Here is a 115,343-nt window from a genome sequence, read left to right as displayed (position 1 = left end):
GCGTGGGATCGTCGCGGAACAGGTGCAGCAGGCATTCGCGGAGCACCTCCACCTGCCGGGTGGGGCCGTGGCAGGCGTGGATCATCACGGTTCCGTCGGGTTCGGCCGATCCGGGTTCGGGGGCGCGATCGTCGCGGAGGTCGGCCTGCAACCGACCGAGGAGCGTCGCCGGTGGCCGGGGTGAGGTGTGCGGAACATCGGTGCAGTCGAGGCCGGAGAGCCGGCTCTGGAGTTCGCGCACATCGCGGCCGAGCGCGGCGAGCAACGGGTGCTGCACTCCGAGAGCGCTGTCGTCGTCGGCGCGACGCATCGACGCCGGGCGCCGGGTCAGTCCGTCCCACATCACCGGGCTCGGGTGCGGAAGCCAGATGTGCACGTCGCGGTGGTGCCCGAGCGCGGACAGCACCTCGACGAGAACGGTGTCGAGGCGGGTGGGACCGAAGATGGAGAGTCGTTCGGGCAGGTCGACGACGTCGGGGTCGTCCTGCAGCCGGCCGCACAGTTCGTCGAGTCGCTGCGACGGGCTGTCGACGCCGATGCGGGCGCGCAGGCGTCGCCACAGCTCGGCCTGCCATCGCAGATGGTCGTCGAGGGGCGCACCCGTGCCGTCGGTATCGTGCCCTGCCGCCCACTGGGCGATCATTCCGGGGCGCTGGAGTCCGTAACTGCGGAGCAGGCCGGCGAGATGCGCTGCGGTGGCGTACCGGCGCCCGGCCCGGTGGTCGTCGGCGCCGTGACCGAGGTGCCGCGCGAGGGTGGCGCACCACGGTTCGCCGACGCACTCGTCGATCACCCCGAGCAGTGACCACAGCATGCGGGAGGGATGCCACGGATCGTCGTCGGCGGTGATGCCGGAGGCTGCGGCGAGTGCTTCGTCGACGAGGCGCGACGGGGACGGGAAGTCGATGTTGGCGGCCACCCCGTCGCCGGCGGACGAACCGAGCCGGCCCGACAACCGCTGGGTGATCCATCTTTCGACACCCCGCGCGGGCACCGCGACGACCTCCCGCGCGAACGGATCGTCGAGGGGTTTCGCGAGCACCTCGGCCAGCGCATCCGCCAGGATGCCGGTGCGCTCCGCACGGTGCAGTATCAGCACGCGTCGCTCTCCCTCGTCGTCGCTCGTTCCCGTCCGGTACGGCTTATCACACCGCCCGGACAGGCGACTGCGCCGCAGGTCGCGGGTGCGCGCGACGGAGGTCGGCGGGCGGGACCCGCCGGGAGGGTCAGGTCTCCGTCGAGATGTCGAACAGCGACAACTGGTTCCTCGTCATCTCGGCGGTGATATCCGCGTGGTAACGCTCCCCCAGATTCTGTGCGACATGGGCAGGGCAACCGAGTTCGCTGCCGATCTGCTCCCAGGTGTATCCGGCCTCGCGGCGTTCCCACGCGTAGCCGCCGTCCTCGTCCCACGGCATCGACATGATCCGATGGTGGCCCGGGTCACACCCCTCTTCAACGACCCGCCCCGGTGTGTCGCCGACCGATCCGTCCGGAACGACGATGCCGCCGCACCTCGGAAGAGGAACGGCGGCATCGGAACAGATGACCCGTCGACCGGGAGCCGATCGATCGGGCGACCCCGCGAGTCAGTTCTCGGTGAGCCACTTGTCGATGTCGGTCCGATCGTTCTGGACGATATTCTCGACGAGCTGGACGATCAGACCCTCGATCTGCCCGCCGACGACGGGGACCTTGACGGTGGCCTCGCCACGCACCTCGATCTCGGTACCGCCGGCCGCGTTGCCCCGCAGTTCCGAACGGGCCGCGATGGTGATCGGCAGTCCCGACGTGCTGCCGGCGAGGGTTCCCTGCGCCGTACCGCCTTCGAGTCCGCCCCACTCGTCGGTGCGCTCGATGATCAGAGGTCCTCGCACCACGCCCCGGACGACCGCGGGCAGAGCAGAGGTGTCGATCTGGTCGGAGACCTTCGCGCGGAAGGTTCCGGGACCGGAGCCGACCTCGAGCTGCCCCACGCCGGTCTGGCTCGCAGCCAGTCGGCTGTTCCAGAAGTCCTCGCTGGTCAAAGCGCCGTGGACGCGTTCGACGCTGTGGTCGAGCGTGGACGTGAAAACGAATTCCTTGGACATGACCGGAGACGATATCCTCCCGTTCCGATCTGGACGAAACGGGCCTACCGGTGTCGTTCTGCCACGTCAGAGAACAGCGACGAGAGTCGCCGCCGCTCCTCCGACGACACCCGCCAGAGCGAGCCCGGCCGCCACGGATCCTGCGACCACCGCGGCGGCTGCGAATCCACAGACGGCGAGGACGACGAACATCAGCATGCCCGCGATCGGGTGCTCGAGCAGAGCCGGCGTCTCCTCCGCCACCGGAGGGTCCACCTCCCTCGACGCCACGTCGGCCGACGGCGGAGCCTCGACGGACCGCGCGTCGATCGTCCGCACCGGAGTCTCGGCCGACTGCGACGGAGCAACCGTCGCCGGAGCGGTGATCACGTCCGTGGGCATGACGGGTGCTGCCGTGGTCATCGTGTCGTCCCCGCTTTCCTTTGTGCTGCTTGCGGCCGTCTCACGGTCGCCGATCACCTGAAGAGTCAGGCGGACCGCGTCTCGTCCCGGCCTCGATCTCTCACGTCAAGGTGTGCTCCGAAGTTTCCCCGCGAGTAATGGGCTCAAACCGAGACCCGTGTGACTCGCGTGCGCCGAGTGGTCACTGCAGCAACGAACCCGACCAGGAGGTGTGCTATGGATCACATAGACGTTAGCAGTTCCGGGGGTCGGGTAGCCGACAGTTGTCACGTCATTTTCTCGATGGATGTGAATTCGTCGGTAGATCACCGACTCTTCCAGTGCGAAGGAGGCGAACGCACGATGACCGAGAATCGAACTCCCGCGTTGCTCACCCAGTTGCGCACTCTCCACGAACTGACCCATGCAGAGACCCAGGTCGCCGAAACGCGTGTCGCGCAGGCCCGAACCGAAGCGGTACGCAAGGAGCTGACCGAGAACGCCGAGAACTGCCGCATCCGTGCGGTGGCGATCGAAGAGGCGATCCGCGATCTGGGCGGACTTCCCGATGTGGTCGGGCCGTTCATCGGCCGCGCCGCCATCATGGTGAAGACCCTCACCGAGCAGGCGCAGCCGTTCGACGAAGCACTGCTGTCCGACCTCGCCCTCGAACATCAGCTCCTCGACCGTGCCCGCTATGTGAAGGCACTGGCCACCGCGGGCGGACACAAGTCGATCGTGTCGCTGGCGGACCGTCTGATCACAGCTCACACGGCGACGGTCGAGTGGCTCACCACCGTCATCGCGGAGGAGGCGCTCGGCGGTCCTGCCGCTCTGCGTCGCACTCCCCTGCAGGCCGCGGCCGGCGCAGCGGTGCGCCTGGTCAACACGCCGGTCACCTGGTCGGCGCGCAGCATCGATCGAGCGATCGACGTCGCCCGCTCGACGCGTCCCCGCATCGAGTCGCTGCTCTCGCGCGGCGCGCACGCCGGTGACGTCGCAGCCAAGACGATCGGCGCCTCGCGCGATGCGGCTCTCGAGACGGCCGAGCGCGTGAGCCGTCGTGAAGGTGCCGACGGCACCGCCGACGCTCTGCACAAGGCACGCAGCGCCTCGGGTGTCCTCACCGAGGAGGAACTGCCGATCCGGAACTACGACGATCTCACCGTCCCGAAGGCCGTGGCGGCGGTCAAGGAACTGACCGAGCCGGCGGACATCCGGGCGATCGTCGCCTACGAGGAAGCGCACAAGGCACGACACGGCGTGATCTCCGCGGCCCAGACCCGTCTGGCCGCCATCGCGCAGGAGGTGGTCGGCGTCTGATCCGCCGCACCCACAGCCACATCACACGATCGCCGGGTCCCTCGTGGGCCCGGCGATCGTCGTCACCCCCCGTGTCGGTCCCGCTCGCAGCGGGTACGCGACCTCTACGTTCATTCGAAAGGACACACCATGACCCGCATCCTGTTCGTCGTCAGCTCCGCCGATCATTGGACGTTGCAGGACGGCACCCGCCATCCCACGGGCTTCTGGGCGGAGGAACTCGTCGAGCCGTACACCGTCTTCGACGAGGCCGGTTACGACATCATCGTTGCCACTCCGGGCGGCCGCACGCCCGTCGTGGACCAGGCCAGCCTCGAACCCGACGCCGCAGGCGGTGAGGACCGCGCGGCCGAGTTGAAGTCGTCGCTCGAGAAGCTGCAGCCGGTACTCGCCGGTGCGGCGGTACTCGAGGACCAGCGGGCCGAGGACTTCGACCTGCTGTTCGTGCCCGGTGGCCACGGTCCGATGGAGGATCTCGCCGTCGACGAGCGGTTCGGTGAACTCGTCCGGCACTTCGTCGAGGCCGACAAGGTGGTCGCGATGGTGTGCCACGCCCCGGCGGCCCTGCTCCCCGCCCACGAGTCCGGCGGCCGCTGGCTGTTCGAGGGTTACAGCCTGACGGCGTTCACGAACGTCGAGGAGGTCCAGGCGGGACTGGCCGACAAGGCACCCTGGTTGCTGCAGGACCGTCTCCAGGAGGCGGGCGCGGTCTTCTCGTCCGCGGACGCCTGGGAGCCGCACGTGGTGGTCGACCGCGTCCTGTACACGGGCCAGAACCCGGCCTCCTCGCGGCCGCTCGCCGAACGCGTCGTCGCCGAGATCCCCGCGCGTGCTACGTCGTGACCTTGCGGACGAAATCGATCGTCCGCTCGAGCGCGGCACGCGCATCCGGCGTGGACAGATCGAACTGGTACTCGTGTGCCAGTTCCGGTGTGTGATCGTCCGGATAGAACAACGCATCCACCTGCACACCCAGTCCGGTGAGTCGCTGCGCGAGCCTCTCGGACTGGGTGGCGGTGAGCGGATCGGCGTTGCCACCGGAAATGTAGGTGGCCGGGAAGTTCTCGGTGACCGAGTTCAACACCGACATCTGGCCCGCCGCATCCGAAGTGGCGAATTCCCGGGCGCCGGTGTAGGCCCACATCGCCTGCTCGACGCCCCATCCGATCAGCCCGCCGCTCCCACCGATCGCGGACACGTCGTAGATGCCGCAGTTGAGCACGACACCCCGAACGTTCTCCGGTGTGAACGCCGGGTCGACACCGAGGGTCGCGGCGTAGTCGGGGTCGGTGACCGCCGCGGCGATCTGCGCGGACAGTTGCGCCCCGGCCGAGTCCCCGGCGAGCACGATCCGCTCGGTGTCGATGTGCAGTTCGTCGGCGTGCTCGAGCAGGTAGCGCTGTGCATCGACGAGTTGCCGCACCGGGGTCGGATAGCGATGGCCCGGTGCGAGCGAGTAGCCGACCGACACCACGGTGAATCCGGCGGCCGCGAGACGCCTGTAGTAGCCCGCGTAGTTGGTGCGATTACCCGACAACCATGCGCCGCCGTGCGTCCACACGATCGTCGGTAGCGCCTCGGTCGTCCCCGGCGGTGTGTACACGTCGAGGTAGGCGTCCGGGTCGTCCTCCCGATAGTGGAGGTCGGCGACGAAGTCCGTCTCCGGAGCGCCCACCGCGAGCTTTGCGGTCTGCTCCCGCGCGTCGCGTTCGAACACCTTCCGCACCACCAGTGATCCCGGCACGGGGGTGAGGACGAACGCCGCCGCCACGACGACGAGCACCACGACGAAGACGATCAGGATCCATCGACCGACACGCCGACGCGGCGCTCTGTCCGTACTGCCCTCCGACACCTGTCACTCCTGCCCGGTCACGATGCGCCCGGGTGGATCCGGACCGAACGATCATGTCAAACAGTGCGGCGGGATGCGGGTTCTCGGGCGCGGGGTCGACCGTCAGGGCTGTTCGCTCAGCGCCTGCAATCGGGTCTCCTCGAGGTCGAGGCGGCGCTGGGCCGCACCGAGCGTCTGCGAACTGTAGGTACCACGCGCCCGGGCCTCGAGCAGAGCCCCACGTTCGGCCGCGATGGTGAGCAACCGCAGCCGGATGTACTGCTCGCGCCGTTCGTCGTGGTCCGGATCCGGCGACGACGCGCCGCGTTCGTCCCGCACGCCGATCAGGCTGTCCGCCCGGACCCGCTCCACGGTCTGCGGATCGACTCCGGACGACGACCCGGTGAGCTCCTTCTCCCCCGCGTCGGCCAGCTCGGCGAGCAGCGTGCCGTATTCGGTCCGGAGGCGTTCCTGGTCGTCGGCCGGGATCTTCACGAGCCGGATCACCGCCGGCAGTGTCAGACCCTGCAGCAGCAGTGTGGTCATGGCGACGACGAAGGCGATGAGGATCAGTTCGGCGCGGAAGGGTGTGTCGCTGGGGAGCGACTGGGCCGCTGCCAGTGTGATGGCCCCACGCATCCCGGACCATGCGAGCACCACCCCGCCGCGCCATCCCAGTTTCTCCGTGACGAGGAAGTCCGCGTCGGCAGTGGCACGGTCGAACCGTCGTCCGATATATGCCCTCCGGCGGGAGGGAACGTCGGCGTCGGCGAAGCGCTGCGCGATCCTCTCGCGGCGCTGTTCGAGCACCGGGAGCGCTTCCGCCGCTTTCCGCTCGTCCCGTTTGAGGACGGCGACGAGCGGGACGACGAAGAACATACGCACCGCGATGACGAACGCGCTGGCGACGAGTCCGATGAGCAACCCCTCCGTGGTCGACAGTCTCGCCTCGTCGACCTCGTCGAGGAGATGTTCGAGGCTCAGACCCATGAGCAGGAAGATCGCCGATTCGAGCAGGAAGGCGACGGTCCGCCAGTTGACCTCCTCCGCGACGCGGTCCGCGGCGCGCAGGTATTTCGGGCCGAGATGTCCCGTGACGACCCCGGCGACGACCACTGCCAGCACGCCGGAGGCACCGAGTTCCTCCGCGGGTACGAAGGCGACGAACGGCAGGATGAACGACGCGGCGGTGTTGAACACCGCGTCCTGGAACAGACCTCGGATGCGGACGTTGACGAGCCCGACGACGATGCCGATGACCGTGGCGACCACGACCGAGTAGAAGAAGTCCCCGGCGACCTGCCACAGCGAGACCGCTCCTGCCATCGCGGCGATCGCCGAGCGCAGCAGGACCAGCGCCGACGCGTCGTTGACGAGACCTTCGCCCTCGAGCACGGTGAGCAGGCGTGACGGCAGACCGAGCCGGCGGCCCACGGAGGTGGCCGCGACGGCATCGGTGGGGCTGACGACGGCGCCCAGCGCGAAGCACGCGGCCCATCCGAGATCCGGGATGAGCAGGTGGAACAGCACTCCCGCACCCGCCGTGGTCACGACGACGAGGAGTACCGCGAGTCCGCTGATGGCCTTGAAGTTCCGGCGGAAGTCCTGGGCCGGCATGCTCAGCGCGGCCGAGTACAACAGGGGCGGAAGGATGACGGTGAGAACCAGTTCCGGCTCGATCTCCACATCGGGGACACCCGGGACGAAGCTGAGCACCGCCCCGACCACCACCAGACCGAGCGGCGCCGCTACTCCGAGGCGTTGCGAGAACGCCGCGACGCTCACGATGCCGGCGATGCCGACCACTGCCATGAGAACCAGATTCATTCGGATCATTGTGCTCGCTCACGACCCGTCGACCGTGGACCGGCTCGAGTGGGGTTCGTCGCGGTCGGGCGTATATCTCGGGCTTTCTCGTTCAATGAGAAGGTCGATCCTCCGGGTCGTCATCGCTCCCAGACTCGTGGGACACATCGGTGTCCCACGCGCGCGCGGGACGGCGACGACCATGCTGAGGAGAACCCTATGGCCTTGCTCGACGAAGCCCTGTGGACGGGAAAGATCCATCTCGACGGCTGGCGCCCCGGCAACGGCGGCACCACGAAGGTCACCAACCCCTCGACCGGGGAACAGATCGCCGAGATCGGTCTGGCCGACCCGGACGACGTCTACGCCGCCGCCCGCGCTGCTGCCGCCGCGCAGAAGTCCTGGGCCGCCACCGCACCGTCCGAGCGTGCGGAGATCCTCCGCCGCGCCGGCGAGAAGTTCCGCGAGCACGCCGACGAACTCATCGGCTGGGGACTCCGGGAGGCCGGGTCCATCCCGGACAAGGCCGCGATGGAGGTGTTCGGTTCCGCCACCGAGTGCTTCGAGGCGTCGGCGCTGCCCACCCACCCGCACGGTGAGTACCTGCCGTCGGACAACGGTCACTGGTCCATCGCGCGCCGCCTGCCCGCCGGCGTCGTCTCGGTGATCGCCCCGTTCAACTTCCCGTTGCTGCTCGCGATGCGCTCGGTCGCCCCGGCGCTCGCTCTCGGCAATGCGGTGCTGCTCAAGCCGGATCCGCGGACCAGCGTCATCGGCGGTGTCGCCGTGGCCCGGATCTTCGAGGAGGCCGGGCTTCCCGCCGGTGTGCTGCAGGTGCTGCCCGGTGGCGGTGACGTCGGCGCCGCGACCGTCGACGCTCCCGAGGTGCGGGTGGTCTCGTTCACCGGATCCACCGCCGCCGGACGCCACGTCGGCAAGGCCGGCGCGGAGCATCTCAAGCGCACCCACCTCGAACTCGGCGGCAACAACGCGATGATCGTGCTCCCCGGCGCCGACGTCGACCTCGCTGCCGGTGTCGGAGCGATGGGATCGTTCTTCCACCAGGGCCAGATCTGCATGACCACCGGCCGGCATCTGGTGCACGAATCCGTCCACGACGACTACGTGCGAGCCCTCGCCGCGAAGGCGGATGCGCTCGTCGTGGGCGATCCCGCGGGCGGCCCGGTGCACCTGGGCCCGATCATCGACGAGCGTCAACTGGCGAACATCGACACGATCGTGCAGGACACCGTGGCCGCGGGTGGCACTCTCGCTGCCGGCGGCACGCACGAGGGGTTGTTCTACCGGCCCACCGTCCTGACCGATCTGACCACCGAGATGCCCGCCTGGGGCCAGGAGATCTTCGGTCCCGTCGCACCGGTGCTGAAGTTCTCCGACGCGGACGAGGCCGTCGAACTGGCCAATGCGTCCGAGTACGGCCTGTCGGTGAGCATCGTCGGCGATGTGGGGCAGGCGATGAAGATCGCCGACCGGATCCACTCGGGCAAGATCCACATCAACGAGATGACCGTTGCCGACGAGGCCAACGCTCCCTTCGGTGGGGTCGGGGCATCCGGTACCGGTTCCCGCTTCGGCGGTCCGGCCGCGAACATCGAGGCGTTCACCGAGACCCAGTGGGTCACGGTACGTCCCGACATCGCGCCCTACCCGTTCTGACGCAGATCGCGAATCGGCCGGGCGAGCATGCGCTCGCCCGGCCGTTCTCGTATGCCTGACAAGGCTATTCGGCGAAGGTGAGTCCGCGGGCGGCTCGTTCCTCCACCGCCGCAGCCGTTTCCTCCGCGATGAGGTCGGCGTTCACGGCCGCCCCTGTCATCACGCCGGCCCCGGCAGCGACCACGACCACCGCGGAGAGGTCGGCGGAGTTGCCCGCCGCCCACACGCCGGGCAGAGCGGTCTTCCCCGTCGGGTCGGTCTCGATGAAGGTGCCCACGGGATGGTCGGTGACCGTTCCGCCGAGCTGCTCGTACAGGTCGGCGCGGGCGACGAAACGCGGTGCGACCACCACGGCGTCGACATCGACCTCGGTGCCGTCCTCGAGCACCACGGCACGGACCTCGTCGCCGTCCGCTCGCAGTTCCGCGACGGCGCCGTCGACGATCCGCACGTCGCGTGCCTCGAGCTGGTCGCGGGCCTCGCTCTCCGGGGCGGGCGCCGAGTGGGTGAAGAAGGTGACGTCGTCGCTGAGCTGACGGAACAACAGGGTCTGGTGCACGCTCATCGGCCCCGAGGAGATCACGCCGATGCGCCGGTCCCGGACCTCCCAGCCGTGGCAGTAGGGGCAGTGCAGGACAGACTTGCCCCACAGTTCGCGGACTCCGGGCAGGTCGGGCAGCTCGTCGACCAGGCCCGTCGCGAGGATCAGTCGACGTGCCTGCACGGTGGTGCCGCCGGAGAGACCGATCTCGAATCCCGTGTCGCTGCGACGAGCGGATTCTGCTCGTGCGGACAGGATCTCGGCGCCGTATCCGGCGGCCTCCTTCCGACCGAGAGCCAGCAGTTCGGTCGGCGCGATGCCTTCGTGCCCGAGCACATTGTGCGCGGCCGAGGCAGGGGCGTTGCGCGGTTCACCGGCGTCGACGACGAGCACCGAGCGGCGCGAGCGTGCCAGCGCGGTGGCGGCACTCAGTCCGGCCGAGCCGCCGCCGATCACGACGACGTCGTAACCGTCCTGCGTGGGATTCTCCTGGGTGTTCATCGGTTCTCCTCCTTGATTGCCTGTGCGATCCACACGGTTCGGGATCCACGCACCACCAGATCTGCCCGGTGCAGCACCGACTCGGGGCCGTCGCCGACGAGCCGATCGAGCGTGTCGAGATCCTCGTCGGACACGGCGTTGTCGAGGCCGGTCCGCATCCGGCTCAGCACCGCGTGGGCGTATCGGCGCGCGGTGTCGTCGACGTCGGCACCGAGTTCGTCGCGGCGCATCTCGACCATCCCGAATCCGGCGCGACGCAGGTTGTCGCTCCAGTCGGGCCACCTGTTCCACCCTCGGGACGCTGCGGCCTCGTGGCATCTCGCTTCGAGTCCCGGCGTACCGATACCGATGTCGTCGGGCAGGAATCGTGGTTGCGACTCCATCTCGGTGACGACCACCGTCCCCCCGGGTGCCATCGCCTCGGCGAGTTGCCGGAGCGTCGCGTCCGGATCCTCGATGTGGTGCAGGGACAGTGCCGCCCAGGCGAGGTCGATCGCACCGACGGCCGGAAGTCCTGCATCGAGATCCACTTCGACGGTCCGGATCCGATCGCCGAACCCGGTGTGCTCGGCGGTGTTCCGGAGTCGTTCGAGCATCCCGGCGGATCGGTCGAGGGCGACGAGTTGCGCGTCGGGGAACCGGCGGGCCAGGGCGAGGGTTCCCGTGCCCGTCCCCGCGCCGATGTCGACGATGGTGCGAGGCTCCCGGTCGAGTTGTCCGGCGACCCGGTCGAGCAACGACTCGAAATAAGGCCGGTGCATCGCGGCGTCGAGGTCGAGGACCTCGGCCATCGACTCGTCGTGCGCGTGGTCGTGTACGGCGTGGTGTCCGTGATGGGCGTGGTGGTGCATGACTCCACGCTAGAACGCGTCATCCAGTTTCGGCATACACTCTTGCCTATGGAGCAAGAATCGTCCGATCTGGACCAACTCATCCGCCAGCGCATCCGCAGCCTGCGACTCGCGCAGGGGTGGACCCTCGACGCTCTCGCAGCCCGGTGCCACATCAGCCCGTCGAACCTGAGCCGCATCGAGACGGGTCGTCGCAGGATCGCACTCGACCAGCTCGTCCCCATCGCGCGGGCACTCGACACCACGATCGACCAGCTCGTCGAATCCGGCGAGGACCAGGACGTGGTGATCAGACCCCAGCCGTGCGACACCCCCGGGTACACGACCTGGCTGTTGTCGCGGGAACGATCACTGGGCGGCGTCACCATCGCCAAGATGCGGATCACGACGCAGGAGCCGGTGCCGGCCGACACGCTCCCGGTGCACCCGGGGCACGAATGGTTCACCGTCCTGACCGGCACGGCCCGGCTCCAGCTCGGCGAGCGGACGATCCTCATCCAGGAGGGCAACGCCGCCGAGTTCTCGACGATGACACCGCACGCGATCAGCGCGCACGACGGGCCGGTGGAGATCCTCACGATCCTCGATCACAACGGGGAGCGTGCGCACCTGCGCAACCCCGGATCGCGCTGAAGCCGCCGGGTTCATCGATCAGGCGTACAGGCGGTCGACGAACGCCCGGAGATTCTCGCGGACGCGTTCGGCCTTCTCCTCCGGCTCGAGGTCCTCGCGGTAGCGGCTTCCCAGTGCGGGCTTCTTCTTGCCGCGTGCGTACAGCGAACACTGCAGGTCGATGCACATGTACGTTCCGACCGCGTTGCCCGCTCGACCCGCATCGCCGACCTTGTTCGCCGTCATCAGCGCGATGCCACCCCGGGTGTGGGTGGTGAGGCAGATGGTGCACATCTGCGTCTTGCCCGAGCCCTGCTGTTCGAACCGCATGGCGACACCGACGAGTTCGCCGTCGCGAGGGACGACGATGTAGCCGCGTCCGGGGAACGACGGGTCGGTCCAGCCGAGGAAGTCGAGTTCGTCCCACGGCCGGTCGTCGAGATCGCGCGGCACCGGAAGCCGCTTCGCATCACCCTTGGAGCAGTTGACGAAGGATGTTCGAATGTCCCGTTCGGTGAGCGGGTCCATGGCCGGAACCACCTTTCGTTCGCGTATGTACCGACCCGAGGACGGTACGCGCCCCACTCACACCGGACAAACGATTTTCGCGGTGCTCACGCCGGCGAACGCGGCGCGCCGATACCCGGATCGATCGTCACCGGACCGGATGCGGTGGGCGCGACCGGGAAGTCGAAGATCGCCGTCGGAAGGTACACCGTGGCACACGAATTCGGGATGTCCACGACACCCGACAAGCGTCCCTCGATGGGTGCAGCCCCGAGCAGGAGATACGCCTGCTCGGGGCTGTAGCCGAATTTCGTCAGGTAGTCGATGGCGTGCAGACACGCCCGCTGGTACGCCAATTGCGAATCCAGATACCGCTGCTCGCCGTCGAGTGTCACGGACGTGCCGGAGAACGCGAGCCACTCGGAGTACTGCGGGTCGGTGTTGCCCGGCATGAAGATGGCGTTCTCGCTCACCCCGTAGGTCTCCATACCTCCGGGGATCAGGTCGACGCGCAGGTCGATGAACCCGCCCATCTCGATGGCGCCGCAGAAGGTGATCTCGCCGTCACCCTGGGAGAAGTGCAGGTCGCCGACCGAGAGATTCGCACCGTCGACGAAGACCGGATAGAAGATCCGGCTTCCCTTCGTGAGGTTCTTGATGTCCTGGTTGCCGCCGTTCTCCCGCGGCGGAGCGGTGCGTGCCGCTTCGGCCGCGACCCGGTCGAAATCGGCGCCCGACAGGCTGCCGAGAATCGCGCCGTTCGGCTCGGGCGGCAGCGCCAGCGCCGGTTCACGGTCGGGATCCGTCGCGATCAGCGCGGCTTCCCGGGTGTTCCACGTCGACAGCAGTTCGTGCGACGGCGCCGTCCCCATCAGGCCGGGATGCACGATGCCGGTGAACGACACGTGGGGCACGTGGCGGCTCGTCGCCTTCTGCCCGGAGAAGTCCCAGATCGCCTTGTAGGCGTCGGGGAACTGGTCGGTGAGGAATCCCCCGCCGTTCGTCTTCGCGAAGATGCCGGTGTAACCCCAGCCCTGTCCGGCGAGCGGACCCGAGTCCTCCTGCGGGATCGGGCCGATGTCGAGGATGTCGACGATCAGCAGGTCGCCGGGCTTCGCCCCTTCCACCGCGAACGGTCCCGACAACGCGTGCACGATGTGCAGCGGGGCATTGCGGATGTCGTCGGCGGAATCGTCGTTGTGGATCTCGCCGTCGAACCATTCGCGGCAGTGCACGCGGAAGGAATCCCCCGGTTTCAGCGTCGCGACGGGCGGGATGTCGGGGTGCCACCGGTTGTGGCCGATCTTCTCCTGATCGGTGAACCGGCGGGTCGAATCGAGGGGGAACACGACGTCGGGCACGGGACCTCCTGCAGCGGTGACGGATCAGGGACTGTGACGATCGGGGACGGTGTCGGTCAGGGGCGGGGTAACGAGCGGTGCCGGGGATCGGTGGAAACCGGCCGGGACGGACGCCTCGACGCTCCCGGCAGGGCGCCCGAGACGACGTCGGGTTCGGACGCGGTCCGCGCCGTCGCGTCGTGCAGACGCATCGCCGCCGAACCGCCCCGGCCGAGACGAGGCGCGGTGAGCGAACGACGAGCCTGCTGCGCACACTGCGGGCACGGCGTCGACGAGGAGACCTCGCTCATCGGAAGGGAGACGTCGAACGGCCCGCAGTCGGCACATCGGAACTCGTACAGCGGCATCGGCATCGCCTTTCGCCCGTCGGTGCACCGACCATAACGGACCGAACGGCAATTCGCGGGCCGACACCGAACGTCGCGGGGAACGAATGCGGGCGGAAACCGGCGACAGAAGTCGGCTCATGTCAGAATTGCCGGGTTCGAGGTTCGGGGCAACACGCGTCGATCCATCATTCGGCGGAGGTACGCGTGAGAACCATTCGATCCGACGACGGCTGTTCGAGATCCCGCCGCACCCGCGCCGCGATCGGCGCGATTCCGGCAGCCGCCCTCCTTCTCGCGGCCGGATGCTCCACCGCCGGGTCGTCGAACGAACCCGACACGGTCCGTGTCGAGTCCGTCGCCGCCGGAGACATCTTCGATGCCCCGCATTCGCTCACGGTGCGCCCGGGAACGTCCGAGCTGTGGGTGACCAATTCCGGAAACGATTCCCTGACCGTGGTCGACCTCGCCGAACCCGGGTCGGCCCGGCAGCTGCGAGACGGCTACGGAGAGCATTTCACCGCTCGCCCGTCGGGTATCGCATTCGACGAGGACGGAGATTTCTTCGCGGTCTCGAACAATTCCAACAACGAGGTCCGCGATATCGAGTTCGTCCTCAACCCCGAGCGGAATTCGCATTTCAAGGGGAACAATTTCATGGGTCCGACCTTGTTCTCCGCAGAGACGTTCGCGCTTGCCGGGCAGAACAAGCAGTATCTCGACGACTGGCCCCAACCGGGCATCAGTCACGATCCGCCGGACGATGTTCCCAGGCATCAATGCCCGGCCGAGTACTGGTCGGATTCGACCGCTCGCTGCGTCTGGCCCCGCCAGGGCAGCCATCTCGACATGCTCCACGGCAACCCGCTGAGCACCGGCATCACCCACGACCACGCCAATGCCTACTTCGTCCTGGACGGGTGTGGGGCGCGCGACGACACGAACACATGTCGCGGACCCGGACACGTGGCGCGTGTCGATTTCAACCGCGATCACCAGGAGGGCAACGGCTTTCACGGGGATGCCGTGACAACGCGATACGTGGATCTACCGTACGAGCGGGTGGACGGCGTGCCCAGCGGCATGTTCCTCCACGACGGCTGGGTGTACTACTCCGATACCGGGGCAGGGGTCGTCCGGCGCTTCCGACCCGACAGTGGCCGATACGAGCTGATGGTCGACAACTGGAACGACTCGCCCGCCGGCCACGGTGAACAGGGACCCGGCGTCATCGACTGGAGCCACATCGAGAACGGCCCCGGCGACGGCGACGATCCCGAGACGGTGGCAGCGTGGGTCGAACGTCGCGGCAACCACGAGGCCATCGCGGGAGCGGGCGACCGCTGGATCCGGCCGATGGAGACCCTGTCCGAGTATTCCTATGTGTGGGAAGCGACCCGCGAGGACGTCACCGCTCCGGATGTGATCGGCCGCCCGGCCGGTCTTGCTGCCGGCGACGATTCGTGGTTCGTCTCCGACCACTCATCCGGTCGCATTCTCGAGTTCGCGTGGGACGGCACCCCGCGCCGCGTCTTCGAGACGGGCAGGTCCGGAGTGACGGGTCTCGCGACGACATCCGACGGGCAGTCGTTGTACTTCGCGGACAGCGAATCCGACGGGATCTACCGGATCGATCTCACCTGATCACCCGATCCGCGACGGGGTCGGATCATTCCGTGACACGCTCCCGCTTCGTCAGCACCAGCGGTTCACCCTCGGTGATCGCGATCGTGTGTTCGCTGTGCGCGGTACGCGAGCCGTCGGCGGAGCGGATGGTCCAGCCGTCCGGGTCGTAGACGATCTTGTCCGTCCCCGCCGCGAACCACGGCTCGAGGGCGAGGGTCAGGCCGGGACGCAGCACGAGTCCGCGGCCCTTGCGTCCGGCGTTCGCCACGTGCGGATCCTCGTGCATGGTGCGACCGAGTCCGTGACCGCCGAATTCGGTGTTGACGGGGTAGCCGTACTCGGCGGCGACGGCGCCGATCGCTGCAGAGATGTCGCCCAGGCGATTGCCGGGGAGCGCGGCGGCGATACCCGCGGCCAGCGCCACCTCGGTCGCCTCGACGAGATGCCGGTCCTCGGGACGCTCCGCGCCGACGATGATGCTGCGCGCCGAATCGGCGACCCAGCCGTCGATCGAGACGGCGATGTCCATGCTGAGCAGGTCGCCGTCCCGGAGCACGTAGTCGTGCGGGAGTCCGTGCAGCACTGCGTCGTTGACGGACAGGCAGATGACGTTGCGGAACGGTCCGCTCCCGAACGACGGCGCGTAGTCCCAGTAGCACGAGACTGCGCCGCGTTCCTCGATCATGTCCCGTGCGCGCTGTTCGAGATCGAGCAGGTTCACGCCGGGCCGGGCGCGGCCCGTCAGGTCGTCGAGCAGTTCGGCGATGAACGTGCCGGTGACGTCCATTGCCGCGATCTCACCGGGGGTCTTCAGTTCCAGCACGGGGGTACTCCTCAGGATCACATAACGGTATTTAAATACCACCCTAACGCGGTGATCGGTATTTTCATACCGACACGGCTAGACTGCGGGTCATGGTGCGACTCCCCCTGACCCCGGAACAGCTGGCCGCCGGCAAACGCCTGGGCGGACGGCTGCGCGAAGCCCGAGGCAGCAGGACGCTCACCGAGGTGGCCCGGGCCGCCGACATCTCGCCGGAGACCCTTCGGAAGATCGAGACCGGACGACTGGCGACGCCGGCCTTCGCAACGATCGCCGCCCTCGCACGGGTGCTGCGCGTCTCCCTCGACGATCTCGCCGAACTGGCCCTTCCCTGCACCGACCTGCAGCGCACCGGATAGCCCCGCCCCGCGTGACGTAACAGCGGGAGACATCGGCAGCGATATCAGGAGGCACACCACCGCGACAGCGAAGGGACCCCGATGTCGATGCAGCCTCCGCCGGACGGATACGGCTACGGCTACGGCGCTCCCCCGCCACCCTGGCCCACCCCGACCCCGCCGCGACGACCGAAGTGGCCGTGGCTCGTGGGCGGTGCCCTGCTCGTCGCCGTCGTCGCCGCGGTCGCCGCTCTGGTCGTCGTCCTGACCCGCTCATCCGATCCGGGATCGGAGAGCGCCGTCGCCGCGAGTCCGTCCCCGTCGACCGTGACGGTCACCGCGTCGCCGTCTGCTGCCCCACGAGCGGAAGCGGATCCGCCCGCCCCGCGAGCACAGGCGAGTCGGTCCGCCGCTCCGAGCGGCTTCCCGGCCAACGGCACCCTGAAGGTCGGGGTGGACATCGCACCCGGCGAATACGCGCTACGCCCGACGGATTCGCTCGGTGGTTACTGGGAGCGGCTGTCGTGCCTGACCGGCGACTTCGAGTGCATCACGGCCAACAGCATCGTGCAGGGCAACAGCTACGTCACTGTGCTTCCGGGCGACGTGGCCCTGCGGATCGAGGACCTCGAACTCACGGCGACCGGCAATCCCGCGCCCGCGACCGGACCCGCACGTCCACTTCCGCCCGTGTCGGCCTCCGAGGACACCGACCCCCAGGGTTTCGTCGGCATCCCCGAGGCGCGGTGCAACCACACGAATCCCGCTGTCACCATCGGACAGACGGCCGACTCACTCGTCGTGGTGTGCGAGACCGGGGCCGGGCGGTACTACTACAAGGGCGTCCGTACGAACGACGGGGCGGCGATCGAGATCGACGATCCCGTGCCCTCGGGCGACGGTTTCACCGCCACGAACGCCGGTGTGCAGTACAGCATCTCGTCGAGTGCCCTCGTCATCTCCGAGGGGTCGACGGTGCTCGCCGAGGAGCCGATGCTGCAGTACTGGTCGCGGTGATCGGCAGTACCCGTGATCACCGGGGACGCGAGACCGCCTGACCCGCGCCGCTCCGCCACACACCGTGCACCCCGCTCGGTCCGATGCCCCGATCGAGCGCGAGCAACAGGACGGCACATCCGATTCCCGACAACACCAGGCTCGTGCCGAACAGCGCGGGATAACCGAAGACGTCTCCGACCACACCGGCGGTGAATCCCGCGATGCCCTGCACGACGACGATCGCGCACGCGAGCAGGGTGTAGTCGCTGCCGGCGTGGTCCCTGTCCGCGGCGTCCATCATGAGCGTGAACACCGCGACCGTCGCGGCACCGCCGAGGATGTGTTCGGCCAGGCTCGCGGAGACGATGAGCCCGAACCCGCCGTAGCCGAGCGACGCGACGACGTACAAGGCGAGGCTCGCCGTCTGGGTGACGCCACCGATCAGCAGGGCCTGCCGGCGACCGCGACGGAAGCACAGCCACCCGCCGAGCGCGGCGCCGCCGAGAGCGCCTGCCGAGGACAGCACGCCCTTGACCACCGCGATCTGCCCGAGGGTGAGTCCGGAGTCGGACATGAACGGGCCCACCATCGCCGACCCCATCGAGTCACCGAACTTGAAGCCCCCGATGAGCAGGATGAACGCGAGCATGCCGGGGCGGCGCAGACGCGCCCACCACGCGACCGTCATGCGGGTCGCGCTTCTCGGCTCCCGATCCGGCGTGGCCGCTCGCTCCGTGCGCGGCAGTCGCCACACCGGGATCGTCGTCAGCACCAGCAGGAACGCCATCGCGAGGAACAGGCTGCGCCAGCCCGCGAGAGAGAACACCCACAGCAGCGCTCCCCCACCGACGATCATCCCGATGCGGTACGCGCCGACCTGGATACCGTTCCCCAGCCCGCGCTGTGTCGGTCCGAGCAGTTCCACGGCCAGACCGTCCGTCGCGACGTCCTGTGTGGCCGAGAGGGCGTTGACCACCGCGATGCCGACGAGCAACCACCGCAGCGTCGACGACAGATCGAGGCACGCCAGGATCAACGACACCGCCGACGCCGCGAGCTGGAGCGAGAGCAGCCACTGCCGCCGCGTTCCGTAGTGGTCGACGTACGGCGCCCACAGGAACTTCAGCGCCCACGGCGCGAACAGCACACCCGTCGCGCTGATCGCGATCAGCGAGAAGCCCGACTCGCGGAGCACCACCGGAAGCGCCTGGGTGAAGAACCCGTACGGCAGGCCCTGCGCGAAGTACAGAGCGGCAAGCAGCGCGAGCGTGCCGGTCGGGATGCCGAGCCGGGCCGGTGCAGTCATGCGGACATGGTGGCAGAACGGTGCCGACCGTCCCCGACGAGCATCGGCGAAACGGGGTGTCGGTCCGCGGCGATACAGTCGGCGAAACAGACGAAAGCGGCACCCGCTTCTCCGGAGAGGACGTGATGAGGGAGTTCCTGGGGTTCTTCGCCCTCCTGCTCGTGATCGGTTTCGTCGTCTCCTATTGGAAGGTCCTGCTCGGCATCCTGGTGATCGCGGTCGTCGGAGCCGTCGCCTGGTTCGTTCTGAAGTACCTGCTCGAACAGCAGCGCGAGGCACGCGCCCGGGACGCCGCACGCTCCCAGGAGCTGACGCACAACGCCGCAGCCCAGCATCACAGCTACCTGCAGGGATTCGACCACGGCATCTACGGCAACTATCCGCCCGTGGATCTCGACAAGCTCTGATCGCGCCGTCGCTCTCCGATCGCACAGTCGCCCATCACCGAGGCGCAGCTCACGTCGCGGCCGATGGGAGGATGGTGCCCGTGCCGATGCCCTCACCGTTGCCCGTCAGGAACGGGGTCGGGGCCACGCGACTGCGTGTTCCGACCTCCGGTCCGTGGTCGACGGTCGCCGAGTACGTCGTCGCACGCTTCGACCATCTCGACCCCGACGATCTCTATCGCCGCTTCGACGCCGGCGAGATCGTGGGGATCGACGGAGAACCGATCGGCCGTAGCACGGTGCTCGGAGCGCACCGGTTCGTCTGGTACTACCGCGATCTGCCCGTCGAGGAACCGGTGCCGTTCCACGAGGAGATCCTGCATATCGACGACGACCTCGTCGTGGTCGATAAACCGCATTTTCTTCCGACGACTCCGGGCGGGCGCTACCTGCGCGAATCGGCACTGGTCCGGCTGCGGACCCGTCTCGACAACCCGGATCTGACACCGATCCACCGGCTCGACCGGGCGACCGCCGGGTTGGTGATGTTCTCGGCCCGGCCCGAAACGCGCGGTGCCTACCAGTCGCTGTTCGAGAAGCGGAAGGTCACCAAGGTGTACGAGGCGGTGTCCGCACTGCCGGCGGAATGGGATCCGGCAGCGCCGGAGATCGCCGGACGTCCGGTCCCCGTGCTGTACCGCAATCACATCGAGGCGCGGCGCGGTGAGTTGCGCGTGGTCGTCGACGACACCCGCGAACCCAACTCCGAGACGCTGATCGAGGTGCTCGGATCCGGGGTGAGCGGGTCGGGACGGGCCGTCCTGCACACTCTGTTGCGCCCGCACACGGGTCGGATGCATCAGCTGCGCGTGCATCTGGCGGCGCTCGGTATCGGGATCCTCGGCGACCACTGGTATCCCGTCCTGCTGCCCGAGACGCCGGACGACCATTCGCTTCCCCTCCAATTGCTCGCGCGGGAACTCGAATTCGTCGACCCCTTGTCGGGGGACGAGCGTCGCTTTTCCACCCGGCGCAGCCTGGCCGAAGCACCGACCACGCAGGACTGAGTGCGCCCGAGCGGATCCTGGTCGATCCTCCGAAAACTCCGACATGCCCGGCTTCACGAAATACGCTGGTAGGCATGACCAAGGTCGTCGACGGTTACCTCCGGTCGCCACTGTCGGGCATCGCACCGTGGATCCTCATGTCCGTCCTGTCGGCCCCCGGACGGTTCGAGGAAGCGGTGTGTTTCGCTCTCGGCCTCGTCCTGCTGACGATGTGGGTGGGCGCGCGACGCGGCATCAAGATACACGCCCTCGACGTGTTCGGCGCGGCGTTCTTCGTCGTGCTGGCCGCGGTGGGCCTCATCGCGTCGGACGGTGTCATCGACTGGATGGAGATCTGGGCGGGTGAACTCACGAACATCGCGCTCGCGGTGTTCGTCGTCGCCACCCTGATCGCGCGCAGGCCGTTCACACTCCCCTACGCGAAAGAGGACACGCCCCAGGAGTACTGGACGTCTCCCCTGTTCATGAAGATCAACTACGTGATCTCCGCGGTCTGGGCCGGTGCGTTCACCTTCTCCGCCATCATCGGGTTCATCGGTGACGCCGTGATGCGCGACCCGGGCAACTTCTGGACCGGCTGGGTGCTCCAGCTCGCGGCGATCTTCTTCGCGGTCTCCTTCACCGAGTTCTATCCGGACTACGCCGGAGCGAAGTTCGCGGCGTCGCAGGGCGAGTCCGAACCCGCCCCGTCGCTCCTGGAGCTGATCGACTGGATACCGACGTTCGTGCTGGTCGCGGGCATCTTCGGGTGGGTCACCGACTCGATACCGGATGCGGTCGGCATCGGCATGATCGTCGTCGGCATCATCGGCAGCGCGGTGATCGGCAGACTCTCACGGAAGACCGAGAAGGCCTCCACGTGACGCGGCTGCGCCGAGTGGAGGCTCGTCTCGTCGGAATCGTCGGCGCGTTCCTTCTGGCGGTCGCCACCTCGGTTCTCGCAGTGCCGGGGGTCGCGTCGGCCGAGGTCGTCACCGTCCCGTTCCGGATCGACCCCGCCTCCTACGGCAATCCGAACGGAAGCTTCGATGTGCCGCCCGTCCGGTGCGCCGTCCGGATCGGTGAGACGGAAGGAGGCGTGACGATTACAGGGAACAAGCCGGAGGGCTGGGGCTGCCTGATCTACGCCCGGATCGACTGGTTGAACCTGACGACCGGGGCATCCGGTACTGCGCGAATGTCGGACGGATTGAACGGTTTCCCACCGGAAGCCGTCCTGGCAACGGGGATCGGACAGGTCGCACTCGTACTCCATCCCCTTCCGGGGCCACCCATGACTCCGGGCTTCACGACATTCTTCGTGCCCTGACACCCCGATCTCGATGTCGGCGGCGGTGTGTACCGTCGGCCCGGTGGCAGCCAAGAGGACCCGAGTGGCTCGCGTCGTGATGATGTGCGGCCCGGCCGGTGCCGGCAAGACCACCTACGCCAAGCGCCTGGAGCGCGAGGGGTGGTTGCGTCTGTCGTACGAGGTGGAGTTCTGGAATCGCGGGATCACGACCATGCCCTCCGCCGACGTGGTGGCCGAAGTATCGGCAGATCTGAAAGCGCGCTTGCTTCGCCATGTCACGGCCGGGAACGATGTCGTGCTCGACTTCGGATTCTGGTTCCGGCGACAACGTGACGAGTTCCGCGCACTGCTCGCACCGCAGGGCATCGTGCCGGAGACCGTGTACATCGCGACACATCTCGCGACCATCCTGAGCCGGGTCGGCGACCGGCACGGGCGGTGGGCGGACGATTGGCCGCTGACCGAGCGGACGGCGACGGAGTACTTCGAGCGGTTCGAGCCGCCGACGCCCGAGGAGGGACCGCTCGACGTGGTCCGCTAGGCCGAGACCTGCGCGGAAGGACGCTCTGCCGCTTCCTCACCCACCGCACGGCGCATGCCGACCGCGTAGAGCAGCACTCCCACGACGATCCACGTGACGAGAGTCGAGAGCGCGACGAGTCCGCCTGCGCCATCGAAGTATGCGGCCGAGCGCACGAGGGTGCCGGCAGCACCCGGGGGCAGGATCTGGCCGAAGGTGCCGAGTCCCGACGGCAGCCATGCCGATGTCGTCGCGATACCGGCCAGCGGATTGCCGAGGAACATCATGGCCATCGCACCGATGGTGAACCCCTTGGCGCCGAAGGCCTTCTGGAGTCCGGCCAGCGGAAGTGCCAGGGCGGCAATGCCGAGGGCCATGGATCCCGCGACCGGCCAGAAGGTCGATTCGATGCTTCCGAAGGCGAAGGTGAGGATGGACGCGACGACGATGCCACCGACGGCGGCGAAGACGAGCAGGCCGGTCAGGTACCAGCCGTCGCTGCGCGGCAGGATCTTCCGGAATGCGACGACCGGGACGATGCCACCGAAGACGAGCGGGAAGGCGAGGCCACCGATGCCGACACCGGTAGGGTCGGATTCCGGCAGCGGGACGACGTCCTCGACGGTCACGTCGGCCCCGATCGCTCCACCGACCGCCTGCGCGGTGCCGGCGAGCGAACCGGAGATGGCGGTCGAGCCGGCGCCGGCGACCAGCGTGCGGATGCCCGACTCGTCGACGACGAACCCGCCGATGACGTCGCGGTCGTGGATGGCGTCGCGCAGTTCCTGCTCGGAGGCGAAGCGCTGCGAGGTGTAGGCGTCGGGGGCCGCCGTCGCGAGCGAGGTCTCGAACCGATCTGCTGCCGTGGATGTTCCGACGATGCCGACCTGCAGATCGTGCGGTCCGCTCTTCAGCGACGGCATGATGAAGACCAACAGCATGAGCACCAGGATCACCCCGAGCCCGCACGTCATTCCCAACAGCGCCAACGCGGCGTGAGGCTTGCGCGCGGTGGAGTCACTCGCGTCGGGAACTGTCGTCGTAGCGGCGTCTGCCATCGCGTCTTCCTTGTCCGAACCATCGTTAAGTGGATGATTTTCCTCCACTTGCATCGGAGAATAATCCTCCGGTTAGGATGGACATGTCAAGCGAAGTTCCTCACAGCCCGGTCCGGAAGGAAGGGAACCGATGCGTGCCGATGCCGCGAAGCGTCGTCAGCTGATCGTCCAGGAGGCGCGTCGCCTGTTCGCAGCCCACGGCAGCGACGTGGCACTCGAGACGGTCGCGGAAGCAGCCGGAGTCGGCATCGCCACCCTCTACCGGAACTTCGAGTCCCGGGCCGCGCTGGCCGACGAGGTCGCGCTGGCGATCCTCGGCGACATGCGCGCAGCGGGCACCGAGGCCCTGGAGCGGGTCGGCTCGTCACCCGAGGACGCGTGGGTGGGCTATGTACAACGGCTGGTCGAACTCGGCCTCGGTGCGCTCTCGGCGACCCTCGCCGAGTTCGTGACCGACGAGATCTCCGGATCGGTGCGCGACGCCCAGGCGCAGACGCTCGCCGGGGTCGAGGAACTGCTCGACGCGGTGCGGGCCGCGGGCATCGTGCGTCCCGACCTCCACGCACTGGACCTGGTCCTGGCGATCGGCCTGATCACCCGCCCCCTACCCGAGGCGATCCGCGCGGCGACCCCGGATCTCGTTCCGCGATTGGTGTCGATCGTTCTGGCGGGTATGCGACCGTCGTGAGCCGCGTGCACATCGGCGTTCCTGCGTATCCGCGGGCGTAGGATCACAATCAGCCGGTGTCGGCGACGCTCGATCGCGGGAGCGGACATGGGCAGGTCGACGGTCCTGGACCACGCGCGGGCAGCGTTCCGCGCGCGCGAGTGGCCGCGCGCCCTGGACGGATTCCGCAGCGCCGACACACTCACCGCCCTGTCCGCGGGCGACCTCGATCTGTTCGCCCGAGCCGCATACCTCACGGGACACGACGACGACAGCGTCGCGCTGTACGAGCGCGCCTTCGCCGCACATCTCGAAGCCGGCGAAACCGAGAGCGCGGGTATCAGCGCTTTCTGGCTGTGTTTCCTGCTGATGGGACGCGGTGAAGTGGCACGGGCCGGCGGTTGGCTGGAGCGAGCCCGACAGTCGGGTGTCGCCGACCGATCGGACTGCGCGACCAGCGGCTTCCTGATGATCCCCGGAGCAGTACAGGAGATGTACGCGAACCGGCCGACCGAGGCATTGCCGATCTTCACCGAGGCTCAGCGCATCGGACGGGCCTGCCACGACGCCGACCTCCTCGCTCTCGGCTCGCTGGGTATCGGACAGTGCCGCGTCATGCTCGGCGACGTCGAGGGCGGGCTGCGGACACTCGACGAGGTACTCGTCTCCGTCGGCCTGGGCGAGGTCTCGCCCGTCGTCTCCGGACTGGTGTACTGCGCGGTCATCGAGACCTGTTACGGCACATATCATCTGCAGCGGGCGAAGGAGTGGACGCAGGCCCTCGGCCGTTGGTGTGATGATCAGTCCGGCCTCGTTCCCTTCCGGGGACAGTGCCTCGTCCATCGCGCCCAGATGCTGCAACTCGAGGGTGACTGGTCCCAGGCCATGGACCTCGCCCGTCTCGCGCTGCAGCGACTGTCGGATCCACCCGGCCAGCCCGCGATGGGAATGGCCCTGTACGAGCAGGGCGAACTGCACCGTCTGCGCGGCGAGTTCGCCGAGGCGGAAGCCGCCTACCGCTCAGCGGGCATGTACGGGCAGGAAGTGCAGCCGGGTATGGCGTTGCTGCGTCTGAGGCAGGGTGACACCACCGCAGCGGTCGCCGGGATCCTCCGGGGTCTCGGCGAAGCCTCGAATCTCGACCGGCCACGGATGCTCGCGGCCCACACGGAGATCGCGCTCGCCACCGGGGACGTCGCCGCCGCGCGACGCAGCGCCGACGAGATCGAGGCGCTGACCCGGACGCAGGACGCCCCGGCACTGGCAGCGATGGCCGACCACGCGCAGGGCGCGGTCCTGCTCGCCGAAGGTGACCCCTGCGGCGCCCTCGAACGGCTGCGGCGATCCGGCAGGCGCTGGCGTGACCTCGGTGCACCCTACGAGCGCGCCCGGGTGCGGGTGCTGCAGGGTCGATGCTGTGCCGCACTCGGTGACGACGATGACGCCCGGTTCGAATTCGACTCGGCAGCAGCGGTATTCCACGGTCTGCACGCGTTGCCGGATCTGCGTGAGCTCCGCGTTCCCGAGCTCGCGAACGCACCGAGCGGACTGACCCCCCGGGAGGTCCAGGTGTTACGCGCCGTTGCTACCGGCAAGACGAATCGTGCCATCGCGCACGAGTTCGTCATCAGTGAGAAGACGGTGGCCCGGCACCTGAGCAACATATTCACCAAGCTCGACGTGTCCTCACGAGCAGCGGCGACGGCCTATGCGTACGAGCATCGTCTGCTCTGACTGGGTAGAACTGCCCATACGCTCCCACCTTCGATTGCACACTCCTCCCGACGCGACAGAGGGGCGGCAGTGCCTAACGTCGTCGGTGTAGTTCCCTCACCTCGGGGAGTCGTCATGACCGTCCACAGCACACCCCGCCAGATCGACACCGTCATCGTCGGCGCAGGTCAGGCAGGCCTGTCCGCCGGCTACCATCTGGCCCGACGCGGCCGTCCGTTCCTCGTCGTCGACACGAACCGACGCGTCGGCGACAACTGGCGCTGCCACTGGGACTCGCTACGCCTGTACAGTCCCGCCGGCTACGACGGCCTGCCCGGCATGCCGTTCCCGGGCGACCCGCACCGCTCCCCCACCAAGGACGAGCTCGCCGACTATCTCGAGTCCTACGCCTCCCGGTTCGATCTGCCCGTGCTCGGCAGCACCCGGGTGCGTCGCCTCTCCCGCGACGGCGACCGGTTCGTCCTCGACTGCGGCGACACGCGGATCGAGGCGAACAACGTCGTCGTGGCCACGGGCACGTTCGGTCGAACCCCACACGTCCCCAGCTTCGCCTCCGAACTGGATCCCGGCATCGTCCAGCTGCATTCGAGCGAGTATCACGATCCGTCGCAGTTGCGTGACGGTCCGGTACTCGTGGTGGGGGCCTCCCATTCCGGCAGTGAGATCGCCTACGAGCTGGCGGCGTCCCATCCGACGATCCTGTGCGGACGCGACACCGGGCAGTTGCCGGTGCGCGTGGACAGTCCCGCCATGCGCGTGTTGTTCCCGGTCCTGTGGTTCGTGTGGGGCCATGTGCTGTCCGTGCGCACTCCGTTGGGACGACGTGCTCGCGAGGACGAACGGCGCCATGGCGCGCCGCTGCTGCGGATCCGCCGGCAGGAGCTGGCCGCGCGCGGCGTCACCCGGATCACCGAGCGGGTGACCGGGGTGACCGAACTCCGTCCCGTACTGTCCGACGGCCGGATTCTCGACGTGGCGAATATTGTGTGGTGCACCGGATTCCGCCAGAACTACGACTGGATCGACCTACCGGTGTTCGACACGGATGGCTGGCCGCGCGAGGAACGCGGCGTGGTCCCCTCGGTGCCCGGCTTGTACTTCACCGGTCTGTGCTTCCAGTCGTCGTTCCGGTCGATGCTCGTCGGCGGGGCCGGCGCGGACGCGGAGTACGTCGTCCGTCACCTCGTCGCGCGCGGCGCACCCACGTCCGCCGGAACGGATCCGGATCGGCACACGACGCGCTACATGTCGAAGCGGAACTCCACCACGTCGCCGTCGGCCATGACGTAGTCCTCGGCCCTCGAGCCGGCCGATGTCAGAGCGACCGCTCGAATCCGGCGTGGGTGCAGCCGTAACCGAGCCGCGCGCCGAACGCCCGGGCCTGCTCGTCGGCAGGGTCTACGGCGATCTGTGCGAGCGTGGCACCCCGGTTCCGGCCGTGATCGTGGGCCCACTCGAGCATGGCCGTGCCGATGCCGCGGGAACGTTCGGACGAGGCGACCCGAATTCCTTCGACGAGCAGGCGGGTGGCACCACCACGGAACAGACCCGGCACGATCGTCAACTGCATCGTGCCGACAATCCGGCCGACCTCGTCGCGCACCACCGCGAGATAGTGCGAGGGGTCGCGGGCGACGGCGTCGTACGCCTCTTCGTACCGGGCGAGTTCCGCACCGTCGCAGGCGGCCTGCTCGTCGTCGGAGAGCAAACCGACGATCGCCGGTACGTCGAATCGGCCGGCACGTTGCACCCGATAGCTCCTGTCGCCCAACCGGATCTGCCCGCCGACCGATTCGCGGGCGCGGGCCTGCAAGCGGGCGATGAGCAGGTCCAGCCAGCCACCGACGTGCCGTCGCGCCTCGACGGTGTCGGGATAGCGGCACCGCAGGTGCAGACCCGACTCGTCGAGGATGAACCACAGCATCACCCCGTCGGTGCGGATGGTCGCGCCGACGTACTGCGCCTCGACGCCGGTGGCGTCGACCCGGACGGGAAGCCGGCGCAGGTCCAGCCAGGAGATCGCGAACATGCCCGGGGCCTCCGGCATCCCACCCCACGGGCACAGGATGTCCTCGAGCGGCCAGGATCCGAGCCGGACCGCCTCCTTGACCGCGTCCGCGGCCGCACGAGGTTCGGGGACGGACGATTCGAGCACCGAATTGGTGATGAACCAGCCGACGGAGTCGTGCCAGGTGGCGTCGTACCGGCTGTGCACCGGGAACACCGCCCGCAACGGGGATCCGGCCAGTTCGAGGGTCACCTCGGTCATGGCCGCGACCACCAGCGCGAGGGTGGACACCCCGTCGTCCTTGGCCTGAGCGGAGAAGGCGGCGCTGTCGTCGACGTCGAGCACGTCGCGCACCTCCACACGTTCGCGTTGGAGGCTCGCCACTCCGAGGGAGAGCGGGAAGCGCGGCATCACGTCGCCGCTGGCGGCGAGCACCTCGGCCCAGCGCTCGTGGACCTCGGCAGGTGCGGCCGCGCGGTCCTGCAGTGCCCGGGTGTGTTCCGCGAAGGCCGGTGTCGACGGCAGGGACGGTTCCCGTCCCGCACGCACGGCGGCGAGGGCGGCGAGCAGGTCGCGGGCGATCACCAGCATGGACCACATGTCGACGTGCGAGTGATCGGCGGCGACCACGACGGTCGGTTCCGTGGCGGTCTCGAGCACGCACAGCCGGTGCGACGGCCGGTTGTAGGGCGAACATGCGCTGTCGAGGACGTCCCGCAGAGCGTCGTTGACGGCCTGACCGGGACCGATCGGATGTTCGACCCAGCCGCCCGGGCGAATCTCGGCCTCGTGCAGGCGCGGCTCCCCGTCGTCGCCGTGGGTGAACACCGAGCGCAGGGTGCCGTGCCGCGCGATCACCGCCAGCCACGCGGTCGCGAGATCGTCGGACGACACCGGCTCGAACAGACGGAAGGACAGAGCCATCCACGAGCCGGGACGATCACCCGCGCCGACGTGCCGCCGCTGGTCGAACGACACAGGAAGCGCCCGGCCGAGCCCCGCGACGGTCACGTCGTAACCGAGCAGTCGGCCGAACGGCAGGCGCAGGTGCGCCACATTTGTCAGCCGCATGCCGGGTATCCTAGGCGCCTTCCCCAGCAACCGCTTTCCGACATCGGGAGACCACGTGCCGACCTTCAGTGTGCCGGGGGCCGAACTCGACGTGGAGCTGAGCGACGAGGGTGGCCACCCCGTCGTCCAGCTCCACGGACTGACCTCGAGCCGCCACCGCGACCGCCTTATGGACCTCGACCTGGGCCGCGGGCTCAGCGGCACCCGGCTGCTGCGCTACGACGCGCGGGGGCACGGCCACTCGACCGGGCGTGCGGTGCCGGAGGACTACCGCTGGCCGGTGCTCGCCGACGACCTGCTGCGGCTGCTCGACCACTACTTCCCCGGCGAGCGGGTCCACGGGGTCGGGCCGTCGATGGGCACCGGGACCCTGTTGCACGCGGCTGTGAAGGATCCGGAGCGGTTCAGCAGCCTCACGCTGCTGGTGCCGGCGACCGCCTGGGCCACCCGCGCCGCCAAGGCCGCCGAGTACCGGGCCGCCGCCGATCTCATCGAGCAGCAGGGACTGGCGGCGTTCCTCACGCGCGATCTGAATGCACCCCGCCCACCGGCCACCGTCGACGCGCCCGACACAGTCCCCGACGTCACCGAGGACCTGCTGCCGTCGCTGTTCCGGGGCGCCGCACTGAGCGACCTGCCCGATCCGGAGGCCGTGACCGGCATCGACATTCCGGTGACGGTGCTGGCATGGATCGACGACCCCGCCCACCCGGTGTCCACAGCGGAGGCGCTGGTGGGTCTGCTCCCCCACGCGAAGCTGGAGATCGCCTACACCCCGGCCGATCTCGCACAGTGGCCGAGCATCCTCTGCGAGGACGTCGCCCGGCACGGTTGATTCCGTCGGCATGCCGGGCAGTTCCGACCGCGGCTACGGAATGGGGAGTGCCGAAACGATTTCGGTGTTCCCGACCTCGATATACGGGGTCGAGAACACCAAAATGCGATCGAGTCGGGGCAGCGGTCGCCTTGCGAACCGCGTCGTCTCGTCAGACGTTGAAGCGGAACTCCACCACGTCGCCGTCGGCCATGACGTAGTCCTTGCCCTCCATACGGACCTTGCCCTTGGCCTTCGCCTCGGCCATCGAACCGGCCGCGTCGAGGTCGGCGAACGAGACGATCTCGGCCTTGATGAAGCCGCGCTCGAAGTCGGTGTGGATCACGCCGGCCGCCTTGGGGGCGGTGTCGCCCTTGCGGATGGTCCAGGCACGCGATTCCTTCGGACCCGCCGTCAGGTAGGTCTGCAGACCGAGGGTGTGGAAACCGGCGCGCGCGAGCTGCTTCAGACCGGCCTCGGTCTGACCGATGGATTCGAGCAGCTCCATCGCCTCGTCCTCGTCGAGCTCGAGGAGCTCGGACTCGACCTTGGCGTCGAGGAAGACGGCGTCGGCCGGTGCGACGGCCTTGCGCAGCTCCTCCTTGCGCTCCTCGTTGGTGAGGACGGCCTCGTCGGCGTTGAAGACGTACAGGAACGGCTTGGCGGTGAGCAGATGCAGGTCGCGCAGCAGCTCGCCATTCACCTCGGCCTGGGCGGAGAAGATGGTGCGGCCGTCCTCGAGGATCGCCTGCGCCTTCTTCGTCTCCTCCAGCTGAGCGACGAGTTCCTTGTTCTTCCGGGACTCCTTCTCGAGCCGCGGCAGTGCCCGCTCGATCGTCTCCAGGTCGGCGAGGATCAGCTCGGTCGCGATGACCTCGATGTCGGCCATCGGGTCGACCTTGCCCTCGACGTGGACCACGTCGGGATCGTCGAACACGCGAACGACCTGGCAGATGGCGTCGGCCTCGCGGATGTTGGCGAGGAACTTGTTGCCCATGCCCTCGCCGGCGGAGGCGCCCTTGACGATGCCGGCGATGTCGACGAACGACACCGTGGCCGGGAGAATGCGCTCGGAACCGAAGATCTCGGCGAGCCGGTTCAGCCGCGGATCGGGCAGTTCGACGACGCCGACATTCGGCTCGATGGTGGCGAACGGATAGTTCGCTGCCAGCACATCGTTCTTGGTCAGCGCATTGAACAGCGTCGACTTGCCGACGTTGGGAAGACCGACGATTCCGAGGGTAAGGCTCACGGGATCGATATTCTACGCGGCCGCCTGCCGCTCATTTCACCCGCACGGCTCACTTCACCCGCACGCCACCCGCACCAGTTGCGCGATGCGCGCGGCCTGGTCCTCGTCGGGCACGGTCGACCCGTTGGTCGCGACCTCCTGGACCTTCGCGTTCACTTCCTGGTCGGACGCACCCTCGTCGATGAGCGGACAGGTCTCGGTGACGATGGACTCGATGTCCTGCGTCTCCCGGTCGGCCGACAGCTGCGGATAGCCGGTGCGGAACGCCGCGACGAAGACGTCGAGCTTCGCCTCGTCGAAGATGTCGCCGGCCCGCTCGGCCGCGCTGGACGCGATGCTCTGCACCGACGAGATGGCTCCCTCGGCCTGCTCCTGGACGCTCGTGACGGCGACATCCGCCGACGACCGGACGTCCTCATTGCTGGAACTGTCGTCGGAGCTGCACGCGGTGAGCGCGAAGGCGGCAGCGATCGCCACAGCCGCCGCGGGTACACGCAGGCGTCGGGTCGTGCTCGTTCGGTTCGTCACGTTTCGAGAATGCCACGGCCGGGGACCCTTCAGCGCCGTTTCCGGCGTGTCGTCCGGACCACGCGCGGCGCTCGGTGACCGTAGATTGGCGACTGTCGATCGGTATCGAGCTCGATACATGTCGGAAGGACCGTCGTTGACCGAATCGAAGACCGCGCCCAGCGGAAACAGCAGTGAGAAGCCGTCGGCGAAACCCGACCGCGGGAGCCTGCTGGGCACGGGCGGAATCTGGCTCGCCAAGTGGTCGGCCTGCCTGGTCGTCATCGCCGCCGGTGCGGTGGTGATCGGCTGGATCATCGAGAAGATGTGGGTGATCGTGCTGCCGGTCGCCCTGGCGATCGTCGTCTCCACGATCCTGTGGCCGCCCACCCGCTTCATGACCAAACGCGGCGTTCCTCCGGCTGCTGCGGCCGGCTTGACCCTCGTGATGTTCTTCGCGATCGTCGGCGGCATCATCGCCGGCATCGTCCCGTCGGTGGTCTCCCAGATGCCCGACCTGGCCAACAAGGCCACCGAAGGCATCAACACCGTGCAGGAATGGGTGAAGGGACCCCCGATCAACCTGCGCGACGAACAACTCGACAACGCCGTCCACGCGGTGGTCGAGCGGGTGCAGGGCAGTGCCGCCACCATCGCGGGCGGTGTCTTCTCCGGCGTGAGCACAGCCGGCTCCTTGCTCGTCACGCTCGCTCTCGTCCTCGTGCTGACGTTCTTCTTCATCAAGGACGGCCCGCGCTTCGTGCCGTGGCTGCACCGCGTGAGCGGCGGCCGCGCCGGACGTCACCTCGAAGCGGTACTCGGCCGCATGTGGGACACGCTGGGCGGATTCATCCGCACGCAGGCCCTGGTGAGCTTCATCGACGCCCTGTTCATCGGTATCGGCCTGGTGATCCTCGGCGTCCCGCTCGCACCCGTGCTGGCGATTCTCACCTTCATCGGCGGATTCATTCCCATCGTCGGTGCGTTCGTCGCCGGTGCGCTGGCGGTGCTGGTCGCACTCGTCGCCAACGGTTTCACGACCGCGATCATCGTGCTGGTCCTCATCATCGCGGTGCAGCAGATCGAAGGGAACGTGCTGCAGCCGGTGCTGCAGTCGCGGTCGATGAACCTGCACGCGGCCGTGGTGCTGCTCGCGGTGACCGCGGGATCGTCACTGTTCGGGATCGTCGGTGCGTTCCTGGCGGTGCCGGTCGCGGCGGTAGCCGCGGTGGTCATCCGCTACATCGGCGAACAGATCGACGAACGCGCCAGTGACGGCGACGACGACGAGACGAAGGCCCTCCCGGCTCCGGGCGACACCTCGGTGCCCGATCCGAAGCCGGCCTCTCCGGCACCGGCCGCCTCCGAGGACTGAGGGGCGGTCAGCTCGCGACGCGAACGGTGGATCCCGAGCGGCCACGGATGACGTGCAGCCTGCTCGGGATCCGCTGCCGCATCTCGTCGACGTGACTGACCACGCCCACCACGCGGCCTCCCGCGCGCAGTTCGTCGAGCACTCCCATGACGGCTTCGAGGGAGTCGGCGTCGAGCGAGCCGAACCCTTCGTCGATGAACATCGTGTCGAGCACGAGCCCGCCGGCCTCGGCGGCGACGACGTCGGCGAGGCCGAGGGCGAGCGCGAGGGACGCCTGGAAGGACTCGCCGCCCGACAGCGTCTTCGTCGAACGCACGGCGCCTGTGTACTCGTCGTGGATGTCGAGGCCGAGACCGCCGCGACGACCCCGGCTCTCGGCCGCGTCTGAGTGCACGAACTCGTAGCGGCCGCCGGACATTCTGCGCAGGCGTTCGGAGGCGGCGTCGGCGACCTCCTCGAGTCGCGCCGCGAGCACGTACGAGCGCAGCGACATCTTCTTGGCGTTCGATCCCATCCCGGCGACGACGTCGGCGAGCGCGGAGAGTTCGGCGTGTTCGTCGAGCAGCGGGGCCAGTTCGGCGCAGGCACGCTCGAGCCGGCGGGTGTAGTTCTCGATGTCGAGATGCCGGCGCTCGGCCTCGGTGGCCACGCTCAGGGCCGCCTCGACCGCGGCGGCACCGTCGTCCACCACCGCACGCGCGGCCGCCACGTCGGCGACCTCGTCGCCGGTGAGGGCCACGATCGCCGGGTCGTTCAGCGTGGAGGTGGCCACCGCGCGTTCGTCGTCGGCGGCGCGCAGGACGCGGTCGATCTCGGCGAGTCGCTCGGGCGTCCGGACGGCCGCGCGGGCGCTGTCGAGGTCGGTGAAGCCTGCCTCGGCGGCTGCGGTGCGGGCGTCGGCGGCGCGTTCGTCGGCGGCCGTGCGGGCCTGGAGTGCGGCGGTGCGGGCGTCGAGCAGCGCGGTGGCCGCGGCGGACAGTGCCGCGACCGTCTTCCGTCGCGGGGCGAGCAGGTCGAGGTCGCCGACGGCCTCGACGATGCGCTCGCGGATCTCCGTGATCTCGGCCGCGCGGACCGCGTCCTCGCGGGCGAGTTCGGACAGTTCGGCGTCGAGCCGCTTCTCCTGTTCGGCCAGCACCGTGTCGAGCTTGCGCAGGTCCTCGACCGCCGCGCGCAGATGGTCGAGCCGACCGGCGACGGTGGCGGCCTCGTCGTGGGCGCGGACCGCCTCGGCGTGGGCGGTGGTGAGCTCGGCGAGTTCGGCATCGCCGCAACGCTGCCGGAGGACGGCGACGATTCCGGAGAGTTCGGTGACGGCCTCGCGTGCTTCGCTCAGCGCGGTGGCGGCGCGTTGCTCGGCGGCGTGGGCGCGTTCCTCGTCGGCCTTCGTCGCGGTGTCGGGAGCCGGGCGCGCCGGCTCGGGATGCTCGGTGGAACCGCAGACCGTGCACGGTTCGCCGTCGGTGAGACGCGCCGCGAGTTCGGCGGCCATTCCGTCGATCCGACGCTGCCGGACGTCGAGGTGCGCGTCGCGCGCGTCGTTGAATTCGGAGTGCAGTTGCAGCACCCGGGTTTCGAGCCGTTCGAGTTCGGTTCGGCGCGAAGCGAGTTCGGTGGCGGCGTCGAGCGCATCGGCGGCGCGGTCGCGCGCGGTGGACAGGCCCGGGAGCGTCGCCACTGCGCGTTCGGCCTCGGCGACCGCATCGGCCGCGGCGGTCGACCGCTCGGGCAACGCGGCGCGTTCGTCGATCACCTGCCGACACTCGTCGGTGAGAGCACGGCGGCGCCCGGCGAGCTTCTCGCGTTCGCCCTCGAGTTCGGTGAGACGACGACGACGATCGAGCAGCACGTCGAGACGCGCTGCCTCCGAGGACCATTCCTCGCATCGAGGACGGATGATGCCGCGATCGGCGGCGGACGGCGTCGGCCCGATGGCGTCGAGGAGTTCGCGTCCTTCGTCATCGTTGCGGAGCGGCGCGGCGGCCGTCTCGGCGCGGGCTGCGGCGACCTCGGCCTCGCGTGCGAGGCGGGCGGCTTCCCGATCGACGACGGCGACGCTCACCGCGCGATGCGCCGCGTCGCGTTCGGCCGTCACGGCGACGCGCTGCGCCTGCGTCTGCTCGAGGTCGGCGAGGACGTTCAGGGCGTCGCGGCGGCGGCGGAGTCGGTCGGCGAGAGCGACGATCTCGTCGAGCCTGCGACGGTTGGCTTCGTCGACGGCGCGGACGCGCGACAGGGCCGCGGCGGCGTCGTCGCGGTTCTCGGCGGCCTCTGCGAGCAGGCGGCCTGCCCACTCCACCGGATCGGCATCGGCGCCCGCCTCGATCCCGGCGGATGCAGCCACTTTCGCCGCGAGTACTTCGACCTTCTTCTGTTGCTCGGCAAGCAGTTTCGTTCCGGCACCGCGGCGGTCGCGGAACCACTGCTCGACGTCGCCGAAACGGGTGGTGTCGAACAGACGCTCGAGCAGCCTGCCGCGCTCTTCGCTGTTCGCGCGCAGGAACCGGGCGAAGTCGCCCTGGGGAAGGAGCACCACCTGGAAGAACTGTTCGGCGCTCATCCCGAGCAGCGACTTGACGACGTCGCCGATCTCCTGGGCGCGCGACAGGTTCTCCCCCGACCCGTCGAGCCAGGTGAGATTCGCCTTGGCATTCTGTTTGATCGTGCCGGTGCCGCGCTTCTTCGGGCGTTCGAACTCGGGGCTGCGTTCGATGGACAGGCGGCGACCGGCGATGGTCGCCTCGAGCCGGACCGTCGGCACCGCACCCACCCGCGCGTGGTCGGACAGCAACCGGCGCCCCTCGGAGCGCGCACCGGGGACGGTGCCGTAGAGCGCGAACGCGACCGCGTCGAGGATCGACGTCTTGCCCGCGCCCGTCTGGCCGTGCAGCAGGAACAGCCCGTCGGCGCCGAGTTCGTCGAAGTCGATCTCGACGGTCTCGGCGAACGGACCGAAGGCCGTGATCTCGAGGTGGTGCAGTCTCATGCCGGCACGTCCGTCCGCCACTGCGTGTCGGTCTCGTCGCCGATACCTCGACGGCGGTCGACCTCCCTCAGCGCTTCGTCGATCCAGCCGCGCTCGCGCTCGGACGGCTCGGAACGCACGTCGGTGAGGAACGACGCGGCGACGTCGCGATCGCTGCGCCCGCGCACCTTGTCGCGATAACTGCCCTCCGTGGACCCGGCCGGTCGCTGCCATTCGACGTGCACGGCGTACGGGAACCGCTCCTGCAGGCGACGCATGGCGTCGAGCGGGCGGATCGCGTCGGTCAGCACCGCGGAGACGTAGTGCTCCTCGACGGCGGCATGCGCCGGGTCGGCGAGCAGATCGTCGAGTTCGCCTTCGAGACGGGTCAATTCGCGGATCACCGGAAGATCGACGCGCTCGACGGACGCCGCACCCGAGGCGTCGAGATCGACGACGAACACCGCCTTGCGGTGCGAGCGCTCACCGAAGGAGTACGGCAACGGCGATCCCGAATACCGGACCGTCTCGCTCACCGTCTGCGGGGAGTGCAGGTGCCCCAGTGCGACGTAGTCGGCACCGTCGAACGACGACGCGGCCACCGTCTCGACCCCGCCGACGGAGATGGACCGCTCGGAGTCGCTGGGCTCGCCACCGACGACGAAGGCGTGGGCCAGGACGACGGTGCGGCCCTCGCGACCCGCAACACCGGCGCGCACGCGCTCCATCGCCGCGTCGAGGATCTGCTGGTGCGAACGGGCCTCGGGCACGCCGAGCTCGGCGCGGGTGATCTCGGGTTCGAGATACGGGATGCCGTAGAAGCAGACCGGGCCGTGCGCGTCGTGCAGGACGACGGGGCTGTCGATCTGCGACACGCGGGTGATCAGGTGCAGACCACCGTGCGCGGCGAAGGCAGCACCGGCACCGAGACGGACCGGCGAGTCGTGGTTGCCGGAGGTGGCGACGATGACCGCCCCTGCCTCACGGATGGCCTCGAGGCCGGCATTGCACACGGCCACCGCATCGGAACTCGGGATCGACCGGTCGTACACGTCGCCCGGCACGACCACCACGTCGATCCCGCGTTCGGCCACCAGATCGGCGATGGCCCGCAGCGCACGCGCCTGGTCGTCGAGCAGGTCGACACCGTGGAAGGTGCGGCCGATGTGCCAGTCGGAGGTGTGCAGGATCCGCATGGGACAGACGGTAGAGGAGAGGACCGACATCCCCGGATGTCGGGTGGATGTCGCATCGATGAGGCATCATCCGCCACATGACAGCACTCACGGCACTCGGCCTGCTCGTCGCGCTCGGTCTCGGAGTGGTGCTCGGCTGGCTGCTGCGGGCCTCCCGCGACGGCGAACGCGCAGCCCGTGCCGAGGCGCAGCTGGCAGCCCTGCGCGACAACGAGGAGCAGCTGCGTCAGTCGCTGGCCGCGGTGAGCGAGGACGCCGCCCGCCGGCAGTCCGGCGCCATCGGCGACCAGGTGTCGCGACTCGTCGGCCCGTTGAACGAGGCCGTGGGAGCGCTGGCTCGGCAGGTCGAGCACGTCGAACGCAACCGCGTGCACGCCTACGCCGGGCTGAGCGAGCAGGTCGAGGGCATGCACCGCGCGTCGCAGCTGCTGTCCACTCGCACCCAGCAGTTGGTCACCGCGCTGCGTGCGCCGCAGATCCGCGGACGATGGGGCGAGATCCAGCTCGAACGTGTCGTCGAGCTCGCCGGGATGGTCCGGCACTGCGACTTCGACACCCAGGTGAGCAAGGACGGGGTACGCCCCGACCTGCTCGTCTACCTCGCCGGCGGCAAACAGATCGTCGTCGACGCGAAGGTGCCCTTCGCCGCCTATCTGGATGCCGCCGAGGCCGAGGAGCCCGACGAGCGCGACCGGCACCTCACGCGCCACGCACGGCAACTGCGCACTCACATCGACCAGCTGTCGGCCAAGGCCTACTGGGAGTCGTTCGATCCGACGCCCGAGTTCGTCGTGCTGTTCGTCCCCGGTGATCCGTTCCTCGATGCCGCGCTCGGCGCCGATCCCGATCTGCTCGAGCACGCCTTCGCCCGGAACGTCATCCTCGCCACACCGACCACGCTCGTCGCGCTGCTGCGCACGATCGCGCACACCTGGCGGCAGGAGGCGCTCTCCCGCGACGCCGCGACCATCCACCGATTGGGCCGTGAGCTGTACCAACGGCTCGGTGTGGTCGGTTCCCACCTCGATCGGCTCGGCAACCAGCTCGGCAAGGCCGTCGATTCGTTCAACATGACGGTCTCGTCGATGGACACCCGCGTGGGCGTGACTGCCCGCAAGCTCCACGACCTGGAAATATTCGACGGTGAGGTGCCCGAGGTGCAGCGTGTCGACGCCTGGCCGCGGCGCAGCACTCTGGCAGAAAGAGCAGTAGCGGACGGTCCTGTCGACGAAGCGAGCTGACATCGCCACGCTAATGTCTACGTTGTGTCTGCAACCCAACGTGCACGTTCGGCGGTGCCGCTCGACATGCGGTCGTTGGTGCCTACGGTGCCCGGTGTGCCCTGGTGGGGTGCCGTGGCGATCGCAGCCGGAACGACGCTTCTCGGGGTGCTGCTCGACAGCGCACGCGGGAACGAACTGACCTCTGCGTTCACTGTCTTCTACGTGCTCGGCTGCGTCGCGGCCGTGGTGGCGGTGCGCTATCGCGGACTGTTCACGGCCATGGCCCAGCCGCCTCTGCTGCTGCTCCTCGCGGTGCCGATCGGTCAGGAGATCGTTTCCTCCGACAGCACCGGCGGATTGAAGGATCTCGCGCTCAACGTCGCCTATCCGCTGGTGAACCGCTTCCCGGCGATGCTGGTGGCGACGCTCCTGGCACTGGCCATCGGCGGTTTCCGGATCTTCGTGACCCGACAGAACACGGGGGTACGGGCCCGTGCGCCGCGAGAGCGGGCGAAGCCGCGGGCAGCGAAGGCCGCTGCGAAGGACCGCCCGGCTCGCGCCGCAGGCGACCGGCCGACCCGCGCTGCGAACGATCGTCCGACCAGGCGTGCGGGCCGGGGGCGACCGGCGACGGCCACCCCGGCGGATGCACCTCGCACCGCTTCGGGCCGCGGGACGCCGGCCGCGAAGGCGTCGGTCCGGGAGGTCGCCGACACCCGCCCCCGTCGCCGCGTCCGTCCCGAGGCCCCGGCCGCCGAGCAGCCCGCTCCCCGGCGTGCCCGCACTCCCCGACCTGCCGAGCCGGTGCAGCCGGAGGTCCGCGAGCCGCGGCGCCGTCCGGCATCCGACTCGGACACCGGTCGACCGGCGCCCTCCCCCGCACCCACGCAGGGCTACGAGCCACCGCGCGTGCGGTACCGCGACCGCTACGAGGACTGACCCACACGACGAAGACGACCGGTCACCTGCCATTCACGGCGGTGACCGGTCGTCTTCGCTCTACGGACTACAGGTTCAGCGACGCGACGCGCGCAGTTCGCGCGGCAGGGCGAACACCAGGGTCTCGTTGGCGGTCGTCACCGACTGCACGTCGTGGAAACCGCGCTCGTCGAGGAACTGCACGACGCCCTGCACGAGGATCTCGGGGACCGACGCGCCGGAGGTGATGCCGACGGTCTCGACACCCTCGAGCCAGTCCGGATCGATCTCCTTGGCGTAGTCGACCAGATGCGCGGCCCGGGCACCCGCACCGAGAGCGACCTCGACGAGCCGCACGGAGTTCGACGAGTTCCGCGACCCCACGACGATCACCAGATCGCACTCGGGTGCCATCGCCTTCACCGCGACCTGCCGGTTCTGGGTGGCGTAGCAGATGTCGTCGCTCGGCGGATCCTGCAGCTGCGGGAACTTCTGGCGCAGGCGCTGCACGGTCTGCATCGTCTCGTCGACGCTGAGGGTGGTCTGGGACAGCCAGATGACCTTCGACGGATCGCGCACGGTCACCGAATCGACGGCGTCGGGGCCGTCGACGAGCTGCACGTGATCGGGGGCCTCACCAGCGGTGCCCTCGACCTCCTCGTGGCCCTCGTGACCGATGAGCAGGATGTCGAAGTCGTCGCGGGCGAAGCGCTTGGCCTCCTGGTGGACCTTCGTCACCAGCGGGCAGGTCGCGTCGATGGTGCGCAGCTGCCGGGAAGCGGCCGATTCGTGGACCGCGGGCGACACACCGTGCGCCGAGAACACGAGCACAGCGCCCTCGGGCACCTCGTCGGTCTCGTCGACGAACACCACGCCGCGGTCGGCGAGCGTGTCGACGACGTGGCGGTTGTGCACGATCTCCTTGCGGACGTAGATCGGCGCACCGTACTTGTCGAGTGCCTTCTCGACGGTCTCGACGGCGCGGTCGACGCCGGCGCAGTAGCCGCGCGGCTCGGCGAGCAGGACGCGCTTTCCGGAGGTGGAGGGACCGGCGGACCGGGTGATCCCGACTTCGAGAGGAACAGGCGCAGACATACCTCCAGAGTACGGGGCGCGTCGGAGTGGGGCTTCCCAGCTCGCGGCCGACGTGCTCCCCGGCTACCAATCACGCCGATCATCGGGCAGTCTTGGGGCATGATCCGTCCACCGTTCCTGGCACGGGTGGCTGCCGGCGTTGCTGTCACCGCGTACGAAGAGACCCTCAAGCTGCCGAGCACAGCCGTTTCGTTGCCGATGACGACGGTGAGCCAGATCCTGCAGACGACGATGCGAGTGCAGCAGGTCATGACCTCGCTCGCCATCAAGGGCGACCAGTTCTTCGAGATCTTCGGAGCAGAGCCCGCCGAGACCGCACAATGGGCGACCTTCGACGACGACGGCTCGACCCCCTCGGACGAGGCGGCGACCTCGACGAACAGCGCCTCGAACGGCGCTCCGGGCCGGTTCGCCCTGTACTCGATCCCGCCGGCGACCGAGGCCGATGCACCCGTGGCCGAGCAGGCCGCACCGGTGAAGGCCGGTACCGCGACGACGAAGGGCCCCGCGAAGAAGGCGGCAGCGAAGAAGTCCGCTCCGAAGAAGGCCGCCGACGCCGAGGGCACGAAGATCGGTGAGACGACGGACACGAAGGTCGCCACCGGCAACCGTTCCGAGATCGTCGAATACCTCGACTACGACTCGTTGACCCTCGCTCAGCTGCGTGCCCGCCTGCGGGCACTGTCGGTGGACGAGCTCACAGCCTTGCTCGAATACGAGAATGCTCACGCCGCGCGTACTCCGTTCGTGACGATGTTGTCGAACCGGATCACGAGCGCGCGTAACAAGTGACGGCCGGACAGAACGCGGCACGCCCGAACTCCGCGGAGCAGCCCTGGCCCGTCCGCACCGTGGCGCAGAAGGTCGCCGGGTGGATCGACAAGCTCGGCACCATCTGGGTCGAAGGGCAGATCACGCAGATCAACGCCCGTCCCGGGACGCGGACGGCGTTCCTGACCCTGCGTGACCCGTCGGTGGACATGTCCCTGCAGGTGACCTGCTCACCACAGTTGTTGCAGCAGTCGGGGGTGCCGCTCACCGAGGGCAGCCGCGTGATCATGTTCGGGAAGATGACCTTCTGGCCGGGTCGCGGCAGCCTCGCGCTGCGGGTCACCGAGATCCGGGCGATCGGCATCGGCGAACTTCTCGCGCGTCTCGAGCGGCTGCGCGCGTTGCTCGCAGCCGAGGGCTTGTTCGACCCGCGGCTGAAGCGCCCACTCCCCTTCCTGCCGCGCCGCGTCGGCCTGGTCACCAGCCGTGGCAGCGCGGCCGAGCGCGACGTGCTGTCGGTCGCGCAGCGTCGCTGGCCGGCCGTGCAGTTCGACGTGCGCCACGCGACCGTGCAGGGCCCGACCGCGGTCACGCAGCTCATCGAGGCTCTCGAAGCACTCGACAAGGACCCGGACGTCGACGTGATCGTCCTCGCCCGCGGCGGCGGCAGCGTCGAGGATCTGCTGCCCTTCTCCGACGAGGCGCTGTGCCGTGCCATCGTCGCGTGCACGACCCCCGTGGTCAGCGCGATCGGCCACGAACCCGACAGCCCGCTCTGCGATCACGTCGCCGATCTGCGAGCCGCGACCCCCACCGACGCCGCGAAGCGCGTCGTACCCGATGCGGTTGCCGAACTCGATCTCGTCGACGAACTGAGAGCACGGTCGGCGGCGGCGCTGCGCAATTGGGTCCGGCGCGAGGAACACGTGATCGCACAGTTGCGCGACCGTCCCGTACTGGCCGATCCGTTCCGCGACCTCGACCGCCGGAACGAGGAGATCGAGCGGCTGCAGCACGCGGCACGACGCGACGTCACGCGATTGATCTCGTCGCAGTCGTCGACGCTCGAACACCTGCGGGCACGGTTGGCGACCCTCGGACCCGCGGCGACCCTGGCGCGTGGCTACGCCGTGGTCCAGCGGATCGTGCCGGGCAGCGCCCCCGAAGTGGTACGCACACTCGACGAGATGCCCATCGGCACCCAGCTGCGGGTGCGCGTGGCGGACGGCGCGGCCCGCGCCGCCGTCATGGGACACGAACGACAAGGAAGATCAGGACAGTGACGAACGCGGGAACCGACGACGTCAACGCCGATGTGCGGGAGTTCGGCTACGAGCGAGCTCGGGACGAACTCGTCAACGTCGTGAAGATGCTCGAACAGGGCGGGCTCGACCTCGACGACTCGCTGCAGCTGTGGGAGCGCGGCGAGGCGCTCGCGAAGCGCTGCGAGGAACATCTCGCCGGCGCCCGCGAACGTGTCGAGCAGGCACTCTCCCTCGCGGACGACGAGGACGAAGACGAGTACGAGGACGACGAGGACTGATCTCGAACGATCAGTCCTCGACAGATCCGACCCGGATCAGCGTTCGACCGACCGGACCCGGATCAGGGTTCGAGCGGCTCGGCCCTGCCCGCGGCCGTGGCCAGGGTGGTGAACTCCGCCTCGTCGCCCGACCCACCGATCAGGATGCGCACGTCGCCGAAGTCGGACACCCAGAGTGCTTCGACGCCCTCGCCTCCGTAGACCACCCAGTCGTGGCCCTCGACGGACCGGGTGTCGGTGGCGGTGCGGGCACCTCCGGCGACGAATCGCACCAGTTCGTCCTCACCGGCATCCGATTGGGTGAAGCGCACGTAGCGACCTGCGGGGGTGATGAAACCGACGGTGCTCGAATCGCCGCCCTGGTTACCGGAGACGATGCTGCGGCTGCCGGAGTTGGGTTGCCAGTCCTCGGGCACCTCGGGGTGGCGGATCGGGAATCCGAGTTCCGCCGCGTCGTATTTCAGGCCGGCATCGATGTCGAAGCTCGGCACGGGACCCGCCGTGGGTCCGCCGGGCTTGAACTCGCACTGGCTGGCGATCGCCGCGATGAAGAGGATCAGCACGAGCAGCGGGATCAGCGACCACGCCATATCTCGACCGTCTTGCAGGATGCGAGGTTTCTTGGATGCCACCCGTCCAGTCTGACAGCTACGAAACGGGCAGGTTCAGGCCGGGCGGGTCCGACAGCCCACACCATCGGCCGTGATGAGACAATAGCCACGCGACACACACGGATCGTGCGGGCGCCCTCGGCGCCCGCTCCCTCTGCCGGCGCAACCCGCGTCGACCGAAAAGTCTCCAGGAGGCAGTAGCCCATGACGGCCAGCACCCCACGCCGCGAAGCTCCGGACCGCAACCTCGCGCTCGAACTGGTCCGCGTCACCGAAGCCGCGGCGATGGCAGCCGGTCGGTGGGTCGGACGCGGCGACAAGGAAGGTGGCGACGGCGCCGCCGTCGACGCGATGCGGCACATGGTCAGCTCCGTGTCGATGCAGGGTGTCGTCGTGATCGGTGAGGGCGAGAAGGACGAAGCGCCCATGCTGTACAACGGCGAGGAGGTCGGCAACGGCGACGGTCCGCTGTGCGACGTCGCGGTCGACCCGATCGACGGCACGACCCTCATGTCGAAGGGCGCTCCCGGCGCGATCGCGGTGCTCGCCGTGGCCGAGCGGGGCGCGATGTTCGACCCGTCCGCCGTGTTCTACATGGAGAAGATCGCCGTCGGCCCCGAGGCCGCCGACGTCATCGACATCACCGCCCCGATCGCGGAGAACATCCGTCGCGTCGCGAAGGCGAAGAACATCGCGCACGCCGACCTGACCGTGACGATCCTCGACCGTCCGCGCCACGCGCAGATCATCAAGGAGGTGCGCGAGGCGGGTGCCCGTATCCGTCTGATCTCCGACGGCGACGTTGCCGGCGCGATCGCCGCTGCACGTCCGGGTTCGGGTGTCGACATGCTGCTCGGCATCGGCGGTACCCCCGAGGGCATCATCGCCGCGGCCGCGATGCGCTGCATGGGTGGTGCGCTGCAGGGTCGCCTGGCACCGAAGGACGACGCCGAGCGCCAGAAGGCGATCGACGCCGGACACGATCTCGACCGTGTCCTCACCACCACCGATCTCGTCACCGGCGAGAACATCTTCTTCTGCGCGACCGGCGTCACCGATGGTGAGCTGCTCCGCGGTGTCCGCTACTCCGCCGGTGGCGCGGAGACGCAGTCGATCGTGATGCGCAGCAAGTCGGGCACGGTCCGCATGATCGAGGCGTACCACCGCCTGCAGAAGCTCAGCGAGTTCTCGTCCATCGACTTCCACGGTGTCGCCGGCTCGCCGCCGCCCATGCCCTGATCGTCACTGCCCTGATCGTCACTGCCCTGATCCGCAGCGATCGTTCCGAGGAGGGGCACTGCACCGAGTTCTGGTGCAGTGCCCCTCCTCGTTCGTTCCGGCGGCATAACGTGGAGGACATGACCGACACCGAACAGTCTTCTCAGCAGTTCCGTATCGAACGCGACACGATGGGCGAGGTCCAGGTTCCGGTCGACGCCTTGTGGCGCGCCCAGACGCAGCGCGCCGTGGAGAACTTCCCGATCTCGGGCCGTGGACTCGAACGCGCACAGATCCGTGCGCTGGGTCTGCTCAAGAGTGCCTGTGCCCGGGTGAACAAGGACCTGGGTCTGCTCGACCCCGACAAGGCCGACGCGATCGTCGCGGCCGCCGATGCGATCGCCGCGGGTGAGTACGACGACCAGTTCCCGATCGACGTCTTCCAGACCGGTTCGGGCACGAGCTCGAACATGAACACCAACGAGGTCATCGCCTCGCTCGCCGCGAAGGCCGGCGTCACGGTCCACCCCAACGACGACGTCAACATGTCGCAGTCGTCGAACGACACCTTCCCCACCGCGACGCATGTCGCGGCGACCGAGGCGACGGTCAAGGATCTGATCCCTGCCCTCGAGCACCTGCACGGTGCCCTCGACGAGAAGGCGAAGGAGTGGCGCACGGTCGTCAAGTCGGGTCGTACGCACCTGATGGATGCGGTCCCGGTGACCCTGGGCCAGGAGTTCGGTGGTTACGCCCGCCAGATCGAGGCCGGGATCGAACGTCTTCGCGCGGCCCTCCCCCGCCTCGGTGAACTGCCGATCGGCGGTACCGCGGTGGGCACGGGCCTCAATGCGCCGGCGGATTTCGGTCCGCGCGTGGTGGCCGTGCTCGTCGAGACCACGGGGCTCGAGGAGCTGCAGCGGGCCCGCAACAGTTTCGAGGCGCAGGCCGCGCGCGACGCGCTGGTCGAGGTGTCCGGGGCGCTCCGCACCGTCGCCGTGTCGCTGACGAAGATCGCCAACGACATCCGCTGGATGGGATCCGGCCCGCTCACGGGTCTGGCCGAGATCCAGCTCCCCGATCTGCAGCCCGGTAGCTCGATCATGCCGGGCAAGGTCAATCCTGTTCTTCCCGAAGCGGTTACACAGGTCGCCGCACAGGTGGTGGGCAACGACGCCACCGTGGCGTGGAGCGGCGCGGCCGGGGCGTTCGAACTCAACGTCTACATCCCGGTGATGGCCCGCAACGTCCTCGAGTCGATTCGTCTGCTCGCCAACGTCTCCCGGTTGTTCGCCGATCGCTGTATCAGCGGACTGGTCGCGAACGTCGAACATCTGCGCACGCTGGCGGAGTCGTCGCCGTCGATCGTCACTCCCCTCAACTCCGCGATCGGATACGAGGAGGCCGCCGCTGTCGCCAAGGAGGCCCTGAAGGAGAAGAAGACGATCCGTCAGACCGTCGTGGACCGCGGCCTCGTCGGCGACCGCCTGAGCGAGGAGGAACTGGACCTCCGCCTCGACGTCCTGGCGATGACGCGGGTGGACGAGGAGTCCTGACCCGCAGGGTCCGGACCTACCCCCGCCTGCATCCGCTACGAATTTCGCCATCCGCTACAGCAAGTTCCTGTAGCGGATGGCGAAAACGTGAGCGGATAGCGAGGGCTCAGCGAGCCGGGGAGTCACCTCACTCCTGGACCACCTCGGTCCCGGCGCCGGGCGCCCACGTGATGTAACCGAACTGGAAGTTGCTCCGCGCACCGTCGGGCGTCTGTTCCTCGTCGGTGATCGGGAAGCCCAAGTCGCCGCCGGCGCCACCCGCGGCCTCCCAGGCCGTGCGGATCTCACCCCACACGATGTGGGAATCGGTGTCGGGGCTCCACGCGATGATGCCGCCCTCGAACTCCGCGACGTAACCGTCGCCGACCTCCTCCTGCTGGCCGGTCGCGGCGCCGAGCGGGCTGGACGCACCGCCGACCTCGTCGTACTTCTGCAGGATCGGTCCGCTGAGTTCGACCTGCTCGCCGTCCGGTCCCGGCACCGCACTGGACTGATCCGCCGCGGGCTCGTCGGCCTCGGGCGAATCGTCGCCCTGCGTGATCGATTCGACGGCGCTCTCCGCCTCGGACGCCACGCTCTCCGCGGCGGACTGGACCGCGCTGGTCGCGCTGCCCACCGTCTCCTCCGCGGATTGGTCGTCGCTGCAGCCCGCGACCACCAGTCCGACCGCCGCTGCGGCCGCCACCAACGCTGCTCTGCGTCGGGGAATTCGATTCATCGGTTCGCTCCTGTCACTCGAGAGGACGGGTACCTGATTTCAGGGTGCCCGACTCCTCCGCGACACAACCCGGTTTCCGGTGATTCCGTGCCGTGCACGAATCCACCCCGCCCCCGGTCTCCTGCCGTTACCATGCGACGCAGCCGACGCCGAGGAGAACGATGAGCACACAGACCGCCGCCGCGCAGGACGCCGTCGCCACGGTGACCGATTTCCTGGAGGCAACGGCCGCGGAGGACATCGACCGCGCCGCTTCGCTGATCACCGACGACATCGCGTGGCACAACACCTGGCTCCCCACCATCCGCGGCGGTTCCCGGGTCCGGAAGATCCTCGCCGGTCTCGCGCGACCGTCGGTGGGCTTCGGCGTCGTCGTCCACCACATCGCGGCCGACGGCGACATCGTGCTCACCGAACGCACCGACATCCTGCGTTTCGGACCGGTGAGCATCGAGTTCTGGGTGTGCGGCACCTTCGAACTGCGTGACGGACGGATCACCGTGTGGGACGACCACTTCGACGTCCTCACCTTCCTCCGCGGAACCGTCGTGGGCGTACTGCGCGCCGTCCTGCGTCGCCCCTGACGATCCCCACCCCCACCGCTCCCCGAAGAGCCATGGATGGGCGCCCCCATAGAATCCGTTCGTCGCCGAACCGTTCGGCGACGGATCAGCAGGGAGCGATGACATGTCCGACGCCGAGCACACTCCGGGATTCACGGCGGGTCTGGAGATCCGGCGCGAAGTGATGGGTGACGACTTCGTCGAGCGGGCGTTCGAGCGTTCCCGCGGCACCGACTCCGAGGCGATGCAGGAGTTCGTGACCGAGCACGCCTGGGGTGCCGTGTGGTCGCGTCCCGGCCTGGACCGGCGCAGCCGCAGCCTGCTCAATCTCGGCATGCTCATCGCGTTGCGTGCCGAGAACGAACTGCGCGGACACGTCCGCGGGGCCCTGCGCAACGGACTCGGCCGCACGGAGATCGTCGAATCCGTCATCCACTGCTCGGCGTACTGCGGCGCCCCCGCCGGACTCGCTGCGATGCGCGTCGTCCAGGAAGTGCTCGAGGCCGAACTCGGCCCTCTCCCCAAGGACACCGACGCCTCCGACGAGGCCTGACGACGACGGCGCGCCCGGCAGATGCCGGACGCGCCGCTTCGGCCGTGCTCGGGCGTCAGGCGCCCGGAGCGAACTCCTCGAGCATCTCCGTCACCAACGCCGCGATCGGCGACCGCTCACTGCGGGTGAGCGTGACATGCGCGAACAGCGGATGTCCCTTGAGCTTCTCGATGACCGCCGCGACACCGTCGTGCCGGCCGACACGCAGGTTGTCGCGCTGGGCGACATCGTGCGTGAGCACGACGCGCGATCCCGCACCGAGCCGCGACAGGACGGTGAGCAGCACGTTGCGCTCGAGCGACTGTGCCTCGTCGACGACGACGAACGAATCGTGCAGCGACCGGCCGCGAATGTGCGTGAGCGGCAGCACTTCCAGCATTCCGCGGCTGAGCACCTCCTCCAGCACCGCCGGGCTGGCGAGTCCTTCGAGGGTGTCGAAGACCGCCTGGCCCCACGGATTCATCTTCTCGGCCTCGGTACCCGGCAGGTACCCGAGTTCCTGCCCGCCCACCGCGTAGAGCGGCCGGAAGACGACCACCTTGCGGTGGGTGCGTCTTTCCAGGACGGCCTCGAGTCCGGCCGTCAGTGCCAGCGCGGACTTTCCGGTTCCGGCCTTGCCGCCGAGGGAGACGATGCCGACGGATTCGTCGAGCAGCAGGTCGAGCGCGACGCGCTGCTCGGCGGAGCGCCCGTGCAGTCCGAACGCCTCACGGTCGCCGCGGACGAGCTGCACCCGTTTGTCGGCGGTGACCCGGCCGAGTGCGCTGGAGGAACCACCGAGGAGCCTGATTCCCGTGTGGCACGGCAGATCCCGCGCGTCGTCGATGTCGACGATGCCCTCGGTGAACATCTCGTCGATGAGGGCCCGGTCGACTTCGAGTTCGGTCATGCCCGTCCATCCCGAGATCACCACGTCCTGGGCGTGGTACTCGTCGGCGTCGAGGCCGACGGCACCGGCCTTGACGCGCAACGGGATGTCCTTGCTGACGAGCACCACGTCGCGCCCCTCGGTGGCCAGGTTCAGGGCGCACGCGAGGATGCGGGAGTCGTTGGTGTCGGTGCGGAATCCCGCGGGCAGGACCATGGGGTCGGTGTGATTGAGCTCCACGTGGAGGGTGCCGCCCTCGTCCCCGATGGGGATGGGCTGGTCGAGGCGTCCGTGCCGCTGCCGCAGATCGTCGAGCAGCCGCAGCGATTCGCGGGCGAACCAGCCGAGTTCGTGGTGGTGCCGTTTCCCTTCGAGTTCGCCGATCACGACCAGCGGAAGGACGACTTCGTGCTCGGCGAACCTGGTGACCGCCCAAGGGTCGGAGAGCAACACTGAAGTGTCCAGCACGTAGGTGCGTACAGCGGATTCTTTCGCAGCGGCGGTACCGGAGGCGTGGCCGGAGCGGGTGGGGACGGAGCGTGTTGCGTTCACGTGGGGCTCCTCGGCCCGGACGGCACCGCCCGGACGTATTCGGTGGGCCGGTGGGTCCCCGGTGTCGTCACGACCACGGAGGCCCGGTGCCGGCCCCCTCGCTCGGACTGTGTCAGCCACACGATCAGGGACCTCCCGTGTAGTCGGCACCTGCGCCGCCTACACCCCCGACGCTAACCCCGATACGGACTATTCGCTCGGCAGCGGAGGAAGCGTGTCGGTGAAGATTGCGTTAACCGCACCTCGTAACCACTCCTGAACCTCAGCACTCCCGCTCGTTTCCGTGTCCGCTGTGCCGGGCCGTGAGCCCGTGAAGCGGCGTACGGTCACTCGACCGCGACCGGATGCGCGCTCGGTTCCACCGTCGCGCCGCGCAGTCGTCGCAGCACCAGGGTCACGAGCAGCGCGAGGACGGCCACCGCGGCGCTGTACCAGACGACCGCGTCCGGGGCGTCGAAGATTCCACCGAACAGACCCGCGACGAGCGCACCGACCGACATGCCCGCGACCTCCTGGGCGGACCACAGGCCGTTCACCCGGCCGAGCAGCGTGTGCGGCGTGTGCGTCTGGATCAGCGAGTAGCGCAGCACCTCCTGCACGGCCCCGAACACACCGACGATCACGAGCAGCACCGCGGTGAGCGCCAGGACGGACGTGAAGCCGACCAGTGCCTGGACGACGAAACCGAGGACCAGGGCGGTGAGCAGCACGCGGCCGGGCCGCACCGAACGGCCGAGCCATCCACTGGTGACCGTGGCCGCGGCGGCGCCGAGCGCGATCGCCGCGTACATGACGCCGATGGCGACCGCGTTGCCCTCGAAACGCGCGTCGGCGAAGGCCGGTACGAGCACGAGCACACCGCCGCCGAGCATCGCGACGACACCGGCGATCATCACCCCACCGACGACGCGTTCACGGCGCAGGAAGCCGGTCACCGTCTCCGCGGGTGCGTCGGCGTCGTGCCCGGCGTCCGCCGTCGGTGGGTTCAGCGCGGGCAGGCCCGAGAGCAGGGTGACGGTCACGGCGGTGCCGATCGCGGCCACCCAGTAGTTCCACGCCACCGAGAACGTCGCGATGACGAGACCGCCGAGCGCCGGGGACAGGACGGCTCCGGCGCGGGCACTGAGGACGTTGAGCGCGCCGACGGCGACGAGCTGGTCCTTGGGGACGAGGGTGGGTACGACCGCGAGCAGAGCGGCGATGCTGATCGACCCGATCAGGCCGTTGACGACCGTCAGGGCGATGATCGCCGGCACCGAGGGCGACGACAGGCCGGCGTTGACGGCCAGTCCGACGAAGGTGAGACCGGAGACGGTGCGGGCGAACAGGATCAGGAACTTGCGGTTGTAGCGGTCGGCGAGCATGCCGCCGAGCAGCATGCCGCCGATCGCAGCGCCCCCTTCGAGCGCGGAGACCAGACCCACCATCGGTGACGATCCGGTCAGGTCGTAGACCTGGATCGGTACGCCGACCATGAGCATCCCGATACCGAAGATCGAGATGGTGCGAGCGATGAAGATCCGACGGAAGGCCGCGCTCTCGCGCAGCGGCCGCAGATCGAAGAGGGCGCCGTTGCTCATTGCCGGGCCGTCACTCGGACTTCGCGGCGGCGTCGGCGAGCATCGGGGCGATCTCGTCGGTGGCCCACTTCAGCGACAACGCCGACGGGAAGCCCACGGCGTTCGGCATGCCGGTGTTGCGGGCGAGCGAGACGACCGCGCCGCGCTCGACGGCCGGCAGACGGTTCCACGCCTCGAACTTGGTCAGGTATCCGAGATCGCCGGTGGGCGAGACGACGACGAGCAGGTCGGCGTCGAGCTGCGAGATCTCCTCGTAGGACAGCACACCGCGTCCGTCGGCATCGACCTGCAGTGTGTTCGCGTACTCGCTGAGCTCGAGGCCGAGGGAGTTCAGGAACTGCCCGATGCCGCGGTCGTCGGCGGCGAGCACCGACAGCTGACCACCGGTGTCACCGATGATCGCGTTGTAGGTCGCGCCGTCGAGCGCGGGGTACTGCTCCTTGGCGGCGTCGAGATCGACCTCGGCCTGCTCGATGACCTCCTCGGCCTTCTCGGGGATGCCGAGGGCCGAGGCGATCTTGCGGGTGGAGTCCTGCCACGGCTCACCGTTGGCGCGGTAGTCGAAGTGGACGACGGGGAACTGTTCGGCGAGCTGGTCGTAGGTGTTCTGCTCGAGTCCCCAGAAGCCGGTGGAGACGATGATGTCGGGTTGCAGCGCGGCGATCTGCTCGGCGATCACCGTGGCACCGCCGTCCATGTTCAGCAGCGGCGGGACGTCGGCGCCGAGCGCTTCGGCCTCCCACGGCCACACACCGGTGCCGCCGGTCGCGGCGAGGTTCTGGGCATCGACGGGGAGCGCGAGCGGGGTGACGCCCAGCGACAGCAGGATGTCGGCGTCCTGCGGCGACAGCGGCAGGGCGCGGGTCGGGGCGGACTCGACGGTGGTGTCGCCGAACTTGCCGGAGACGGTGACCGGGAACTCGCCGTTCGCCGCCGTCGCGCTGCCGGACGAGCCACCGCTGTCGGTGTCCGAGCCGCACGCCGTGACACCGACCAGCATGGCGGTGGCGGCGAGGGCGACGCCGATCCGGCGCAGTCGCTTGTGGATCCTCATCGATTCTCCTCTGCTGTAGAACACTTCGTGGGTCCGCCGGCCGGGTCCCCGTTCCCGGCGCCGCGGATCTCGTTCTCGTGGAGGGTCGCGGCGAGTCCGCCGATCGACCCGGTGGTGAAGATCGACTCGGCGTCGATCACGTATCCGGCCGCGCGCAGTCCGCCGAGGATCCGCATCACCGAGATGCTGTCGCATCCGAGTTCGAGCAGATCGTCGTCGACGCCGACCTGCTCGACGCCGGTGACCTCGGAGGCGAGGGCGCACAGCAGTTCTTCGGCCGGTGTGGACGGTGCCCGGTGCGTTCGCGGGGCGAGTTCCGGTCGCGGCAGCGCGGCGCGGTCGATCTTGCCGTTGGCGAGCGTGGGCAGGGCGTCGAGCACGACCGTCGCCGACGGCACCATGTAGTCGGGCAGCACCCGCGCGACCGCGCGTCGCAGCGTCTCGGCGTCGAGGGTGTGCCCGGCGGCCGGGACGACGTAGGCGACGAGACGTGCCGTCGCACCGAGATCGGTGCGGGCGAGCACCACGGCGGTCGCGACGTCCGGTCGCGACGACAGCACGGTCTCGATCTCGGCCGGCTCGATCCGGTAACCGCGGATCTTGACCTGGTCGTCACCGCGGCCGCGGTACCGGATGTGTCCGTCGGGCGTCCACAGGGCCCGGTCACCCGTGCGGTACATGCGGTCGCCGGGGAATTCCGGATCGATCGTGTCCGCGACGAATCGGTCGGCGGTGCGACCCGGGTCGGCGAGATAGCCGCGGGCCAGTCCACGACCGGCGAGGTAGAGCTCGCCCTCCACGCCGATCGGCACGGGACGCATCCACCGGTCGAGGATGTAGGCCCGGGTTCCGGCGACCGGTCGGCCCGCGACGGGCGCCTCGACGTCCGAAGCCCGTGCGACGAGCGCGTCGACGGTGCTCTCGCTCGGCCCGTAGAGGTTGTAGGCGCTCACCCCGTCCAGGTCGCGCAGCCGGTCCCACATCGGTTGGGAGACGGCCTCGCCACCGAAGCCGAGCGTGGCCGGGCACCGCCCGTCGTCCGCGAGTCCGTGATCGAGCAGCTGCGCGAGATGCGACGGGGTGACCTCGACGAAGTCCCAGCGGGATTCGTGGGCGACGCGGACCATCTCGGCCGGGTCGCGCTGGACCTTCTCGTCGACGACGTGCACCGCGTGCCCATCGAAGAGCCACAGCTGCGGTTGCCACGACGCGTCGAAGGCGAACGACCACGCGTGGCCGACCCGGAGCCGGTCGCGTCCGGTCCGTGTCTGCGTCGGCGCGTAGAGGTCGGCGCGGTGGCTGTGGAACAGCGCGGTCAGGCCGCGGTGCAGGGCGAGGACCGCCTTGGGTGTGCCGGTGGAGCCGGAGGTGTACACGACGTAGGCCGGGTGGTCGGCGCGCAGCGGTGCGAGCCGGTCGGCGTCGGTCAGCGGGGCGTCGTCGTAGCCGGCGACCCGCGCCGCGAGCGTCTCGTCGTCGAGCGCGAGCACCGGCGCGTCCACCGCGGGCAGCGACGACGCGAGTTCTCGGGTGGTGAGGACGACGACCGGTTCCGCGGTGCCGAGGATCGTCGCGAGACGCTCGGTGGGAGTGCGCGGTTCGAGCGCGACGTAGGCGCCGCCGGAGACGAGCACCGCGAGCATCGCCGCGATCGTGTCGGCCGTGCGGGGCAGCACGAGCGCCACGCGGGTCTCGGGAGCGACACCGTGGTCGACGAGCAGGCGCGCCCATCGGCGGACCCGGGACGCGAGGTCGGCGAAGGTCCATTCGAGATCGCCTGCCACGAGCGCGGTCTCGTGCGGGTGGTGGTCGACCGCGTCGTCGAACAGGTCCGCGACGGTGACGGCCTCGGCGACCGGTGCCGGTGTGGCCCGCCATCGTTCGAGCTGTGCACGTTCGTCGGCCGGCAGGACGTCGATGGCGGACAGGCGCCGGTGCGCCTCTCCCCCGGCCAGCGTGCGCAGCACCCGGTCGAGTCCGGCGGCGAGACGTTCGACGGTGCCGCGGTCGTACAGGTCGGAGCTGTACTCGACGACGCCGACGACGGTGTCGGTACCCGCATATTCGACGAGGTCGAAGGACAAGTCGAACTTCGAGGTCTCCATCGGGTGCGGTTCGGGGGTGACACCCGCCGTGAGCCCACCCGCACTGCGCGGATCGGGTTCGACGAGATAGACGATCATCACCTGGAACAGCGGGTGCAGGGCGCGCGAGACGGATCGGTCGGAGCCGAGCACCGCGTCGACGACCTGCTCGAACGGCAGGTCCTGGTGGTCGAACGCCTCGAGGTCGGTGCGGCGGATCCGGTCGAGCAGTTCGGCGACGGTGGGGTCGCCGGACAGGTCGGTGCGCAGCACGAGGGTGTTGAGGAAGAAACCGACGAGATCCTCGAGTTGCGCGTCGCCGCGTCCGGAGACCGGGGTGCCGAGGGGGATGTCCTCGCCACCGCCGTAGGCGGCGAGCAGCACCGCGACGGCGGCCTGCACGACCATGAACATCGAGACGTCGTGTGCACGTGCGACTTCCCGCAGTGCACGCACGACCTCCGGGTCGAGCGCGAACGGCACCGCGCCACCGCGATAGGAGGTGCGGGCCGGACGGGTCCGGTCGGTCGGCAGCGGCAGTTCTTCGGGCAGGCCGGCGAGGGCGTCGCGCCAGTAGGCGCGTTGACGCGCGGCGAGCGACTCCGCATCGGCCGGGTCGCCGAGCAGGTCGCGCTGCCACAGTGTGAAATCGGCGTACTGCACGGCGGGCTGCGTCCACTCCGGTGCCTGCCCCACCTGCCGCAGCGCGTAGGCGGTCGCCAGATCGGTGAGCAGCGCCTTGGTCGACCACTCGTCGACGGCGATGTGGTGGATCACCAGCGCCACGACGGTGTCGTCCCCGGCGTCGAGGACCGACAGCCGCACCGGCAGCTCGGCCGACAGATCGAAGCGGTGATCGATCGCCTCGGCCAGCGCATCGCGGACGTCCGCCGCGGCGACGGAGCGGTGGTCGGCGACAACGCGGACCTCGTCGGGCGCGAGCACCTGCTGGTAGGCCTGTCCGTCCGCGCTCGGGAAGACCGTGCGCAGCGCCTCGTGACGCAACACGACGTCGCGCACGGCCGCTTCGAGTGCCGGGACGTCGACGCGTCCGTGCACCCGCCACGTGACCGGCACGTTGTACACGCCGCCGCGGGCCCCGAGCTGGTCGAGGATCCAGAGGCGTTGCTGCGCGTACGACAGCGGCACCATCGCAGGTCGCGGGTCGGCCGCAACCAGCGCGGGTCGCGGCGACGCCTGACCCGCCGCCGCGCACCGCTGCGCGAGCGACTCCACCGTCGGGGCGTCGAAGACCGTGCGCAGGGCCAGATCGGCGCCGAGCTCCGAGCGGATCGCGTTCACGAGCCGGATCGCAGCGAGCGAATGCCCACCGAGCGCGAAGAAGTCGTCGTCGATACCGACCTCGTCGAGTCCCAGCGCATCCGCGAACAGTGTCGCGATCGTCGCTTCGAGCTCGGTACGCGGCTGCCGTCCGGATCCGGTGTCGAACTCCGGTGCCGGAAGGGCACTGCGATCGAGTTTGCCGTTGAAGGTCGTCGGGACCGAGTCGATCACGAGAATCCGCGCGGGCAGCAGGTAATCGGGCACACGTCCGACGAGCGCCTCACGGACCGCCACCGGGTCCACCGCGACTTCCGCTGCGGGAACGACATATCCGACGAGCACCGAATCGCCTGTGCCGGTCGGACCGGCAGAGCCGGCGGGACCGGGTTTGACCGCGGCCACGGCACGGGCGACACCGTCGACGGCATCGAGAGCCGCCTCGAGTTCACCGAGCTCGATGCGCAGACCGCGCAGCTTGATCTGGTCGTCGCCGCGACCGAGAAACTCGAGGTCGCCGCGGGCGTCCCAGCGCGCGAGATCGCCGGTGCGGTAGAGCCTCTCACCGGGATCGCCGTAGGGGTCGGCGACGAACCGCTGCGCGGTGAGTGCCGGGCGCCGCAGGTAGCCCTGCGCGACCTGCACTCCCCCGATGTACAGCTCACCGGGGGTGCCGGCCGGCACGGGGCGCAGATACCGGTCGAGCACGTACAGGCACACGTTCGCGCCCGGCCGGCCGATGACGGAACCGCGGGTGGGCGAACCGATGCGGGCACCCGGGTCGGCGTCGAGGGTCACCTCGACGGCGGCTTCGGTCGGGCCGTACAGGTTGTGGACCTTCACCTGCGGCAGCACCTTCGCCGCGTGTTCGACGGTGCGGGGCGACAGTGCTTCTCCGCTGCACACGATGCGGCGCAGGTTCGCGGCGTCCGCGGTGGCGGGCACGGCGAGGGTTTCCTCGAGCATCGACGGCACGAAGTGGGCGACGGTGATGTTCCCGTCGCGCAACAGGGTCGCCGATTCGACGGGATCGCGATGCGCGTCGGGTCCGCCGACGACGACACTCGCACCGTCGACGAACGGCGCGAACAACTCCCACACCGACACGTCGAAGGTCGCGGGTGTGCGCAGCAGCACCCGGTCGTCGGGCGAGAGCGGCAGTTCGCAGCGCGCCCATTCGAGCCGGTTCGCCACGGCGCGGTGCGACACGGCGACGCCCTTGGGCAGACCCGTCGACCCCGAGGTGTAGATGACGTAGAGCGGGTGGTCGAGGGTGAGCGGCGCGATCCGGTCCGTGTCGGTGACCGGCTCCGGGCTGCGGGCGTCGATGCGGGCACGGACCTCGGCGTCGTCGAGGTCGAGTCGCGGATGTTCGCCGGGCAGTTCGATGTCGCTGCGCGTGAGCACGACTCGCGGACGTGCGTCACCGAGCAGGTACTCGATGCGCGCTTCGGGAAGCGTCGTGTCGATCGGCTGGTAGGCCGCACCGGACTTCACGACGGCGTGGATCGTGACGACCTGCTCCACGGAGCGGGGCACCGCGACCGCAACGATCGCACCCGGTCCGGCACCGAGCGCGACGAGTTCGCGGGCGAGGCGGTTCGAGGCGGCGTCGAGCACGGCGTGGGTGAGGGTGCGGTCGGCCGCGACGAGAGCCGGTCGTCGGGCGTGCTCGGCGGCACTGCGCGCGAGTGCCTGACTCAGCGGGACGAGAGCGAAGTCGACGCGCTCACCGGTGCCGACGGCGAGCTGCCCCGCGGCCTCGTCGGCGTCGAGGATCGCGACGTCACCGATCCTGGTCTCGGGTGTGCTCGCGACCTGGTCGAGCAGCGTGAGCAGCGCGGCGAGCAACGTATCGGCCGTGGTGGCGTCGAACAGGTCGGTCGCGTACTCCACCGACACGGCGACCTCACCGGTGTCCGGGGCGTCGACGAAGGTGAGATTGAGGTCGAACTTGGCGCGGACGTTGCTCAGCGGCTCCCAGCGGGTGGGCACACCGAGCAGGTCGGGCAGCTGCGCGGGGCGCTGCAGGTAGCTCACCATCACCCGGAACAGCGGGTTCCGTCCCTCGACGCGCGGCGGTGCGAGTCGCTCGACGAGCTGCTGGAAGGGCACCTCCTGGTGCGCCATCGCCGCGAGATCGGTTTCGCGCACCCGGTCGAGGAGATCGGCGAAGGTGGGTTCGCCGGACAGGTCGGTGCGCAGCACGAGGGTGTTGACGAAGAAACCGACGAGTTCGTCGAGGGCGGTGTCGGACCGGCCCGAGACCGGGGTGCCGACGACGATGTCGTCGCCCGCGCCGAGCCGGGAGAGCAGTGCCGCGACGGCCGCGTGCAGCGCCATGAACATCGTGCCGCCACGGGCATCCGCGACCGCACGCAGGCGGGCGGCGATGTCGGCGGGGACCGTCGCGGTGGTGTTGCCCGCCGCGCCGGTCGGCCGCGCGGGGCGGGGCCGGTCGGTGGGCAGGACGATCTCGTCGGGCAGCTGCGCGAGAGTGTCGGTCCAGTAGTCGATCTGGGTGTCGATCCGGCCGGCCTCGATCAGTTCGCGCTGCCACAGCGTGTAGTCGGCGTACTGGACGGGCAGCGGCGACCACTCGGGTGCCGCACCGGCCGACCGGGCGAGGTAGGCGCGGGTGAGGTCGCCGAGCAGCGGCGCGTCCGACCATTCGTCGGTCGCGATGTGGTGCAGCACCACCGCGAGGACGTGCCGGTCGGGTGCGACGCGCACCAGCACGACCCGCAGCGGCGGGTCCGTGCGCAGATCGAACGACGCGGTGAGCCGCTCGGTGAGCAACACCCGGACGGCATCCTCGGATTCCGTCTCGTGCAGTTCGAAGCGCACGGCCTCGGCTGTGGACAGGATCCGCTGGTAGAGCGCGCCGTCCTCGGACTCGACGACGGTGCGCAGACTCTCGTGACGTTCCACGACGTCGGCGACCGCCGCGGCAAGGGCATCGGCGTCCACCGCACCGTCGAGGCGGGCGACGTGCGCGTAGTGGTAGGCGAGGCTGTCGTCCTGCAGTTGCTGCAGCAGCCACAGGCGTTCCTGGGCGGCCGACAGCGGCACCCGGTCGGGGCGCGTCCGCGCGGTGACCGGCGGGAGCGCCGCTGCGGCACCGGGGATGCGGCGGGCGAGTTCCTCGACGCTGCGGGCCTCGAACAGGTCGCGGATGGTGACGTCCACGCCGAGTTCGGAGCGGATGCGGCCGACGATCCGCATGGCGATCATCGAGTGCCCGCCGAGTTCGAAGAAGTCGTCGTCGGCGCCGACCTCGTCGATGCCGAGGACGTCGGCGAAGACCTCGCACAGGACCTTCTCGGTCTCGGTGCGCGGGGCGCGTCCACCGAGGCCCGTGGCGGCCTGCGGTTCGGGCAGGGCGCGGGTGTCGAGCTTGCCGTTGACGGTCATCGGCACGGAGTCGATGAGCTGCACCCCGGCCGGAACCATGTAGTCGGGCAGCTGGGCACGCAGGTGGGCGACGAGCCGCGAGGACAGATCGGACGGATCACCGGCACCGACCGGAACCGCGTAGGCGGCAAGTCGTTTCGTGCCGGGTACGAGCGGGTCGTCGACGGCGATCACCGCCGCGGTGCCGACCTCGGGGTGCTCCTCGAGCACGGCCGCGATCTCGTGCAGTTCGACGCGGTAGCCGCGGATCTTGACCTGGTCGTCGACGCGGCCGAGATAGTCGAGGTTGCCGTCGGCACGCAGGCGCATGAGGTCGCCCGTGCGGTACATGCGACCACCGGCCGACCACGGATCGGCGACGAACCGGTCGGCGGTGAGCCCGAAACGGTTCAGATAGCCGCGCGCGAGACCCACACCGGCGATGTACAACTCGCCGACGACACCGTCGACGACGGGGCGCAGCCACGGGTCGAGGATGTAGGCGCGGGTCGCGCGGATCGGGACGCCGACCGTGGGGGTCGCGCTGTCGTCGGTGCCACCGCCGAGGGTGTTGATCGTGTACTCGGTGGGGCCGTAGAGGTTGTACCCGAGGGTGCCGTCGGTCTCGCGCAGGCGCGTCCACACCGAATCCGACACGGCCTCACCGCCGAGCAGGACGAGCGGCGGGCGGTGCTGTCCCGGCCCCTCGTCGAGCATGCCGTCCGCGATCAGCTGCGTCGCGTAGGTGGGGGTGACGTTCACGACGTCGATGGCGTGGGTGTTGCAGTACTCGACGAGCGCGGTGGCGTCGCGACGCAGGTCCTCGTCGCAGACGTGCACCTCGTGACCCTCGACGAGCCAGAGCAGTTCCTCCCACGACATGTCGAAGGCGAACGACACGGTGTGCGCGACCCGCATCCGGCGTCCGTCCACCGACGAAACCACCGGATCGAAGATCTCGTCCTGATGGTTGCGCTGCATGTTGGTGAGGCCCCGATAGGGGGTGACCACACCCTTCGGCTTGCCGGTGGACCCGGAGGTGTAGATGACGTAGGCGGGGTGCTCGAGCCGGCCCGGACGGCCCGGGGCGAACGCGCCGAGTTCGGCGTCGGTCAGCGGCGCGGTGTCGGCGGTGCCGAGTTCCATCGCGACCGCTTCGTCCAGGCGGATGCTGCGGTCGGCGGGCAGGCCGAGACGGTTCTGCACCGCGGTCGTGGTGAGGAACAGCGCCGGCTGCGCGTCGTCGATGACGGTGCGCAGACGCTCGTCGGGCTGGTCGAGTTCGAGCGGCAGGTAGGCGGCACCGGTGCGCAGGATCGCGAAGAGCGCGACGACGGTGTCGATGCTGCGGGGCAGGCCGAGGCACACGATGGTCTCGGGTCCCGCTCCCCCGGCGATGAGGGTGCGGGCGAGCGCTTCGACGCGGCCGGCGAGTTCGCCGTAGGTGCAGCTCTGTTCACCGGAGACGAGGGCGATGCGGTCGGCGTCGGTCGCGGCGCGCGCGATGAGCATCTCGGCGACGGTGACGTCCTCGACCTCGGGGATCTCGGCGCGCAGCCGGGCGTCGGTGACGGCGTGCTCGGCGGCTGTCAGTGCCGGCACGGACGCGACCGGCAGATCCACTCCGCGGGCGACGAACTCGAGCAGCGCCACGAAGCGGTCGTGCAGGGCCCGGGCACGCGAGCCGTCGACGACGTCGGGCCGGTAGTCGATCTTGACGTGCATCGTCCGTCCCGGCGACACGACGATCGCGAGGGGATAATGCGTGTGGTCGAGACTGTCCTCCGCGACGATGTCGTGCCGCGCGGACTGCCGGGCCATCTCGTCGGCGTCCTTGAAGTTCTGCAACACGAACAGGGTGTCGAACAGTTCGGAATGACCGACGGCGCGGAGGATGTCGCCGAGTCCGAGATACTCGAACTCCATGCGGTCGGCGTACTCGTCCTGCATGCGGCGCAGCAGGTCCGCGACGGTCTCGGCGCCGGACAGGCGCACCCGCACCGGGACGGTGTTGAGGAACATGCCGATCACGCGGTCGAGTCCGACGATCTCGGTGGGCCGCCCGGCGACGGTGGAGCCGAACACGACGTCGGTGCTGCCGGACTCGGCGGCGAGCAGCAGGCCCACGACGGCGTTCATCAACGCGTTGAGGGTGACACCCGTGCTGCGGGCCCGGTCGCGCAGTGCCGCGGTGAGCGTCTCGTCGATGAACGACTCGATGCGCAGCGGCACGATGGCGGCGCGGTCGCGGGTGGATCCGGCGAGCAGCGTGGGCTTGTCGAAACCGGCGAACTCGTCGCGCCAGGCCTGCTCGGCGGCGGCGCGGTCGCGTGCGGCGAGCCACTGCAGGTAATCGGTGAAACCCGCTTCGGGCGCCGCGATCTCGTCACCGGCGTAGCGGGCGAGCAGTTCGTCGACGAACAGCGCACCGGACCAGCCGTCCCACAGGATGAATTCGCGGTTGACGACGAGACGGTCGATGCCGTCGAGGTGCAGCAGCAGCATGCGCCACAGCGGCGGGGACGCGAGGTCGAACGGCTGCAGCCGATCCTCCTCGATCAGTTTCTCGGCGCGGGCCTGCTGCTCGGCGGGGTCGAGGTCGGTGAGGTCGACCTCGGTGAACGGCACCTCGAGATCCGCCGCGCCGATGAACTGCACCGGATCGGACAGACCGTAGTCGGTGAAACCGGCACGCACGGTGGGATTCTCGGCGAGCAACCGTGCGGCGGCGCGGCGCAGGCGCGCGACGTCGAGGCGGTGGCCGAAGTCGAGCGAGAACTGGGCGGTGTAGATGTCCTTCGACGAGTCGAAGACCGACTGGAAGTACAGGCCGCGCTGCAGCGGCGACAGCGGCCAGATGTCCTCGAACCGCACGGGCGCGATCCGTGCGACACGATCGATCTCGGCCTGCGTGAGCGTGACGTGCCCGAGATCGGACGGGGTTAGGGAGGTTCTTCCCGAGGCTGCGTCGGCGCGGCCGAGGAGATCGTCGAATGCCGCGCGCCATGCCTCGGCGAGCCGGGCCACGAGATCGGGGTCGAGAGCCTCGTCGGCGGTGAGATGCACTGTGGCGCCGCCGGTTCCCCGTTCGACGTGGATGTCGAGCAGGTAGTTGCCGATGCGGTCTCCGCCGCTCCGCACGAGCACCTGCGGCTGCCCGAGCGGCGCGAGGGCCGGTCCGGCCTGGACGTTGGCGTAACGCAGCATCGGCCAGCCGATGCCCCGGTCGGGGGCGGCGCGCAGGCGTTCCTTCGCGGCGCGCAGGGCGTCGAGCGGATCGGTGGCGAGCGCCAGCCGCACCGGCGTCGTCCAGTCGAGCGCGCCGACGGTGCGGGTGAGGTCGGCGTCGGCGGTCAGTGCGATGCGGCCGTCGCGGACGATGTCGACGAGCAGTTCACCGTCGCCGCTCTCACGGGTGTTCGCGACCGCGGCTGCTGTCACCGCGGTCCACACATCGGTCGAGTCACCCGAGACGAGACCGGCCACCGTGGTTGTCGCCGTGGCGAATTCGTCGTCGGTCAGCGTGACGGTCACGGGCGTCCGTGTGCGGCCGGTGGCCACCGCTGCGGCGAACTCGGCACCGGGTGCGACGGTGGTCATCCAGTCGGGCAGTTCTGCGAGTCGCTGCGGGGAGGCGGCCTGCTCGGTGAAGACGCGGGCGTGGGTCGCGGGCGAGGTGGGCACGGGCGGCAGCACGATCTGCGTGCCGCGCCGGGCGGCGCGCAGGGCGCGGTGCAGGTCGGCGGTGACGATCGACCAGGACGTCTCGTCGACGAGTCCGGCGGGGGCGAGGAAGACCAGTTCCCCGGCGGTCTCGTCCGCGCCGGTGAGCCGCACCGCGGTCAGGATCCGGCCGACGGTGGCCTCGGGACGCAGGGGCAGGTCGGCGGTCGCGGCTCCCGCGGGCAGCGCGGCGTCCGCGACGAGAGTCCGGGCGTCGACGGCGGCGGTGTCGTTCACCGACAGCAGCCACAGCACCGGAGCCGGTGCGGTGAGGGTCGTCCGCAGCGCCGGGTGGTGCGCGACCACGGCGGCGACGGCGGCGGCCAGGGTGTCCTCGGTGAGATCCTCCGGAGCCGGAATGCGGTATTCGCGCAGGTCGGCGTCGACGGCGAGTCCGGCGTCGCGGCGTCGCGCGGTGGCCGGCATGAGCGCGAGCGGCCCCGCGATGGTGTCCTCGTGCCCGGCGGCAACGCCGATGTGATCGGCCTCGGAACTCTCGCCCACGTGGTCGGCCTCGGGGTTCTCGGCGAGCGACGGTGCCGGGGCGACGTCGAAGGTGCCGAGCGGCGCGTCGAGGTCGTCGAGGATCGCGGTGAGGAAGTCGTCGAGGTCGGCGGCGCAGCGCTGCGCGAGCGGTGCATCGTCGGCGTGGCCGCGCAGTCCGATCTCGATCGGGTGCCCGGCCTTCTCGAGCACGAGGATGAATTCGAGTTCGCCGACCGGTCCGGAGGACAGCATGTGCGCCTGCGATTCCCGGCCGACCGAGTACCGCGAGGCAGCTGCGGGCATGATGTTCACGCCGACGGTCGGGGGCCGCCAGTCCGGGTCGATCTCGGCGAGTTCGCGGCCGAGATCCTCGCCGCGGTACCGGCCGTGCTTGAGCAGTCCGAGCAGTTTGCCGTCGATGACCTCGGCGACGTCGGCCAGACGCGCGTCGTCGGGCACGTCGAAACGCAGGGGCAGGACGCTGGCGACCATCGCGGGCACGGTGCGCAGTTCGCGGGTGCCACGCGCGGTCGTGGGCAGGCTGATCACCACGTCGCGGCGGCGGGTGGCCCGGGCCAGATAGGCACCGAGGAGTGCGATGAGCACGGTGGCGGGCCGGGTGCCGTGGGCCTTGGCGTACCGCTCGAGCCGGCCGCGTCCGTCGGCGTCGATGTGCGACCAGGCGACGAGTTCGCCGGGGCTCGACAGGCGACCCGAGCCGAGCAGGCGCGTCACCTGCGGGAGGTCGGCGAGTTCGTCGAGCCAGTAGCGACGGTCGAGTTCGCGCTGTTCGCTCGCGACGTACTCCTCGTCGACGCGCACGTACCGTTCGAGGGTCCACTCCGCGGCGCGGTCGGGGCCCTTGCCCTCGACGTACGCCTTGGTCATCGCGGTGGTCGCCAGGCCGATGCCGTAGCCGTCGTTCACGATGTGGTGGTACTGCTGGTACAGCCGCACGGTGTCGTCGGACAGGCGGTGGATGGCGAATCGGAACAGCAGGTCGCGGGCGAGGTCCTGCGGTTCGCTCATCGTCTCGCGCATCCAGCGGTCGGACGCCGCCGCCGGGTCGTCCTCGCCGCGGAAATCGATGACCGGCAGGTCCCACTCGTGGGTCGCGCGCGGGATCTGGACGACGTTGCCGTCGGCGTCGACGTCGAAGTTGACGTGCAGGGTCTCCGCGACGTCGAGCACCGAGTGGATCGCCGTGATCATCCGGTCGATGTCGATGTCGTCACCGATGGTCTCGGTGTACATGCCGGTGTTGTAGAGGTGCCCGGTGGCGTCGAGCTGATGACCGAAATAGATGGTCCGCTGCGCGCGCGTGACGGGATACACCGACTGCATCGAATTTTCTCTCTCCCACGGATGCCGCGACGAACCGCGGGCGCATACCGACTAGCTGATGGTTAGGCTAACCATACTAGGTGCCCGAGGGGGTGCTGAAACCTGCTCCCACCGGCGCGTTCATCGCCGTCGTCCAGGCCTCGGACAGCGCTCGGATCTCCTCGGAGGGAATTCGTCCGTCCGACCGCATCGTCGCCACGAATATGCGACCGTCCGCCTCGTCCTCGATCCGCACCGACAACTCGAGGGCGTGACCGGACGGGGTCCGCCGTTCCGTCGGCACCGTCTCGATCCGGACGAGGACGTCGGGTCGGGCCAGCGCCATGAAGGCCGGCGCGGCCTGGGCGTTGAGGTGTCGCAGCAGCGCGTAGCCGGAACCGTCCCCGGGCACGGCGTCCACGGCGGCGGTCACACCGGCCGACACGGCGTCCACATCGTCGGCGACGGGAACCCGTACGGGCACACCGACGGCGAACGGCCCGACGGTCCGGGTGCAGTCCGGCTCGCCGTCGGAGACCCGGCGCGGGTCGCGTTCGATCTCGACGAGCAGCTGTGCCGGCGCGGCCTCGCGGACGCGTGCGACAGCGACGGCCAGCGCGGTCACCGCTGCGGCAGCGGGGTCCAGCTCATCGGCCGGACCGGCGGGGATCTCGACGGGGGCGACCTCGACAGGTTCGACCGGATCGCCGACGGGGAGCACAGCCGTGCTCAGCGCGGCCCCCGGTGCGAGGACCTGCGCCCAGTGCGCCAGTTCCCCGAGCAGCGCCGGATCCTGCGCGCGCTCGTTGATGCGGGTCGCGAGTCCCCGCGCGGTGGCTGCGGGAACGGCGACCGGTCTCCCGGTCACCGCCGCAGCGAGGTCGGCGGCGAGCACGCCGACGGAGACACCGTCGGCGACGATCGGGTGGACCGCCACCACGAGGCGACCCGCCTGTCCGGTGGTCAGCAGGACGGCCGAGAGCACCGGCCCGGATTCGGGGTCGAGCGTCGTGGCGGCCTCGATGCGGGCCCGCTGCTCGGCGGCTGCGAGATCGGTGGTCTCGACGACCCGGACCGGCACCTCGTCGGCGGGGTGGGTGTCGAGCGACCACAGCACCGACGCCACGCGGGTCAGCCGCATGCGCAACGCATCGTGCGCGGCGACCACCGTGCGCGCAGCCTCGGCGACCTGCTCCTCGTCCGCCGGGGTGTCGACGGCGAACACGATCGCCGCACCGGCCGGCTCGATGCCGGTCTCGCGCAGCGCGTGCACGGCCGGCGGTACGGGCACCGGGCCCGGCTCCCGATCGTCCACGGGACCGGCCGGCCGTTCGGCCGTCTCGGCGAACTGCGCGACGGCGGCGAGACCGGCCGGGGTGCGCCACCGGAAGATCTCGCGCGGACCGAATTCGATGCCCTTGCGACGCGCGGCCGTGACGACCTGCATCGAGACGATGCTGTCGCCACCGAGCGCGAAGAAGTCGTCGTCCGGTCCGACGACGTCGAGACGCAGTGCCTCCGCGAACAATTCGCACAGTGCGGCCTCGGCGGGGGTCTCCGGGTCGCGGCGCGCCGTCACGGTCGGCTGGGGGTCCGGGAGTGCCCTGCGGTCGAGTTTGCCGTTCGGTCCGAGCGGCAGTGCATCGAGCACGGTCACGGTGACCGGGACCATGTGATCGGGCAGGGAGGTCGCGGCGTGCACGAGCAGGTCCGCAGGTTCGACGGTGTGCCCGGACAGGGGCACCACGTAGCCGGTGAGCATGCCGTCGCGCACGACGACGGCGCTCTGCGCGACGTTCGGATGCGCGACCAGCGTCGCCTCGATCTCCCCGAGTTCGATGCGCAGGCCGCGGAGCTTGACCTGGCCGTCGGCGCGACCGATGTAGTCGAGTTCGAGGCCCGCGCCCCGGTCGCGCCATCGCACGAGGTCGCCGGTGCGGTAGAGCCGCTCCCCCACGTCACCGAAGGGGTCGGCGACGAACCGGCCCGCCGTCAGGCTCGCCCGCCGGTGGTAGCCGCGGGCGAGCTGGACACCGCCGAGATACAACTCGCCGACGACGCCCGGCGCCACCGGCCGGAGCCGTTCGTCGAGGACGAGGGTGCGGGTGTTGTCGATCGGTCGCCCGATCGGGACCCACGGGATGTCCTGCGCCGGAATCGGTGCCGCGGTGACGTCGACGGCCGCCTCGGTCGGGCCGTAGAGATTGTGCAGTTCGGCGTCGACGAGGGTGTGGAAGCGGTCACGGTGATCGGCGGTCAGCGCCTCACCACTGCAGATCACCCGGGACAGGCGCAGCGGCCCGTCCTGCTCGGCGAGCACGTCGAGCAGCGCCGCGAGCATCGACGGCACGAAGTGCGCCGTGGTGATCGACTGCCGGGCGATCACGTCGCGCAGATAGTGCGGGTCGCGGTGACCGTCGGCGGTCGCGACGACGAGCGTGGCGCCGGTGATCAGCGGCCAGAAGAACTCCCACACCGACACGTCGAATCCGGACGGGGTCTTCTGCAGCACCCGATCCTCGGCGGTGAGACCGTATTCGTCCTGCATCCACCGCAGCCGGTTCGCGACGGCGCGATGGCCGACGACGACGCCCTTCGGGGTTCCGGTGGATCCGGAGGTGTAGAGCACGTACGCCGCGCGGTCGAGAGGCATCGCGGCCGGTGCGGTGACCGTCTCTACGGGATCGGTACCGACGGAACCGGATTCGTCGGCCTCGAGCACCGGCACACCGGAGTCGAAGGTCATCGCCACGTCGGTTGCCACCACCGCCGCGACGGGCTGCGCATCGGAGAGCATGTACGCGAGTCGGTCGGCGGGATAGTTCTCGTCGAGCGGCAGATACGCCGCGCCGACGCGGTGGATCGCGAGCAGGGCGACCACGAGCGCGGTGCTGCGCGGAATCGCCACGGCCACGACGGCATCCGTTCCTACTCCGGGCACGGAACGCAGGTGTCCGGCCAGGGCGGCGACGGCACGGTCGAGTTCGGCGTAGCTCCACCGCCGTCCGGTGGCGTCGTCGACGAGTGCGAGGGCATTCGGTGTCGCAGCGACCTGCTGTGAGAACAGTTCGGGGATCGTGCGATCGGGACCGTTGTCGCGGACCGTGCCGATCTCCGCTGCCGCCAACACCTTCCGGTCGCCGGCGGTGAGCACGCTCAGCTCCGACAGCGAGGCGTCCGGATTCGCCGCGATCTCCGCCAGCAGGGCCGTGAGCCGCTGCGCGAATCCGTCGACGGTGTCGCGGTCGAACAGATCGGTCGCGTACTCGATGCGACCGCGGATCCCACCGTCGTCGGTCTCGGCGAGGTCGAAGGTCAGGTCGAACTTCGACGTGCCGGTCTCGACGAAGACCGGTTCGGCGTCGAGACCGGGCATGCGGATCTCGTCGAGCCGGTCGCGGTACTGCACCATGATCTGGAACAGCGGCTGGCGCGCGAGCGACCGGGCCGGGGCGAGTCGTTCGACGAGCACCTCGAACGGCAGGTCCTGGTGCGCGTAGGCGTCGAGATCGACTTCCCGGACCCGCGCGAGCAGGTCGCGGACCGTGGGATCGCCGGACAGATCGGTGCGCAGCACGAGCGTGTTGACGAAGAAGCCGACGATCCGATCGAGGGCGGCGTCGGGGCGCCCCGCGACGGGAGTGCCGACGACGATGTCGTCCCCGGCGCCGTGCGCGCGCAGCAGTGCCGCGACGACGGCGTGGGTGAGCATGAACATCGTCGCGCCGGATTCGGCGGCGACATCGGCGAGTGCCGAGCGGGTCTGCGGGTCGACGGTGAACGGGACCGCGCCGCCGCGGTAGCTGCTGACGGCACCGCGCGGCCGGTCGTGCGGCACGGCGAGTTCTTCGGGTGCGCCGTCGAGGACGCGTGCCCAGTACTCGGTCTGGACCTCACGCAGAGACTCTTCCCCGGTACCGAGACGTTCGTCCTGCCAGAGAGTGAAATCCCGGTACTGCACCGGCAGCGACGCAGGTGCGGGCGCCCCGGTGGTCAGGTGCGCGTACCAGGCCGACAGGTCGGCGACCAGCGGCGTGGCGGACCACTCGTCGGCGGCGATGTGGTGCACGAGCACCATCAGGTGCGCGTCGTCGGGAGCGGTGCGCACGAGCGTCGCGCGGATCGGCAGGTCGTGGGCGAGATCGAACGGGCGGCCCGCCTCCTCGGCGAGCAGCGCGTCGAGATCCGCCGGGGCGGTGTCGACGATCCGCAGGTCGACGGTGCAGTCCTCGACGGGCAGCACCCGCTGGTAGCCGATCTGCTCGACGTCATCCTCGTCCGGTTCGGTGAACACCGTGCGCAGCGTGTCGTGCCCGGCGATCAGGTGCTGCAGGGCGCCGCGCAGGGCGTCGATGTCGAGTGTGCCGCGCAACCGCATCGTGTACGGGATGTTGTAGGTCGCCGACGCGCCCTCGAGGCGGAAGAGGAACCACAGCCGGCGCTGCGCCGCCGACATCGGGACGAGATCGGCGTGGTCGCGGCGCACGAGTTCGGGTCCGGCGGCGGTGGCCGGGACCGTCGCCGCGAGTCGCGCGGGGGTGCGCAGATCGAAGATGTCGCGGATCGACGGGTTCCGGCCGGTGCGCACGCGCAGCACAGCGGACAGACGTGTCGCGAGGAGCGAATTGCCTCCGAGGGCGAAGAAGTCGTCGTCGGGGCCCACCTGGGGGACACCGAGGAGTTCGGCGAGCACCTCGCACACGGCGCGTTCGTCGTCGGTGGCCTCGCGCGTGCTGTGGCTCTGCGCGGGATCGGGCAGAGCCGCGCGGTCGACCTTGCCGTTGGGCAGGGTCGGCATGGCGTCGAGGACGGCGAAGACGGCGGGAATCATGTAGTCCGGCACCACCGTCCGCAGGTGGTCCTGCAGGTCGGTGACCGTCGGGCGCGGTGCGGCCGGATCGGCGACGACGTAGCCGACGAGCAGATCGGTTCCGGACGCCGACGGGCGCACGGTGACGAGGGCCGCGGTCACCGCCGGGTGGCGCCGCAATGCGACCTCGACCTCGCCGGGTTCGATGCGGAAGCCGCGCAGGCTCAGCTGGTGGTCGGCGCGCGAAACGAAGTCGAGTTCTCCGGAGGAACTGCGCCGCACCAGGTCTCCGGTACGGAACAGCCGAGCGTCACTCCCGGTGGGGTCGGCGACGAACCGCGCCGCGGTCAGGTCCGGGCGGCCGAGATAGCCGCGGGCGGACTGCACTCCCCCGACGTAGAGTTCGCCGGTCACCCCGTCCGGGACGGGACGCAGGTGCCGGTCGAGGATGCGTGCGGTCACGCCGTCGACGGGGGCACCGATGCGGACGCGGTCGACGTCGGAGCCCGGCGCCGTCCAGGTCGTGACGTCGCCGGCGACCTCCGACGAACCGTACGAGTTGATCACCCGTGCGCCCGGCAGTGCCGCGATCACGCTCGCGCCGAGGGGTTCTCCGCTGAGGAACCACGTGTCGACGAGTTCCGCGGCCTCGGGGCGCAGGGCGGCGAGGGTCTCGGCGAGGCTGGGCACCGCGGTGAGCATCCGGACGCGGTGCCGGGCGACGAGATCGGCGAGGGTCTCGGCGTCACGGGAGGCCGCGTCGTCGGCGAGGACCATCGTCGCACCGGAGAGCAGACCGGCGAACAGTTCGGTGAAACCGTCGATGAAGCTCAGCGAGCTCTTGGCCAGGCGCACGTCGTCGCCGGCCGGGCGGACGCGTGCCGCCTGCCACGCCAGCCGGTTCGCCAGCGCCGCAGCGGTTCCGACGACCCCCTTGGGCACACCCGTCGAACCGGAGGTGTAGACGACGTACGATCCGTCCTCCGGATGCAGCGGCCGGGTGCGGTCGAGGTCGGTCACCGGCGCGTCGGGGTGGCCCTGTGCCGCCTCTGCCAGTGCGGCGAGGGTCAGCTCCGGTGCCCCTCCGGGCACGGCGCCGTCCGTATCGACGAGCACGAGATCGGGTGCGGCGTCGGTGAGCATGAACTCGATGCGTGCCGGCGGGTACGACAGGTCGACGGGCAGGTAGGCGGCACCGGCGACGACGACGGCGGCCAGGGCCACCACGGCGGCGTCGGAGCGTGCCGCCGCGACCGCGACGACACTGCCGGGTCCGATGCCCCGCTCGGCGAGCGCACGAGCCGAACGATGCACGCGCGCCCCGAATTCCCGATAGCTCAGGGTCTCGGTGCCGAACACGAGCGCCGGGCGATCCGGGTGGGTGGCGAAGGCCGCCGCGAGCAGATCCGGCAGCAGCTGCGTGGTGGCGGGCACCGCCTCGGCGGTGCCGGCGGCGCGCTCCTCGTCGGTGCGCACGTCGATCGTCGAGAGGTGCCGCGGTTCGGGTTCGGCGAAGGCCGCGAGCACCGACAGCAGACGCTGCCCCAGGGTCCGTACGCTCGTACGGTCGTAGAGGTCCTCGGCGTACTCGAAGCGGATCGACAAACCGTCGGTGGCGTCGACGAAGTCGACGGTGAGATCGAACTTCGACGCGCCGGTGGACAGATACGACACGGTCGCGACGGTGTCGCCGATCTGCGGGACGACCGGTTCGGTGCGGTACTGCACCATCGTCTGGAAGAGCGGGTGCCGCGCGAGCGACGGGGTGACACCGACGGCGTCGACCACCTCGTCGAACGGCACCTCCTGGTGGGCGAGCGCGGCGAGGTCGGCGCGCCGTACGCGTGTCAGGATCTCGGCGGTGTCGGGATCGCCGGACAGATCGGTGCGCAGGGCGACGGTGTCGACGAAGAAGCCGACGATGTCCTCGAGCCCACTGTCGGCGCGACCCGCGACGGGCGCGCCGAGCACGATGTCGTCGCCCGCACCGAGCGCGGTGAACAGGGCGGCCACCGCGGCGTGGGTGAGCATGAACATGCTCGTCCCGGAACGGGCACACGTATCCCGAAGGGCCGCAGACAGTTCCGAACCCACCTGCACGTGCACCTCGCCACCGCGGTGACTCGGCACCGCGGGTCGCGGACGGTCGTGCGGCAGGGCGAGTTCCTCGGGTGCCCCGGCGAGGGTGGAACGCCAGAACGCGAGATCGCGGTTGCGGAGCGCGGCCGCGGCGGGGTCGTCGGCGAGACCGCGCTGCCACACCGCGAAGTCCGCGTACTGGGGACGCGGCGCGTCGTCGGGCACACGACCCGCCGAGAGATCCGCGTAGGCGGCGGCGAGGTCGGCGAAGACCGTCTCGGCCGACCACTCGTCGCCGGCGATGTGGTGCACGACGAGCAGCAGCACCGCGTCATCCGGTGCGCGTCGCACGAGATGCGCACGGAACGGACGGTCCTGTCCGAGGTCGAAGGATGCCCGCGCAGCCGCGTCGAGAAGTGCCGCGGCATTCCCGTCGCGCGCCTCCGCGACCTGCAGGATCGTCGACGGCGTGTCGGTGACGACCTGCACGGGCTCACCGTCGACGACGCCGACGACGGTGCGCAGCACCTCGTGCCGGGCAACGACGTGCACCAGCGCACGGTCGAGCAGGTCGGCGTCGAGCCGGCCGTGCAGTTCGAGGGCGAACGGGATGTTGTAGGTCGGCGACGGTCCCTGGGCGCGGTCGAGGAACCACAGGCGTTGCTGGGCCGACGACAACGGGATCCGTTCCGGTCGCGGCCCTGCGACGAAGCGGGGCCGTGCCGGGCTCGCACCGTCGACCACCACGGCCAATTCGGCCAATTCGGCCACGGTGGGAGCGTTGAAGACGTCGCGCAGCGACACCTCGACGTCCAGCGCCGAACGGATCCGCGCGACGAGTCGGGTGGCGGACAGCGACGTTCCGCCGAGGGTGAAGAAGTCGGCGTCGACACCGACGGCCGGGAGCCCGAGCAGGTCGGCGAAGACATCCGCGAGGGTGTGTTCGGTGGCGGTCTCGGGATCGCGTCCGGTGTCGGGGGCGCCGATCTCCGGGGTGGGCAGGGCCTTGCGGTCGACCTTGAGGTTCGCGGTGAGCGGGAACTCGTCGAGCACGACCGTCACCGACGGCACCATGTACTCGGGCAGACGCGTGCGGAGGAAGTCGTGCAGCGCTGCGGTGTCGACGTCGGTGCCGGTCACGTAGCCCACGAGGCGGGCCGCTCCGGTGGCGTCGGGCCGGGCGACCACGACGGCCTGCGTCACGCCGGGGAAGTGCGCTGCTGCGGTTTCGATCTCGCCGAGTTCGATGCGGTGGCCGCGAACCTTGACCTGGTCGTCACCGCGTCCGAGATACTGCAGGGTGCCGTCGGCGGTCCAGCGTACGAGATCGCCCGTGCGGTACATCCGGCCGTCGCCGAAGGGGTCGGCGACGAAGCGGGTCGCGGTGAGGCCGGGGCGGCCGCCGTAACCGCGTGCGAGCTGCTGCCCCACGACGTACAGCTCACCGGCCGCGCCGACCGGCACGGGCTGCAACTGCCGGTCGAGCACGCGCACACCGGTTCCCGGATAGGGGCGGCCCACCGACCCGGTCCACGGCAGGTCCGGCGCGACCGGAGCGGAGGTGCACCACACCGTCGCCTCGGTGGGACCGTACATGTTGACAACCGAACGCGCTCGCGCGGCGAGGGTTCCGGCCAGGACGGCGGGTAGGGCCTCGCCGCCCACGAGCACGTCCGCACCGGCGAGATCCAGACCGTCGTGCTCGACGATCGCGCCCCACAGCGACGGGGTGGCCTGGATGCAGTTCACCGACTCGGTGGCGGCGAGCGTGGCGAGGGCCGCCGGATCGCGCGCCTCGTCGTCGCCCGCGAGCACGACGGCCCCGCCGCGGCACAGCGGCACGATCAGTTCGAGCACCGAGATGTCGAACGACAGGGTGGTCAGGGCGAGAAGCCGGGTGTGCGTGCCGATTCCGGTGAGATCGGTCGCGGCGTCGACGAAGCGGGCGAGTGCGCCGCGCGAGAGCACGACACCCTTCGGCCGGCCGGTCGACCCCGAGGTGTAGATGACATATGCCGACTGGTGGGGCACGACTCGCCCGGAAGGCGTGGTGCCGGCGGGGACGTCGCCGCGCCAGTGCAGGACGCCGTCACGGAAGACCGCCGTGGCGTCCGGGATCGATGCGCCGAGACGGTCGGCGAAGTCGTCGGTGGTGAGCAGGATCGCCGGTCGCGCGTCGTCGAGCATGTACTCGAGTCGCTCGGCGGGAAAGGCGGGGTCGAGCGGCAGGTACGCCGCGCCCGTCCGCAGCACGGCGAGGAGCGCGACCACCATGTCGGCGGTGCGCGGCAGCGCGAGCGCGACCGTCACCTCGCGTCCCGCGCCTGCCCGTGCGAGTTCGTCTGCGACGGCATCGATGCGCGCGTCGAGTTCGGCGTAGGTGAGACGGTCGGCGCCGGCGACGAGCGCGGGCGCGGCACCGGTGGCGGCCACCTGCGCGTCGAACAGATCCATCGCGTCGGGCGCGACGGATTCGGCGACGGTTCCGTGCCAACGGGATTCGAGGCCGGCACGGAAATCCGGGTCCAGCAGGTCCGCGTGAGCGAGGGGACGCTCGTCAGCGTCCTCCCGGGCGGCGAAGGCGAGCAGTCGCGCGAGGGCCGCGGCGTGACCGGCGACTTCCTCGACGGTGTACCGGTCGGCGTCGGCGTCGAGGGTCAGTTCGAGTGCGCGGGTGCTGTCGACGCGACGGGCGACCACCGCGAGGTCGTGGACGGGACCGCGCGCGAGCGAGTGCACGGTGGCGGTCGCGTCGCCGAATCGCACGGTGTCGCCGAACGGCTTGATGTTGACGGTGGGGCCCACCGGACCGGGGCTGGTCGCGGGCAGACGCAGGTCGCGGTGGATGTCCTCGCCCCGGTAGCGGGTGTGGCGTCCCTGTGCGGCGACGGTGGCACGCACATCGGCGGCGAGCGCCGCGAGACTCGCCTCCGGGGCGACCTCGATGCGGAGGGGCACGACGTTGACGGCGGTGGTGAGCACCTTCGCGGCGACGCTGCCCATCCGGTTCATGGCCGGGAAGCCGAGCACCACGTCGCGGACCCCGGTGACCCGGCCGAGATAGGCGGCGGTCGCGGCGGTGACGAGGTCGGGCCAGCCCACCCCGGCGCGGCGTGCTGCTGCGTCGAGTGCCTCGGCGACGTCCCCGGGGACCTGCACCGATTCGGTGACCACCGCGCGGGCGAGCGACGATGCGGCCGGCACCGCGGTCTCTGCGAGGCCGAGTGCGTCGGGCGCACCGCGCAGCGTCCCGGTCCAGAAGTCGCGGTCGGCGACGATGCGCTCGCTGCTGCGGTACTCCTCGTCCTCGGCGACGATCTGCTCGACGGAAGCGAAGGTCGCGGACGGGACGTCCTCGCCGCGCACGAGTGCGGTGTACACGGCGACGATGCGGCGTTCGATCAGGCTGTAGCCGTAGACGTCGAGCAACGCGTGGTGGGCGCGCAGGAACAGCAGGACGCGGTCCGGTCCGAGGACGAACACCCGGGCGCCGATGCCGGCTTCGGCCGTCGGATCCATCGGCACGCGCAGGATCGCGCACATCGTGTCGACGGCCGTCCGCCGCGGGTCGGCGTCGGCGGTGAGGTCGGTGACCTCGATCTCCGGCGCCGGATGGGCACCGGGGAACTGGACGGGCACCTCGTCGACGACGGCGATCCGGGCGCGTAGTCCGGCGGACTCGGCGAAGACCGTGTGGACGGCGCTGGCGAGGACGGCCGGATCGATGGCGCCGTCGATCTCGAGGAAGTGCCCGGTGACGAGTGTCAGGTTCGACGGGTCGATCGTCTGCGCGAACCACATTCCCGCCTGGGCAGCGGTCAACGGCAGAGGCACGATCGATTCCACGGGTACTCCTCGACATTCCTGGACCCGCCCCCTCGGATCCGCCCCTCCGTCCGGATATAGTTAGGGCCGCCTAACCATACCAGCAGCGACGCGCCCGCCCGAATTGTCCGGCCGGTCCCGTCCGGAAGGAGCTCACCATGCCGGTGACGACGCCCCCGACCCGCGTCTCCCTGCCCATCGTCCTGCGGCGCCTGACCGTGCTCCGCGCGGTGGACGTGACACCGCGGATGCGTCGGATCACCCTGGGCGGCGAGCAACTCGGTGCCTTCCGCAGCGGCGACTACGACGCCCCGGCGTTCACCACCGAGGGTGCCGACGACTACGTCAAGATCTTCCTGCCCGAACCCGGCAGCGACACCCCTGCCCTGCCCGAGCAGCACGACGGGCACCTGCACTGGCCCCGCAAGCCCGCACCCGTGGCCCGCGCCTACACCGTGCGGCGGTTCGATCCCGTGGCCGGGGAGCTCGATCTGGATTTCGTCCTGCACGGCCACGGCCCCGCCGGTAACTGGGCCCGCACCGCCGAACCCGGCAGCGTGCTCCATCTCGCGGGACCCAAGGTCGCGATCATCCCGCCGCAGGGCGCCGACTGGTGGCTGCTCGCCGGCGACGAGACCGCGCTGCCCGCACTGGGGCGCTTCGTCGAGACCTTCGGCGGCACGGTGCCGATGCACGTCTTCGCGCTGGTCGACGGTCCGCAGGAGGAACAGTCCGATCTCGCGGGCGTGACGTGGGTGCACCGCCGTCCCGGCGTCTCCGACGCCACCGTGCTCGCCGAGGCCGTCGAGTCGGGTGCGCCGCGCGGCGGCGAGGGCTGGATGTGGATCGCCGGCGAGGCGTCGATCGTGAAGGAACTGCGCGCCGTGTCGAAGCGGCTCGGCATCGCCAAGCCGATGCTCGACGCGTCGGGTTACTGGCGCAGCCCCGAGTCCGATCGCCCACTGGCCCGCCTGCGGCTGCTGCGCGAGCAGGCCGTCGAGACCCTCGAGGCGCGCCGTCGCGGCACCACCTAGACGATTCCCGGGTGCTCTGTTTCGGTGTTCTCGACAGCGCCTGGCGAGGTCGAGAACACCGAAATCGTTTCCCGGGTCAGCGCGGTAAGAGTTGGTCGGTCGCGCCGGGGACGGGTTGTGCCGGATCGGCGCCGAGTTCGACGATCGTGTTCACTCCGTCGACGTGCACGATGCGCGGCCGGAAGTCGCGGGCCTGCTCGTCGTCGACGTGACGGTAGGACAGGATGATCACGAGGTCGCCGGGCGAAACGAGCCGTGCCGCAGCACCGTTGATGCCGATGACACCCGACCCGCGCTCCCCCTCGATCGCATACGTCTCGAGCCGGGCCCCGTTGTCGATGTCGACGATGTGCACGAGTTCGCCCTCACGGATGTCCGCGGCATCGAGCAGGTCGCGGTCGATCGTCACCGATCCGACGTAGTGCAGATCGGCGTGGGTGACGGTCGCGCGATGGATCTTGCCGGACAGAAGAATTCGCTGCATATGCTGAAGTTCCTGCTTTCTCGGACCGTGTCGGTCAGCGCAGCGACGCGGTGAGTTCTTCGGCCTCGCGTTCGCGGCGACGCGCTGACGCGGTGATCGACTCGATCAGCGCGTCCGTGGTCTCGACCCGGCCGACCCGCTTGGCGACGTACTGGAGCGCCATGAGGTGCTCGTCGCGGGAGAAGTCGGCGGTGGCGTCGAGGGCCATGAACGGCGCGACGTCGCTCATGAAGGCGTCGGCGGCGCTGAGCATACAGCCCATGTGCGCGTAGACGCCGGTGACGATGAGCTGGTCGCGGCCGTTGTGCGCGAGCAGCTGACGGAAATCGGTGCGCTGGAACGCCGAGTAGCGCCACTTGGTGACCTGGATGTCGTCCGGGCCGGGGGTGAGTTCGTCGATGACCTCGGTGTCGCGGCCCGTGCTCAGCCCCACGCCCCAGAAGTCGGCGAGGATGCCGCGACGCGACGGATGCTGGTCGCCGGGCTGCATCGTGTAGACGACGGGGATACCGGCGGCCAGGCACGCCTCGCGGAGGCGGACGATGTTGGGCACCACGGTCGCGAGCGGTTCGGCGTCGCGCTGGTAGGCGTCGATGAAGTACTTCTGCATGTCGTGGATCAGCAGTGCGCAGCGGGACGCGTCGAGCGTCCAGTCCACCCGAGCAGCGGGAATCTCGTCGCCGGTGGGCAACTCGTACGGATCGATGCTCGGGATGGCCATGCGACTTCCTTCTGCTGTTCGGGGTACGCGTGCGGGCACCGACAGTGTCGGCATGCGTAGGCTACCCTAACCAACCCTGCGGTGGGATGTCTCGTCCCCCGGATACGCGACCGGCCCGCACCGGAGTTCGGTGCGGGCCGGTCGGCGACAATAGGAAGCCGTCAGATCAGACGCCAGTCCTCGAGGCCCTCGTACAGCGGCACGGACTGCGCCAGGGCGCTCACGCGGGTGCGCAGCGACTCGGCGTCGGCGCCACCGATGAGCGTCTGCGCAATGATCTCGGCGACCTCGGTGAACTGCTCGTCGCCGAAACCGCGGGTCGCGAGCGCCGGGGTGCCGATGCGCAGGCCCGAGGTGACCATCGGGGGACGCGGGTCGAACGGCACGGCGTTGCGGTTGACGGTGATGCCGACCTCGTGGAGGGCGTCCTCACCCTGCTGGCCGTCGAGCTGCGAGTTGCGCAGGTCGACCAGGACCAGGTGCACGTCGGTGCCGCCGGTGAGCACCGAGATGCCCTTGTCGGCGACGTCGGACTGCGACAGGCGATCGGCGATGATCCGGGCACCGGAGAGGGTGCGCTGCTGACGGTCCTTGAACTCGTCGCTCGCGGCGATCTTCAGTGCAACGGCCTTCGCGGCGATCGCGTGCATGAGCGGGCCGCCCTGCTGACCGGGGAAGACGGCCGAGTTGATCTTCTTCGCCCATTCCTGCTTGGCGAGGATCAGGCCGGAACGCGGGCCACCGAGGGTCTTGTGCACGGTGGTGGAGACGACGTCGGCGTAGGGCACCGGCGACGGGTGCAGGCCCGCGGCGACCAGACCGGCGAAGTGCGCCATGTCGACCCACAGGTAGGCACCGACCTCGTCGGCGATGGACCGGAAGGCGGCGAAGTCCTCGTGACGCGGGTAGGCGGACCAGCCGGCGACGATGACCTTCGGCTTCTCGCGCAGGGCGATGTCGCGGACCTCGTCCATGTCGATGCGGTGGTCGTCCTTGCTGACCCCGTAGGACGCGACGTCGTACAGCTTGCCGGAGAAGTTGAGCTTCATGCCGTGCGTGAGGTGACCGCCGTGCGCGAGGTCGAGACCGAGCAGCTTCTCGCCGGGCGTCATCAGCGCCATGAGCACCGCCGCGTTCGCCTGCGCACCCGAGTGCGGCTGGACGTTCGCGAAATCGGCGCCGAAGAGCTCCTTGGCGCGGTTACGGGCGAGGTCCTCGACGACGTCGACGTTCTCGCAGCCGCCGTAGTAGCGACGGCCGGGGTAACCCTCGGCGTATTTGTTGGTCAGGACGCTGCCCTGGGCCTGGAGGACGGCGCGCGGCACGAAGTTCTCCGACGCGATCATCTCGAGCGTGTCGCGCTGACGCGACAGCTCGCCGGCCATGGCCTCGGCGACCTCGGGATCGAGGTCGTTCAGTGCGGCAGTGTTCACGTCGGCGCCGGGCGCAGCGGTCATCGAGGTTTCTCCAAGCAGAGGGCGTCAGGGATACGACCTCCAGTCTACGAAGGCCGTCCACCGCTGCGGAAGCCGGTCCCCGAGCGACCTGCGGTTCACCGCAGGCTGCTGGGTACCAGGGGTTCGTCGAGCAGGCGCCGGAAACGGTCGGCGCGCTCGGCTCCGGCCGGAACCTGCTCGAGCCAGCCGCCGAGGAGCCGGTAGCCCTCGACGTAGGTGCTGAGTGTAGGCGCGCCACAACGGCGACGACAGGAAGCGCAGCGACTGCCGGGCACGTTCGGGGCTCGACAGCGACCAGCGCTGCAGGAATTCGACGACCTCGTCGTGGCTGCGCCCGCGGTCGTGGAGCAGCAGCGCGGCGTCCTGCCGCACCGACAGCAGCTGCTCGGACGCCTCGGACAGTTGTTCGGCGAGTTCGCCGTCGAACCGGAGCCCGAGATCGGCGTAGATCTCCTGCGCCCACGTCCCCCAGCCCGGGCCGACGATCGCGTCGAGTGCGAGATCGGCGAGCCCTTCGGCCATGAGGCACTGCGGGGTGTTGACGAGGAACAGCGTCTGCTCGGCCTGACCACCGGCGACGAGACCGGCCTCCTTGCGGCAATGCTCGGTGTGGTGCCCGGGATACGCCTCGTGCGCGATCAGCCGGGGCAGGTGCGCCATCGTCTGTTCGAGATCGGAGTTGATCGCGACCCGCGACCGGTAGTCGCCGAGGTAGTAGTTGAAGCCCGACCACGGCTTGTCGCCGACGACCTCGTACTCGACGCGTTCGGTGTCGGGCAGCGGGTGGACCGCCCGCACCTTCTCCCGCAGAGCGCTCGAGAATGCCTCGACGCATTCGGCGAGACGATCGGCGGGGATCACCTCGGACTTGCGGTGGGCCTGCATCCGTTCGGTGAGCGATCCGGTGCCGGGCAGCAGAGCGTCGAGGCGACGGTGCGCGTCGCGGTAGGCGTCCTCGTCGCCGGGCTCGATGCGGACGTCGAAGTACGCCTCGACCTCGTCGACGAAACCGATCTCCTCCCCCGCGAACTTGCGGGCCGAGCAGTCGAGAGCGCGCAGATGCACGTCGAGGAAACGGGTGCGCTCGTCGGACAGTCCCGCACCGGGCAGTTCGTCCCGCAGCCGTCGCGCGGTGTGTGATAGATCACGGGGGTCGGGAGTCGGGGCGTTCTCGACCTTCCGCCGCAGCGCGGGATCGCCCGTGTAGGCGTCGACGAACCCTTCCTCGAGCCGGTCGAAAGCCAGGCCCAGCAGCAGATATTCGTTCACGAAGTCGTCGGCTCCCATACCGGCCGAGCCTAGTCGCTCGTCGGCGAGCCGACACAGGAGAACCCGCCGGAGTGGGGACCCCGGGGAGGCATCCGCCTGTGTCAGCGAGCACAATCCGTTACATGGACATGCAACGCCGCATCCGCCGCGCCACCGGGAAGCCGTGCCGATGGCTCGTCTGAACGAACCGAGCCCGTATGTCGAGTTCGACCGCAAGCAGTGGCGGACGCTGCGGAAGTCGACTCCCCTCGTCCTCACCGAGGACGAACTCATCGGGCTTCGGGGCCTGGGCGAGCAGATCGACCTCGCGGAGGTCGCGGAGGTGTACCTCCCCCTCGCCCGGTTGATCCACCTGCAGGTCGCAGCGAAGCAGCGGTTGTTCGCCGCGACCGCGACCTTCCTCGGGGAGAAGCATCCCGACCAGCAGGTGCCGTTCGTGATCGGTGTGGCCGGTTCGGTGGCGGTCGGCAAGTCCACCACGGCACGTGTGCTGCAGGCGTTGCTGGCACGCTGGGATCACCACCCGCGGGTGGATCTCGTGACCACCGACGGGTTCCTCTACTCCACCAAGGAACTGGTGCGGCGCAACATCATGCACCGCAAGGGTTTTCCCGAGAGCTACGATCGACGCAAGCTGCTGCGATTCGTCACCGAGGTCAAGTCGGGAGCGAAAGAGGTTGCGGCGCCGATCTACTCCCACATCTCGTACGACATCATCCCGGGCCAGTACCACATCGTGCGGCAGCCGGACATCCTCATCATCGAGGGCCTGAACGTGCTGCAGACCGGTCCGCGACTGATGGTCTCCGACCTGTTCGACTTCTCGATCTACGTCGACGCGCGCATCGAGGACATCGAGAAGTGGTACGTGGAACGCTTTCTCGCGCTGCGCAAGACGTCCTTCGCCGATCCCGAGGCGCACTTCCACCACTACGCGAACCTGTCGGACCGGGACGCGATGAGTGCCGCGAAGGAGATCTGGCACTCGATCAACCTGCCGAACCTGGTGGAGAACATCCTGCCCACGCGACCGCGCGCGACCCTGGTCCTGCGCAAGGACTCGGATCACGCCATCAACCGGCTCCGGTTGCGCAAGCTCTGACGCGGCCTGCCGCTCGGCCCTGCCTCAGGCGCCGAAGCGGCGGTGCTGTCAGGCGCCGAAGCGGCGGTGCCGTGCGGCGTAGTCGCGCAGCGCGCGCAGGAAGTCGACCCGGCGGAACTCGGGCCAGTACGCCTCGGTGAACCAGATCTCCGAGTAGGCGGACTGCCAGAGCAGGAATCCGGACAGTCGCTGCTCGCCGGAGGTACGGATCACGAGATCCGGATCGGGCTGGCCGGACGTGTAGAGGTGACTGTCGACGCCGTCGACGGTCACGGACTCGACGAGTTCCTCGCCGCGCAGCCCCTGCGCGTAGCGCACCCGCAGGAGCGACTGCACCGCATCGACGATCTCCTGGCGACCGCCGTACCCGACGGCGACGTTGACGTGCGTGCCCGTCCGGCCCGCGGTGCCGGCCGCGGCCTCGTGCAGTCGCTTGGCGTGGTCGGCCGGGAGAAGGTCGGTGGTGCCGACGATCTTCACGCTCCAGTTCTGACCGGGGGCGGAGATCTCCTCCACCACGTCGGAGATGATCTCGAGCAGAGCATCGAGCTCCTCCGGGTCGCGCCGGAGGTTCTCGGTGGACAGCAGGTAGATCGTCGCCGTCTCGATGCCGGCCGCGTCGCACCAGCTCAACAGCTCGGCGATCTTCTTGGCGCCCTCGCGGTGGCCGTGACTGACGTCGGTGAAGCCGTTCTCGCGCGCCCAGCGCCGATTGCCGTCGCACATCACCGCGACGTGTCGCGGATTCCGTGCTCCTTCGAGTTCCTTCAGCAGCCGGCGTTCGTAGAGCCGGTACAGCAATCCGCGGACGCTCACCCCGTCATCACCACGCGAGTCACATTACGCCCAGGCACAGGGAGGGTCGCGTCGGTGGTCACAGAGTCTCCCGGAGCGCGGTTCCACGCTGTAACGTGGCGACGGAACAAACCTACGGGTGCGTAGGTTACTGTCCGGTACCGGAAGGAGCGCACGCATGACGGCCTTCGGCCTCGAGGAACTGCCCGTCAAACCGCGGATGCGCGGATGGATCCACGCCTGGGCGTTCGGCGTGGCCGTCGTCGCCGGTGCCGCACTCGTCGCGGCAGCGGCCTTCCTCGCCGACCGTCCGGACGCCGTACTCCCGGCGACGGTCTACAGCCTCACCGTGTGCGGAGTGTTCGGAGTCAGCGCCCTCTACCACCGCCTGAACTGGGGTCCCCGGGCCCGCGTGTGGATGAAGCGCGCCGACCACTCGATGATCTTCGTGTTCATCGCCGGCAGCTACACCCCGTTCGCGACGCTCGCCCTACCCCCGGAGTCCGGGCGGCCGCTGCTGATCGTCGTGTGGGCGGGCGCACTGGCGGGCGTGGCTCTGAAGATGCTGTGGCCGACCGCGCCGCGCTGGGTCGGTGTGCCGCTGTATCTGTTGCTCGGATGGGCGATCGTGCCCGTCGCCGGACAGCTGGTCGCCGAGGTCGGTCTCGCCCCCATGCTGCTCCTGTTGGTCGGAGGGCTCTTCTACAGCGGAGGTGCGATCCTCTACGCCACCCGCTGGCCCGATCCGTGGCCCGCGACCTTCGGGCACCACGAGTTCTTCCACGCGGCCACGGTCATCGCTGCCCTGTGTCACGCGGTAGCGGTGTGGCTGGTGATTCTCGGTTGAAACCTCATGGGCCGCTTCGTGCAACTTCTCACACCACCTGAAGCAACCGGCACCCGTTTGTAGACTCGCGAGGGATGTCTATTCCGTTGCTCGCCTTCGAACTGACCGAGACCAACCGGGACTGGCTGATCCACCGGCCGCTGGCGATCGTGAGTTACATCGTCGTCGCGATCGCGCTCCGCTTCGTCCTCCACCGGCTGATCGACCGCATGACGAAGCCGCGCGAGAGATCCGGCAAGCCCCGCCGATCGTTCCTCGCGCCGCTGCAGGAACGCGCCGAACGCGCCATCGGTGATCCCTACGCGCGCGAACGCCGGATCCAGCGTGCCCAGACGATCGGCTCGGTGTTCAAGTCCGGTGTGTCGGTCGTCGTGCTCGTCTGGGTGGTGCTGCAGACGCTCGACACCCTCGGCTTCAACGTCGCGCCGTTCATCGCCTCGGCCGGTATCGCCGGTGTCGCGCTCGGTTTCGGTGCGCAGAACCTCGTCCGGGACTTCATCTCGGGCATGTTCATGCTGCTCGAGGACCAGTACGGCGTGGGCGACGTGGTGGACCTCGGCGACGCGGTGGGCACCGTCGAGTCGGTCGGTCTGCGCGTGACGACCGTCCGCGACATCGACGGCACCCTGTGGTTCTGCCGCAACGGCGAGATCCTGCGCGTCGGCAACATGAGCCAGGGCCACGCCGTCTCCGTGATCGACGTGCCGATCGCGCCGACCTCCAACGTCGACCGCGCCTGCCAGATCGCCCTGCGGGCCGTGCTCGACGGCGTCGAACGCGAGGACATCGCACCCGACGTCCTGGAGAAGCCCGAACTGCTCGGGGTCAACTCCGTGACGGCGGGTGCGGTGACGCTGCGGCTGACCGTGCGCGTGCGCGCCGGCAAGCAGTGGGCGATCCGCCGCAGCCTCACCCGCTCGGTGCTCGAGGCGTTCGATCAGAACGGCATCGAGTCGCCCAACCTCGCGGTCGCAGCTCCCGTGAGCAGCTAGACCCTCTCCGGCGAGCGCTCCACCACCGGATCCGCCTCGGTCCGCCGACCGGCGCGGATCCGGTCGAAGGCGATCACGAAGAGCAACGAGACAGCGCCCCAGATCGCGAACGTGACCAGGTGCGGACCGACGGTGTCGCCCCCGAAGTAGAGGATCGAGCGCACCGATTCCACGGCCGCCGGCATCGGCAGCACACCGTGCAGGAACCGGAAGACCTCCGGCGTCATGTACATCGACATCGCCCCGTTCGAGGCGGGCACACCGAGGAACATCAGGATGCCGACGGCGGGGATGACGGAGAGCAGCCCGAACAGACGGTGCAGCGCCAGCGTGAACATCGAGGTCGTGAACGTCGCGACGATCCCCACGCCCCACAGGGGCAGGAAGTGCCCGTCGACGGCTCCGGTGATCGGGTCGGCGATCACCCACAGGACGGCCGGCATGAACAGCGCCCACCCCGCGGAGATCGGCAGGAAGCGGCGCAGGACCATCGCGGCGGGCTGCGCGCCGCCGGCCACGACGACCACCATGAAGCCGGACATGATCCAGCCCATCGCGACGTAGAGCGTCACCGTGCCCATCGTGTCGGAGCCCGGCAGCGGCGTCATGTTCTCGACGGTGAGCGGCAGCTGCATGCCGCCCGCGACCTGCTCGAAGACCCGCTGCACGACCTGCTGCTGGCTCATGCCCGCAGCCTCGTTGGTGATGAGGGTCGCGGTCGGGGACGCCGCGGACGGCAGGACGAACGCCGCGACGATCTCGCGATCCCGGACGTCGGCGCGCGCTGCCTCGATCGAATCCGAGGTCCGCAGGTCGAACAGGCCGGACATGTTCTGCTCGAGCCCGGCGACCGTCTGTTCGGCCTGTTCGGTGCTCGCGGCGACGACGGTGACGGGCATGTCGCGCGGCGTCGGCTGGTACATCGCGCCGAGCATGATCGACAGCATCAGCACGACCATCGCGAACGGGAAGAACGCGAGGGTCAGGTACCGGACGCGGTTGCTCTCCGGACGCGGTCCGGGCGTGAGCGACGGCATCGTGATCTCGGGATCACCGGCGTCGGGGTTGCGGCGACGCTTCAGGGCATCGACCCCGAGGGTCGCGGCGAGCGCAAGCACCGCACCGATCACCAGCACCAGGAGGTGCCCGCCGACCCCGTCGCCGCCGAAGTAGACGACCGACCGCAGCGACTCACCGGCGGCCGCGGTGGGCAGGAAGCCGTGCAACCACGGGTAGATCGACGGCAGTGCGTACACCGACATACCCAGATTCGACGCGGGGACGCCGAGGACCATCACGAAGAGCATGCCTACCAGGACCGCCATCGGTCCGAGGATCCGGGTGAGGAACAACTGCACCGAGCCCACGGCGAAGATGGACAGCCAACTGATTCCCAGCAGCGTCGCGGTGGGGCCCTCGACCGCGCCGAGGATCGGTCCGGCGACGAGCCACACGAGCGTGCCGATCAGCACCGACCAGCCTGCGAGCAGGGGCACGATGCGACGGAAGCGCAGCAGCTCGGGCGAGTTGGACAGCATGATGCTCAGCGGCATGTAGCCCGCGAGCATCAATGCCTGCGCCATGAACATCACGCCCAGACCGGCCATGTCGTGGTCCCGTAGCGGAGCCAGGTCCTCGGCCGTGAGGTCGAGACCCGATCCGATGATCGGCGGGGCCACCAGACCGGTGACCATGTTCGACTGCGAGGCCCCGGCGGCGCCGGCGGTGTACACGGTGGCGGTGCCCGCGTCGGACAGCGAGACGGCGCCCGCGACCTCCCGGGAGAGCACGAGGTCGCGTGCCCGGTCGTCGGTCCCGACGACGCGGACGTCGACCGCCTCCGGATCGGCGCCCTCGAGTGCGCGGGCGAAGTCGTAGGCCTGCTGCTGCGACGATCCGGCGACGGCGATCGGCATGTCGTGCGGGGCCGGTGCGTGCATCGCGTACAGATAGCCGGTGATCATCATGCCGACCATCAACAGCGGCATCACGAAGATCGCGACGTAACGCCCGATCTGTTCCTTGCGGGCGCGGGCGAGCTCGGCCTCGGTCGGGCCGTCACCTCCCGGTGGATCGTTCTTCTCGGTCGTAGCGGTGTCGGTCACTGACGAACTCCTCGATATCCGGTCATGGACTGAACGCTTCCCGGCCGGTACCGGCAACTCGGAAATACGCTGACTGACTTAAAAAGCTACGCCGCGTGTCTTAAAGTGGACAACCTGAGACACTGGTGACGTTCGTCCCACCCACCGATGAGCCGTACGGCAGAACGAGAGAGCAGCGGGTTCCAGCGTGAGCACCTACGGCGACCAGGCACGGCGAGCACTACTCGACTCCGCGGAGGAACTGTTCGCGACCTACGGCGTCGACGGGGTCTCGAACCGGCGCATCGCCGAGCACGCGGGCAACGCGAACCACTCGGCCGTCAACTACCACTTCGGGAGCAGGGACGAACTCGTCCGCGCGATGGTCACCCGCTACGCCGAGGACACCCGCCGACGACGAGCCGAACTCGTCGGCCTGCTCGGCCCCGAACCGGGACTGCGCGACTACCTGAGCTGCCTCGTCGTCCCGTTCACCGATCAGCTCGCATCGATGCCCGTCCCCAGTTGGCGCGCCCGGTTCCTCCGACAGCTCCGGACGGTCCCCTCGATGGTCGACATCGTGGGCCGCAGCGTCGTCGAGGATCCCCATCTGGACGCTCTGATCGAACGGGCCAGGGCGTGCGTCGCCGACATCCCCGACGGTGTGATCACCGGTCGGTCGTGGCTGCTGGGGAAACTCGTCGTGGACGCGTGCGCCGACTACGAAGCACGGCTCGAACGGGAACGGGTGGAACCCGACTGGACGGGTTTCGCCCTGTTCCTCGTCGATGCGATCGCCGGAATGTTCGAAGCGCCGGTGACGAGCGTGGGCGATTTCCTCGGCTCGCGCACCGTCTCCGCATGGCCGTGACAGGTCAGACCGCGGCGAGGACCTCGCGCAGTTCCGTCGCCGTCGTCACCGGCCGATCGCACACGAAACCCCTGCACACATAGGCCGCGGACGCTCCGTCGACGAGCGGCCGACCGTCGAGCAGCGGCGACGAGTCCGGTTCGCCACCCACGACGACCGCTCCCCCAGGCGCGATCCGGCGCGCGAGGTCCAAGAGTTCGCCCCCACCCACGACGGCGACCTGCAGCGGACCGCGCACCGACGCCTCGGCCACGGTCAGCCAGTGCCCTCCGGCACGCGGCGCCTTCTCGAGCAGGATCGACGCCGCCGACAGCGACAGCGCGGCGGCGTCGGCGTAGCGGGGGTCGTCGTGCACGAGCGCGGACAGACCGAGCAGCGCCTCGGCGATCAGCGAGGCCCCCGACGGCGTCGCCCCGTCGACCGGATCGCGCGGCCGGGCGACCAGCGATTCGGCGTCGTGCGCGGTGTCGAACCAGCTCCCTGGACGATCCGGATCCGCGAACTGCGTGAGCGCGACGTCGGCGAGTTCTCGCGCGCGCTCGACCCAGCTCCTGTCCCCGGTCCCCTGATGGACGGCGAGCAGTGCGGTGACGAGCGCTCCGTAGTCCTCGAGCACGCCCGAGGGAGATCCGACGACACCTCCGAGCGACGCGCGGCGCAGTCGTCCGTCGACGAGGTGCCGGTCGAGCAGGAACCGCGCGCACCTCGCCGCAGCGTCGATCCAGGCGGGTTCGCCCAGTGCGACGCCGGCCTCGGCCAGTGCGGTGATGGCGAAGCCGTTCCAGGCGGTGACGACCTTGTCGTCGCGCCCGGGTTGCGCGCGATCCTGCCGGGCCGCGAACAGGCGGGCCCGCACGTCGGCGAGACGGGTCGGATCGTCGGGCTCGTCGAGCAGCTGCAACACCGAGGTGCCGTGCTCGAAGGTGCCGCCGGGAGTGACGGTGAAGGCCTCCGCGGCCCACCGGCCGTCCTCCGCGCCGAGCACCTCGACGAGCTGGTCGGGAGTCCACACGTAGGTCAGGCCCTCGACCCCGTCTGTGTCGGCGTCGAGCGCCGAGGCGAATCCGCCGTCCGTGGTGAGCAGGTCGCGTAGCAGGAACTCGGCGGTCTCCCGGGTGACCCGCGTCGGCAGTTCCGCGCCGGTCACCCGCGCGAGGTGCGCGTACAGCCGCAGGAGCAGCGCGTTGTCGTAGAGCATCTTCTCGAAGTGCGGCACCGTCCAGGCGACGTCGACGCTGTAGCGGGCGAAACCGCCACCGAGCTGGTCGTAGATCCCACCTCGCGCCATCGCGTCGGTCGTGCGCTCGACGAGACCGAGCGTGTCGGCGGAGCGCGTGCGCTCGTATCCGCGCAGCAGACCCTCGAGCAGGTTGGACGGCGGGAACTTGGGTGCACCCCCGAAGCCACCGTGTTCGCGGTCCTCGTCGGTGGCGATCGCAGCGGCTGCCGCGTCGAGTAGGGGCGCCTCGACGGCGGCTTCCCCGACGGGCAGTCCCCCGCTGCTGCGACGGAGCTCGGTGGCCACGGCGTCTGCGGCCTGCGTGACCTCGTCGCGACGGTTGCGCCAGGTCTCGGTGATGGCCTCGAGCAGTTGGACGAAGGACGGCATGCCGCCGCGCGGCGTGTTCGGGTAGTACGTGCCGCAGTAGAAAGGGGAACCGTCCGGGGTGAGGAAGCAGGTCATCGGCCAGCCGCCCTGACCGGCCATGGCGACGGTCGCGTTCATGTAGACCGCGTCGATGTCCGGCCGTTCCTCGCGGTCGACCTTGATGCACACGAAGTTCTCGTTCATGACGGCAGCCGTGGCCTCGTCCTCGAACGACTCGTGTGCCATGACGTGACACCAGTGGCAGGCCGCGTACCCGATCGACAGCAGGATCGGCACGTCGCGCTCGCGCGCCTCCGCGAGCGCGACGTCGCCCCATTCCTGCCAGTGGACCGGATTGTCGGCGTGCTGCCTCAGATAAGGGCTCAGGGCGTCGGCCAGTCGGTTCGCCATGCCCCCACGCTACGGAAGGAGCATCGTCGGTGACGGCCGGTCGTCAGCTTCCCTTGGTGGGTTCCGGACGTTCCGGACCGGTGGCCTTCGTGCCGCCGGCCTTCTCCTCCTCGGCACCGCCGGGGATCGCACCCGGCAGCGTGCCGTCGTCCACGGCCTGGTCGGGTTCGGGATGCTCCGGCTGGAAGTTCTCGGGCAGCTTCTTCAGCCGCTTGTTCATGTTCCAGATCAGCAGAGCGGTCGCGACCAGCAGGACCACCACGATGGCCAGTCCGAGCGGGGACGCCTTGCCGAACTCGGGGCCGGTCGGCTCCTGAGCCAGAATCTCGACGGCCAGAACATCGACCGCGAGCGTGCCTATCGTCATTTGCCCTGTCCGTCCTCGATGCCCGCGAACAGATCCGTCTCGGGAAGCTCCGTGCTCACGCGGGTCTTGGCCAACTCGAACTCCTCGGTCGGCCACACCTTCTGCTGGATGTCCAACGGCACCGCGAAGAACGATCCGTTGGGGTCGATCTGGGTGGCGTGGGCCCGCAGCGCGTCGTCGCGCTTCGGGAAGTAGTCGCCACAGGTGATCTGGGTGGTCACGCGCCCCATGATGTCGCCCTGCTCGGTGCGCCACTTGTTGAGCCACTGCTCCATCGGGAACGGCTCCCCGCGACGCTCGTACTCCTCGCGGAACAGCTCGAGCCGCTTACGGATGAACCCGTGCGAGTAGTAGAGCTTGCTCACCGCCCAGGGCTCGCCCAGCTCGGGATGGAAATCCGGATCCGCGGCCGCTTCGTAGGCCGCGACCGACACCTCGTGGCACCGGATGTGGTCGGGGTGCGGGTAGCCGCCGTTCTCGTCGTAGGTGGTCATGACGTGGGGGCGGAACTCGCGCACCGACTGCACGAGCCGGCGGACCGGTTCGTCGAGCGGGATCGCCGCGAAGCAGCCCTCCGGCAGCGGAGGCTTCGGGTCGCCCTCGGGCAGTCCGGAGTCGACGAAGCCGAGCCACTGCTGCCGCACCCCGAGGATGCGGGCCGCCTCGGCCATCTCCTCCTGGCGCACCTCGCTCATGCGCTCACGGATGCCGGGCACGTCCATGGCGGGATTCAGGATGTCGCCGCGCTCTCCGCCCGTGAGCGTGACCACCAGGACCTCGTGCCCCTCGGCCGAGTACCGGGCCATCGTGGCCGCGCCCTTGCTCGACTCGTCGTCGGGATGGGCGTGCACGGCCATGAGCCGTAGTCCGCTCACGTGTATTCCTCCACCTCACGTCGTCTGCTTCGCCGGAACCGACCCTGCGCCCGCGTCGCGGTCGCTTCGGATCCGTCCTCTATAGTTCCACCTGATAATTCCGACGTCAGCCGTGACCCTGCGGCGACGCCCGATCCATCGTTCCGCTGTGAAAGCAAAGTGATGAGCAACACCGTGCCCACCGACCGGTACCCCTCCTCCCGGTACCCCGGACCCCGCGTGTCGACACGCGGCAAGCGCTGGGGTTTCACCATCGCCGGTCTGCTCGCGGGACTCGTCGTGGCGTTCGTTCTGTTCCAGAACAACTCGGCTCCGATCGAGTCGGAGGTCGTCGCCTTCGAGATCATCGACGACAGCACCATCGACATCCAGCTCAAGGTCACGCGCGACGATCCGTCCGAGGACGCCGTCTGCATCATCCGGGCCCGGTCGAAGGACGGCAGCGAGACCGGACGGCGCGAGGTGCTCATCCCGGCATCCGATTCGCAGACGGTCGTGCTGACCTCCACGGTCAAGACGTCACAACGCCCCGGAATGGGCGACACCTACGGCTGCGCCACCGAGGCCCCCGAGTACCTCCGCGCACCCTAGGAACCTGCCGCGACCAGCGTCTTCCTGCGCTTTCCCGGAGCAGCGGCGGGAGTGATGCTAAAATAGCCGGATACACGGTTCCACCCTTTGGGGCCGTGTATTGCTGCATAAGAGCATCAACAGACAGTACGACTTCCGTTCAGCCTGACAACAAGGGGGGACGACGGGGGTCGTGCTGTCGCGGTCGTTGCATGTGCACGACTTGTCCACGGAGCCGGGGGCTCCAACCCGAAGGAAGTGATCGAGGATGACCGAGACCCAGGTGACCTGGCTGACGCAGGAGTCGTACGACCGGCTCAAGGCCGAGCTGGACCAGCTCATCGCGAATCGTCCTGTCATCGCCGCCGAGATCAACGAGCGTCGCGAGGAAGGCGACCTCAAGGAGAACGGTGGCTACCACGCGGCCCGCGAGGAACAGGGCCAGCAGGAAGCCCGTATCCGTCAGCTCCAGGAGCTGCTGGGCACCGCCAAGGTCGGCGTCGCTCCGACCGAATCCGGCGTCGCCCTCCCCGGTTCCGTCGTCACCGTCTACTACGCCGGCGACGAGACCGACACGGAGACGTTCTTGATCGCGACCCGCGAGGAAGGCGCCCGCAACAGCGAGCTCGAGACCTACTCCCCCAGCTCGCCCCTCGGTGGCGCCCTGATCGACGCGAAGGTCGGCGAGACCCGCGAGTACACGCTGCCCAACGGCAACACCATGAAGGTGACCCTGGTGAGCGCTGAGCCCTACCGCGGCTGATCCCTCCGCAGACGAAGGCCCGACCGGATTCTCCGGTCGGGCCTTTCGCGTGTTCACGGCAGGTATCAGAAGATGCGCCGCGCCTTCATATCGGGGAAGACCGGCCCCACCCGCACGACGTCGCCGGTGGTGGGTGCGTGCACCATCTGCCCGCCACCGATGTAGATGGCGACGTGACCCGGTCCCCCGGCCTGCCAGTTGCCGAACAGCAGGTCGCCGGGGCGCGCCGCGTACAGCGGCACCTCGGTGCCGATGTGCCACTGTGTCTCGGACGTGCGCGGCAGCGTGATGCCCGTCGCGGCGAAGACCGCGTACGATGTCAGGCCGGAACAGTCGAAACCGCCGCCGGACGGCCCGTTGATGTTGCCGCCACCCCAGACGTACGGCAGGCCGAGGTACTTGAACGCCAGGTCGACGATGCGATTACCGATGTCGCCGGCCCCGCCTCCGATGCCCAGACCCAGGAACGGCGAGAGCATGCGAGCGAAGACGTGCTCGGTCGCGCGGATCTTGGCGACGTAGGGCTTCGTCTGGTTCTCGTAGTCGGGATGACCGGACGGCATGCCACCCGAGCGTTTCACCGCGCCGACGCCGGCGTTGTAGGCCGCGAGGGTCAGATCGAGGGTGTCGCCCTCGACCAGACCGCGCTTCTTCCAGTCGTCGATGAGCTTGTAGTTGTCGCACAGGAGGTTGCCCGACGCCATGACCGGGTCGGCGATACCGAGGACGTCGGCCTTGCCGTCACCGTCGGCGTCCTTGCCGTACTGGTCCCAGGTGCCGGGCATGAACTGTCCCGGACCGCGGGCGCCGACCGGCGAGACCGGCGCGGTCGGGCCGTACCGGAAACCGTTCTCGGCGGAGTAGAGGGCCGCGAGGACCGGCGCGGAGATCCCGTCGCACAGTTCGCCGGCCTTCTTCAGCCACGGCGCGAACACGGCGATCGCACCGATGGGTGCGAGTCGCGTTCCGGGAAGGATCGCCGGGATCGACGGCAGTGCGATCCCGGTGCCGGGGATCGTGGGACCCGGTTGCGGGTTCCCGACCGCGCCGCTCGCCGGCGGTTGGACCGGTATCCCGAAGGGCCCGGGCCGGGCGGCCGGCGGTTCGGGCGCCAGCGCGGGCGGAGCCGCTTCCGGATCGGCGGGGTGCAGTGCCGCGGCCGCCTCCTCGGGCAGATGCGGCTCGATCGCCCCCGCGACCGCCGTCGTCGCATCCGCGACCGCCTGTTGGGCTCCCTGCTGCATCGGCTCCGGCAACGACGCGACGAAATTCGCCACGTCCGTGTCGGCGTTCTCCGCAGTTGCTTCGAACGACTCGATCGCCCCGTTGATCTGATCCTTGATCTCTGCTGGTAAGTCCACGCCCTGAACGAGCGCACTTGCTGCCGTAGCCACTGCCACGATGACCGCAGACGGGTCCACCGACATCCGCTACCCCCACATCCATCCATCAACCGCTCTCACCGTAGCTGTGAGGTCGATCACCAGTACGGCTTCCGGATGTTCTTATCACATATATTCAGGAACACGTTCTAGTATTGGGACCAGTGGGATCCGTGTTTCCCGAGTGACCAGAGTTACGGCTCCGGATAGAAGTCCGCCGCATCAGGGTGAGTCAGGACGTCCATGATGTCCACCGGATCGACCGTGTCCTCGGCGAGCAGCGCGACGAGCGTGTCCCGCTGGTCCTCCGTCACCGGTTCGCAGCCGCCGGGCATCACCCATCGGCCCTCACCCACCGGCATCACGCGGGCGCACAGCAACGTGCCGGCGGGCACCTCACCTGCGAGCCAGGGCGCGGACACCTCCACCACACGATCGCTGCGCACGTCGCGCAGCGTGAGCGACTCCTCCGGCGCACTCGCCTCGACCTCGAAGACCGAACGCTCGACCGCCAGCCACGAGCGGGCGAGCTCCGCCTCGTCCTCGGGCAGCAACTCCCCGCGACGCTCGACGAAATCCGCGAACGCGCCGGCATCGAAGAGCAGGACGTCCTCGACGAGCGGATCGGCGACGGCCTCGGCCACCGCATCGTCGTCCCCGTAGCCCGAGCGGGCCTCCGCCAGCGCGACCCGCTGTTCCGCCCATCCGGGTTCCAGGGCGTGCATGGCCGCCTTCATGTACAGCCAGTCGGACCGCTCCTCGAGCGAGTGGTCGGCGCGCCCGAGATGGCACGCCTTGTACTTGCGGCCCGACCCGCACCAGCAGCGGTCGTTGCGGCCGAGCCCCGGGACCTCCTTCGGCCGGTACCGTTCGAGCACTTCGTGGAGGGGATGTTCGTCGCCGCCCGGCACCCGGGCGAGCAGGGACAGCCCGCGGATCGCGTCCCCGCGATCGGAGGCGAAGCGCGCGAGGTCGAACAACGGCAGGTCGAAGGCGGAGTCGAGATCGGCCGAACGCTCGTAGTGCCGTTCGGCTTCCGTGAGGCGTCCGGTCGCTTCGGCCGCGCGACCGGCGATCCAGTGCGCTGCCCCCGCCGCGCGTCGCGGCGCATGGTCGAGCAGCCACAGCGCGGCCTGTTCGATCGCCTCGGGCGCGAGTTTCTCCCCCACCAGTTCGTCGTAGACGGTCTCGGCGATCTCGGGATCGGACAGCACCGAGTACAGACCGGATTTCCCCACGGCGAAACGCTCGTCGAGTTCGGCGTCGTCGCCGCGTTCGAGGGCTTCGACCAGCGACGCGAACAGGGCCACGCCGGGCACGGCGTCGACGGGGATCCCGAGCTGTTCGGCATAGATCTCGAACATCGCCCGGTCGGAGTATCCGTCGAAGTCGAAACCGTTCGGTGCCACCAGGTCTCCGCTGCGGGCCAGACCGGCTCCGGCGAGCAGTTCCCCGAGGGGCAGGGACGGCGTGGAGAACGCGTCCGGCGTGTCGGCGAGCACGTCGAGGAAGGCGCCCTCGAGGCTCGCCACCTGCTCGCGGGCGATGGTCTGTTCGAGCGCGTGCACGAATTCACTCTCACTGCTCCGGACTTCGTCGTCGATCGGAGCGAACGACAGACGACCGTCCCGCGCGGTGAGCGCGAGCAGATCTCCCGGCTCGTGACCCGACAGTGCCTCTTCGGGAAAGACGATCGTCTCCTTGCGGAAGATTCCACCCGAATCCGTATCGTTCTGCGCGGCAGCAGCTTCGGATCCACCGGGCTGCACGAGATCGAACTCGTCGTCGTCGGAGACGAGCAGCAGGAGCGGTTCGATGTCGTCGACCGGGATCGCGTGCCGATCGAGTTCGTCCGCGGTGAGTCGGTGTGTCAGCGTCCTGCCCTCGAACAGCGCATCTGTCGCCGCGACACGGTCGTCGGACAACCACATCAGCAGCGGATGCGGTTCCGACTGTTCGAGATCGATCATCACCTGCTCGGCGGAGCCGAATCCGTGCTCCTCGAGATGATCGGCCACCTCGTCGATCGTCATGGGTCCGTGGCTCCGTACCGTATCGAGCACGGTGTCCCACAGGGCGGATTCGGGATGTTCGCTGTCCGTCACCACGTGATCGTACGGCCCCCGGCAGTGCTTCCGGGGGCTATGCGGTTCCTTCCGCAGGTCGCCGTCACGCGTCACGCATCGCAGGCGACCTCCGATCGGGCGCGGGCCCAGCCGGCCGGCGTCGGCGACGGTCATGGCTCCGACTCTTCCGAAACGGAGGGCGACGCGTCGATGTTTTTCCCGATCGAAACGAGAAGAAGGCGCCCTTCGGGACGCCTTCTTCTCGTGTCTTCTACGGCCGGTGTGTCAGCCGAGCGCCTGTTCGACGTCGGCGAGCAGGTCGGCGGCATCCTCGATGCCCACCGACAGCCGGACGAGATCCTCGGGGACCTCGAGCAGCGACCCGGCGGTGGAGGCGTGGGTCATCGCACCCGGATGCTCGATGAGCGACTCCACGCCACCGAGCGACTCGGCGAGGGTGAAGATCTCGGTGCGCTTGCAGAAGTCCAGCGCGGCCTGGCGGCCACCGGCGAGGCGCACGGAGATCATGCCACCGAAGCGACGCATCTGCTGTGCCGCGTACTCGTGGCCCGGGTGCGATTCGAGACCCGGGTACAGCACCTTGGTCACGGCGGAGTGACCCGACAGGAAGTCGACGAGCTTCTCGGCGTTGTCGGAGTGCTTTTCCATCCGCACCGCGAGCGTCTTGATGCCGCGCAGCGTGAGGAAGGCGTCGAACGGGCCCGGCACAGCGCCCGCACCGTTCTGCAGGAACGCGAAGGCGGCGTCGAGTTCCTCGTCGTTCGTCACCAGCGCGCCACCGACGACGTCGGAGTGACCACCGATGTACTTGGTGGTCGAGTGCAGCACGACGTCGGCGCCGAAGGCCAGCGGCTGCTGCAGGTACGGCGACGCGAAGGTGTTGTCGACGACGATCTTGGCACCACCCTCGTGCGCGATGTCGGCGAGCGCCGAGATGTCGCCGATGTTGAGCAGCGGGTTGGTGGGCGTCTCCACCCACACGAGCTTGGTGTTCGGGCGCACGGCCGCGCGCACCTCGTCGGCGTCGTTGATCGCGGCCGGGGTGTATTCGATCCCCCACTGCGTGAACACCTTGTCGATGAGACGGAAGGTGCCGCCGTAGGCGTCGTTGGGGATGACGAGGTGGTCGCCCGGACGCAGCACCGAACGGAGCAGGCAGTCGGTGGCGGCCATGCCCGAGCCGAACGCCCGGCCGTAGGTGCCGTTCTCGAGCGCGGCGAGGTTCGCCTCGAGGGGACGACGGGTGGGGTTGCCGGTGCGGGCGTACTCGAAGCCGCTGCGCATCTCGCCGACGCCGTCCTGGGCGAAGGTCGACGACGCGTAGATCGGCACGTTGACGGCACCGGTCTGGGGGTCGGGCTCGTACCCGGCGTGGATGGCGCGGGTCGCGAAACCGTGCTGGTTCTGGTCTGTCATGAAGATCTGTGTCCTATCGGCCTTGAGAGATGAATCCGAGCAGGTCGTGGCGGGTGATGACGCCGACGGGCTTGCCGTCGTCGATCACCATGAGCGCATCGGTGTCGCCGAACGCCTTCGTGGCGGCGTCGATCGACTCGCCCACACCGATGTTCGGCAGCGGCGGGCTCATGTGCTTCTCGACCGGATCGGCGAGATGCGCGCGACCCTCGAAGACCGCGCTGAGCAGTTCGCGCTCGCTGACCGAACCGGCCACCTCACCCGCGGTGACGGGCGGTTCGGCGCCCACGACCGGCATCTGCGAGACGCCGTACTCGCGGAGGATCTCGATGGCGTCGCGCACCGTCTCGGACGGGTGGGTGTGCACGAGGTCGGGCAGGTCGCCGCTCTTGCCGCGCAGCACGTCGCCGACGGTGGAGTCGTCGGGCTTGCCGTCGAGCGGCGCGCGGAGGAAGCCGTAGCTGGCCATCCACTTGTCGTTGAAGATCTTCGACATGTAGCCGCGACCACCGTCGGGCAGCAGCACGACGACGACCGCGTCGGGGCCCTCACGCTCGGCGACCTGCAGTGCGGCGACGACGGCCATGCCGCACGAACCGCCGACGAGCAGGCCTTCCTCGCGGGCGAGACGACGGGTCATCTCGAACGAGTCGGCGTCGGAGACCGCGATGATCTCGTCCGGGATCGACGGGTCGTAGGCGGAGGGCCAGAAGTCCTCACCGACACCTTCGACGAGGTACGGCCGGCCGGTGCCGCCCGAGTACACCGAGCCCTCGGGATCGACGCCGACGACCTTCACCGCACCGTTGGAGACCTCCTTGAGGTACCGGCCGGTGCCCGAGATGGTGCCGCCGGTGCCGACGCCCGCCACGAAGTGCGTGATCTTGCCGTCGGTGTCGTTCCAGATCTCCGGGCCGGTGGTCTCGTAGTGGCTCGCCGGGCCACCCGGGTTGGAGTACTGGTTCGGCTTCCAGCCGCCGGGGAGCTCGCGGGCGAGACGGTCGGAGACGCTGTAATAGCTGTCGGGGTGCTCCGGCGGGACGGCGGTCGGGCACACGACCACCTCGGCGCCGTAGGCTCGCAGCACGTTGCGCTTGTCCTCGCCGACCTTGTCGGGACACACGAACACGCACTTGTAGCCGCGCTGCTGCGCGACCAGGGCCAGGCCGATGCCGGTGTTGCCGGAGGTGGGCTCGACGATCGTCCCGCCCGGCTTCAGTTCGCCCGACGCTTCGGCCGCATCGATCATCTTCACCGCGATGCGGTCCTTGGAGCTACCGCCGGGATTGAGGTATTCGATCTTCGCCGCTACGAGCCCCGATCCGGGTTTCACCACCGTGTTGAGCTTGACGAGGGGGGTGTTTCCGATGAGGTCGATGACGGAATCCGCAATGCGCATGACTCCATGTTCCCACGTCGTGACTTTCCGGCAGGGTGACGGTGTACACCCCCCTCGGAAACGCCTCCGGCAAACACCCCGGCGAAACGACGAAGACCCCGGACCGTGGTCCGGGGTCTTCGTGGCGTACTGCTAGTCGTTCTGGAAGTAGCTGAGCAGTCGCAGGATCTCGACGTACAGCCACACCAGGGTGACGGTCAGGCCGAGGGCGACACCCCAGGCGGCCTTCTCCGGGGCCTGTGCGCGGATCAGCTGATCTGCGGAGTCGAAGTCCAGCAGGAAGCTGAACGCCGCGATGCCGATGCACACGAGGCTGAAGATGATGGCGATCGGGCCGCCGTCGCGCAGGCCCAGGCCACCGTCGATGAAGAAGCCGGCGATGAGGTTGCCCAGCGCCAGGACCAGGACACCGACGAGGGCGCCGACGATCATGCGGGTCAGGCGCGGCGTGACGCGGATGGCGCCGGTGCGGTACACGACGAGCATGCCGAAGAACACGCCGAAGGTACCGAGGACGGCCTGCGCGATCAGGGTCGCGCCGCCCGCGCCACCGAACGTGATGTCGGTGAACATGAACGACAGCGCGCCGAGGAAGAAGCCTTCCGCCACCGCGTAGGCGAGGACGATCGCCGGGTTGTCCATCTTGCGGCCGAACGTCGCGACCAGCACGAGGACGAGACCGATCAGACCGCCGCCGATGACGAACGGAGCTGCCAGGCCGACGTTGGAGTTGACCAGCACGTAGGAGATGAGTGCCGAGACGGCGAGCACACCGAGCGTGATGCCGGTCTTGGTGACGACGTCGTCGATGGTCATCGTCCGCTGGTCGGTGGGGCGTGCCCACGGATCCGTCTGCGGCTGACCGAATTGCTGAGTGACCTGCGCGGCGCCCGCCGTCGCAGAGCCGAACGTGGCGTATCCGCCGCCCTCTTGCTTGGGCAGGTTGCGGAACACCGGGTTACTGGTGGTGCGCACCGTGCACTTCCCTTCTCGTGGTCGCTTCTGTCCGTTCAACGAGGCAGTGACCTCACGAGTTCCCGTTTCGTCGAGAAAGCTCGGACGAAACGGACTCTACCGGCTCCGCACCGACCGGGTCACGGTGAACTTGCGGTTGCGTCCCTCGACGCGGGTCGGCCCGACGATGCGCATCAACGCGGGGCGGTAGTCGAGATGGCGGTTGTAGACCGTCCACGTCTGTCCTCCCGGGCGGAGGATCCGGGCCGCGGCGTCGAACATCTTGTGGGCCGCGCCGGTGTGCACAGCGGCGCCGATATGGAAGGGCGGATTGCACACCACGAGGTCGACCGACCCCGCAGCGATCGTGCTCGCGGCGTCGTCGCGGAGCGTGTCGATCCGGTCGGCGAGCCCGTTCGCGGCGGCCGTCTCCGCGGCGGAGGCGACGGCGGCGGCGGATTGATCGGTCGCGATCACCCGGATCTCGGGCAGCTGCCGGGCGAGCATCGCGGCGAGGATGCCGGTGCCGCAGCCGAGGTCCACGGCGAGCCTCGCGTCCGTGTCGTTGCGAGGCAGTCCGAGATCCGGGAAGTGATCGAGGAGGAAGCGGGTGCCGATGTCGAGGCGCGGGCCGGCGAAGGCGGCTCCGTGCGCGACGACGGTGAGGTCGAGTTCGTCGAGCCGCTCGCGGACGGGATACGAGGCCGGTCCGGGAGTTGCTCTGCGCGCGGTGAGCACCCGCGACTTCTGTCGTCCCCGGGACGCGCGCACCTCGGCGAAGGACGCACCGAGGACGTCGTTCATCGCGAGGCCGATGTGCTTGTCGCGGCCACCGGCGAACACGACGACCTCGGGGTCGGCGTGGCGGGCCACGGTCTCGGCGATCTCGGTCAGTGCCGAGAGCGAACGGGGAAGGCGCAGCAGCACCACCCGGGCGCCGGTGAGCAGGTCGGCGTCGAGTCCGCACGAACGGTAGCGGTCGGTGAGATCCTCACGCTCGGCGTTCGCAGCGAGGGCGCGCTCGGCCACCACCGAGTCCTGATGCACCCGGATCCGCTCCGCGCCGAACCGGACGGCCGCACCCAGGGTCAGGGCGCCGTACTGGTCGTCGACGATCACGACCGTGCCCGGCGCGGCGGACTCCAGGGCGGGAGCGGCTTCGTCGAGGAGCAGGCGATCGGCCCCGTCGACGGCGAACAGGTTGGGCGCTTCCACATCCGGGAAGCGCCTCAACCTGTCGTACAACTCGTCGATCAACACTCGACCGTCAGCACTCGCCCTTTCCGGCGTTCTCGATGGCACGCAGGGTGTCGGCCTGCTCCTCTTCGCTGAGGTCCTGCCAGGCCGGGAGCTGCTGCTGGGCGTCGGCGACGGCCTGGGCCGCGGCCGCGCGGTCCTGGCCCCACTCCTCGAGCTCGTCGAGGTAGGGCAGCAGAGCCTCGCAGTTCTCCTCGTAGCTCTTGCCGAGTTCGACGCTGGTACCCGAGGTGCCGGCCTCCACCGAAGCCGAGGTGGTCGTCGTGGTGGTGGTCTCCTCGGCCGAGTCGGATCCGTCCGAGGATCCACACGCCGCCGCAAGCAGGACCACACCTGCACCGAACAGCGCCGCGAGAGTCTTCTTCATCTATGTCCCACTTCTGGTCGCAGTGTCGTTTCGTCCGTTCCCGGTGAGGCACCGTGGTCCGGCCGGACCACGTTAGACCAGGGGCGACGCACGATCTGCAGCGGGCGTGCACATTTCGAGACTATCCTGGGGAAACGGCTTCCCGAGGTGATTGCGCCGATGACCGAGAACGATCCGGCCGCCACTCAGCGCGCGCCGATTGTCGACGTCGCAGAGACCGACATCGTGCGCGCGCTGCACGATGCCGGTTTCACCGACGCCGTGGAGATCGGCCGCGGCGGCTTCGGTGTGGTCTACCGCTGCCGGCAGGCCGAACTCGACCGCGACGTCGCGGTGAAGGTGCTGCGGCGCTCCCCCGAACCCGCCGATCTCGAACGCTTCCTGCGCGAACAACGCGCGATGGGACGACTCTCCGGCCACCCCAACATCGTCACCGTGCTGCAGGCCGGCGCGACGGACACGGGTCTGCCCTATCTGGTGATGCACTATCACCCGCACGACTCCGTCGACACCCGCATCCGGCGGCACGGTCCGATCACCTGGCCGGAAGCGGTCCGGATCGGGGTGAAGGTCGCCGGTGCGCTCGAGACGGCCCATCGTTCCGACGTCCTGCACCGCGACATCAAGCCCGGCAACATCCTGCTCACCGAATACGGCGAACCGCAGCTGACGGATTTCGGTATTGCCCGCATCGGCGGCGGCTTCCGCACCACTGCCGGGGAGATCACCGGCTCCCCCGCGTTCACGGCCCCCGAGGTGCTGCGCGGTCACGCCCCGACTCCGGCCGCCGACGTCTACGGCCTTTCCGCGACCCTGTTCGCGGCGATCACCGGTCACGCGGCCTTCGAACGGAAGGAGGGCGAGAAGATCGTCGCGCAGTTCGTGCGCATCACCTCCGAGCCCGTCCCCGACCTGCGCGGCGAGGGCATCCCCGACGACGTGTGCGAGGTCCTCGAGCGCGGCATGGCGACCGAGGCCGAGGACCGGCCGCAGACGGCCGCCGAGTTCGGCGATCTGCTCCGCGACGTCCAGCGCGCCCACAACCTGCCGATCGACGAGATGGCGCTGCCCGGCTCACCGCCGTCCGGCCCGTTCCCACCGCGTTCGGCGCCACCGGTCACGGGGCCGGCCTCCACGGTCTCCGGCCGGTCGGCCACGGTCTCGGGACGCACGGGTCCGTCCACCGCACCGTCGACCAGGTTCCGGCCGCCCTCGACGTCCCGTCCTCTGATCGAACGCAGCCGTCTGATCTCGTTCCTGCGAGCCGGGGGACGACGCCGTCTCATCGCCATCCACGCCCCCACCGGCTTCGGCAAGTCCACCCTCGCGGCGCAGTGGCGCAACGTGCTCGCCGCCGACGGCGTGCCGGTCGCGTGGTTGACGGTGGACAGCGACGACAACAACGTCCTGTGGTTCCTCGCGCACCTCGTCGAGGCCATGAAACAGATCCGGCCCGTGCTCGCACGCGAGCTCGGCCAGATCCTCGACGCGCACGGCGACGAGGCCGAACGGTACGTGCTGTGCACGCTCATCGACGAGCTGCACCGCACCGACACCGCGGCGACACTGGTGATCGACGACTGGCACCGCGTCACGTCGAAGGAAACCGTCGCCGCCCTCGAGTTCCTGCTCGACCGCGGATGCCATCACCTGCAGATCGTGGTGACGAGCCGCAACCGTTCCGGACTTCCGCTCAGCCGCATGCGCGTTCGCGACGAGTTGGTCGAGATCGATTCGACGGCACTGCGATTCGGCGTGGACGAATCGAACGCGTTCCTGCGCGACATCGGCGGGATAGACCTCGACCCCGAGGACGTGGAGGATCTCACCCGCACCACGGAAGGGTGGGCCGCGGCCCTGCAGCTCGCATCGTTGTCGTTGCGCGACAGCGACGATCCGTCGTGGCTCATCGAGAACATCACCGGCCGGCACCATGCGATCGGTGAGTTCCTCGCCGACAACGTCCTGGCCGGGCTCGAACCCCGGATGTACGAGTTCCTCCTCGCGACCAGCATCACCGAATCGATCAGCGGCAGCCTCGCCGCGGCACTCACGGGCGATCCGCGCAGCCAGGCGATGCTCGAGGAGGCCGAGGAACGCGACCTGTTCCTGCGGCACGTCGACGACGAACGCGTGTGGTTCCGCTATCACCACCTGTTCCTCGACTTCCTGCGGCGACGTCTCGAACGCGACCATCCCGGCGAGGTCGCGGATCTGCACCGCACCGCCGCCGACTGGTTCGCCCGCAACCGCATGCTGCAGGAGGCCGTCGATCACGCCCTCGCCGCCGACGACACCGACTTCGCCGTCGACCTGCTCGCCGACGACGGCATGTACCTGATGGAGCACGGCCACATCGCCACCCTGCTCGCCCTCATCGACAAACTGCCGCCGCGGGCAGTCGCGAACGATCCGCGCCTGCTGCTCACGCAGGCCTGGGCCAACAGTGCGCTGCTGCGACTGGACCGGTGCCGCAGAACCCTCGCAGCGGTGCGGGAACTACTCGACCGTGGGGTGCCGGACAGCTACGACGTCGAAGCACTGGGCATCGAGGCGAACGCCGTGGAGGCGTCGATCCTGATGAACTCCGATCGTATCGACGGCATCGACGAACTCATCGCGCCGTGCCTGGAGAATCCGACGTCCGTCCACCCCTGGGTGGTGGCCGCCGCAGTCGACTTCGCCTCGTACGCCGACATATTCCGCTTCGACTTCGCCTCCGCGATCCGGTGGCAGGAATGGGCGGAGCCCTACCACCGCGAGACCCGCGGGCCCTTCGCATCGATCTACGGTCAGTGCCTGTGCGGCATCGCCGCGAACGAACGGCTCCACGTCGCCGCGGCCGAGAAGTACTTCCGCACAGCGCTGCGCCGAGCGCGGCGCAACGGCGGGATCCACACCCACGGCGGACGTCTCGCCGCCGCCATGCTCGGAGAGTTGCTCTACGAACAGGGCCGGATCGCCGAGGCCGAAGCGTTGCTCGACGAGAGCAACCTTCTCGGAATAGAAGGCGGTGGAACGGATTTCCTCATCGCCCGCTTCGGTACCGCTGCCCGACTGAAGATGTTGCAGGGCAACCGGGAGGCGGCCGTCGCCCTGCTCGCCGAGGGACTGCGGGTGGCGGCCCTGCACGACCTGCCGCGCCTGCGGGCACGCATCGAGAACGAGCAGGTCCGGCTCGGACTCACGGCACCCGGAACACCGGCACGCACGATGCCGGAGGACACCACACCCCATCCGGACGGAACCGTCGAGATCACCCTCCAGATCGAGGACTCCACCGCCATCCGGCTGCTCAGCGAGAACGGGGAGCCCGAGGCAGCGGAACAGGCCGTCGACTGGGCGCGGATGTGGGTGCGGCGCACCGCCTCGCGTCCCCGCGCCCACCTGCAGGCCCACCGCCTGCTCGCCTCCTGCCTGCATGCGGCCGGACGCATCGAGGAGGCCGAGGAGACCCTGGCCGTCGTGGCCGACGCGTGCGCGGCGCGCGGGATGGTGCGCTACCTGACCGACGGCGGGCCACACGTGATCGCCACGCTCACCTCGATGCGGGAACGGATCGAGCAGGGTACGTGGCCTGACGATCGGCCACGGATCGACCTCGCGTTCGTCGACGAGGTGCTGCGATTGGTGGACACCGCGCATCGTCCTGTCGTGTGACCCCTACGGCAGAGACGTGGTGTGAACACCGCGCATCGGGGGGATCCTGCCGAGGTGACGGACCGATACGACAACTCCATCCGGACCCGGCGGTGGACCCAGGGGAAACTCGTGGACGAGGGTTTCCCGCTCTCCGCCGTCTCGGAGCATCTCGCCGATCCCGAGGCCCTCGTCTGGGTGGATCTGTGGGATCCCGAGCACGCGGCCCTGCTCGAACTCGCCGAGGAATGGAATCTCGACCCGCACGCAGTCGAGGATGCGCTCGCGCACGGCGAGCGCACGAAGGCCACCCGCTACGCCACCCACACCTTCCTCACGGTGTACGCGACCCATCTGTTCCCGGATTGCGAGGACGAGGATCAGGCGCACGAGTCCCGGCTCCGCACCACGCGGATCTCCGCGTTCGTCCTGGCCCGCGGCATCGTCACCGTTCGCCGCGGCACTCCGTTCGACATCGACGAAGTGGTGCGCAGGTGGGACGAGAACACCGACCTGCTGCAGTACGGGCCGGGTGCGCTGATCCACGGTCTGCTCGACACGGTCGTCGACGGGCAGTTCGAGACCATCCAGGAACTCGACGACGCTGCCGAGGACCTCGAGGACTGCCTCTTCGAGGACGGCGCTTCCACCCGGCAGATCCAGCAACGCGTCTACCGGCTCCGCAAGGAACTCGTGCAACTCCGGCGGGTCGTGCTGCCGATGCGCGAGGTCGTCAACGCCGTCCTGCGCACCCGCGCCGAGAGCAACCACCACCCCGAGCTCGACAGCTCCTACAACGACCTCTACGACCACGTGATGCGTGCTGCGGAGTGGACCGACTCGCTGCGCGAGATGGTGAACACCGTCTTCGAGACGAACCTGTCGCTGCAGGACGCGCGCCTGAACATCGTCATGAAGAAACTGACGGGATGGGCCGCGATCATCGCCGTCCCCACGGCCGTCACCGGCTGGTACGGCATGAACGTGCCCTATCCCGGAGTCGGCGAGGCGTGGGGACTGATGAGTGGGGTCGGGATCATGGTCGTGTCGGCGATCGTGCTGTACGTGCTGTTCAAGCGCCGCGACTGGTTGTGAACCCGCGTTGCTCGGTGAACGGTTCTGTTCAGAGGAAGACGACGAGCAGCACGACGATCACGACGACCACCGCGACGGCAGCGATCACCGCACCCGCCGAACGCCGGCGCTGCACCGGCCCGTCGCGGACGAGTTCGGGATCGGCGTCGGGCGCGTCCCCGATCGGGTCGTTGTTCTCGGGACCGGAGTTGGTGGGATGCGACATCGGTCTCCTCCTGGCTGTTTGTGTCGAAGTCTGACACGGACGAGTCGGTCGTGTTCGGTTTCAGGCTGTTCGGGTCGGGTACTCCGTCAGGGCAACGTTCGATGACACAGGAGGACCCCATGGCCGACTTCGTCGACAAGGCAAAGCACAAGGCAGAAGAAGCGGGCGGCAAGATCAAAGAGAACACCGGTCAGGCGACCGGCGATCGTGATCTCGAAGCCGAGGGTCGCGGCGATCAGACCTCCAGCGGTCTGAAGCAGGCAGGCGACAAGGTCTCGGATGCCGTCGAGAACGTCAAGGACGCTTTCAAGAAGTAGCCCCTGAACTGCGCGGTGCCGGTAGTTACGACTACCGGCACCGCGCTGTTCGGGCGCTGCGCGCCGCGTCGTTCGGGTACTACGCAGCAACCCCGCTCCCAAGGGGTTGCTGCCGGGACTACTTCGAGGAGGTTCCTTCGGTGTCGTCGAAGAAGTGCCAGGTGCCGTCCTGCTCGTTCTGCGCCTCCATGCGCCAGCCGAGTTCGCTGTTGTCGGCACGCTGGTCGACGAACCAGGCGTGCGCGTCGTCCGCGCTCTCGATTTCCTTGGTATCCACGACGTTCCCGGTCGGGTCGATCACTCTGTAGGTAGCCATGCCGAGTGTCTTCCCACGCGACTCGCCGGTCAAACGTCGCGCGAACCTTCTGGTGTAGGGTGGAGACATCGTTCGGCTCGCACATGATGAGCAACCTCGCACCACAGTGCCCGAAGGTTCCGAACCGGACGTGAGAGTTCCCCGCCGCGTGTACCGCGGCCCCTCTTCTTCGCACTGCCCTACGGCCGGGGTCTACCCGGCCGCACCCGAAAGGACGGCCATGAGCCAGAACAAAGAATTCGACGGACCCCTCTTCCTCGCGCCCACCACTCCGGAGGCCGACGCCGAGACCGAACCGGTCACCGCTGTCGCCGAGGTGAGTGGCCCCCACGACTACACCTCGATCTTCTCCGCACGCGGCGCCTGATCCCGCATCATCCGGCCGCGACGCTTCCGCCTCGGCCGGCCGCGAAGTCGGCCAGCGCCTGCGACACCTGCTCGGGCCGCCCGTCGTTCTGATCGGCGGCCGCAGTGAGCACATCGATGTGGTTGTATCCGGGCAGAACCCACCTGCGTTCGTTCGGATGATCCGTCTCCGGCAACGAGATCCCACCGCTCGCCACCAACGTCACCACAGGATTGCGCGCGACACCGTCGCGGTGGAGATGACCTTCGAAGCGGGTCGCCGACGCCAGGTCGAACGGAAGCTTCGACGGGAAGTACCACTCGGTGAAATCCAGTGGTGGCTCCGACAGATTCCGCGCCAGCTCCGCGATCGACGTCACCTCGCTCCCCCGATCGGTATACCGCGCCTCGTCCGGTGACGACGCCGCCGTGCCCACCTCGTCGTAGTCGAGCCACCGGTAGACGACTCCCGGATCCGCGAACACCGCCGGCGACGCCTTGGGCGCATCGCCGAAGAATCCAGACCTGAGCACCTCAGGTGTGGCGGGAACAGGAAACAGCTTGTCGCGCACGGGCGCACCGGTGATGAATCCGACGCTCGCCTGCAGGAACCCCAGCGGTTGCGAATTGTCGTCGAGGATCGCGCCGAGCACCGCCTCGTTGGTCGCATTCAACGTCCGCACATCCGGGTTGCCCGTCGCGAACATCGCGTAGTCCCCCGACAACAGAGTGCGCAACGTCCAGTCGACGTTCGGGTTGTCGGGCATGCGCGGGACGATTCCGTCGGTGCCGTCCGGGTCCAGTCGCGCGGCGAGTCCGGTGAGTGCGAGCAGATTCGTCGTCTCGGGATTGATGACGGCGGGAAGTGCCAGCACCGGCGACGCCGTCGAGATCGATCCGGAGAACGCATCGAGCGGCGCCGAGACCGCGTCCGGCACATCCGGGAGGGCGCCCCGCCCCGGGAACGGCGCTCCCGCCTCGATCACCGTATCGAGCGCGAAGTACCCACCGCACTGGTTGTAACCGGCATCGTCGGTGGTGGCGGGATCTCCGTCGAAGTCCCATTCCGCGAAGTAGCCGGTGATGAAACCGCCGAGAGAATGCCCGCCGCACAACATCTTCCGTTTCCGCAGCGCCGGGTCGGGAAGCTCGTGACGTAGCAGGTCGTACTGGTCGCGCAGCGTCTGTTCGAGTCCGACCTGCGAGAGCCATGCGACGTCGGTGCCGCTCGCGTGGCCGGCGAATCGCCGCCCGTCCACTTCGGCACCGCGGAAGTAGTAGTCGGTCGCGGTGTCGAGCGAACCCGTCCGCAGTGCCGCCCGGGTACCGGTGTGGTCCTCGAGGCAGTTCGATCGCCGGTCGAGTGCCCAGAACTCGATGTGGGCACCGCGGGCCGCCGCCGCGACGACGGTGTTGCGCGCAACGCTCTCGAATGCACCCGCTCCCTCGAAGATCCCGGGCTGGGCGACGAGGATCCGGTCGGCGTCGGCCGAACTCTCCGGTCCGTCGGCCGACCGCCACCGCAGATACGACAGTCGGTCACATGCGGCGGGTCGTGGTCCGGCCTCCGGCGGCAGCGGTGCGGGTATCGACACCACGGACCCGAGCACCTCGCCGGCCAGCGGCGCCGACGAGGCATACGGCGCCTCGGTACGCCCGGTCGGTTGCGCCGACACCACCGGCGCCGTCAGGACACTTCCCATCACCGCCGCAGCCAGTGCGGCGCCCATCATTGCGCGCATTCCCCATCCCCCGATCCGTTCGTGCGTATTGAACACCGCTGCGGGAGCCAGGTCTACGGAAACGGCAGAAGAAAGGGCCCGTCGGAGTTCACCGACGGGCCCTTCATCGTCCACGCAAGGGGGAGACGTGCGCAGACCGATGGCCCCTGCCGTTCGGGGGAGGTGACAGGGACCATCACTCGAAGAGTCGGGACTTTCGGCCCTTCCGTTACGGGTGAAATGTGAGGGTGACACCCTGACCTGGGCATTTCCGTAACTTCGGGTCACATCTTCCGTTCTGCTGCCGTCCCGGCGGCCCCAGGAGGGCATGGTGCTAGGGTCGCCCGTGACACGGGGTGCTCCGCACGAGCGGGGCTGAGATCACACCCGTCGAACCTGATCAGGTAATGCTGACGAAGGGATGTCCCGACATGACCATGCCTGTCCCCACATCGATCCGTACCCTGCTCGCGCAATGAAGGCGCGGCGGACTCTCGCCGGACTGCTCACCCTCGTCGCCGCACTCTCCGCGGTCGTCGGGTGCTCGTCCGATTCCGGGAGCGACACCATCCGATTCGCGTTGGACTGGACGCCCAACACCAATCACACCGGTCTGTACGTGGCGCAGCAGGAGGGGCTGTTCGCCGATGCGGGTCTCGACGTCGAGATCCTGCCGTACAACAACGCGACACCCGACACCCTCGTCGATGCCGGTAGCGCCGAGTTCGGGATCTCCACGCATGCCACGTCGACCATCGCCAGAGCTGCGGGTTCCCGGACCGTCGCGGTCCTCGCACCGCTGCAGCACTGGGCGACGGGGATCGCCGTGCGGGCCGACAACGCCGAGATCACGCGGCCGGCGGATCTCGACGGCAAGACCTTCGCGGGCTTCGCGAACCCCGGCGAGGACGAGATGCTCGCCGAGGTGATCCGCAACGACGGTGGCCGCGGTGAGTTCGAGAGCGTGACGCTCGGGACGTCGTCGTACGAGGCGGTCTACTCGTCGACCGCCGACTTCACCGTGTCGTACCTGGCATGGGAGGGCCTCGAGGCCGAGCACCGCGGCCTGCCCATGCGGTACTTCGGCTTCACCGACCACGGCTTCCCCGACGCGTACGCGATCGTCGTCGACGGCAACGAGGACTGGATGAGGGAGAACCCGGAGCAGGCACGCGCTTTCGTGCAGGCCCTGCACCAGGGTTACCGGATCGCGGCCGACGATCCCGATCGCGGGGCACGGGCGCTGATCGAGGCGAATCCCGGGGCCTTCCCCGACGAGGAACTCGTCTACGAGAGCCAGCGCATGCTCGCCGCCGACTACATGCGCGACGCCGCCGGTGCCGTCGGGGTCCTGGACGCCGGGAAATGGTCGGGCTACGCCCGGTTCCTCTACGAGAACGGCCTGTTGTCCGGACCCGACGGCAGCCCGCTGACGACCGAGCCGGACTGGTCGACCTATGTCACCGATGACTACCTCGAAGACCGATAGCACCGGCCGCGCACGTCGACTCCTTCCCGCGCTGCTCGTCGCAGGGGCGCTGGTCGCGATCTGGCAGTCGTACGTCGTCGTGAGCGGTATCCGCCCGCAGGTGTTGCCCTCCCCCGCACGCGTTCTCACGCAGGGATGGGCGCATCGCGTCGACATCGCCGGGCACGCCTGGGCCACACTGCAGGTCACGCTCGTCGGGTTCGCCGTGTCGCTGGCACTCGCATGGGCCCTCGCGATCGCCGTGGACTTCTCGCCGTGGTTGCGGCGGGCCTTCGTGCCGCTGTTCGTGGTGTCACAGACCCTGCCGATCATCGCGATCGCGCCCTTGATGATCATCTGGTTCGGTTTCGGACTACTGCCGAAGATCCTCGTCATCGCGCTCGTGACGTTCTTCCCCGTCGCAATCGGACTGCTCGAAGGGTTCGCCGCGGCCGACCGGGAGGCGGGCGCGTTGCTGCGCAGCATGGGCGCGTCACGGTGGCAGCAGTTCCGTTACGTACGCCTGCCATCCGCGCTCCCCCGCTTCTTCACCGCCCTGCGGATCGGCATCACCTACGCCGTGGTGGGCGCGGTATTCGCCGAATACGTCGGCGCGACATCCGGTCTGGGCATCTACATGAGCACGCAGAAGAATTCGTTCCGCACCGATCTCGTGCTCGCAGCCGTGGTGGTGACGGCCGTTCTGTCGCTCACGCTGTACGCGCTGACCTACGTCGTCGAACGGCTGGTCGCGCCGTGGGCTCTCACGAGGGGTACGACATGAGTGCGGTGACGGTGACATCGGTCCGCAAGGCGTACGGCGACCGGGCGGTGATCGACGGCATCGACTGCTCCGTGGAACCCGGTGAGTTCGTGTCCGTCATCGGGCCGAGCGGCTGCGGCAAGTCGACGCTGTTCTCGATCGTCGCGGGACTCGAACAGCCCGACGCCGGACAGGCTCTCGTCGGCGACTCCCCCGCGGCGCCCGGGCGGGTCGCGCTGATGCCGCAGAAGGACCTGCTGTTCCCGTGGCGGACGGTGCTCGACAACTGCGCCCTCGGACTCGAGGTGCAGGGCGTGCCGCGATCCGACGCTCGTGCCCGCGCCCGTGAGCTGTTGCCGACCTTCGGCCTGGCGGGCTTCGAGGACGCCGCCCCGCACCAACTGTCGGGCGGTATGCGCCAACGCGCGTCGCTCGCACGCACGGTGCTGCAGGGGCGCGACGTGCTCCTTCTCGACGAGCCGTTCGGCGCACTGGATTCGCTGACCCGCACCGAGATGCAATTGTGGTTGCAGCAGGTGTGGCAGCAGCATCGGTGGACGGTGCTGATGGTGACGCACGACGTCCGCGAGGCGGTGTTGCTGTCCGATCGGGTCGTCGTCCTCGGTCCGCGACCGACGCGGGTGGAGCACGAGGTGCGTGTGCACCTGCCTCGACCTCGAACCCTGGAGATGTGCGCGTCGAGCGAGTTCGTGGCGCTCGAGCAGGAACTGGTGGACCTCCTGCACCGGTCACGTCACGGGGATCAGCGGAGGATGCCCTCCAGATAGTCGCCGGTCGCTCTGCCCACCGGCGGTGCATCCGCTACAAAATTCGTCGTCCGCTACAGCAATTTGCCGTAGCGGATAGCGAGAACGGTAGCGGATGTGTCCGCCAAGGCGGAGCCTGGCTGTCACCGGCGGTGGTTCGGGCGTCGAGCAGTTCGGCCTGACCGAGTGCCTGAAGCCGGAGGTCGAGGCGGCGGGATACGACATCACCGTCGCCGCGGTTCTGCCCGGCCCGGTGGTCAGCAGGATCTTCGAGCGGGCCGGCGGGGACTCGGAAGCCGATGCGCTCGAACGCGAAGCGATGTTCGAGGTCGGCGAGACCGCCATGCCCGCGGAGGCGTAGCGCACCTCCGAGCTGTGGTCATCCATCCGCTACACGAATCGCCATCCGCTATGGCAATTTGCTGTAGCGGATGGCAAGCGATGTAGCGAATGCACCGGGGCGAGCCCGGACCTGTGCCCCCAGTGGGACTCGAACCCACACTTGGCGGATTTTAAGTCCGCTGCCTCTGCCAATTGGGCTATAGGGGCGTGGGGATCACATTAGCGTTCACGCCTGTCCACCGCCGCGCCGGGGCGCGAGATTCTTGAAGTACCGTGCGACGGGCCAGCGTTCGTATCCGGCACCCTCGTAGACGGCTCGCGCGCCGGCATGGCCGGGGTCACCGCCCGTCTCGACCATCATCATCGTCATCCCGGCGGCGCGGACGAGGTCGTCGGCGTGGTTCATCAACGCCGACGCGACGCCTTTGCGCTGATGACGTGGGTCGACGGCGAGCACGTGGATCTCCCCCATGCTGTCCTCCGGGTGCACGCGCACCGACACCCAGCCGAGCAGCTCGTCGCCGTCGACGGCCAGATGGACCGACTCGGGTTCGTCGTCGAGGACCCTGCCGAGGTCGTCGATCTGCCTCGCCTCCCAGCCGTTCGGATAGAAGGAGTCGAAGACGAAGGCCGGGACGGCGGGTCGGTACAGCTCGAAGACGGGACGCCACGCCCGGATCGAGAGATCGAGGATGTCGCTTCGCCGTTCGGCGGTGTAAGGTTCGATCCTCATTGCTCCTCGACCTCCTCGGATCCGACTTCGAGTGTGCTCCTCGCCCGGGCTGTAACGCACCTCGATTTCGGGCCGACATCCTGCGGGGAGACAAGTACACAGCGGACAGCCGGGTGGTGGACCTGGGCTCGAAGAGAAGGATCATGGATGCGCTTCACGACCGCACGACCACTGATCGGGCGACTCGCCACCGCGGTGGCCGTCGTAGCCCTGGCAGCGACGCCGAGTCTGGTGGCCGCACCCTCCGCACAGGCCGAGGGCATCGTCTACCCCGCGTCCGTGAACGACTCCTTCTACAGCACCCCCGACGACATCGCCGAACGGCAGCCCGGTGACGTCCTCGACGCACGCGTCGTTCCGCCGCCGCTCGGATTCCCCGGCACCGACGCCGTCCAGCTGAAGTTCCGGTCGACGAACTCCGCCGGCGAACCGATCTCCGCCGTGACGACCGTGCTGTCCCCTCAGGGTGGAGCGCCAGGTCGTCCGCTCGTCTCGTACCAGGCGATCATCAACGCGCTCGGGCTCGAGTGCGCCCCGTCCACCGCCCTGTACGCGCCGAACCCGCTGCGAGGAATCCGGGAGTCCCCCGGCCTGCTCATCGCGATCCAGCGCGGCTGGTCGCTGGCCGTTCCCGACCATCTGGGACCGAACAGCGCCTACGGTGCCGCGAAGGTCGGCGGGCAGATCACCCTCGACGGCATCCGGGCCGCGCAGCGCTACGCCCCGCTCGGGCTCGCCGACAGCCCGGTCGGCATCGCCGGCTACTCCGGCGGCGGGATGGCGACGGCGATGGCCGCGGCACTCGCCCCGACCTACGCACCCGAGATCCCGATCGTCGGCTCCGCCTACGGTGGCGTCCCGATGGACATCGGCGAGATGGCCCGGGAGCTCGGCGAATCCGCCCATCCGGCCTTCGGTCTGGCGATGGCTGCCGCCCTCGGCCTCGAACGTGAGTACCCGGACCGAATGCCGGTCAGCAAGCAGCTCAACGGCGCAGGCCGGGAACTGCGCGACCGCATCGCCAACGCGTGCACCAACGAGATCCTGCTCGCCGGTGCGGGTCGCAGCATGGCCGACGTCGCCGACGCCGCGGTGGGTCTCGCTCTGCTCGACAGCCCCACCGTGCAGGAGGTGCTGATGGAGAACAGCGTCGAGCAGGTCCCGACGGTGCCGAATGCCCCGGTGTACGAGTGGCATTCACCGACCGACGTGCTGATCCCCCTCGATGCGATCTCCACGACCCTTCGCAGGTACTGCGACACCGGGGTGCCGGTGCGGACCGAACTCGTGCCGAGCCCGGATCACATCACCGCCGCCGTGATCGGCCTGCCGGGTGCGCTGGACTTCCTCGACGGCCGCTTCGCAGGCGTTGCGCCGTCGTCGGATTGCGGAGCACTCTGACCGATCTGTGGATATGCATCGGGCCCGCCTCGAATGACGAGGCGGGCCCGATGTCGTCTCATATCCCCTGCGGGGACGGGAGATCGAATCAGATCACGGTGATACCGGTGGCCTGGGGGCCCTTGGCTCCCTGGCCGATCTCGAAGCTCACGCGCTGGTTCTCGTCGAGGCTGCGGTAGCCGCCCGACTGGATCTCCGAGTAGTGCGCGAACACGTCAGCGCTGCCGTCCTCGGGGGCGATGAAGCCGAATCCCTTGTCGGCGTTGAACCACTTCACGATTCCCTCTGCCATGTCTGTCTCCTTCTGTCGTGTTACTCGAGCTCCGCCGAGAGTTCGGTGGAGCGAGGCCGCCATCACATGCGGTGACTTCCGAAAGGAGAACCAACCGCCCGCAACAAGGATTTGCGAGCGTGGACAAGACGCGAACAAAAACTTCGACCGAGACACAGTCAACCACACATTCGCCGATTCGTGTGGACCGAGCCCCGGAAACCGGGGTCGAACCCACACGGATCGGAGAACTAGCGGGCGACGGAGAGAGCGATACCGTCGAGGATGTCGTGCTCGCTCACGACCAGCTCGGTGATGCCCGCCCGACTCCCCAGCTCCTCGGCGAGGACGGTGGTGATGATCGAGCCACCGCCGATGACGTCGACGCGGCCGGGATGCATGGGGCCGAGCGCCGCGCGCTTCTCGCGGGTCGCGGCGACGAGACCGTCGCACACCTCGCGCAGACGGTCGAACGGCACCGACGACAGGTGGATCTTCTCCGAGTCGTACTCGTCCAGTTCGAGAGCGAGCGCCGCAAGGGTGGTCATGGTGCCCGCGACACCCACCCAGGTGTGGGCCTGCTCGACCGGCACGCGCACGAGCGCTTCGCGGATCTTGTCCGCCGCGACCTCCCGTGCCGCAGCGACCTGCTCGGCGGTCGGTGGGTCGTCGTGCAGGCACCGCTCGGTCAGCCGGACGCAGCCGATGTCGGTGGAGTAGGCGGCGTGCACACCGTCGGCGTCGCCGAGAACTACCTCGGTGGATCCGCCACCGAGATCGACGACGACGAACGGCCCACGCGCGGAGTCGAGTTCGCCGACAGCGCCGGCGAAGGACAGACGCGCCTCCTCGTCGCCGGTGATGACCTCTGCCTCGGCTCCGGGGATCACGGCACCGAGTACCTCGCGGGTCATCGCGAAGAAGTCCTCACGGTTGCTGGCGTCGCGCGTGGCCGAGGTGGCGACCATGCGGACCGCGGTGGCGCCGGTCTCGCGGATCAGGTCGGCGTACTCCACCAGCGCGACCCGCGTGCGTTCGATCGCCTCGGGTGCGAGACGTCCGGTGGCGTCGACGCCCTGCCCGAGCCGCACGACCTTCATGAGGCGGGTGACGTCGGTGAGCGTGCCGTCCTCCGCGATGTCGGCGATCAGAAGACGGATGGAGTTGGTGCCGCAGTCGATTCCCGCGACCCTCACTGTTCTTCTCCACGCAGCTCGGCGTAGGTGGGCCAGTCGGCGGGGATCGCCGTGCCACGCAGACCGGCGTCGGCGGCGAGTGCGACGGATTCGTCGCCGAGCGGGTTGACGCCCGGTCCCTTCGCAAGCGAATGGGCGATCAGCACGTGCAGGCACTTGACGCGCTCGGGCATGCCGCCGCCGGTGAAGTCGGTGCCGAGCGACTCGATCGCGTCGCGTTCGGCCAGGTACGACTCGTGGGCGCGCAGGTAGCCCGCAGCCAGTTCCTCGTCGGTGCCGAGACGCTCGGTCATCTCCTTCATGACCCCGGCCGATTCCTGCCGGCTCGCTTCGGCTGTGAGGCGCGGGTCGGTGAGGTAGTACAGCGTCGGGAAGGGCGTGCCGTCGGGCAGCTTGGGCGCGGTCTTCACCACTCCGGGCGCACCGTCGGGGCAACGGTAGGCGATGGCCAGGACGCCGCGGGGTTCGCGCCCGAGCTGGGCGGCGACGGCGTCGAGGTCTTCTTGCGTGACGTGATCGGTCACCCGGGGACATCTCCTGGTTCTGGGGGTGCCACAGGCATCTGCTGCGGCACGGGTTCGGGCTCGGGTTCGGGTGCCGGTTCTGAGACCGACAACCACAGGTCGCTGTACCAGGCGCCGGTCGTCGGCCGCTCGGGTTCGCGCTCCTCGCGTTCGGGCGGGACGTCGCCCGGGAGTTGCACCTGGTAGGGAATATCGCCGGGGACGACGAACCGCAGTCGCTCGCGGGCCTGGGCGCGGACCCAGGCCGGGTCCTCCATGCGGGCCTTCTGCTCTTCGAGGGCCGCGATCTCCTGTTCGAGCTGCACGCGTTCGGCGGCGAGCTGCTCGGCTTCGGAACGTTGGCTCACGTAGGTGCGCAGCGGCACCGCGAGGGTGAGGGCGAGACCGCACACGACGAGGGCGAGCACCACGGCGCGGCCGGTGGACAGGCCCAGGACGGTGCGTTCGGTGCGGGGGCGGCGGGAGTCGCGGGGCGCGCCGACCCGGGTGGGGCGGGCCCGCCCCGAAC

At 69.2% G+C, this 115,343-nt stretch carries 92 protein-coding genes, 1 tRNA gene, 1 pseudogene and 1 riboswitch (1 of these 95 running past the window's edge); of the genes and pseudogenes, 42 read left to right on the top strand and 52 right to left on the bottom strand.

The genetic code is table 11. The features are described 5' to 3' along the window. The 4 genes from recC to B9C99_RS00445 form a co-directional block, all read right to left on the bottom strand. Positions 1–1,099: the 5' end (the start) of an exodeoxyribonuclease V subunit gamma gene (gene recC, locus B9C99_RS00460; RefSeq protein ID WP_088896630.1), read on the bottom strand. 2,195 nt of this gene lie to the left of the window's left edge; 1,099 of the gene's 3,294 nt are visible here — the first part of the coding sequence; its start codon is at positions 1,097–1,099; its stop codon lies off the left edge, out of view. Positions 1,100–1,226: 127 nt separating this feature from the next. Then, positions 1,227–1,424 (bottom strand): hypothetical protein, encoded by a 198-nt coding sequence (locus tag B9C99_RS00455; protein ID WP_026061505.1) that lies wholly within the window; start codon positions 1,422–1,424, stop codon positions 1,227–1,229. A 165-nt stretch (positions 1,425–1,589) separates the two neighbouring features. Then, entirely contained in the window at positions 1,590–2,090 is a 501-nt protein-coding gene (locus B9C99_RS00450) for a DUF2505 domain-containing protein (RefSeq protein ID WP_088896629.1), read from the bottom strand. Between the two features lie 66 nt (positions 2,091–2,156). Further along, positions 2,157–2,492 (bottom strand): hypothetical protein, encoded by a 336-nt coding sequence (locus B9C99_RS00445; RefSeq protein ID WP_088896628.1) that lies wholly within the window; start codon positions 2,490–2,492, stop codon positions 2,157–2,159. 342 nt (positions 2,493–2,834) lie between these two features. On the opposite strand from B9C99_RS00445, the gene B9C99_RS00440 reads away from it, so the two are divergent. Together B9C99_RS00440 and B9C99_RS00435 are read left to right on the top strand one after the other, a co-directional pair. After that, entirely contained in the window at positions 2,835–3,794 is a 960-nt protein-coding gene (locus tag B9C99_RS00440; protein WP_026061507.1) for a hypothetical protein, read from the top strand. Positions 3,795–3,923: 129 nt separating this feature from the next. Continuing rightward, complete coding sequence (locus B9C99_RS00435) at positions 3,924–4,637, top strand: type 1 glutamine amidotransferase domain-containing protein (protein ID WP_088896627.1); 714 nt, start codon at positions 3,924–3,926, stop codon at positions 4,635–4,637. Here the strand turns inward: B9C99_RS00435 and B9C99_RS00430 are convergent. Together B9C99_RS00430 and B9C99_RS00425 are read right to left on the bottom strand one after the other, a co-directional pair. Then, positions 4,627–5,649, bottom strand: coding sequence for an alpha/beta hydrolase (locus B9C99_RS00430; protein ID WP_088896626.1), 1,023 nt, complete (start codon positions 5,647–5,649; stop codon positions 4,627–4,629). The genes B9C99_RS00435 and B9C99_RS00430 overlap by 11 nt on opposite strands. 102 nt (positions 5,650–5,751) lie before the next feature. After that, positions 5,752–7,455 carry a sodium:proton antiporter gene (locus B9C99_RS00425; RefSeq protein WP_088896625.1) on the bottom strand — a complete coding sequence of 568 codons (1,704 nt, stop codon included), beginning with the start codon at positions 7,453–7,455 and terminating at the stop codon, positions 5,752–5,754. Positions 7,456–7,653: 198 nt separating this feature from the next. Between B9C99_RS00425 and B9C99_RS00420 the strand changes: the two genes are divergently transcribed. Further along, positions 7,654–9,111, top strand: coding sequence for a benzaldehyde dehydrogenase (locus B9C99_RS00420; RefSeq protein WP_016693912.1), 1,458 nt, complete (start codon positions 7,654–7,656; stop codon positions 9,109–9,111). A gap of 64 nt (positions 9,112–9,175) precedes the next feature. Here the strand turns inward: B9C99_RS00420 and B9C99_RS00415 are convergent, their stop codons facing one another. Further along, the gene (locus B9C99_RS00415; RefSeq protein WP_088896624.1) at positions 9,176–10,153 is read right to left on the bottom strand and encodes an NAD(P)/FAD-dependent oxidoreductase; all 978 of its coding nucleotides are present in this window, start codon (positions 10,151–10,153) and stop codon (positions 9,176–9,178) included. After that, complete coding sequence (locus tag B9C99_RS00410; protein ID WP_088896623.1) at positions 10,150–11,004, bottom strand: trans-aconitate 2-methyltransferase; 855 nt, start codon at positions 11,002–11,004, stop codon at positions 10,150–10,152. Before B9C99_RS00410 ends, B9C99_RS00415 begins: the two co-directional genes overlap by 4 nt. Before the next feature lie 48 nt (positions 11,005–11,052). Between B9C99_RS00410 and B9C99_RS00405 the strand changes: the two genes are divergently transcribed. Then, a complete protein-coding gene (locus B9C99_RS00405) occupies positions 11,053–11,637 on the top strand; it encodes a helix-turn-helix domain-containing protein (protein WP_016693915.1) in 585 nt (194 codons plus the stop codon). 18 nt (positions 11,638–11,655) lie between these two features. Here the strand turns inward: B9C99_RS00405 and B9C99_RS00400 are convergent, their stop codons facing one another. The 3 genes from B9C99_RS00400 to B9C99_RS00390 form a co-directional block, all read right to left on the bottom strand. Further along, on the bottom strand, positions 11,656–12,144 hold the full coding sequence (locus tag B9C99_RS00400; protein WP_016693916.1) for an FBP domain-containing protein: 489 nt from the start codon (positions 12,142–12,144) through the stop codon (positions 11,656–11,658). Positions 12,145–12,230: 86 nt separating this feature from the next. After that, a complete protein-coding gene (fmdA, locus tag B9C99_RS00395) occupies positions 12,231–13,484 on the bottom strand; it encodes a formamidase (protein WP_088896622.1) in 1,254 nt (417 codons plus the stop codon). A 56-nt stretch (positions 13,485–13,540) separates the two neighbouring features. After that, positions 13,541–13,831 carry an FmdB family zinc ribbon protein gene (locus tag B9C99_RS00390; protein ID WP_026061508.1) on the bottom strand — a complete coding sequence of 97 codons (291 nt, stop codon included), beginning with the start codon at positions 13,829–13,831 and terminating at the stop codon, positions 13,541–13,543. A gap of 186 nt (positions 13,832–14,017) precedes the next feature. Between B9C99_RS00390 and B9C99_RS00385 the strand changes: the two genes are divergently transcribed. Then, positions 14,018–15,454, top strand: coding sequence for a hypothetical protein (locus B9C99_RS00385; protein WP_088896621.1), 1,437 nt, complete (start codon positions 14,018–14,020; stop codon positions 15,452–15,454). 25 nt (positions 15,455–15,479) lie between these two features. On the opposite strand, the gene map is transcribed toward B9C99_RS00385, so the two are convergent. Beyond that, entirely contained in the window at positions 15,480–16,259 is a 780-nt protein-coding gene (gene map / locus B9C99_RS00380; protein ID WP_026061509.1) for a type I methionyl aminopeptidase, read from the bottom strand. Positions 16,260–16,351: 92 nt separating this feature from the next. Between map and B9C99_RS00375 the strand changes: the two genes are divergently transcribed. Further along, complete coding sequence (locus B9C99_RS00375; protein ID WP_088896620.1) at positions 16,352–16,618, top strand: helix-turn-helix domain-containing protein; 267 nt, start codon at positions 16,352–16,354, stop codon at positions 16,616–16,618. An 81-nt stretch (positions 16,619–16,699) separates the two neighbouring features. Continuing rightward, on the top strand, positions 16,700–17,614 hold the full coding sequence (locus B9C99_RS00370) for a hypothetical protein (protein WP_143543529.1): 915 nt from the start codon (positions 16,700–16,702) through the stop codon (positions 17,612–17,614). Between the two features lie 16 nt (positions 17,615–17,630). On the opposite strand, the gene B9C99_RS00365 is transcribed toward B9C99_RS00370, so the two are convergent. Next, complete coding sequence (locus B9C99_RS00365) at positions 17,631–18,902, bottom strand: MFS transporter (protein WP_088896618.1); 1,272 nt, start codon at positions 18,900–18,902, stop codon at positions 17,631–17,633. Between the two features lie 125 nt (positions 18,903–19,027). On the opposite strand from B9C99_RS00365, the gene B9C99_RS00360 reads away from it, so the two are divergent. The 5 genes from B9C99_RS00360 (at position 19,028) to B9C99_RS00340 (ending at position 22,187) form a co-directional block, all read left to right on the top strand. Then, positions 19,028–19,309 (top strand): hypothetical protein, encoded by a 282-nt coding sequence (locus B9C99_RS00360; protein ID WP_143543528.1) that lies wholly within the window; start codon positions 19,028–19,030, stop codon positions 19,307–19,309. Positions 19,310–19,380: 71 nt separating this feature from the next. Continuing rightward, entirely contained in the window at positions 19,381–20,355 is a 975-nt protein-coding gene (locus tag B9C99_RS00355; RefSeq protein WP_088896616.1) for a pseudouridine synthase, read from the top strand. Positions 20,356–20,429: 74 nt separating this feature from the next. After that, positions 20,430–21,218: a hypothetical protein gene (locus tag B9C99_RS00350; RefSeq protein ID WP_088896615.1), complete on the top strand. Its 789-nt coding sequence runs from the start codon at positions 20,430–20,432 to the stop codon at positions 21,216–21,218. Further along, the gene (locus B9C99_RS00345; RefSeq protein WP_367301592.1) at positions 21,215–21,664 is read left to right on the top strand and encodes a hypothetical protein; all 450 of its coding nucleotides are present in this window, start codon (positions 21,215–21,217) and stop codon (positions 21,662–21,664) included. Before B9C99_RS00350 ends, B9C99_RS00345 begins: the two co-directional genes overlap by 4 nt. 43 nt (positions 21,665–21,707) lie before the next feature. Further along, positions 21,708–22,187 carry an ATP-binding protein gene (locus B9C99_RS00340; RefSeq protein ID WP_253249916.1) on the top strand — a complete coding sequence of 160 codons (480 nt, stop codon included), beginning with the start codon at positions 21,708–21,710 and terminating at the stop codon, positions 22,185–22,187. On the opposite strand, the gene B9C99_RS00335 is transcribed toward B9C99_RS00340, so the two are convergent. Beyond that, positions 22,184–23,224 carry a hypothetical protein gene (locus B9C99_RS00335; protein ID WP_088896613.1) on the bottom strand — a complete coding sequence of 347 codons (1,041 nt, stop codon included), beginning with the start codon at positions 23,222–23,224 and terminating at the stop codon, positions 22,184–22,186. The genes B9C99_RS00340 and B9C99_RS00335 overlap by 4 nt on opposite strands. Positions 23,225–23,354: 130 nt before the next feature. Between B9C99_RS00335 and B9C99_RS00330 the strand changes: the two genes are divergently transcribed. The 3 genes from B9C99_RS00330 to B9C99_RS00320 all read left to right on the top strand — a co-directional run bounded on the left by B9C99_RS00330 (position 23,355) and on the right by B9C99_RS00320 (position 26,915). Then, positions 23,355–23,912, top strand: coding sequence for a TetR/AcrR family transcriptional regulator (locus B9C99_RS00330; protein WP_088896612.1), 558 nt, complete (start codon positions 23,355–23,357; stop codon positions 23,910–23,912). 87 nt (positions 23,913–23,999) lie between these two features. Then, entirely contained in the window at positions 24,000–25,625 is a 1,626-nt protein-coding gene (locus B9C99_RS00325; RefSeq protein ID WP_088896611.1) for a LuxR family transcriptional regulator, read from the top strand. 114 nt (positions 25,626–25,739) lie between these two features. Then, entirely contained in the window at positions 25,740–26,915 is a 1,176-nt protein-coding gene (locus tag B9C99_RS00320; RefSeq protein ID WP_016693930.1) for an NAD(P)/FAD-dependent oxidoreductase, read from the top strand. Between the two features lie 25 nt (positions 26,916–26,940). On the opposite strand, the gene B9C99_RS00315 is transcribed toward B9C99_RS00320, so the two are convergent. Then, on the bottom strand, positions 26,941–28,704 hold the full coding sequence (locus B9C99_RS00315; protein WP_088896610.1) for a GNAT family N-acetyltransferase: 1,764 nt from the start codon (positions 28,702–28,704) through the stop codon (positions 26,941–26,943). Positions 28,705–28,759: 55 nt separating this feature from the next. Here B9C99_RS00315 and B9C99_RS00310 point away from each other — a divergent pair, with 55 nt between their 5' ends. Then, positions 28,760–29,539, top strand: coding sequence for an alpha/beta hydrolase (locus B9C99_RS00310; RefSeq protein ID WP_088896609.1), 780 nt, complete (start codon positions 28,760–28,762; stop codon positions 29,537–29,539). A 151-nt stretch (positions 29,540–29,690) separates the two neighbouring features. Here the strand turns inward: B9C99_RS00310 and ychF are convergent, their stop codons facing one another. Both ychF and B9C99_RS00300 read right to left on the bottom strand, forming a co-directional pair. Next, on the bottom strand, positions 29,691–30,770 hold the full coding sequence (gene ychF / locus B9C99_RS00305; protein ID WP_088896608.1) for a redox-regulated ATPase YchF: 1,080 nt from the start codon (positions 30,768–30,770) through the stop codon (positions 29,691–29,693). Positions 30,771–30,824: 54 nt separating this feature from the next. Next, entirely contained in the window at positions 30,825–31,298 is a 474-nt protein-coding gene (locus tag B9C99_RS00300; protein WP_232622179.1) for a hypothetical protein, read from the bottom strand. Between the two features lie 118 nt (positions 31,299–31,416). Here B9C99_RS00300 and B9C99_RS00295 point away from each other — a divergent pair, with 118 nt between their 5' ends. Further along, the gene (locus B9C99_RS00295) at positions 31,417–32,652 is read left to right on the top strand and encodes an AI-2E family transporter (RefSeq protein WP_088896607.1); all 1,236 of its coding nucleotides are present in this window, start codon (positions 31,417–31,419) and stop codon (positions 32,650–32,652) included. A 7-nt stretch (positions 32,653–32,659) separates the two neighbouring features. Here the strand turns inward: B9C99_RS00295 and B9C99_RS00290 are convergent, their stop codons facing one another. Both B9C99_RS00290 and B9C99_RS00285 read right to left on the bottom strand, forming a co-directional pair. After that, positions 32,660–35,638, bottom strand: a complete 2,979-nt coding sequence (locus tag B9C99_RS00290) for an AAA family ATPase (RefSeq protein ID WP_088896791.1) — start codon at positions 35,636–35,638, stop codon at positions 32,660–32,662. Next, entirely contained in the window at positions 35,635–36,813 is a 1,179-nt protein-coding gene (locus B9C99_RS00285) for an exonuclease SbcCD subunit D (protein ID WP_088896606.1), read from the bottom strand. Before B9C99_RS00285 ends, B9C99_RS00290 begins: the two co-directional genes overlap by 4 nt. A 77-nt stretch (positions 36,814–36,890) precedes the next feature. On the opposite strand from B9C99_RS00285, the gene B9C99_RS00280 reads away from it, so the two are divergent. Both B9C99_RS00280 and B9C99_RS00275 read left to right on the top strand, forming a co-directional pair. Continuing rightward, positions 36,891–38,054, top strand: coding sequence for a DNA recombination protein RmuC (locus B9C99_RS00280; RefSeq protein WP_016693938.1), 1,164 nt, complete (start codon positions 36,891–36,893; stop codon positions 38,052–38,054). A gap of 24 nt (positions 38,055–38,078) precedes the next feature. Next, positions 38,079–38,975, top strand: a complete 897-nt coding sequence (locus B9C99_RS00275) for a DUF6542 domain-containing protein (RefSeq protein WP_253249915.1) — start codon at positions 38,079–38,081, stop codon at positions 38,973–38,975. A 75-nt stretch (positions 38,976–39,050) separates the two neighbouring features. On the opposite strand, the gene B9C99_RS00270 is transcribed toward B9C99_RS00275, so the two are convergent. Beyond that, complete coding sequence (locus B9C99_RS00270) at positions 39,051–40,049, bottom strand: 4-hydroxy-3-methylbut-2-enyl diphosphate reductase (protein WP_088896604.1); 999 nt, start codon at positions 40,047–40,049, stop codon at positions 39,051–39,053. 99 nt (positions 40,050–40,148) lie between these two features. On the opposite strand from B9C99_RS00270, the gene B9C99_RS00265 reads away from it, so the two are divergent. The 3 genes from B9C99_RS00265 to B9C99_RS00255 are packed head-to-tail and all read left to right on the top strand — an operon-like array spanning position 40,149 to position 42,363. After that, positions 40,149–40,841 carry a lipid droplet-associated protein gene (locus tag B9C99_RS00265; protein ID WP_088896603.1) on the top strand — a complete coding sequence of 231 codons (693 nt, stop codon included), beginning with the start codon at positions 40,149–40,151 and terminating at the stop codon, positions 40,839–40,841. Further along, positions 40,838–42,103: an exodeoxyribonuclease VII large subunit gene (gene xseA, locus B9C99_RS00260; RefSeq protein ID WP_016693942.1), complete on the top strand. Its 1,266-nt coding sequence runs from the start codon at positions 40,838–40,840 to the stop codon at positions 42,101–42,103. Before B9C99_RS00265 ends, xseA begins: the two co-directional genes overlap by 4 nt. Next, on the top strand, positions 42,100–42,363 hold the full coding sequence (locus B9C99_RS00255) for an exodeoxyribonuclease VII small subunit (protein ID WP_016693943.1): 264 nt from the start codon (positions 42,100–42,102) through the stop codon (positions 42,361–42,363). The genes xseA and B9C99_RS00255 overlap by 4 nt, the downstream gene beginning before the upstream one ends. Before the next feature lie 62 nt (positions 42,364–42,425). Here the strand turns inward: B9C99_RS00255 and B9C99_RS00250 are convergent, their stop codons facing one another. Further along, complete coding sequence (locus B9C99_RS00250; protein WP_024103281.1) at positions 42,426–42,995, bottom strand: DUF4245 domain-containing protein; 570 nt, start codon at positions 42,993–42,995, stop codon at positions 42,426–42,428. Between the two features lie 183 nt (positions 42,996–43,178). Between B9C99_RS00250 and glpX the strand changes: the two genes are divergently transcribed. Both glpX and B9C99_RS00240 read left to right on the top strand, forming a co-directional pair. Then, positions 43,179–44,213, top strand: coding sequence for a class II fructose-bisphosphatase (glpX, locus tag B9C99_RS00245; RefSeq protein ID WP_016693944.1), 1,035 nt, complete (start codon positions 43,179–43,181; stop codon positions 44,211–44,213). A 119-nt stretch (positions 44,214–44,332) separates the two neighbouring features. Beyond that, a complete protein-coding gene (locus B9C99_RS00240) occupies positions 44,333–45,748 on the top strand; it encodes a class II fumarate hydratase (RefSeq protein WP_088896602.1) in 1,416 nt (471 codons plus the stop codon). Between the two features lie 127 nt (positions 45,749–45,875). Here B9C99_RS00240 and B9C99_RS00235 read toward each other — a convergent pair whose 3' ends face one another. Continuing rightward, positions 45,876–46,466, bottom strand: coding sequence for an LGFP repeat-containing protein (locus B9C99_RS00235; RefSeq protein WP_026061516.1), 591 nt, complete (start codon positions 46,464–46,466; stop codon positions 45,876–45,878). Positions 46,467–46,627: 161 nt separating this feature from the next. Here B9C99_RS00235 and B9C99_RS00230 point away from each other — a divergent pair, with 161 nt between their 5' ends. Beyond that, positions 46,628–47,050: a limonene-1,2-epoxide hydrolase family protein gene (locus tag B9C99_RS00230; RefSeq protein WP_088896601.1), complete on the top strand. Its 423-nt coding sequence runs from the start codon at positions 46,628–46,630 to the stop codon at positions 47,048–47,050. A 103-nt stretch (positions 47,051–47,153) separates the two neighbouring features. After that, complete coding sequence (locus tag B9C99_RS00225; protein ID WP_088896600.1) at positions 47,154–47,582, top strand: carboxymuconolactone decarboxylase family protein; 429 nt, start codon at positions 47,154–47,156, stop codon at positions 47,580–47,582. 55 nt (positions 47,583–47,637) lie between these two features. Here B9C99_RS00225 and B9C99_RS00220 read toward each other — a convergent pair whose 3' ends face one another. From B9C99_RS00220 to B9C99_RS00200, 5 genes are all read right to left on the bottom strand, one after another. Further along, positions 47,638–48,918: a PhoH family protein gene (locus tag B9C99_RS00220; RefSeq protein WP_026061517.1), complete on the bottom strand. Its 1,281-nt coding sequence runs from the start codon at positions 48,916–48,918 to the stop codon at positions 47,638–47,640. A 410-nt stretch (positions 48,919–49,328) separates the two neighbouring features. After that, entirely contained in the window at positions 49,329–50,582 is a 1,254-nt protein-coding gene (entS, locus tag B9C99_RS00215; RefSeq protein WP_088896599.1) for an enterobactin transporter EntS, read from the bottom strand. A 10-nt stretch (positions 50,583–50,592) separates the two neighbouring features. Beyond that, positions 50,593–51,636: an ABC transporter substrate-binding protein gene (locus B9C99_RS00210; RefSeq protein WP_088896598.1), complete on the bottom strand. Its 1,044-nt coding sequence runs from the start codon at positions 51,634–51,636 to the stop codon at positions 50,593–50,595. Next, positions 51,633–63,947: a non-ribosomal peptide synthetase gene (locus B9C99_RS00205; RefSeq protein WP_088896597.1), complete on the bottom strand. Its 12,315-nt coding sequence runs from the start codon at positions 63,945–63,947 to the stop codon at positions 51,633–51,635. Before B9C99_RS00205 ends, B9C99_RS00210 begins: the two co-directional genes overlap by 4 nt. 76 nt (positions 63,948–64,023) lie before the next feature. Beyond that, positions 64,024–74,661, bottom strand: a complete 10,638-nt coding sequence (locus B9C99_RS00200; RefSeq protein ID WP_088896596.1) for a non-ribosomal peptide synthetase — start codon at positions 74,659–74,661, stop codon at positions 64,024–64,026. A 137-nt stretch (positions 74,662–74,798) separates the two neighbouring features. Here B9C99_RS00200 and B9C99_RS00195 point away from each other — a divergent pair, with 137 nt between their 5' ends. Beyond that, positions 74,799–75,674, top strand: coding sequence for a siderophore-interacting protein (locus B9C99_RS00195; RefSeq protein ID WP_060651816.1), 876 nt, complete (start codon positions 74,799–74,801; stop codon positions 75,672–75,674). 76 nt (positions 75,675–75,750) lie between these two features. On the opposite strand, the gene panD is transcribed toward B9C99_RS00195, so the two are convergent. From panD to B9C99_RS00175, 4 genes and pseudogenes are all read right to left on the bottom strand, one after another. After that, positions 75,751–76,158: an aspartate 1-decarboxylase gene (panD, locus tag B9C99_RS00190; RefSeq protein WP_088896595.1), complete on the bottom strand. Its 408-nt coding sequence runs from the start codon at positions 76,156–76,158 to the stop codon at positions 75,751–75,753. Positions 76,159–76,192: 34 nt separating this feature from the next. Further along, positions 76,193–76,879 (bottom strand): isochorismatase family protein, encoded by a 687-nt coding sequence (locus B9C99_RS00185; protein WP_088896594.1) that lies wholly within the window; start codon positions 76,877–76,879, stop codon positions 76,193–76,195. Between the two features lie 161 nt (positions 76,880–77,040). After that, positions 77,041–78,336 (bottom strand): serine hydroxymethyltransferase, encoded by a 1,296-nt coding sequence (gene glyA / locus B9C99_RS00180; protein ID WP_071934514.1) that lies wholly within the window; start codon positions 78,334–78,336, stop codon positions 77,041–77,043. A gap of 95 nt (positions 78,337–78,431) precedes the next feature. Beyond that, positions 78,432–79,623, bottom strand: a pseudogene (locus B9C99_RS00175) (DUF885 domain-containing protein). Between the two features lie 151 nt (positions 79,624–79,774). Between B9C99_RS00175 and coaA the strand changes: the two are divergent. After that, positions 79,775–80,707 (top strand): type I pantothenate kinase, encoded by a 933-nt coding sequence (gene coaA, locus B9C99_RS00170; protein ID WP_016691280.1) that lies wholly within the window; start codon positions 79,775–79,777, stop codon positions 80,705–80,707. A gap of 48 nt (positions 80,708–80,755) precedes the next feature. Here coaA and B9C99_RS00165 read toward each other — a convergent pair whose 3' ends face one another. After that, the gene (locus B9C99_RS00165; protein ID WP_016691279.1) at positions 80,756–81,523 is read right to left on the bottom strand and encodes an isoprenyl transferase; all 768 of its coding nucleotides are present in this window, start codon (positions 81,521–81,523) and stop codon (positions 80,756–80,758) included. A gap of 157 nt (positions 81,524–81,680) precedes the next feature. Between B9C99_RS00165 and B9C99_RS00160 the strand changes: the two genes are divergently transcribed. Beyond that, positions 81,681–82,349, top strand: coding sequence for a hemolysin III family protein (locus B9C99_RS00160; protein ID WP_016691278.1), 669 nt, complete (start codon positions 81,681–81,683; stop codon positions 82,347–82,349). A gap of 74 nt (positions 82,350–82,423) precedes the next feature. Then, positions 82,424–83,341 carry a mechanosensitive ion channel family protein gene (locus tag B9C99_RS00155; RefSeq protein WP_026060961.1) on the top strand — a complete coding sequence of 306 codons (918 nt, stop codon included), beginning with the start codon at positions 82,424–82,426 and terminating at the stop codon, positions 83,339–83,341. Here the strand turns inward: B9C99_RS00155 and B9C99_RS00150 are convergent. Then, positions 83,338–85,446 carry an ABC transporter permease gene (locus tag B9C99_RS00150; protein WP_088896593.1) on the bottom strand — a complete coding sequence of 703 codons (2,109 nt, stop codon included), beginning with the start codon at positions 85,444–85,446 and terminating at the stop codon, positions 83,338–83,340. The two genes, B9C99_RS00155 and B9C99_RS00150, sit on opposite strands and share 4 nt — an antisense overlap. 187 nt (positions 85,447–85,633) lie before the next feature. On the opposite strand from B9C99_RS00150, the gene B9C99_RS00145 reads away from it, so the two are divergent. Next, entirely contained in the window at positions 85,634–86,296 is a 663-nt protein-coding gene (locus B9C99_RS00145; RefSeq protein ID WP_088896592.1) for a TetR/AcrR family transcriptional regulator, read from the top strand. A 4-nt stretch (positions 86,297–86,300) separates the two neighbouring features. On the opposite strand, the gene B9C99_RS00140 is transcribed toward B9C99_RS00145, so the two are convergent. Genes B9C99_RS00140 through mca form a run of 3 tightly spaced genes read right to left on the bottom strand, consistent with a single transcriptional unit; the run spans position 86,301 to position 89,537 of the window. Continuing rightward, positions 86,301–88,295, bottom strand: coding sequence for a thioredoxin domain-containing protein (locus tag B9C99_RS00140; RefSeq protein WP_088896591.1), 1,995 nt, complete (start codon positions 88,293–88,295; stop codon positions 86,301–86,303). 43 nt (positions 88,296–88,338) lie between these two features. Next, positions 88,339–88,662, bottom strand: coding sequence for a hypothetical protein (locus B9C99_RS00135; RefSeq protein WP_060651825.1), 324 nt, complete (start codon positions 88,660–88,662; stop codon positions 88,339–88,341). Beyond that, the gene (gene mca / locus B9C99_RS00130) at positions 88,659–89,537 is read right to left on the bottom strand and encodes a mycothiol conjugate amidase Mca (RefSeq protein WP_026060960.1); all 879 of its coding nucleotides are present in this window, start codon (positions 89,535–89,537) and stop codon (positions 88,659–88,661) included. Before mca ends, B9C99_RS00135 begins: the two co-directional genes overlap by 4 nt. A 162-nt stretch (positions 89,538–89,699) precedes the next feature. On the opposite strand from mca, the gene B9C99_RS00125 reads away from it, so the two are divergent. Together B9C99_RS00125 and greA are read left to right on the top strand one after the other, a co-directional pair. Further along, positions 89,700–90,128: a DUF4307 domain-containing protein gene (locus tag B9C99_RS00125; protein WP_016691271.1), complete on the top strand. Its 429-nt coding sequence runs from the start codon at positions 89,700–89,702 to the stop codon at positions 90,126–90,128. A 247-nt stretch (positions 90,129–90,375) separates the two neighbouring features. Next, positions 90,376–90,870: a transcription elongation factor GreA gene (greA, locus tag B9C99_RS00120; protein ID WP_006553878.1), complete on the top strand. Its 495-nt coding sequence runs from the start codon at positions 90,376–90,378 to the stop codon at positions 90,868–90,870. 65 nt (positions 90,871–90,935) lie between these two features. Here greA and B9C99_RS00115 read toward each other — a convergent pair whose 3' ends face one another. The 7 genes from B9C99_RS00115 to B9C99_RS00085 form a co-directional block, all read right to left on the bottom strand. Continuing rightward, positions 90,936–92,297 (bottom strand): bifunctional lytic transglycosylase/C40 family peptidase, encoded by a 1,362-nt coding sequence (locus B9C99_RS00115; protein WP_059381587.1) that lies wholly within the window; start codon positions 92,295–92,297, stop codon positions 90,936–90,938. A gap of 149 nt (positions 92,298–92,446) precedes the next feature. Next, complete coding sequence (locus tag B9C99_RS00110) at positions 92,447–94,357, bottom strand: SEC-C metal-binding domain-containing protein (RefSeq protein ID WP_253249914.1); 1,911 nt, start codon at positions 94,355–94,357, stop codon at positions 92,447–92,449. A 246-nt stretch (positions 94,358–94,603) separates the two neighbouring features. After that, on the bottom strand, positions 94,604–95,755 hold the full coding sequence (locus B9C99_RS00105; protein WP_088896590.1) for a cystathionine gamma-synthase: 1,152 nt from the start codon (positions 95,753–95,755) through the stop codon (positions 94,604–94,606). Positions 95,756–95,768: 13 nt separating this feature from the next. Then, the gene (locus B9C99_RS00100; RefSeq protein ID WP_016691267.1) at positions 95,769–97,154 is read right to left on the bottom strand and encodes a cystathionine beta-synthase; all 1,386 of its coding nucleotides are present in this window, start codon (positions 97,152–97,154) and stop codon (positions 95,769–95,771) included. Between the two features lie 132 nt (positions 97,155–97,286). Beyond that, positions 97,287–98,129, bottom strand: a complete 843-nt coding sequence (locus B9C99_RS00095) for a Bax inhibitor-1/YccA family protein (RefSeq protein ID WP_016691266.1) — start codon at positions 98,127–98,129, stop codon at positions 97,287–97,289. Positions 98,130–98,225: 96 nt separating this feature from the next. Next, a complete protein-coding gene (locus tag B9C99_RS00090) occupies positions 98,226–99,368 on the bottom strand; it encodes a class I SAM-dependent methyltransferase (protein ID WP_088896589.1) in 1,143 nt (380 codons plus the stop codon). A 7-nt stretch (positions 99,369–99,375) separates the two neighbouring features. Further along, positions 99,376–99,732, bottom strand: coding sequence for a hypothetical protein (locus B9C99_RS00085; RefSeq protein WP_088896588.1), 357 nt, complete (start codon positions 99,730–99,732; stop codon positions 99,376–99,378). Between the two features lie 159 nt (positions 99,733–99,891). Between B9C99_RS00085 and B9C99_RS00080 the strand changes: the two genes are divergently transcribed. Both B9C99_RS00080 and B9C99_RS00075 read left to right on the top strand, forming a co-directional pair. Further along, positions 99,892–103,392, top strand: coding sequence for a serine/threonine-protein kinase (locus tag B9C99_RS00080; protein WP_088896587.1), 3,501 nt, complete (start codon positions 99,892–99,894; stop codon positions 103,390–103,392). Between the two features lie 54 nt (positions 103,393–103,446). Beyond that, complete coding sequence (locus tag B9C99_RS00075) at positions 103,447–104,466, top strand: magnesium transporter CorA family protein (RefSeq protein ID WP_088896789.1); 1,020 nt, start codon at positions 103,447–103,449, stop codon at positions 104,464–104,466. Positions 104,467–104,494: 28 nt separating this feature from the next. Here the strand turns inward: B9C99_RS00075 and B9C99_RS25780 are convergent, their stop codons facing one another. Beyond that, positions 104,495–104,671 carry a hypothetical protein gene (locus tag B9C99_RS25780; protein ID WP_162836410.1) on the bottom strand — a complete coding sequence of 59 codons (177 nt, stop codon included), beginning with the start codon at positions 104,669–104,671 and terminating at the stop codon, positions 104,495–104,497. A 119-nt stretch (positions 104,672–104,790) separates the two neighbouring features. On the opposite strand from B9C99_RS25780, the gene B9C99_RS00070 reads away from it, so the two are divergent. Beyond that, positions 104,791–104,988: a CsbD family protein gene (locus B9C99_RS00070; protein WP_026060957.1), complete on the top strand. Its 198-nt coding sequence runs from the start codon at positions 104,791–104,793 to the stop codon at positions 104,986–104,988. 118 nt (positions 104,989–105,106) lie between these two features. Here B9C99_RS00070 and B9C99_RS00065 read toward each other — a convergent pair whose 3' ends face one another. After that, positions 105,107–105,304 (bottom strand): hypothetical protein, encoded by a 198-nt coding sequence (locus B9C99_RS00065; protein WP_006553868.1) that lies wholly within the window; start codon positions 105,302–105,304, stop codon positions 105,107–105,109. A 220-nt stretch (positions 105,305–105,524) separates the two neighbouring features. Between B9C99_RS00065 and B9C99_RS25775 the strand changes: the two genes are divergently transcribed. Then, positions 105,525–105,671 carry a hypothetical protein gene (locus B9C99_RS25775; RefSeq protein WP_016691258.1) on the top strand — a complete coding sequence of 49 codons (147 nt, stop codon included), beginning with the start codon at positions 105,525–105,527 and terminating at the stop codon, positions 105,669–105,671. A 7-nt stretch (positions 105,672–105,678) separates the two neighbouring features. Here B9C99_RS25775 and B9C99_RS00060 read toward each other — a convergent pair whose 3' ends face one another. Next, entirely contained in the window at positions 105,679–107,391 is a 1,713-nt protein-coding gene (locus B9C99_RS00060; RefSeq protein WP_253249913.1) for a hypothetical protein, read from the bottom strand. Between the two features lie 321 nt (positions 107,392–107,712). Further along, positions 107,713–107,809: riboswitch (TPP riboswitch) on the top strand. Positions 107,810–107,845: 36 nt separating this feature from the next. On the opposite strand from B9C99_RS00060, the gene B9C99_RS00055 reads away from it, so the two are divergent. The 4 genes from B9C99_RS00055 (at position 107,846) to B9C99_RS00040 (ending at position 110,729) form a co-directional block, all read left to right on the top strand. After that, on the top strand, positions 107,846–108,859 hold the full coding sequence (locus tag B9C99_RS00055) for an ABC transporter substrate-binding protein (RefSeq protein ID WP_016691256.1): 1,014 nt from the start codon (positions 107,846–107,848) through the stop codon (positions 108,857–108,859). Further along, positions 108,837–109,622 (top strand): ABC transporter permease, encoded by a 786-nt coding sequence (locus B9C99_RS00050; protein ID WP_016691255.1) that lies wholly within the window; start codon positions 108,837–108,839, stop codon positions 109,620–109,622. Before B9C99_RS00055 ends, B9C99_RS00050 begins: the two co-directional genes overlap by 23 nt. Continuing rightward, positions 109,619–110,389: an ABC transporter ATP-binding protein gene (locus tag B9C99_RS00045; RefSeq protein WP_088896585.1), complete on the top strand. Its 771-nt coding sequence runs from the start codon at positions 109,619–109,621 to the stop codon at positions 110,387–110,389. The genes B9C99_RS00050 and B9C99_RS00045 overlap by 4 nt, the downstream gene beginning before the upstream one ends. Positions 110,390–110,483: 94 nt before the next feature. Next, positions 110,484–110,729: a hypothetical protein gene (locus B9C99_RS00040; protein ID WP_253249912.1), complete on the top strand. Its 246-nt coding sequence runs from the start codon at positions 110,484–110,486 to the stop codon at positions 110,727–110,729. A gap of 114 nt (positions 110,730–110,843) precedes the next feature. Here B9C99_RS00040 and B9C99_RS00035 read toward each other — a convergent pair. Then, positions 110,844–110,917: transfer RNA gene (locus B9C99_RS00035), tRNA-Leu, on the bottom strand. A 19-nt stretch (positions 110,918–110,936) separates the two neighbouring features. Further along, positions 110,937–111,443, bottom strand: a complete 507-nt coding sequence (locus B9C99_RS00030; protein ID WP_088896584.1) for an N-acetyltransferase — start codon at positions 111,441–111,443, stop codon at positions 110,937–110,939. A gap of 147 nt (positions 111,444–111,590) precedes the next feature. Here B9C99_RS00030 and B9C99_RS00025 point away from each other — a divergent pair, with 147 nt between their 5' ends. Next, complete coding sequence (locus B9C99_RS00025) at positions 111,591–112,844, top strand: lipase family protein (RefSeq protein ID WP_088896583.1); 1,254 nt, start codon at positions 111,591–111,593, stop codon at positions 112,842–112,844. An 88-nt stretch (positions 112,845–112,932) separates the two neighbouring features. On the opposite strand, the gene B9C99_RS00020 is transcribed toward B9C99_RS00025, so the two are convergent. The 4 genes from B9C99_RS00020 to B9C99_RS00005 all read right to left on the bottom strand — a co-directional run. Further along, positions 112,933–113,136, bottom strand: a complete 204-nt coding sequence (locus tag B9C99_RS00020; protein WP_064852142.1) for a cold-shock protein — start codon at positions 113,134–113,136, stop codon at positions 112,933–112,935. Positions 113,137–113,366: 230 nt separating this feature from the next. Continuing rightward, positions 113,367–114,311 carry a Ppx/GppA phosphatase family protein gene (locus tag B9C99_RS00015; RefSeq protein WP_088896582.1) on the bottom strand — a complete coding sequence of 315 codons (945 nt, stop codon included), beginning with the start codon at positions 114,309–114,311 and terminating at the stop codon, positions 113,367–113,369. Further along, a complete protein-coding gene (locus tag B9C99_RS00010; RefSeq protein ID WP_006553860.1) occupies positions 114,308–114,835 on the bottom strand; it encodes a DUF501 domain-containing protein in 528 nt (175 codons plus the stop codon). The genes B9C99_RS00015 and B9C99_RS00010 overlap by 4 nt, the downstream gene beginning before the upstream one ends. Continuing rightward, the coding region (locus B9C99_RS00005) for a septum formation initiator family protein (protein WP_253249911.1) at positions 114,832–115,343 on the bottom strand (512 nt) is incomplete at its 5' end. The genes B9C99_RS00010 and B9C99_RS00005, both read right to left, overlap by 4 nt.

Source organism: Rhodococcus sp. BUPNP1, from assembly GCF_002215235.1.
In the GTDB taxonomy this organism is placed as follows: domain Bacteria; phylum Actinomycetota; class Actinomycetes; order Mycobacteriales; family Mycobacteriaceae; genus Rhodococcus.
This window is presented reverse-complemented; position numbering and strand designations above follow the sequence as displayed.

What these genes read in the sequence shown, in the direction of transcription:
- B9C99_RS00065 (WP_006553868.1), bottom strand. Translation starts at nt 105,304, where the DNA reads ATGGCTACCTACAGAGTGATCGACCCGACCGGGAACGTCGTGGATACC.
- B9C99_RS00355 (WP_088896616.1), top strand. Translation starts at nt 19,381, where the DNA reads ATGGTGCCCGTGCCGATGCCCTCACCGTTGCCCGTCAGGAACGGGGTC.
- B9C99_RS00285 (WP_088896606.1), bottom strand. Translation starts at nt 36,813, where the DNA reads ATGCGGATCCTGCACACCTCCGACTGGCACATCGGCCGCACCTTCCAC.
- B9C99_RS00085 (WP_088896588.1), bottom strand. Translation starts at nt 99,732, where the DNA reads ATGAAGAAGACTCTCGCGGCGCTGTTCGGTGCAGGTGTGGTCCTGCTT.
- B9C99_RS00205 (WP_088896597.1), bottom strand. Translation starts at nt 63,947, where the DNA reads ATGCAGTCGGTGTATCCCGTCACGCGCGCGCAGCGGACCATCTATTTC.
- B9C99_RS00360 (WP_143543528.1), top strand. Translation starts at nt 19,028, where the DNA reads ATGAGGGAGTTCCTGGGGTTCTTCGCCCTCCTGCTCGTGATCGGTTTC.
- B9C99_RS00405 (WP_016693915.1), top strand. Translation starts at nt 11,053, where the DNA reads ATGGAGCAAGAATCGTCCGATCTGGACCAACTCATCCGCCAGCGCATC.
- greA (WP_006553878.1), top strand. Translation starts at nt 90,376, where the DNA reads ATGACCGAGACCCAGGTGACCTGGCTGACGCAGGAGTCGTACGACCGG.
- B9C99_RS00025 (WP_088896583.1), top strand. Translation starts at nt 111,591, where the DNA reads ATGCGCTTCACGACCGCACGACCACTGATCGGGCGACTCGCCACCGCG.
- B9C99_RS00425 (WP_088896625.1), bottom strand. Translation starts at nt 7,455, where the DNA reads ATGAATCTGGTTCTCATGGCAGTGGTCGGCATCGCCGGCATCGTGAGC.
- B9C99_RS00335 (WP_088896613.1), bottom strand. Translation starts at nt 23,224, where the DNA reads ATGGCAGACGCCGCTACGACGACAGTTCCCGACGCGAGTGACTCCACC.
- coaA (WP_016691280.1), top strand. Translation starts at nt 79,775, where the DNA reads ATGGCTCGTCTGAACGAACCGAGCCCGTATGTCGAGTTCGACCGCAAG.
- B9C99_RS00445 (WP_088896628.1), bottom strand. Translation starts at nt 2,492, where the DNA reads ATGACCACGGCAGCACCCGTCATGCCCACGGACGTGATCACCGCTCCG.
- B9C99_RS00410 (WP_088896623.1), bottom strand. Translation starts at nt 11,004, where the DNA reads ATGCACCACCACGCCCATCACGGACACCACGCCGTACACGACCACGCG.
- B9C99_RS00365 (WP_088896618.1), bottom strand. Translation starts at nt 18,902, where the DNA reads ATGACTGCACCGGCCCGGCTCGGCATCCCGACCGGCACGCTCGCGCTG.
- B9C99_RS00435 (WP_088896627.1), top strand. Translation starts at nt 3,924, where the DNA reads ATGACCCGCATCCTGTTCGTCGTCAGCTCCGCCGATCATTGGACGTTG.
- B9C99_RS00295 (WP_088896607.1), top strand. Translation starts at nt 31,417, where the DNA reads ATGTCGGAAGGACCGTCGTTGACCGAATCGAAGACCGCGCCCAGCGGA.
- B9C99_RS00100 (WP_016691267.1), bottom strand. Translation starts at nt 97,154, where the DNA reads ATGCGCATTGCGGATTCCGTCATCGACCTCATCGGAAACACCCCCCTC.
- B9C99_RS00125 (WP_016691271.1), top strand. Translation starts at nt 89,700, where the DNA reads ATGAGCAACACCGTGCCCACCGACCGGTACCCCTCCTCCCGGTACCCC.
- B9C99_RS00270 (WP_088896604.1), bottom strand. Translation starts at nt 40,049, where the DNA reads ATGTCTGCGCCTGTTCCTCTCGAAGTCGGGATCACCCGGTCCGCCGGT.
- B9C99_RS00020 (WP_064852142.1), bottom strand. Translation starts at nt 113,136, where the DNA reads ATGGCAGAGGGAATCGTGAAGTGGTTCAACGCCGACAAGGGATTCGGC.
- B9C99_RS00060 (WP_253249913.1), bottom strand. Translation starts at nt 107,391, where the DNA reads ATGCGCGCAATGATGGGCGCCGCACTGGCTGCGGCGGTGATGGGAAGT.
- B9C99_RS00290 (WP_088896791.1), bottom strand. Translation starts at nt 35,638, where the DNA reads ATGAGACTGCACCACCTCGAGATCACGGCCTTCGGTCCGTTCGCCGAG.
- B9C99_RS00350 (WP_088896615.1), top strand. Translation starts at nt 20,430, where the DNA reads ATGACCAAGGTCGTCGACGGTTACCTCCGGTCGCCACTGTCGGGCATC.
- B9C99_RS00055 (WP_016691256.1), top strand. Translation starts at nt 107,846, where the DNA reads ATGAAGGCGCGGCGGACTCTCGCCGGACTGCTCACCCTCGTCGCCGCA.
- B9C99_RS00370 (WP_143543529.1), top strand. Translation starts at nt 16,700, where the DNA reads ATGTCGATGCAGCCTCCGCCGGACGGATACGGCTACGGCTACGGCGCT.
- B9C99_RS00320 (WP_016693930.1), top strand. Translation starts at nt 25,740, where the DNA reads ATGACCGTCCACAGCACACCCCGCCAGATCGACACCGTCATCGTCGGC.
- B9C99_RS00115 (WP_059381587.1), bottom strand. Translation starts at nt 92,297, where the DNA reads ATGTCGGTGGACCCGTCTGCGGTCATCGTGGCAGTGGCTACGGCAGCA.
- B9C99_RS00390 (WP_026061508.1), bottom strand. Translation starts at nt 13,831, where the DNA reads ATGCCGCTGTACGAGTTCCGATGTGCCGACTGCGGGCCGTTCGACGTC.
- B9C99_RS00230 (WP_088896601.1), top strand. Translation starts at nt 46,628, where the DNA reads ATGAGCACACAGACCGCCGCCGCGCAGGACGCCGTCGCCACGGTGACC.
- glpX (WP_016693944.1), top strand. Translation starts at nt 43,179, where the DNA reads ATGACGGCCAGCACCCCACGCCGCGAAGCTCCGGACCGCAACCTCGCG.
- glyA (WP_071934514.1), bottom strand. Translation starts at nt 78,336, where the DNA reads ATGACCGCTGCGCCCGGCGCCGACGTGAACACTGCCGCACTGAACGAC.
- B9C99_RS00080 (WP_088896587.1), top strand. Translation starts at nt 99,892, where the DNA reads ATGACCGAGAACGATCCGGCCGCCACTCAGCGCGCGCCGATTGTCGAC.
- B9C99_RS00030 (WP_088896584.1), bottom strand. Translation starts at nt 111,443, where the DNA reads ATGAGGATCGAACCTTACACCGCCGAACGGCGAAGCGACATCCTCGAT.
- B9C99_RS00450 (WP_088896629.1), bottom strand. Translation starts at nt 2,090, where the DNA reads ATGTCCAAGGAATTCGTTTTCACGTCCACGCTCGACCACAGCGTCGAA.
- B9C99_RS00400 (WP_016693916.1), bottom strand. Translation starts at nt 12,144, where the DNA reads ATGGACCCGCTCACCGAACGGGACATTCGAACATCCTTCGTCAACTGC.
- B9C99_RS00240 (WP_088896602.1), top strand. Translation starts at nt 44,333, where the DNA reads ATGACCGACACCGAACAGTCTTCTCAGCAGTTCCGTATCGAACGCGAC.
- B9C99_RS00040 (WP_253249912.1), top strand. Translation starts at nt 110,484, where the DNA reads ATGTGTCCGCCAAGGCGGAGCCTGGCTGTCACCGGCGGTGGTTCGGGC.
- B9C99_RS00185 (WP_088896594.1), bottom strand. Translation starts at nt 76,879, where the DNA reads ATGGCCATCCCGAGCATCGATCCGTACGAGTTGCCCACCGGCGACGAG.
- B9C99_RS00135 (WP_060651825.1), bottom strand. Translation starts at nt 88,662, where the DNA reads ATGACGATAGGCACGCTCGCGGTCGATGTTCTGGCCGTCGAGATTCTG.
- B9C99_RS25780 (WP_162836410.1), bottom strand. Translation starts at nt 104,671, where the DNA reads ATGTCGCATCCCACCAACTCCGGTCCCGAGAACAACGACCCGATCGGG.
- B9C99_RS00280 (WP_016693938.1), top strand. Translation starts at nt 36,891, where the DNA reads ATGACAGCACTCACGGCACTCGGCCTGCTCGTCGCGCTCGGTCTCGGA.
- panD (WP_088896595.1), bottom strand. Translation starts at nt 76,158, where the DNA reads ATGCAGCGAATTCTTCTGTCCGGCAAGATCCATCGCGCGACCGTCACC.
- B9C99_RS00105 (WP_088896590.1), bottom strand. Translation starts at nt 95,755, where the DNA reads ATGACAGACCAGAACCAGCACGGTTTCGCGACCCGCGCCATCCACGCC.
- B9C99_RS00375 (WP_088896620.1), top strand. Translation starts at nt 16,352, where the DNA reads ATGGTGCGACTCCCCCTGACCCCGGAACAGCTGGCCGCCGGCAAACGC.
- B9C99_RS00155 (WP_026060961.1), top strand. Translation starts at nt 82,424, where the DNA reads ATGTCTATTCCGTTGCTCGCCTTCGAACTGACCGAGACCAACCGGGAC.
- B9C99_RS00330 (WP_088896612.1), top strand. Translation starts at nt 23,355, where the DNA reads ATGCGTGCCGATGCCGCGAAGCGTCGTCAGCTGATCGTCCAGGAGGCG.
- B9C99_RS00225 (WP_088896600.1), top strand. Translation starts at nt 47,154, where the DNA reads ATGTCCGACGCCGAGCACACTCCGGGATTCACGGCGGGTCTGGAGATC.
- B9C99_RS00045 (WP_088896585.1), top strand. Translation starts at nt 109,619, where the DNA reads ATGAGTGCGGTGACGGTGACATCGGTCCGCAAGGCGTACGGCGACCGG.
- B9C99_RS00315 (WP_088896610.1), bottom strand. Translation starts at nt 28,704, where the DNA reads ATGCGGCTGACAAATGTGGCGCACCTGCGCCTGCCGTTCGGCCGACTG.
- entS (WP_088896599.1), bottom strand. Translation starts at nt 50,582, where the DNA reads ATGAGCAACGGCGCCCTCTTCGATCTGCGGCCGCTGCGCGAGAGCGCG.
- B9C99_RS00440 (WP_026061507.1), top strand. Translation starts at nt 2,835, where the DNA reads ATGACCGAGAATCGAACTCCCGCGTTGCTCACCCAGTTGCGCACTCTC.
- B9C99_RS00325 (WP_088896611.1), top strand. Translation starts at nt 24,000, where the DNA reads ATGGGCAGGTCGACGGTCCTGGACCACGCGCGGGCAGCGTTCCGCGCG.
- B9C99_RS00415 (WP_088896624.1), bottom strand. Translation starts at nt 10,153, where the DNA reads ATGAACACCCAGGAGAATCCCACGCAGGACGGTTACGACGTCGTCGTG.
- B9C99_RS00160 (WP_016691278.1), top strand. Translation starts at nt 81,681, where the DNA reads ATGACGGCCTTCGGCCTCGAGGAACTGCCCGTCAAACCGCGGATGCGC.
- B9C99_RS00195 (WP_060651816.1), top strand. Translation starts at nt 74,799, where the DNA reads ATGCCGGTGACGACGCCCCCGACCCGCGTCTCCCTGCCCATCGTCCTG.
- B9C99_RS00210 (WP_088896598.1), bottom strand. Translation starts at nt 51,636, where the DNA reads ATGAGGATCCACAAGCGACTGCGCCGGATCGGCGTCGCCCTCGCCGCC.
- B9C99_RS00265 (WP_088896603.1), top strand. Translation starts at nt 40,149, where the DNA reads ATGATCCGTCCACCGTTCCTGGCACGGGTGGCTGCCGGCGTTGCTGTC.
- B9C99_RS00235 (WP_026061516.1), bottom strand. Translation starts at nt 46,466, where the DNA reads ATGAATCGAATTCCCCGACGCAGAGCAGCGTTGGTGGCGGCCGCAGCG.
- B9C99_RS00050 (WP_016691255.1), top strand. Translation starts at nt 108,837, where the DNA reads ATGACTACCTCGAAGACCGATAGCACCGGCCGCGCACGTCGACTCCTT.
- B9C99_RS00420 (WP_016693912.1), top strand. Translation starts at nt 7,654, where the DNA reads ATGGCCTTGCTCGACGAAGCCCTGTGGACGGGAAAGATCCATCTCGAC.
- B9C99_RS25775 (WP_016691258.1), top strand. Translation starts at nt 105,525, where the DNA reads ATGAGCCAGAACAAAGAATTCGACGGACCCCTCTTCCTCGCGCCCACC.
- B9C99_RS00140 (WP_088896591.1), bottom strand. Translation starts at nt 88,295, where the DNA reads ATGGCGAACCGACTGGCCGACGCCCTGAGCCCTTATCTGAGGCAGCAC.
- B9C99_RS00455 (WP_026061505.1), bottom strand. Translation starts at nt 1,424, where the DNA reads ATGTCGATGCCGTGGGACGAGGACGGCGGCTACGCGTGGGAACGCCGC.
- B9C99_RS00070 (WP_026060957.1), top strand. Translation starts at nt 104,791, where the DNA reads ATGGCCGACTTCGTCGACAAGGCAAAGCACAAGGCAGAAGAAGCGGGC.